This window comes from Variovorax paradoxus (genome assembly GCF_029919115.1).
GTDB lineage: Bacteria > Pseudomonadota > Gammaproteobacteria > Burkholderiales > Burkholderiaceae_C > Variovorax > Variovorax paradoxus_O.
The window spans coordinates 1,119,063-1,227,328 of the sequence record NZ_CP123990.1 but is presented as its reverse complement, the minus strand read 5'-3'; the positions used below and the strand labels follow the sequence as shown (position 1 = coordinate 1,227,328).

General features: G+C 64.0%; 125 protein-coding genes (2 of these 125 cut by a window edge). 55 read left to right on the top strand and 70 right to left on the bottom strand.

Features of this window, described 5'->3' with window-relative positions; all coding sequences use genetic code 11:
- From dnaK to QHG62_RS05940, 5 genes are all read left to right on the top strand, one after another.
- Positions 1-1,628: the 3' portion of a molecular chaperone DnaK gene (gene dnaK / locus QHG62_RS05960; protein WP_281149941.1), read on the top strand. Its footprint begins 310 nt before the window's first position; 1,628 of the gene's 1,938 nt are visible here — the last part of the coding sequence; its start codon lies beyond the left edge, outside the window; the stop codon is at positions 1,626-1,628.
- Positions 1,629-1,725: 97 nt separating this feature from the next.
- Positions 1,726-2,862 (top strand): molecular chaperone DnaJ, encoded by a 1,137-nt coding sequence (gene dnaJ, locus QHG62_RS05955; protein WP_258505162.1) that lies wholly within the window; start codon positions 1,726-1,728, stop codon positions 2,860-2,862.
- A gap of 628 nt (positions 2,863-3,490) precedes the next feature.
- Entirely contained in the window at positions 3,491-5,413 is a 1,923-nt protein-coding gene (locus tag QHG62_RS05950) for a PrkA family serine protein kinase (RefSeq protein ID WP_126747425.1), read from the top strand.
- Between the two features lie 63 nt (positions 5,414-5,476).
- Complete coding sequence (locus QHG62_RS05945; RefSeq protein ID WP_258505161.1) at positions 5,477-6,769, top strand: YeaH/YhbH family protein; 1,293 nt, start codon at positions 5,477-5,479, stop codon at positions 6,767-6,769.
- Positions 6,766-8,319 carry a SpoVR family protein gene (locus QHG62_RS05940; RefSeq protein ID WP_281149940.1) on the top strand — a complete coding sequence of 518 codons (1,554 nt, stop codon included), beginning with the start codon at positions 6,766-6,768 and terminating at the stop codon, positions 8,317-8,319. Before QHG62_RS05945 ends, QHG62_RS05940 begins: the two co-directional genes overlap by 4 nt.
- 18 nt (positions 8,320-8,337) lie before the next feature.
- Here the strand turns inward: QHG62_RS05940 and aroQ are convergent, their stop codons facing one another.
- Complete coding sequence (aroQ, locus tag QHG62_RS05935; RefSeq protein ID WP_281149939.1) at positions 8,338-8,778, bottom strand: type II 3-dehydroquinate dehydratase; 441 nt, start codon at positions 8,776-8,778, stop codon at positions 8,338-8,340.
- A 75-nt stretch (positions 8,779-8,853) separates the two neighbouring features.
- On the opposite strand from aroQ, the gene QHG62_RS05930 reads away from it, so the two are divergent.
- The 11 genes from QHG62_RS05930 (at position 8,854) to gnd (ending at position 17,570) form a co-directional block, all read left to right on the top strand.
- Positions 8,854-9,552 (top strand): Rieske 2Fe-2S domain-containing protein, encoded by a 699-nt coding sequence (locus tag QHG62_RS05930; protein WP_281149938.1) that lies wholly within the window; start codon positions 8,854-8,856, stop codon positions 9,550-9,552.
- 8 nt (positions 9,553-9,560) lie between these two features.
- On the top strand, positions 9,561-10,424 hold the full coding sequence (locus QHG62_RS05925; RefSeq protein ID WP_281149937.1) for an aromatic ring-hydroxylating oxygenase subunit alpha: 864 nt from the start codon (positions 9,561-9,563) through the stop codon (positions 10,422-10,424).
- Positions 10,421-11,059: a glutathione S-transferase family protein gene (locus QHG62_RS05920; protein WP_281149936.1), complete on the top strand. Its 639-nt coding sequence runs from the start codon at positions 10,421-10,423 to the stop codon at positions 11,057-11,059. Before QHG62_RS05925 ends, QHG62_RS05920 begins: the two co-directional genes overlap by 4 nt.
- Positions 11,060-11,110: 51 nt before the next feature.
- Positions 11,111-12,217 (top strand): S-(hydroxymethyl)glutathione dehydrogenase/class III alcohol dehydrogenase, encoded by a 1,107-nt coding sequence (locus tag QHG62_RS05915; RefSeq protein WP_281149935.1) that lies wholly within the window; start codon positions 11,111-11,113, stop codon positions 12,215-12,217.
- Positions 12,218-12,239: 22 nt separating this feature from the next.
- Positions 12,240-13,166: an alpha/beta fold hydrolase gene (locus tag QHG62_RS05910; RefSeq protein WP_281149934.1), complete on the top strand. Its 927-nt coding sequence runs from the start codon at positions 12,240-12,242 to the stop codon at positions 13,164-13,166.
- Positions 13,163-14,038 (top strand): S-formylglutathione hydrolase, encoded by an 876-nt coding sequence (gene fghA / locus QHG62_RS05905; RefSeq protein WP_258505150.1) that lies wholly within the window; start codon positions 13,163-13,165, stop codon positions 14,036-14,038. The genes QHG62_RS05910 and fghA overlap by 4 nt, the downstream gene beginning before the upstream one ends.
- Positions 14,039-14,087: 49 nt before the next feature.
- Positions 14,088-14,591, top strand: a complete 504-nt coding sequence (locus tag QHG62_RS05900) for a GNAT family N-acetyltransferase (RefSeq protein WP_281149932.1) — start codon at positions 14,088-14,090, stop codon at positions 14,589-14,591.
- A 28-nt stretch (positions 14,592-14,619) separates the two neighbouring features.
- On the top strand, positions 14,620-15,009 hold the full coding sequence (locus QHG62_RS05895) for a VOC family protein (protein WP_281149931.1): 390 nt from the start codon (positions 14,620-14,622) through the stop codon (positions 15,007-15,009).
- A gap of 12 nt (positions 15,010-15,021) precedes the next feature.
- Entirely contained in the window at positions 15,022-15,441 is a 420-nt protein-coding gene (locus QHG62_RS05890; protein ID WP_281149930.1) for a TfoX/Sxy family protein, read from the top strand.
- Positions 15,438-16,046 carry a 3'-5' exonuclease gene (locus QHG62_RS05885; RefSeq protein ID WP_281149929.1) on the top strand — a complete coding sequence of 203 codons (609 nt, stop codon included), beginning with the start codon at positions 15,438-15,440 and terminating at the stop codon, positions 16,044-16,046. The genes QHG62_RS05890 and QHG62_RS05885 overlap by 4 nt, the downstream gene beginning before the upstream one ends.
- Before the next feature lie 105 nt (positions 16,047-16,151).
- The gene (gene gnd, locus QHG62_RS05880) at positions 16,152-17,570 is read left to right on the top strand and encodes a decarboxylating NADP(+)-dependent phosphogluconate dehydrogenase (RefSeq protein ID WP_281149928.1); all 1,419 of its coding nucleotides are present in this window, start codon (positions 16,152-16,154) and stop codon (positions 17,568-17,570) included.
- 31 nt (positions 17,571-17,601) lie between these two features.
- Here the strand turns inward: gnd and QHG62_RS05875 are convergent, their stop codons facing one another.
- Both QHG62_RS05875 and QHG62_RS05870 read right to left on the bottom strand, forming a co-directional pair.
- Positions 17,602-18,117 (bottom strand): gluconokinase, encoded by a 516-nt coding sequence (locus QHG62_RS05875; RefSeq protein WP_281149927.1) that lies wholly within the window; start codon positions 18,115-18,117, stop codon positions 17,602-17,604.
- Positions 18,118-18,231: 114 nt separating this feature from the next.
- Complete coding sequence (locus tag QHG62_RS05870) at positions 18,232-19,326, bottom strand: PA0069 family radical SAM protein (RefSeq protein ID WP_281149925.1); 1,095 nt, start codon at positions 19,324-19,326, stop codon at positions 18,232-18,234.
- A 118-nt stretch (positions 19,327-19,444) separates the two neighbouring features.
- On the opposite strand from QHG62_RS05870, the gene QHG62_RS05865 reads away from it, so the two are divergent.
- The 6 genes from QHG62_RS05865 to QHG62_RS05840 are packed head-to-tail and all read left to right on the top strand — an operon-like array spanning position 19,445 to position 23,584.
- Positions 19,445-20,047, top strand: coding sequence for a GbsR/MarR family transcriptional regulator (locus QHG62_RS05865; RefSeq protein WP_281149924.1), 603 nt, complete (start codon positions 19,445-19,447; stop codon positions 20,045-20,047).
- A 56-nt stretch (positions 20,048-20,103) separates the two neighbouring features.
- Positions 20,104-20,529, top strand: coding sequence for a thiol-disulfide oxidoreductase DCC family protein (locus tag QHG62_RS05860; RefSeq protein ID WP_281149923.1), 426 nt, complete (start codon positions 20,104-20,106; stop codon positions 20,527-20,529).
- A 21-nt stretch (positions 20,530-20,550) separates the two neighbouring features.
- Complete coding sequence (locus tag QHG62_RS05855; RefSeq protein ID WP_281149922.1) at positions 20,551-21,510, top strand: SAM-dependent methyltransferase; 960 nt, start codon at positions 20,551-20,553, stop codon at positions 21,508-21,510.
- Between the two features lie 56 nt (positions 21,511-21,566).
- Positions 21,567-22,613: an SRPBCC domain-containing protein gene (locus QHG62_RS05850; RefSeq protein ID WP_281149920.1), complete on the top strand. Its 1,047-nt coding sequence runs from the start codon at positions 21,567-21,569 to the stop codon at positions 22,611-22,613.
- Complete coding sequence (locus QHG62_RS05845; protein ID WP_281149918.1) at positions 22,610-23,230, top strand: DUF4166 domain-containing protein; 621 nt, start codon at positions 22,610-22,612, stop codon at positions 23,228-23,230. Before QHG62_RS05850 ends, QHG62_RS05845 begins: the two co-directional genes overlap by 4 nt.
- A gap of 6 nt (positions 23,231-23,236) precedes the next feature.
- Positions 23,237-23,584 carry a DOPA 4,5-dioxygenase family protein gene (locus QHG62_RS05840; RefSeq protein WP_281149917.1) on the top strand — a complete coding sequence of 116 codons (348 nt, stop codon included), beginning with the start codon at positions 23,237-23,239 and terminating at the stop codon, positions 23,582-23,584.
- Between the two features lie 14 nt (positions 23,585-23,598).
- On the opposite strand, the gene QHG62_RS05835 is transcribed toward QHG62_RS05840, so the two are convergent.
- Complete coding sequence (locus QHG62_RS05835; protein ID WP_281149916.1) at positions 23,599-24,255, bottom strand: glutathione S-transferase; 657 nt, start codon at positions 24,253-24,255, stop codon at positions 23,599-23,601.
- 101 nt (positions 24,256-24,356) lie between these two features.
- On the opposite strand from QHG62_RS05835, the gene QHG62_RS05830 reads away from it, so the two are divergent.
- Entirely contained in the window at positions 24,357-25,574 is a 1,218-nt protein-coding gene (locus QHG62_RS05830) for a polyhydroxyalkanoate depolymerase (protein WP_281149915.1), read from the top strand.
- Positions 25,575-25,610: 36 nt separating this feature from the next.
- Here QHG62_RS05830 and QHG62_RS05825 read toward each other — a convergent pair whose 3' ends face one another.
- Complete coding sequence (locus tag QHG62_RS05825; protein WP_281149914.1) at positions 25,611-26,567, bottom strand: LysR family transcriptional regulator; 957 nt, start codon at positions 26,565-26,567, stop codon at positions 25,611-25,613.
- Between the two features lie 87 nt (positions 26,568-26,654).
- Between QHG62_RS05825 and QHG62_RS05820 the strand changes: the two genes are divergently transcribed.
- Both QHG62_RS05820 and QHG62_RS05815 read left to right on the top strand, forming a co-directional pair.
- Positions 26,655-27,740 (top strand): adenosine deaminase family protein, encoded by a 1,086-nt coding sequence (locus QHG62_RS05820; protein ID WP_281149912.1) that lies wholly within the window; start codon positions 26,655-26,657, stop codon positions 27,738-27,740.
- Between the two features lie 14 nt (positions 27,741-27,754).
- Positions 27,755-28,747: a Bug family tripartite tricarboxylate transporter substrate binding protein gene (locus QHG62_RS05815; protein WP_281149911.1), complete on the top strand. Its 993-nt coding sequence runs from the start codon at positions 27,755-27,757 to the stop codon at positions 28,745-28,747.
- A gap of 30 nt (positions 28,748-28,777) precedes the next feature.
- Here QHG62_RS05815 and QHG62_RS05810 read toward each other — a convergent pair whose 3' ends face one another.
- Complete coding sequence (locus QHG62_RS05810; RefSeq protein ID WP_126747450.1) at positions 28,778-29,218, bottom strand: CBS domain-containing protein; 441 nt, start codon at positions 29,216-29,218, stop codon at positions 28,778-28,780.
- A gap of 143 nt (positions 29,219-29,361) precedes the next feature.
- On the opposite strand from QHG62_RS05810, the gene QHG62_RS05805 reads away from it, so the two are divergent.
- The 3 genes from QHG62_RS05805 to QHG62_RS05795 are packed head-to-tail and all read left to right on the top strand — an operon-like array spanning position 29,362 to position 33,942.
- A complete protein-coding gene (locus QHG62_RS05805; protein ID WP_281149910.1) occupies positions 29,362-30,669 on the top strand; it encodes an O-acetylhomoserine aminocarboxypropyltransferase in 1,308 nt (435 codons plus the stop codon).
- Complete coding sequence (locus tag QHG62_RS05800) at positions 30,666-33,083, top strand: hypothetical protein (RefSeq protein ID WP_281149909.1); 2,418 nt, start codon at positions 30,666-30,668, stop codon at positions 33,081-33,083. The genes QHG62_RS05805 and QHG62_RS05800 overlap by 4 nt, the downstream gene beginning before the upstream one ends.
- A 43-nt stretch (positions 33,084-33,126) precedes the next feature.
- Complete coding sequence (locus QHG62_RS05795) at positions 33,127-33,942, top strand: alpha/beta fold hydrolase (RefSeq protein ID WP_281149908.1); 816 nt, start codon at positions 33,127-33,129, stop codon at positions 33,940-33,942.
- A 9-nt stretch (positions 33,943-33,951) separates the two neighbouring features.
- Here the strand turns inward: QHG62_RS05795 and QHG62_RS05790 are convergent, their stop codons facing one another.
- A complete protein-coding gene (locus tag QHG62_RS05790) occupies positions 33,952-34,941 on the bottom strand; it encodes a Bug family tripartite tricarboxylate transporter substrate binding protein (RefSeq protein WP_281149906.1) in 990 nt (329 codons plus the stop codon).
- A gap of 20 nt (positions 34,942-34,961) precedes the next feature.
- Positions 34,962-36,380, bottom strand: coding sequence for a M20 family metallopeptidase (locus QHG62_RS05785; protein ID WP_281149904.1), 1,419 nt, complete (start codon positions 36,378-36,380; stop codon positions 34,962-34,964).
- Between the two features lie 110 nt (positions 36,381-36,490).
- Here QHG62_RS05785 and QHG62_RS05780 point away from each other — a divergent pair, with 110 nt between their 5' ends.
- A complete protein-coding gene (locus tag QHG62_RS05780; protein WP_281149903.1) occupies positions 36,491-37,435 on the top strand; it encodes a LysR family transcriptional regulator in 945 nt (314 codons plus the stop codon).
- Positions 37,436-37,437: 2 nt separating this feature from the next.
- On the opposite strand, the gene QHG62_RS05775 is transcribed toward QHG62_RS05780, so the two are convergent.
- Positions 37,438-37,821, bottom strand: coding sequence for a thioredoxin family protein (locus tag QHG62_RS05775; protein WP_281149902.1), 384 nt, complete (start codon positions 37,819-37,821; stop codon positions 37,438-37,440).
- A gap of 100 nt (positions 37,822-37,921) precedes the next feature.
- Between QHG62_RS05775 and QHG62_RS05770 the strand changes: the two genes are divergently transcribed.
- Positions 37,922-38,260: an Mpo1-like protein gene (locus tag QHG62_RS05770; protein WP_126747457.1), complete on the top strand. Its 339-nt coding sequence runs from the start codon at positions 37,922-37,924 to the stop codon at positions 38,258-38,260.
- A 6-nt stretch (positions 38,261-38,266) separates the two neighbouring features.
- Here QHG62_RS05770 and QHG62_RS05765 read toward each other — a convergent pair whose 3' ends face one another.
- A complete protein-coding gene (locus QHG62_RS05765; RefSeq protein WP_258505108.1) occupies positions 38,267-39,478 on the bottom strand; it encodes a YihY family inner membrane protein in 1,212 nt (403 codons plus the stop codon).
- A 64-nt stretch (positions 39,479-39,542) separates the two neighbouring features.
- Here QHG62_RS05765 and QHG62_RS05760 point away from each other — a divergent pair, with 64 nt between their 5' ends.
- Positions 39,543-39,950: a DUF2069 domain-containing protein gene (locus QHG62_RS05760; protein ID WP_281149901.1), complete on the top strand. Its 408-nt coding sequence runs from the start codon at positions 39,543-39,545 to the stop codon at positions 39,948-39,950.
- Entirely contained in the window at positions 39,947-41,389 is a 1,443-nt protein-coding gene (locus QHG62_RS05755) for an FAD-binding oxidoreductase (protein ID WP_281149900.1), read from the top strand. Before QHG62_RS05760 ends, QHG62_RS05755 begins: the two co-directional genes overlap by 4 nt.
- 138 nt (positions 41,390-41,527) lie before the next feature.
- On the opposite strand, the gene QHG62_RS05750 is transcribed toward QHG62_RS05755, so the two are convergent.
- From QHG62_RS05750 to nthA, 3 genes are read right to left on the bottom strand one after another with little or no spacing between them, the layout of a single operon-like run.
- The gene (locus QHG62_RS05750) at positions 41,528-41,902 is read right to left on the bottom strand and encodes a nitrile hydratase accessory protein (protein WP_281149899.1); all 375 of its coding nucleotides are present in this window, start codon (positions 41,900-41,902) and stop codon (positions 41,528-41,530) included.
- Complete coding sequence (gene nthB, locus QHG62_RS05745; RefSeq protein ID WP_281149898.1) at positions 41,899-42,564, bottom strand: nitrile hydratase subunit beta; 666 nt, start codon at positions 42,562-42,564, stop codon at positions 41,899-41,901. The genes QHG62_RS05750 and nthB overlap by 4 nt, the downstream gene beginning before the upstream one ends.
- Entirely contained in the window at positions 42,561-43,202 is a 642-nt protein-coding gene (gene nthA / locus QHG62_RS05740) for a nitrile hydratase subunit alpha (protein WP_281149897.1), read from the bottom strand. Before nthA ends, nthB begins: the two co-directional genes overlap by 4 nt.
- A gap of 36 nt (positions 43,203-43,238) precedes the next feature.
- Between nthA and QHG62_RS05735 the strand changes: the two genes are divergently transcribed.
- From QHG62_RS05735 to QHG62_RS05720, 4 genes are all read left to right on the top strand, one after another.
- Complete coding sequence (locus QHG62_RS05735; RefSeq protein ID WP_281149896.1) at positions 43,239-44,078, top strand: thymidylate synthase; 840 nt, start codon at positions 43,239-43,241, stop codon at positions 44,076-44,078.
- 19 nt (positions 44,079-44,097) lie between these two features.
- Positions 44,098-44,619 (top strand): dihydrofolate reductase, encoded by a 522-nt coding sequence (locus QHG62_RS05730; protein WP_281149895.1) that lies wholly within the window; start codon positions 44,098-44,100, stop codon positions 44,617-44,619.
- Positions 44,616-45,737 carry a phosphatidate phosphatase App1 family protein gene (locus tag QHG62_RS05725; RefSeq protein ID WP_281149894.1) on the top strand — a complete coding sequence of 374 codons (1,122 nt, stop codon included), beginning with the start codon at positions 44,616-44,618 and terminating at the stop codon, positions 45,735-45,737. Before QHG62_RS05730 ends, QHG62_RS05725 begins: the two co-directional genes overlap by 4 nt.
- 160 nt (positions 45,738-45,897) lie before the next feature.
- Positions 45,898-46,140 (top strand): hypothetical protein, encoded by a 243-nt coding sequence (locus QHG62_RS05720; protein WP_281149893.1) that lies wholly within the window; start codon positions 45,898-45,900, stop codon positions 46,138-46,140.
- Here QHG62_RS05720 and ligD read toward each other — a convergent pair.
- The 7 genes from ligD to QHG62_RS05685 form a co-directional block, all read right to left on the bottom strand.
- Complete coding sequence (gene ligD, locus QHG62_RS05715) at positions 46,127-48,697, bottom strand: DNA ligase D (RefSeq protein WP_281149892.1); 2,571 nt, start codon at positions 48,695-48,697, stop codon at positions 46,127-46,129. The two genes, QHG62_RS05720 and ligD, sit on opposite strands and share 14 nt — an antisense overlap.
- Positions 48,676-49,689 carry a lysylphosphatidylglycerol synthase domain-containing protein gene (locus tag QHG62_RS05710; protein WP_281149891.1) on the bottom strand — a complete coding sequence of 338 codons (1,014 nt, stop codon included), beginning with the start codon at positions 49,687-49,689 and terminating at the stop codon, positions 48,676-48,678. The genes ligD and QHG62_RS05710 overlap by 22 nt, the downstream gene beginning before the upstream one ends.
- 7 nt (positions 49,690-49,696) lie before the next feature.
- Positions 49,697-51,235 carry a hybrid sensor histidine kinase/response regulator gene (locus QHG62_RS05705; protein WP_281149890.1) on the bottom strand — a complete coding sequence of 513 codons (1,539 nt, stop codon included), beginning with the start codon at positions 51,233-51,235 and terminating at the stop codon, positions 49,697-49,699.
- Complete coding sequence (locus QHG62_RS05700) at positions 51,232-52,728, bottom strand: ATPase domain-containing protein (RefSeq protein ID WP_281149889.1); 1,497 nt, start codon at positions 52,726-52,728, stop codon at positions 51,232-51,234. The genes QHG62_RS05705 and QHG62_RS05700 overlap by 4 nt, the downstream gene beginning before the upstream one ends.
- A 183-nt stretch (positions 52,729-52,911) precedes the next feature.
- Positions 52,912-53,100, bottom strand: coding sequence for a hypothetical protein (locus QHG62_RS05695; RefSeq protein WP_281149888.1), 189 nt, complete (start codon positions 53,098-53,100; stop codon positions 52,912-52,914).
- A 128-nt stretch (positions 53,101-53,228) separates the two neighbouring features.
- Entirely contained in the window at positions 53,229-54,152 is a 924-nt protein-coding gene (locus QHG62_RS05690) for a cation diffusion facilitator family transporter (RefSeq protein ID WP_281149887.1), read from the bottom strand.
- Between the two features lie 46 nt (positions 54,153-54,198).
- Positions 54,199-54,378 carry a DUF3606 domain-containing protein gene (locus QHG62_RS05685; protein ID WP_281149886.1) on the bottom strand — a complete coding sequence of 60 codons (180 nt, stop codon included), beginning with the start codon at positions 54,376-54,378 and terminating at the stop codon, positions 54,199-54,201.
- Positions 54,379-54,573: 195 nt separating this feature from the next.
- On the opposite strand from QHG62_RS05685, the gene xth reads away from it, so the two are divergent.
- Entirely contained in the window at positions 54,574-55,362 is a 789-nt protein-coding gene (gene xth, locus QHG62_RS05680) for an exodeoxyribonuclease III (RefSeq protein WP_281149885.1), read from the top strand.
- 2 nt (positions 55,363-55,364) lie between these two features.
- Positions 55,365-55,871, top strand: coding sequence for a hypothetical protein (locus QHG62_RS05675; protein ID WP_281149884.1), 507 nt, complete (start codon positions 55,365-55,367; stop codon positions 55,869-55,871).
- 21 nt (positions 55,872-55,892) lie between these two features.
- Here QHG62_RS05675 and ntrC read toward each other — a convergent pair whose 3' ends face one another.
- The 12 genes from ntrC to QHG62_RS05615 all read right to left on the bottom strand — a co-directional run bounded on the left by ntrC (position 55,893) and on the right by QHG62_RS05615 (position 69,550).
- Complete coding sequence (gene ntrC / locus QHG62_RS05670; protein WP_281149883.1) at positions 55,893-57,428, bottom strand: nitrogen regulation protein NR(I); 1,536 nt, start codon at positions 57,426-57,428, stop codon at positions 55,893-55,895.
- 23 nt (positions 57,429-57,451) lie between these two features.
- Positions 57,452-58,531 carry a nitrogen regulation protein NR(II) gene (gene glnL / locus QHG62_RS05665; protein WP_021006375.1) on the bottom strand — a complete coding sequence of 360 codons (1,080 nt, stop codon included), beginning with the start codon at positions 58,529-58,531 and terminating at the stop codon, positions 57,452-57,454.
- A gap of 15 nt (positions 58,532-58,546) precedes the next feature.
- Positions 58,547-59,059, bottom strand: a complete 513-nt coding sequence (locus tag QHG62_RS05660) for a hypothetical protein (RefSeq protein ID WP_281149882.1) — start codon at positions 59,057-59,059, stop codon at positions 58,547-58,549.
- A gap of 143 nt (positions 59,060-59,202) precedes the next feature.
- A complete protein-coding gene (gene glnA, locus QHG62_RS05655; protein WP_126747480.1) occupies positions 59,203-60,618 on the bottom strand; it encodes a type I glutamate--ammonia ligase in 1,416 nt (471 codons plus the stop codon).
- Positions 60,619-60,764: 146 nt separating this feature from the next.
- Complete coding sequence (locus tag QHG62_RS05650) at positions 60,765-61,565, bottom strand: competence/damage-inducible protein A (protein WP_281149881.1); 801 nt, start codon at positions 61,563-61,565, stop codon at positions 60,765-60,767.
- A complete protein-coding gene (locus tag QHG62_RS05645) occupies positions 61,562-62,443 on the bottom strand; it encodes an EI24 domain-containing protein (RefSeq protein ID WP_281149880.1) in 882 nt (293 codons plus the stop codon). The genes QHG62_RS05650 and QHG62_RS05645 overlap by 4 nt, the downstream gene beginning before the upstream one ends.
- A gap of 38 nt (positions 62,444-62,481) precedes the next feature.
- Positions 62,482-63,456, bottom strand: coding sequence for a sterol desaturase family protein (locus QHG62_RS05640; protein ID WP_281149879.1), 975 nt, complete (start codon positions 63,454-63,456; stop codon positions 62,482-62,484).
- A 10-nt stretch (positions 63,457-63,466) separates the two neighbouring features.
- Entirely contained in the window at positions 63,467-64,306 is an 840-nt protein-coding gene (locus QHG62_RS05635; protein WP_281149878.1) for a polysaccharide deacetylase family protein, read from the bottom strand.
- Positions 64,290-65,297: a YncE family protein gene (locus QHG62_RS05630; protein WP_281149877.1), complete on the bottom strand. Its 1,008-nt coding sequence runs from the start codon at positions 65,295-65,297 to the stop codon at positions 64,290-64,292. The genes QHG62_RS05635 and QHG62_RS05630 overlap by 17 nt, the downstream gene beginning before the upstream one ends.
- Positions 65,298-65,374: 77 nt before the next feature.
- The gene (locus QHG62_RS05625; protein WP_281149875.1) at positions 65,375-66,109 is read right to left on the bottom strand and encodes a pseudouridine synthase; all 735 of its coding nucleotides are present in this window, start codon (positions 66,107-66,109) and stop codon (positions 65,375-65,377) included.
- A gap of 55 nt (positions 66,110-66,164) precedes the next feature.
- Positions 66,165-67,901 carry a gamma-glutamyltransferase gene (ggt, locus tag QHG62_RS05620; RefSeq protein WP_281149874.1) on the bottom strand — a complete coding sequence of 579 codons (1,737 nt, stop codon included), beginning with the start codon at positions 67,899-67,901 and terminating at the stop codon, positions 66,165-66,167.
- Between the two features lie 53 nt (positions 67,902-67,954).
- Positions 67,955-69,550 (bottom strand): class I SAM-dependent methyltransferase, encoded by a 1,596-nt coding sequence (locus QHG62_RS05615; RefSeq protein WP_281149873.1) that lies wholly within the window; start codon positions 69,548-69,550, stop codon positions 67,955-67,957.
- A gap of 343 nt (positions 69,551-69,893) precedes the next feature.
- On the opposite strand from QHG62_RS05615, the gene QHG62_RS05610 reads away from it, so the two are divergent.
- Positions 69,894-71,150 (top strand): hypothetical protein, encoded by a 1,257-nt coding sequence (locus tag QHG62_RS05610; protein ID WP_281149872.1) that lies wholly within the window; start codon positions 69,894-69,896, stop codon positions 71,148-71,150.
- Between the two features lie 29 nt (positions 71,151-71,179).
- Here QHG62_RS05610 and QHG62_RS05605 read toward each other — a convergent pair whose 3' ends face one another.
- From QHG62_RS05605 to QHG62_RS05585, 5 genes are all read right to left on the bottom strand, one after another.
- Positions 71,180-71,611 carry a YbjN domain-containing protein gene (locus QHG62_RS05605; RefSeq protein WP_281149871.1) on the bottom strand — a complete coding sequence of 144 codons (432 nt, stop codon included), beginning with the start codon at positions 71,609-71,611 and terminating at the stop codon, positions 71,180-71,182.
- A complete protein-coding gene (locus QHG62_RS05600; protein WP_281149870.1) occupies positions 71,608-72,183 on the bottom strand; it encodes a hypothetical protein in 576 nt (191 codons plus the stop codon). Before QHG62_RS05600 ends, QHG62_RS05605 begins: the two co-directional genes overlap by 4 nt.
- On the bottom strand, positions 72,180-72,746 hold the full coding sequence (locus tag QHG62_RS05595) for a hypothetical protein (RefSeq protein ID WP_281149868.1): 567 nt from the start codon (positions 72,744-72,746) through the stop codon (positions 72,180-72,182). The genes QHG62_RS05600 and QHG62_RS05595 overlap by 4 nt, the downstream gene beginning before the upstream one ends.
- A gap of 66 nt (positions 72,747-72,812) precedes the next feature.
- Positions 72,813-73,550 (bottom strand): SOS response-associated peptidase, encoded by a 738-nt coding sequence (locus tag QHG62_RS05590; protein ID WP_281149867.1) that lies wholly within the window; start codon positions 73,548-73,550, stop codon positions 72,813-72,815.
- A gap of 31 nt (positions 73,551-73,581) precedes the next feature.
- A complete protein-coding gene (locus QHG62_RS05585; RefSeq protein WP_281149866.1) occupies positions 73,582-73,764 on the bottom strand; it encodes a hypothetical protein in 183 nt (60 codons plus the stop codon).
- A 56-nt stretch (positions 73,765-73,820) separates the two neighbouring features.
- Between QHG62_RS05585 and QHG62_RS05580 the strand changes: the two genes are divergently transcribed.
- The 4 genes from QHG62_RS05580 to QHG62_RS05565 all read left to right on the top strand — a co-directional run bounded on the left by QHG62_RS05580 (position 73,821) and on the right by QHG62_RS05565 (position 76,980).
- Positions 73,821-74,057 (top strand): hypothetical protein, encoded by a 237-nt coding sequence (locus QHG62_RS05580; protein WP_281149865.1) that lies wholly within the window; start codon positions 73,821-73,823, stop codon positions 74,055-74,057.
- 7 nt (positions 74,058-74,064) lie between these two features.
- A complete protein-coding gene (locus QHG62_RS05575) occupies positions 74,065-74,361 on the top strand; it encodes a hypothetical protein (RefSeq protein ID WP_281149864.1) in 297 nt (98 codons plus the stop codon).
- 222 nt (positions 74,362-74,583) lie between these two features.
- Positions 74,584-76,542 carry a thiol-disulfide oxidoreductase DCC family protein gene (locus tag QHG62_RS05570; RefSeq protein ID WP_281149863.1) on the top strand — a complete coding sequence of 653 codons (1,959 nt, stop codon included), beginning with the start codon at positions 74,584-74,586 and terminating at the stop codon, positions 76,540-76,542.
- Between the two features lie 69 nt (positions 76,543-76,611).
- Entirely contained in the window at positions 76,612-76,980 is a 369-nt protein-coding gene (locus QHG62_RS05565; protein WP_281149862.1) for a thermonuclease family protein, read from the top strand.
- A 111-nt stretch (positions 76,981-77,091) separates the two neighbouring features.
- Here QHG62_RS05565 and QHG62_RS05560 read toward each other — a convergent pair whose 3' ends face one another.
- The 5 genes from QHG62_RS05560 to QHG62_RS05540 form a co-directional block, all read right to left on the bottom strand.
- Positions 77,092-77,469: a hypothetical protein gene (locus tag QHG62_RS05560; RefSeq protein ID WP_281149861.1), complete on the bottom strand. Its 378-nt coding sequence runs from the start codon at positions 77,467-77,469 to the stop codon at positions 77,092-77,094.
- Positions 77,470-77,539: 70 nt separating this feature from the next.
- Complete coding sequence (locus QHG62_RS05555) at positions 77,540-78,076, bottom strand: lysozyme (protein ID WP_281149860.1); 537 nt, start codon at positions 78,074-78,076, stop codon at positions 77,540-77,542.
- Positions 78,073-78,303: a hypothetical protein gene (locus QHG62_RS05550; RefSeq protein ID WP_281149859.1), complete on the bottom strand. Its 231-nt coding sequence runs from the start codon at positions 78,301-78,303 to the stop codon at positions 78,073-78,075. The genes QHG62_RS05555 and QHG62_RS05550 overlap by 4 nt, the downstream gene beginning before the upstream one ends.
- The gene (locus QHG62_RS05545; RefSeq protein ID WP_281149858.1) at positions 78,300-78,653 is read right to left on the bottom strand and encodes a hypothetical protein; all 354 of its coding nucleotides are present in this window, start codon (positions 78,651-78,653) and stop codon (positions 78,300-78,302) included. Before QHG62_RS05545 ends, QHG62_RS05550 begins: the two co-directional genes overlap by 4 nt.
- An 8-nt stretch (positions 78,654-78,661) precedes the next feature.
- Positions 78,662-79,426, bottom strand: a complete 765-nt coding sequence (locus tag QHG62_RS05540; protein ID WP_281149857.1) for a phage tail protein — start codon at positions 79,424-79,426, stop codon at positions 78,662-78,664.
- A 97-nt stretch (positions 79,427-79,523) separates the two neighbouring features.
- On the opposite strand from QHG62_RS05540, the gene QHG62_RS05535 reads away from it, so the two are divergent.
- The gene (locus tag QHG62_RS05535; RefSeq protein ID WP_281149856.1) at positions 79,524-79,646 is read left to right on the top strand and encodes a hypothetical protein; all 123 of its coding nucleotides are present in this window, start codon (positions 79,524-79,526) and stop codon (positions 79,644-79,646) included.
- Here the strand turns inward: QHG62_RS05535 and QHG62_RS05530 are convergent.
- The 19 genes from QHG62_RS05530 to QHG62_RS05440 form a co-directional block, all read right to left on the bottom strand.
- Positions 79,629-81,590, bottom strand: coding sequence for a hypothetical protein (locus QHG62_RS05530; protein WP_281149855.1), 1,962 nt, complete (start codon positions 81,588-81,590; stop codon positions 79,629-79,631). The two genes, QHG62_RS05535 and QHG62_RS05530, sit on opposite strands and share 18 nt — an antisense overlap.
- Positions 81,590-83,167: a hypothetical protein gene (locus QHG62_RS05525; protein ID WP_281149854.1), complete on the bottom strand. Its 1,578-nt coding sequence runs from the start codon at positions 83,165-83,167 to the stop codon at positions 81,590-81,592. The genes QHG62_RS05530 and QHG62_RS05525 overlap by 1 nt, the downstream gene beginning before the upstream one ends.
- A 9-nt stretch (positions 83,168-83,176) precedes the next feature.
- The gene (locus QHG62_RS05520) at positions 83,177-83,947 is read right to left on the bottom strand and encodes a hypothetical protein (RefSeq protein WP_281149853.1); all 771 of its coding nucleotides are present in this window, start codon (positions 83,945-83,947) and stop codon (positions 83,177-83,179) included.
- Between the two features lies 1 nt (position 83,948).
- Entirely contained in the window at positions 83,949-84,488 is a 540-nt protein-coding gene (locus QHG62_RS05515) for an aspartyl/asparaginyl beta-hydroxylase domain-containing protein (protein WP_281149852.1), read from the bottom strand.
- On the bottom strand, positions 84,485-84,838 hold the full coding sequence (locus tag QHG62_RS05510; protein WP_281149851.1) for a hypothetical protein: 354 nt from the start codon (positions 84,836-84,838) through the stop codon (positions 84,485-84,487). Before QHG62_RS05510 ends, QHG62_RS05515 begins: the two co-directional genes overlap by 4 nt.
- Positions 84,831-85,553, bottom strand: a complete 723-nt coding sequence (locus QHG62_RS05505; protein WP_281149850.1) for a hypothetical protein — start codon at positions 85,551-85,553, stop codon at positions 84,831-84,833. The genes QHG62_RS05510 and QHG62_RS05505 overlap by 8 nt, the downstream gene beginning before the upstream one ends.
- Before the next feature lies 1 nt (position 85,554).
- The gene (locus tag QHG62_RS05500; RefSeq protein WP_281149849.1) at positions 85,555-86,019 is read right to left on the bottom strand and encodes a hypothetical protein; all 465 of its coding nucleotides are present in this window, start codon (positions 86,017-86,019) and stop codon (positions 85,555-85,557) included.
- A gap of 8 nt (positions 86,020-86,027) precedes the next feature.
- Positions 86,028-86,531 carry a gp53-like domain-containing protein gene (locus tag QHG62_RS05495; protein WP_281149848.1) on the bottom strand — a complete coding sequence of 168 codons (504 nt, stop codon included), beginning with the start codon at positions 86,529-86,531 and terminating at the stop codon, positions 86,028-86,030.
- Positions 86,528-87,985: a hypothetical protein gene (locus QHG62_RS05490; RefSeq protein ID WP_281149847.1), complete on the bottom strand. Its 1,458-nt coding sequence runs from the start codon at positions 87,983-87,985 to the stop codon at positions 86,528-86,530. Before QHG62_RS05490 ends, QHG62_RS05495 begins: the two co-directional genes overlap by 4 nt.
- Complete coding sequence (locus QHG62_RS05485) at positions 87,982-88,578, bottom strand: phage adaptor protein (protein WP_281149846.1); 597 nt, start codon at positions 88,576-88,578, stop codon at positions 87,982-87,984. Before QHG62_RS05485 ends, QHG62_RS05490 begins: the two co-directional genes overlap by 4 nt.
- Positions 88,579-88,581: 3 nt before the next feature.
- Positions 88,582-88,869: a hypothetical protein gene (locus QHG62_RS05480; protein WP_281149845.1), complete on the bottom strand. Its 288-nt coding sequence runs from the start codon at positions 88,867-88,869 to the stop codon at positions 88,582-88,584.
- 82 nt (positions 88,870-88,951) lie between these two features.
- Positions 88,952-89,878 carry a DUF5309 domain-containing protein gene (locus QHG62_RS05475; RefSeq protein ID WP_281149844.1) on the bottom strand — a complete coding sequence of 309 codons (927 nt, stop codon included), beginning with the start codon at positions 89,876-89,878 and terminating at the stop codon, positions 88,952-88,954.
- 12 nt (positions 89,879-89,890) lie between these two features.
- Positions 89,891-90,880 (bottom strand): hypothetical protein, encoded by a 990-nt coding sequence (locus QHG62_RS05470; RefSeq protein WP_281149843.1) that lies wholly within the window; start codon positions 90,878-90,880, stop codon positions 89,891-89,893.
- A 95-nt stretch (positions 90,881-90,975) separates the two neighbouring features.
- Positions 90,976-91,245: a hypothetical protein gene (locus QHG62_RS05465; protein WP_281149842.1), complete on the bottom strand. Its 270-nt coding sequence runs from the start codon at positions 91,243-91,245 to the stop codon at positions 90,976-90,978.
- Positions 91,233-91,784, bottom strand: coding sequence for a hypothetical protein (locus QHG62_RS05460; protein WP_281149841.1), 552 nt, complete (start codon positions 91,782-91,784; stop codon positions 91,233-91,235). The genes QHG62_RS05465 and QHG62_RS05460 overlap by 13 nt, the downstream gene beginning before the upstream one ends.
- Entirely contained in the window at positions 91,781-94,195 is a 2,415-nt protein-coding gene (locus QHG62_RS05455; RefSeq protein WP_281149840.1) for a portal protein, read from the bottom strand. The genes QHG62_RS05460 and QHG62_RS05455 overlap by 4 nt, the downstream gene beginning before the upstream one ends.
- Positions 94,196-94,206: 11 nt before the next feature.
- Positions 94,207-94,689: a hypothetical protein gene (locus QHG62_RS05450; RefSeq protein WP_281149839.1), complete on the bottom strand. Its 483-nt coding sequence runs from the start codon at positions 94,687-94,689 to the stop codon at positions 94,207-94,209.
- A 10-nt stretch (positions 94,690-94,699) separates the two neighbouring features.
- On the bottom strand, positions 94,700-95,995 hold the full coding sequence (locus QHG62_RS05445; RefSeq protein WP_281149838.1) for a PBSX family phage terminase large subunit: 1,296 nt from the start codon (positions 95,993-95,995) through the stop codon (positions 94,700-94,702).
- Positions 95,976-96,344, bottom strand: a complete 369-nt coding sequence (locus QHG62_RS05440; protein ID WP_281149837.1) for a hypothetical protein — start codon at positions 96,342-96,344, stop codon at positions 95,976-95,978. The genes QHG62_RS05445 and QHG62_RS05440 overlap by 20 nt, the downstream gene beginning before the upstream one ends.
- Before the next feature lie 231 nt (positions 96,345-96,575).
- Here QHG62_RS05440 and QHG62_RS05435 point away from each other — a divergent pair, with 231 nt between their 5' ends.
- Positions 96,576-96,722 (top strand): hypothetical protein, encoded by a 147-nt coding sequence (locus tag QHG62_RS05435; RefSeq protein WP_281149836.1) that lies wholly within the window; start codon positions 96,576-96,578, stop codon positions 96,720-96,722.
- Positions 96,723-96,857: 135 nt separating this feature from the next.
- Here QHG62_RS05435 and QHG62_RS05430 read toward each other — a convergent pair whose 3' ends face one another.
- The gene (locus tag QHG62_RS05430) at positions 96,858-97,076 is read right to left on the bottom strand and encodes a hypothetical protein (RefSeq protein ID WP_281149835.1); all 219 of its coding nucleotides are present in this window, start codon (positions 97,074-97,076) and stop codon (positions 96,858-96,860) included.
- A 136-nt stretch (positions 97,077-97,212) separates the two neighbouring features.
- Here QHG62_RS05430 and QHG62_RS05425 point away from each other — a divergent pair, with 136 nt between their 5' ends.
- Positions 97,213-97,968, top strand: a complete 756-nt coding sequence (locus tag QHG62_RS05425; RefSeq protein ID WP_281149833.1) for a helix-turn-helix domain-containing protein — start codon at positions 97,213-97,215, stop codon at positions 97,966-97,968.
- A gap of 114 nt (positions 97,969-98,082) precedes the next feature.
- Here the strand turns inward: QHG62_RS05425 and QHG62_RS05420 are convergent, their stop codons facing one another.
- The 7 genes from QHG62_RS05420 to QHG62_RS05390 form a co-directional block, all read right to left on the bottom strand.
- Positions 98,083-98,625 (bottom strand): hypothetical protein, encoded by a 543-nt coding sequence (locus QHG62_RS05420; protein ID WP_281149832.1) that lies wholly within the window; start codon positions 98,623-98,625, stop codon positions 98,083-98,085.
- Entirely contained in the window at positions 98,622-98,876 is a 255-nt protein-coding gene (locus QHG62_RS05415) for a hypothetical protein (protein WP_281149831.1), read from the bottom strand. Before QHG62_RS05415 ends, QHG62_RS05420 begins: the two co-directional genes overlap by 4 nt.
- A 30-nt stretch (positions 98,877-98,906) precedes the next feature.
- Positions 98,907-99,146: a hypothetical protein gene (locus QHG62_RS05410; protein WP_281149830.1), complete on the bottom strand. Its 240-nt coding sequence runs from the start codon at positions 99,144-99,146 to the stop codon at positions 98,907-98,909.
- A 94-nt stretch (positions 99,147-99,240) separates the two neighbouring features.
- Positions 99,241-101,061 carry a toprim domain-containing protein gene (locus QHG62_RS05405; RefSeq protein WP_281149828.1) on the bottom strand — a complete coding sequence of 607 codons (1,821 nt, stop codon included), beginning with the start codon at positions 101,059-101,061 and terminating at the stop codon, positions 99,241-99,243.
- Complete coding sequence (locus tag QHG62_RS05400) at positions 101,058-102,053, bottom strand: hypothetical protein (RefSeq protein WP_281149826.1); 996 nt, start codon at positions 102,051-102,053, stop codon at positions 101,058-101,060. Before QHG62_RS05400 ends, QHG62_RS05405 begins: the two co-directional genes overlap by 4 nt.
- A gap of 109 nt (positions 102,054-102,162) precedes the next feature.
- Positions 102,163-102,429: a hypothetical protein gene (locus tag QHG62_RS05395; RefSeq protein ID WP_258507238.1), complete on the bottom strand. Its 267-nt coding sequence runs from the start codon at positions 102,427-102,429 to the stop codon at positions 102,163-102,165.
- A gap of 48 nt (positions 102,430-102,477) precedes the next feature.
- Positions 102,478-102,618 (bottom strand): hypothetical protein, encoded by a 141-nt coding sequence (locus QHG62_RS05390; protein WP_281149825.1) that lies wholly within the window; start codon positions 102,616-102,618, stop codon positions 102,478-102,480.
- A gap of 377 nt (positions 102,619-102,995) precedes the next feature.
- On the opposite strand from QHG62_RS05390, the gene QHG62_RS05385 reads away from it, so the two are divergent.
- Positions 102,996-103,682: a LexA family protein gene (locus tag QHG62_RS05385; RefSeq protein ID WP_281149824.1), complete on the top strand. Its 687-nt coding sequence runs from the start codon at positions 102,996-102,998 to the stop codon at positions 103,680-103,682.
- A gap of 70 nt (positions 103,683-103,752) precedes the next feature.
- Positions 103,753-104,442 (top strand): SGNH/GDSL hydrolase family protein, encoded by a 690-nt coding sequence (locus QHG62_RS05380; protein ID WP_281149823.1) that lies wholly within the window; start codon positions 103,753-103,755, stop codon positions 104,440-104,442.
- 209 nt (positions 104,443-104,651) lie between these two features.
- Here QHG62_RS05380 and QHG62_RS05375 read toward each other — a convergent pair whose 3' ends face one another.
- A complete protein-coding gene (locus tag QHG62_RS05375; protein ID WP_281149821.1) occupies positions 104,652-105,239 on the bottom strand; it encodes a hypothetical protein in 588 nt (195 codons plus the stop codon).
- On the opposite strand from QHG62_RS05375, the gene QHG62_RS27775 reads away from it, so the two are divergent.
- The 7 genes in view from QHG62_RS27775 to QHG62_RS05345 are tightly spaced (each overlapping or abutting the next) and all read left to right on the top strand, a layout consistent with a single transcriptional unit that may run on beyond the window.
- Positions 105,211-105,573 carry an Arc family DNA-binding protein gene (locus QHG62_RS27775; protein WP_432445605.1) on the top strand — a complete coding sequence of 121 codons (363 nt, stop codon included), beginning with the start codon at positions 105,211-105,213 and terminating at the stop codon, positions 105,571-105,573. The two genes, QHG62_RS05375 and QHG62_RS27775, sit on opposite strands and share 29 nt — an antisense overlap.
- Entirely contained in the window at positions 105,563-106,399 is an 837-nt protein-coding gene (locus QHG62_RS05370) for a hypothetical protein (RefSeq protein ID WP_281149820.1), read from the top strand. The genes QHG62_RS27775 and QHG62_RS05370 overlap by 11 nt, the downstream gene beginning before the upstream one ends.
- Entirely contained in the window at positions 106,399-106,896 is a 498-nt protein-coding gene (locus tag QHG62_RS05365) for a hypothetical protein (RefSeq protein ID WP_281149819.1), read from the top strand. The genes QHG62_RS05370 and QHG62_RS05365 overlap by 1 nt, the downstream gene beginning before the upstream one ends.
- Positions 106,889-107,551 (top strand): hypothetical protein, encoded by a 663-nt coding sequence (locus QHG62_RS05360; protein ID WP_281149818.1) that lies wholly within the window; start codon positions 106,889-106,891, stop codon positions 107,549-107,551. The genes QHG62_RS05365 and QHG62_RS05360 overlap by 8 nt, the downstream gene beginning before the upstream one ends.
- Positions 107,548-107,997: a ribonuclease H family protein gene (locus QHG62_RS05355; protein WP_281149817.1), complete on the top strand. Its 450-nt coding sequence runs from the start codon at positions 107,548-107,550 to the stop codon at positions 107,995-107,997. Before QHG62_RS05360 ends, QHG62_RS05355 begins: the two co-directional genes overlap by 4 nt.
- Positions 107,994-108,221, top strand: coding sequence for a hypothetical protein (locus tag QHG62_RS05350; protein WP_281149816.1), 228 nt, complete (start codon positions 107,994-107,996; stop codon positions 108,219-108,221). Before QHG62_RS05355 ends, QHG62_RS05350 begins: the two co-directional genes overlap by 4 nt.
- Positions 108,218-108,266, top strand: partial view of a tyrosine-type recombinase/integrase gene (locus tag QHG62_RS05345; RefSeq protein WP_281149814.1) — the start only. The gene runs 1,154 nt beyond the window's last position; the window shows 49 of its 1,203 coding nt (coding positions 1-49); it begins with the start codon at positions 108,218-108,220; its stop codon lies off the right edge, out of view. The genes QHG62_RS05350 and QHG62_RS05345 overlap by 4 nt, the downstream gene beginning before the upstream one ends.

The following is a 108,266-nucleotide window of genomic DNA, read 5'->3' as shown; positions in this document are numbered from 1 at the left end:
AAGTGCGCGGCAAGAAGATGGCGCCCCAGCAGGTGAGCGCCGACATCCTGCGCAAGATGAAGAAGACCGCCGAAGACTACCTCGGCGAAGCGGTGACCGAAGCCGTGATCACGGTGCCGGCCTACTTCAACGACGCACAGCGCCAAGCCACCAAGGACGCCGGCCGCATTGCGGGCCTGGACGTCAAGCGCATCATCAACGAGCCCACCGCCGCGGCCCTGGCCTTCGGCCTGGACAAGCAGGACAAGGGCGACCGCAAGATCGCCGTGTATGACCTCGGCGGCGGTACCTTCGACGTGTCGATCATCGAAATTGCCGACGTGGACGGCGAGAAGCAGTTCGAAGTGCTCTCGACCAACGGCGACACCTTCCTGGGCGGCGAAGACTTCGACCAGCGCATCATCGACTACATCATTGCCGAGTTCAAGAAAGAACAAGGCGTCGACCTGAGCAAGGACGTGCTGGCCCTGCAGCGCCTGAAGGAAGCGGCCGAAAAGGCCAAGATCGAACTGTCGAACAGCGCGCAGACCGACATCAACCTGCCCTACATCACGGCCGATGCCTCGGGCCCGAAGCACCTGAACATCAAGCTCACGCGCGCCAAGCTCGAGAGCCTGGTCGACGAGTTGGTCGAGCGCACCATCGCGCCCTGCCGCCTGGCCATCAAGGACGCCGGCATCAGCGTTTCGGACATCAACGACGTGATCCTGGTCGGCGGCATGACCCGCATGCCCAAGGTGCAGGAAAAGGTGAAGGCCTTCTTCGGCAAGGAGCCGCGCAAGGACGTGAACCCCGATGAAGCCGTGGCCGTCGGCGCCGCCATCCAGGGCCAGGTGCTCTCGGGCGATCGCAAGGACGTGCTGCTGCTGGACGTGACCCCGCTGTCGCTGGGCATCGAGACCATGGGCGGCGTGATGACCAAGATGATCACGAAGAACACCACGATCCCGACGAAGTTCGCGCAGACCTTCTCCACGGCCGAAGACAACCAGCCGGCCGTGACCATCAAGGTGTTCCAGGGCGAGCGCGACATTGCGGCGGGCAACAAGCTGCTCGGCGAGTTCAACCTCGAGGGCATTCCGCCGGCAGCGCGCGGCACGCCGCAGATCGAGGTGAGCTTCGACATCGACGCGAACGGCATCCTGCACGTGGGCGCCAAGGACAAGGGCACCGGCAAGGAAAACAAGATCACCATCAAGGCGAACTCGGGCCTCTCGGAAGACGAGATCCAGAAGATGGTGAAGGACGCCGAGCTGAACGCGGCCGACGACAAGAAGAAGCTCGAAATCGTGCAGGCGCGCAACCAGGGCGAAGCCATGGTGCACAGCGTGAAGAAGTCGCTCGGCGAACACGGCGCGAGCCTGGACGCCGGCGAGAAGGAAAAGATCGAAGCCGCGATCAAGGACCTCGAAGAAGCCCTGAAGGGCGAGGACAAGGCCTCGATCGAGGAAAAGACCAACACGCTGATGACCGCAAGCCAGAAGCTCGGCGAAAAGATGTATGCCGAGGCGCAGGCCGCTGCAGGCGCCGCCGGCGGCCCGGGTGCTGCCGCTGGCCCGGAAGCTGCGAGCGCGCCGGCCGATGACAACGTGGTCGACGCCGAAGTCAAGGAAGTCAAGAAGGACTGATCCTCAGCCCTTCGAACAAGGCTGGAATACCTGAGCGGGTGTTCCAGCCTTTCTCGCTTCAAGTTACGGCTTCACGCCCGCCCCGACCGAACCAGCCATGGCCACAAAACGCGACTACTACGAGACCCTCGGCGTTCCCAAGAACGCGAGCGAGGAAGAAATCAAGAAGGCTTATCGCAAGCTTGCGATGAAGCACCACCCTGACCGCAACCACGGCGACACCAGCAAGGACGCCGAGGCCAAGTTCAAGGAGGTGAAGGAAGCCTACGAAATGCTGTCGGACAGCCAGAAGCGCGCGGCCTACGACCAGTACGGCCACGCCGGCGTCGACCCCAACATGCGCGGCGGCCCCGGTGCAGAGGGCTTCGGCGGATTTGCCGAAGCGTTCGGCGACATCTTCGGCGACGTGTTCGGCGGCGGCCGCGGCCGCACCAGCGGCGGACGCCAGGTGTTCCGCGGCAGCGACCTCAGCTACGCAATGGAGGTCACGCTCGAAGAAGCCGCAGAAGGCAAGGAAGCGCAGATCCGCATTCCGAGCTGGGATGACTGCGGCACCTGCCACGGCTCGGGCGCCAAGCCCGGCACGAAGCCCATCACCTGCACCACCTGCCACGGCGCCGGCGCCGTGCAAATGCGCCAGGGCTTCTTCAGCGTGCAGCAGACCTGCCCCACCTGCCACGGCAGCGGCAAGATCATTCCCGAGCCCTGCACGGTGTGCCACGGCCAGGGCAAGATCAAGAACAACAAGACGCTCGAGGTCAAGATCCCGGCTGGCATCGACGACGGCATGCGCATTCGCAGCACGGGCAACGGCGAGCCCGGCACCAATGGCGGGCCCCCTGGCGACCTCTATATCGAGATTCGCCTCAAGAAGCACGAGCTGTTCGAACGCGACGGAGACGACCTGCACTGCGTGGTGCCCGTCAGCATGACGACGGCGGCGCTGGGTGGCGAAATCAGCGTGCCCACGCTCAAGGGCCCGGCCGCCATCGACATTCCCGACGGCACGCAAAGCGGCAAGCAGTTCCGCCTGCGCGGCAAGGGCATCAAGGGCGTGCGCTCGAGCTACCCGGGCGACCTGTATTGCCACGTGCGCGTCGAAACGCCGGTCAAGCTCACCGAGCACCAGCGCAAGCTGCTGAAGGAGCTTGACGAGTCGCTCAAGAAGGGTGGCGACAAGCACAGCCCCACCGACAAGGGCTGGCTCGACAAGGCCAAGGAATTCTTCAGCTGAAGAAGCTGAAGTAGCAAGAACAGGGGCCCATGCGGCCCCTGTCTTCGTTCATGCACGCGAACGGTGCCTGCCGACCTTGTTCGGTGCCGCGCACCATGAAGGCTCCCGCCAGAACCACGCCGACCGGCGATTGGCGCGCGTTCCCACGCGGACATGCGCGCCTTGCCCATCAAAAGATGGCGCGCAGATTGCTTTTATATATTTTTCGTTTGAGCAATAAACCCAAACAGCACATGGCGCGTTATTGTGGTGTAACCGTTTTTGGGCCGTGGGGGGCTCAATAGGAGGTGCTTTCCCCGGAAAAGAAGCAATGAGTGCATAGACCGATTGCCATAGGTATTTTCACTGGGCATCGGGATAGCACCAAGTCCGTTTGCCGAACCTTGGAATTTAGCTGGAATTGAGAAATGGTGCGGGTTTTTCTTGGGAACTTTACTCGGCACTGTGGTTCTGATTTAACAAACAATATTCCGGGTGCACTCTTTGCTTTATGCTGTTTGTGCAGATGTGATTAAGGGAGTTTTCCACGGCTTGCAGCCATGGGGCGGGCACCTTTAAAAAAGTTGCGACGCATTGCGGCTGCAGGCTTCGGGTTAATAAAACCCGCAGACTTGATGGAGGCGTGACCATGGATGTGATCAGCAACTTTGCCGCCCGCTACGAGCGCACCCGCGAGGAAGTCCTCTCGCTGCAGGACTACCTGGATATTTGCAAACGCGATCCCACAGCGTATGCCACTGCGTCCGAGCGGATGCTCAAGGCAATCGGCGAACCCGAGCTGGTCGACACGCGCAACGATCCCCGGCTTTCGCGAATCTTCGCGAACAAGGTCATCAAGATCTACCCCGCGTTCAAGGAGTTCTACGGCATGGAGGACGCCATCGAGCAGGTGGTGTCGTACTTCAGGCATGCCGCCCAGGGCCTCGAGGAAAAGAAGCAGATCCTCTACCTGCTGGGGCCCGTCGGCGGCGGCAAGAGCTCCATTGCCGAGCGCCTGAAGCAGCTCATGGAGCATGTGCCCTTCTATGCCATCCAGGGTTCGCCGGTCAACGAAACGCCGCTCGGTCTTTTCGACGCGGTCGAAGACGGCGAGATCCTTGAAAAGGAATACGGCATTCCGCGCCGCTACCTGAACCGCATCCTCTCGCCGTGGGCCGTCAAGCGCCTCGAAGAGTACGGCGGCGACATCCGCCAGTTCAAGGTGGTCAAGCGCTACCCTTCCGTGCTGCGCCAGATTGCCGTTGCCAAGACCGAGCCGGGCGACGAGAACAATCAGGACATCTCCTCGCTGGTCGGCAAGATCGACATCCGCAAGCTCGAGACCTATGCCCAGGACGACCCCGACGCCTACGCCTACTCCGGCGGCCTGTGCCTGGCCAACCAGGGCCTGCTCGAATTCGTCGAAATGTTCAAGGCGCCCATCAAGGTGCTGCACCCGCTGCTCACGGCCACGCAGGAAGGCAACTTCAAGGGCACCGAAGGCTTCGGCGCCATCCCGTTCGACGGCATCGTGCTGGCGCACAGCAACGAGAGCGAGTGGAAGGCCTTCCGCAACAACAAGAACAACGAGGCTTTTCTCGACCGGATCTACATCGTCAAGATTCCGTACTGCCTGCGCGCCTCGGAAGAAATCAAGATTTACGAGAAGCTGGTGCGCAACTCATCCTTGGCCAAGGCGCCCTGCGCCCCTGGCACGCTGCGCATGATGGCCCAGCTCTCGGTGCTCACGCGGCTGAAGGAACCCGAGAACTCCAGCATCTACAGCAAGATGCAGGTGTACGACGGCGAGAACCTCAAGGACACCGATCCCAAGGCCAAGTCGATCCAGGAATACCGCGACTACGCCGGGGTTGATGAAGGCATGAGCGGCGTATCGACCCGCTTTGCGTTCAAGATCATCTCCAAGGTGTTCAACTTCGACAGTTCCGAGGTGGCCGCCAACCCGGTGCACCTGATGTATGTGCTCGAGCAGCAGATCGAACGTGAGCAGTTTCCGCCGGAAACAGAACAGAAGTACATCAGCTACATCAAGGAGCTGCTGGCGCCGCGCTATGCCGAGTTCATCGGCAAGGAAATCCAGACGGCCTACCTGGAGAGCTACAGCGAATACGGCCAGAACATCTTCGACCGCTACGTCACCTATGCCGACTACTGGATCCAGGACCAGGAGTTCCGCGACGTGGACACCGGCGAGGTGTTCGACCGGGCCGCGCTCAACGCCGAACTCGAGAAGATCGAGCGGCCCGCGGGCATCGGCAATCCGAAGGACTTCCGCAACGAGATCGTCAACTTCGTGCTGCGTGCGCGGGCCGGCAACGCCGGGCGCAACCCCGCATGGACGAGTTACGAAAAGCTGCGCGCCGTCATCGAGAAGAAGATGTTCTCCAACACCGAGGAACTCCTGCCGGTGATCAGCTTCAACACGAAGAGCAGTGCCGACGAACAGAAGAAGCACGAAGACTTCGTGACCCGCATGGTCGAAAAGGGCTATACGGCCAAGCAGGTTCGCCTGCTCTGCGAATGGTACCTGCGGGTACGCAAGAGTTCATAGCGGTAGTTCACAGCGGCGAGGCCGGGGCCTCGCCCCCTTTTTGCAAGGAGCTTTGACATCATCGTGGCCATCCTGCAGCAGATCATCGACCGCCGGCTCTCGGGCAAGAACAAATCCATCGGCAACCGGGAGCGCTTCCTCCGGCGCTACAAAGGCCAGATCCAGGAAGCCGTGCGGCGCGCGGTCAGCGGGCGCAACATCCGCGAACTGGAGCAAGGCGAAGATGTCACCCTGCCGCGCCACGATGTGTCCGAACCGGTGTTCGGCCATGCGCGCGGCGGCGACCGCGAGTACGTGCATCCGGGCAACCAGGAATACCTGAAGGGCGACCGCATTGCGCGGCCCGAGGGGCAGGCCGGCGGCGGCTCGGGCAGCGGCGAGGCCGGAGACGGCGGCGAAGGCGAAGACGACTTTGTGTTCCGCCTCACGCGCGAAGAGTTCATGCGCGTGTTCTTCGACGACCTGGCGCTGCCGCACCTCATTCGCACGCAAATTGCCGAAGTGCCCGAATGGAAGAGCCACCGCGCCGGCTTCACGAACGATGGCACGCCCAACAACCTGCACGTGGTGCGCTCGATGCGCGGCGCCCTCGCGCGGCGCATTGCGCTCGGCGGCGAGCCGCGCAAGGAGCTGCGCCGCCTGGAGGCGCACCTGCTGCACCTGAAGCAGCATCCGCAGGCGGAACAGCCCTTCATCCAGAAAGAAATCCGCGAGACTGAAGAGCACATTGAAGAGTTGCGCAGAACCGCGCGGCATGTGCCCTACATCGACCCCATCGACCTGCGCTACCGCAATCGCGTGAAGACGCCGGTGCCCAGCGCCAAGGCGGTGATGTTCTGCCTGATGGACGTTTCGGGCTCCATGGACGAAGCCCGCAAGGACATGGCCAAGCGCTTCTTCATGCTGCTCTATCTGTTTCTCACGCGGCACTATGAACGCATCGATCTCGTCTTCTTGCGCCACCACACGCAGGCGCAGGAAGTGAACGAGGAAGAATTCTTCCACGCCACCGAAACCGGCGGCACCGTGGTGTCGAGCGCGCTGGTGCTGATGGACGAGATCATCAAGGCCCGTTACCCGAGCGGCGAATGGAATGTGTACGGCGCGCAGGCAAGCGACGGCGACAACTGGCACCAGGATAGCGGTCGCTGCCGCGAGCTGCTGGTCGAAAACATCCTTCCGGTGGTGCGCTACTACGCCTATGTGCAGGTGGCCGAAACCGAGCAGAACCTGTGGCAGGAATACGCGCAACTGGAGGGCCTGCAGCCCAACTTCGCGATGCGCAAGGTATCGGACGCAAGCGACATCTACCCCGTGTTCCGCGACCTCTTCAAGAAGGAAGGGGTGCCCGCATGACTTCCGACCACCCTCCCCTCGAGCGCATGAACCCCACCGGTCGCCTGGAGCGCCTGCCCAGTCCGTCGGACTGGACCTTCGATCTCATCGAGACCTACCACACGGAGATAGCGAAGACGGCGAAGGGCTTCGGACTGGACGTGTACCCCAACCAGCTCGAGGTGATCACCGCCGAGCAGATGATGGATGCCTACGCCAGCGTGGGCATGCCCATGATCTACCGCCACTGGTCGTACGGCAAGCAGTTCATCGCCACCGAAAAGAACTACCGCCGCGGGCACATGGGGCTGGCCTACGAGATCGTCATCAACTCCGATCCCTGCATTGCCTACCTGATGGAAGAAAACACCATGGCCATGCAGGCCCTGGTGATTGCGCACGCGGCCTACGGCCACAACAGCTTCTTCAAGGGCAACTACCTGTTCCGGATGTGGACCGATGCCTCGTCCATCATCGACTACCTCGTGTACGCGCGGCACTACATCGCCGAGTGCGAAGAGCGCCATGGCCTCGATGCGGTGGAGCAACTGCTCGACTCCTGCCATGCGCTGATGAACTACGGCGTCGACCGCTATCGCCGCCCGCAGAAGCGGTCGCTGGCGCAAGAGGGCACGCAGCGCGCAGAACGCGAGCGCTACATGCAGCAGCAGGTGAACGATCTGTGGCGCACCCTGCCGCGCAAGAGCGAACACACCACCGAATCCGACTCATCCCGCCGCTTTCCTTCGGAGCCGCAGGAAAACCTGCTCTACTTCATAGAAAAGAACGCCGCGCTGCTCGAGCCTTGGCAGCGCGAGGTGGTGCGCATCGTGCGCAAGATCGCGCAGTATTTCTATCCGCAGCGCCAGACACAGGTCATGAACGAAGGCTGGGCCACCTTCTGGCACTACACCCTGCTCAACACCATGTACGACCGCGGGCAGCTTGCCGACGGCTTCATGATGGAGTGGCTGAGTTCGCACACGGGCGTGATCTTTCAGCCACCGGTGGGGCACCGCGCCTACAGCGGCATCAACCCCTATGCGCTGGGTTTTGCCATGTTCACCGAGCTGCGGCGCATCTGCGAAAAGCCGAACGAGGAAGACAGGCGCTGGTTTCCCGACTTTGCGGGCACCGACTGGGTCAAGACGCTCGACTATGCAATGCGCAACTTCAAGGACGAGAGCTTCATCGGCCAGTTCCTGAGCCCGAAGACGATGCGTGATTTCAGGCTGTTCGCGATCCGCGACCACCAGAACGAGCCAGAGCTCGAGGTGTCCGCCATTCACGACGACAGCGGCTATCACGCGCTGCGCGAATCGCTGTCACGCCAGTACGACATCAGCAGCAGGGAGCCCGACATCCAGGTGTGGAACGTCAACATGCGCGGCGACCGCGCCCTGACGCTGCGCCACACGCAGCGCAACAACCTGCCGCTGCACGACGATGCCGAAGAAGTGCTGAAGCACGTCGCCCGGCTGTGGGGCTTCGACGTTCACCTGGAGAGCGTCGACTCCCAGGGCCACATCAGCCGCAGCTGGAAGGCCTCGGCCCCCAGGCAGACCGACTGATCGACCTCTCCGCAGGGTTCAGGGCGCCAGCGCCGCGATGGCCAGCGCGTAGCCTTTCACGCCCAGGCCGACGATGATGCCGCGCGCCGCCGGCGAAATGTACGAGCGGTGGCGAAACTCCTCGCGCGCATGCACGTTCGAGATGTGCAGTTCGATCAGCGGCACGCTTGCGCCCTTGATGGCGTCGTGCAGCGCAATCGATGTGTGCGTGTAAGCGCCGGGGTTCATCACCACGCCCAGCATGTTGCCCGCGGCCACCTCGCGGCCGGCCTCATGGATCCAGTCGATCAGCACGCCTTCGTGGTTGGACTGGCGGCACTCGATTTCCACACCGTGCGCGGCGCCGGCGTCCTTGCACAGGCGTTCGACGTCGGCCAGCGTGTCGCGTCCGTATTGCTCGGGCTCGCGCGTGCCAAGCAGGTTGAGGTTGGGGCCGTTGAGGACGAGTATTTTTTTCATGGTGAGTGGCGTCTGGCGATGCCTCCATTATGAGTGTGCGTCTTGCCTGGGACTTGCGCTAAGGTAGCGCGCATCATGATGAGCGCAGACAGCATTTCAGCCTGGCATCCGGTGGCCCGTTCGGCCGATGTGCGCCCCGGCGCCAACATCGTTGCAGGCTTTGCCCGGGGACAGGAGCTTGCACTCTGGCGTTCGGCCGATGGCGCACCGCAGGCATGGGAGAACCGCTGCCCCCACCGCAGCGTGCGCTTCACGCTCGGGCAGGTGGCGGAAAACCGCCTCTCCTGCGCGTACCACGGCTGGCAGTACGCCGCCGGCAGCGGGCAGTGCATGAGCATTCCCGCACATCCCGGCATGCCGCCGCCAAGCAACCTGTGCGCGAAGGTGTTCAGCGCCGTGGATGCAGCGGGCATGCTGTGGGTGAACCTCGCTGGCGAGGCCGCGCAAGCCCCGCCGCAAGACGACGTCGTGCCCGCCGGCTGGTCGTTCTGCCGTACGCTCGCCGTGCGCGCCGATGCGGCAAGCGTGCGCGATGCACTCGCCCGGCGCGGCTTTGCGAGCGACACCGCAACGACGGCGGCGTGGCACGGGCCGCTCGGCCACTACGGCACAGTGGCACTGGTGCTCGATGCACAACCACGGCTGGCCTTCATTCACCTCTGGACAGATGCCGCGCCCGGCACCGCCGCAATGAAGACGCTGCACATCACCGCACGCGGTCTCCGCAGCGAAATCGAAGAAGAAGAAAGTCGACGACCGCAATCGGCAGCCTGAAGAGAACCATGCCCTTCATCACAGACGATCCCAACATGCTCGACGACTGGCTGGTCGTCGGCCCTTCGACGACGCTCGCCGGCAGCTCCGATGCGCAGCCCCGCACGACTCGCCTGCTCGGCGAAACACTGCACGTGTGGAGCGACGCGGCCGGTGCACCGCAGTGCCGGCTCGGCACGCAAACGCTGGCCATCCAGTCACGCTACGGCTACCTCTGGGTCTGCCCAAGCGGCAAGCCGGCGCGGCCCCTGTTCGACTTTCCCGAATATGGCGAACCCGGGCGCCGCATGGTCGACTGCGGCAGCATCGGCGTGGCCGTATCGGGCTTGCGCGTGATCGAGAACTTTCTGGACATGGCGCACTTCCCCTTCGTGCACGCCGGCTTCCTGGGCAAGGTGCCGCACACCGAGGTGGCAAAGTACCAGGTGCAAGTCGACCCGGCCACCCAGGAAATCTGGGCCACCGACTGCCGCTTCTGGCAGCCCCGCGCCTCGGCCGCCCACGACAGCGGCGCCGAGGTAACGTACAAATACCGCGTCATGCAGCCGCTCACGGCCATGCTCTACAAGTCGAGCCACCGCGCCGGTGAGCTCGATGCCATTGCGCTGTTCCTGCAGCCGCTCGATGACGAGCACGTGATCGCCCACACGCTGCTCGCCTGCTACGACGACACCTCGACAGACGCCGAGCTCATCGCATTCCAGCAGACGATCTTCGGGCAGGACAAGCCGATTCTCGAGAACCACGCCTTCAAGCGCATGCCGCTCGAAGGCCGCGCCGAGACGCCGACGCGCGGCGACACGACCTCCGTCACCTACCGGCGCTGGCTGCGCGAGCGCGGCATGCGCTTTGGCGTGAGGCAAGCCGCATGATCAAGCTCTACGACTACGCCCTTTCCGGCAACTGCTTCAAGGTGCGGCAAATGCTGGCCTGGCTGGGCCTCGGCTACCAGAGCGTGCCGGTCGACTTTCACCCCGGCCGCGAGCACAAGTCGGCCGCGTTTCTCGCGCACGTCAATCCGCTGGGGCAGATTCCGGTGATCGACGACAACGGCTTAGTGCTGCGCGATGCGCAAGCCATCCTTGTCTATCTTGCGAGCAAGTACGACGCACGGCGCCGCTGGTACCCGGACGACCCACAGCTGCAGGGCCAGATCGCGATGTGGTTCGCCACCGCCGATGAAATTACCCGCACCGCATCGGCGGCCCGGCTGCACGACGCGTTCGGCTACGAAAATCTCGACATCGAAGCCTGCCGGCGCGGCGCTCATGCGGCCTTTCGTTTGCTGGACGACCACCTGGCCGAGCGCGCCTGCGAAGGCCTGCAATGGCTGGTCGGGCAACACGCCACCGTGGCCGACCTGGCCTGCTTTCCTTATGTGGCGCTGGCCGGCGAAGGCGGCATCCCTTTGGACGAATACCCTGCGCTGCGAAGCTGGGTGTGGGACTTTCGCCATCTGCCCGGCTTCATCGGAATGTCGGGTATCTTTGCTGCCGGCCCGGCCTGAGCGCCGGTCTGGGTATCCTTGTCCCTCTTCTCCTTTTTGCCCTGAAGTCCCATGAAAACAAAAGCTGCCGTCGCCTGGAAATCCGGAGACCCCCTCACCATCGAAACCGTCGACCTCGAGGGCCCGAAATTCGGCGAGGTGCTGGTCGAGATCAAGGCCACCGGCATCTGCCACACCGACTACTACACGCTCTCGGGCGCCGACCCGGAAGGCATCTTCCCGGCCATCCTCGGCCATGAAGGCGCGGGCATCGTGGTCGACGTGGGCCCCGGCGTCACCTCGCTGAAAAAGGGCGACCACGTCATTCCGCTCTACACGCCCGAATGCCGCCAGTGCAAGTTCTGCCTGTCGCGCAAGACCAACCTCTGCCAGCTGATCCGCGGCACGCAAGGCAAGGGCCTGATGCCCGATGCCACTTCGCGCTTCAGCCTCGACGGCAAGCCGATCTTCCACTACATGGGCACCTCGACCTTCAGCAACTACACGGTCGCGCCCGAGATTTCGCTGGCCAAGATCCGCGAAGACGCGCCGTTCGACAAGGTCTGCTACATCGGCTGCGGCGTGACCACCGGCATCGGCGCGGTGATCTTCACGGCCAAGGTGGAAGCCGGCGCCAACGTGGTGGTGTTCGGTCTCGGCGGCATCGGCCTGAACGTGATCCAGGGCGCCAAGATGGTGGGCGCCGACAAGATCATCGGCGTCGACCTGAACCCCGAGCGGGAAGCCATGGCGCGAAAGTTCGGCATGACGCATTTCATCAACCCGAAGGACACCGAGAACGTGGTCGATGCCATCGTGCAGCTGACCGACGGCGGCGCCGACTACAGCTTCGAGTGCATCGGCAACACCAAGGTGATGCGGCAGGCGCTGGAGTGCACGCACAAGGGTTGGGGACGCAGCATCATCATCGGCGTGGCCGAAGCGGGCGCGGAAATCAGCACGCGGCCGTTCCAGCTGGTCACCGGCCGCAAGTGGGAAGGCTCGGCCTTCGGCGGCGCGCGCGGCCGTACCGATGTGCCGAAGATCGTCGACTGGTACATGGAAGGCAAGATCAACATCGACGATCTGATCACCCACACCATGCCGCTCGAAGACATCAACAAGGGCTTCGACCTGATGAAGCGCGGCGAGTCGATCCGCGGCGTGGTGCTTTACTAGCCTCTGGAGGAGAACGCCAGCCATGAACCGCATGGAGCCCTTGCGCAAGATCGAGGCGGGCGTTCTCGAAATCGCCTATTACGAAGCCGGGCCCGCCGACGGCCCACCCGTGCTGCTGATGCACGGCTTTCCGTACGACATTCACACTTACGCCGAAGTGGCGCCGATGCTCGCCGACAAGGGTTGCCGCGTCATCGTGCCCTACCTGCGAGGCTACGGTGGCACGCGCTTCCTGAGCGATGCCACGCCGCGCTCCGGCGAGCAGGCCGCGCTCGGGGCCGACCTGCTCGCGCTGCTCGACGCACTCGGCATCCAGCGCGCGGTGCTCGCCGGCTACGACTGGGGCGGCCGCGCGGCGTGCGTGGTGGCGGCGCTCTGGCCCGAGCGCTGCGCAGGCCTCGTTTCGTTCAACAGCTACAACATCCAGGACATCGCCAGAGCGATGGAGCCCGACACGCCCGCGAACGAACACAGCCTCTGGTACCAGTACTACTTTCACAGCGAGCGCGGCCGGGCCGGGCTGGCGAAGGACCGCAAGGCGCTCACCCGCCTGCTGTGGCAACTGTGGTCGCCCACGTGGAAGTTCGACGACGCGACCTTCGAGCGCAGCGCCGCAGCCTTCGACAACCCCGACTTCGTCGAGGTGGTGATTCATTCATACCGCCACCGCTTCGGACTGGTGGCGGGCGACCCGGCCTACGCCGACATCGAACGCCGCCTGGCCGCGCAGCCTGCGATATCGGTGCCCACCATCACCTTCGACGGCCTGGACGATGGCGTGCGTCCGCCCGCCGAAGCCTCTGCCCACGCGCACCGGTTCAGCGGACCACGCTCGCACCGGCTGGTGCCCGGCGTGGGCCACAACATGCCGCAAGAGGCGTCTCGCATCTTTGCAGACGCCGTACTCGAACTGGTGCCCGCACTGCAGCCCAACAACAACTCCCGATGACCGACATCTTCAAGACCCTTTCCGAGCACCATGTCTTCGGCGGCGTGCAAAGCTTTCACGAGCATGCCTCGCACGAAATCGGCTTGCCGATGCGCTTCTCGGTCTACCTGCCGCCGCAAGCCGCCCACGAGCGCGTGCCGGCCCTGCTTTACCTTGCAGGGCTCACCTGCAACGAAGAAACCTTTGCTGTGAAGGCGGGCGCGCAGCGCATGGCGGCCAGCCTGGGCCTGGCGCTGATCGCTCCCGACACCAGCCCGCGCGGAAGCACCGTGGAAGGCCTGCCCGGCGCCACGGCCAACTGGGACTTCGGCATTGGCGCGGGCTTCTACCTCGACGCGACCGAGGCCCCGTGGTCCGCCCACTGGCGCATGGAAAGCTGGATCGTGCATGAGCTGCTGCCCTTCGTGGCAAAGCACTTCGCGGTCGACGACCAGCGCCTTGGCATCTTCGGCCATTCGATGGGCGGCCACGGTGCGCTCACGCTGGCAATGCGGCACCCGGGACGGTTCAAGTCGCTCTCGGCATTTGCGCCCATCTGCGCGCCCACGCAATGCCCGTGGGGCGAAAAGGCGTTCAGCGGCTACCTGGGAGAGCCCGGCGGCGACCGTGCCCAATGGCTTGCGCACGACGCCAGCGCGCTCATGAAATCGCAGACCGCCGCGCCGTATCCGCAAGGCATATTGATCGACCAGGGCCTGGCCGACAAATTCCTTGCCGAGCAGTTGTACCCGGAAGCCTTCGAGGCCGCCTGCTTTGCCGCGGGCCAGCCGCTCACCTTGCGCCGCCACGAGGGTTACGACCACGGCTACTACTTCATCCAGACCTTCATGGCGGACCACCTCGCCCACCACGCCCAAACCTTGCGTGGCTGATCGGCCATTCGTATCGACCGCGGCACACGGGCGCCGTATCATGAGTCGCATGTCTGCAGCACAGATTCCCGCGTTCCAATTGCGCTCTCGCGACGGCGCCCCTGAAGAGAGCCTGATGCTGGCCGGCATCTGGCGCCGGGCCTGGATAGCGGCCAACCGCAGGGCAACCGTGATCGAGCCGATCACGCACTGGCTGCGGCGCGTGCAAACAGAATTCGTACCGCCGGCCGACGTGGTGCTGGCCGAGCGCGAAGGCCAGGTGCTCGCCTTCATGGTGATGCTCGCCCGGCGCGAATACGTGGCCCAGCTGTTCGTCGAACCGCATCTGCGCAACCAGGGCCTCGGGCAGGCGCTGCTCGACGAAGCCAGCGTGCGCATGCCGCACGGCTGGAAGCTGCATGTCGCCATCAACAACACCGCGGCGCAGCGCTTCTACGAGCGCTACGGCCTGGTGCGCGGCGCGGTCGACAGGCACCCCGCCAGCGGACGCGAGCGGGTTGCGTACCATTGGTTTCCGCAGGGCACGCCACGGCAGCCGCGACACACCGGCTGAGTGCCCTTCCCCTTCGTCTTGTCTTTCCATGCGCATCGATCACATCGCTCTCTGGACCACCGATCTCGAACGCTGCAAGCGCTTCTATGTCGACTACTTTGGTGCCACGGCCGGGGCCGGCTATGCCAACCCGGCCAAGGGTTTTGCATCGTGCTTCCTGAGCCTGGGCGACGGCGCCCGCATCGAGGCCATGACCACCAGCACCCTCTCGCCCGTGCCGGCCGAACCCGGCGCGCAGCGCATGGGCTGGACGCACCTGGCCATCAGCGTGGGGTCCGACGCGGCGGTGGACGAGCTGACGCAGCGGCTGAAGGCCGACGGCTACCCGCTGCTCGACGGACCGCGCCGCACCGGCGACGGCTACTACGAAAGCGTGGTGCTCGACCCGGACGGCAACCGCATCGAGATCACGTCGTGAGCGGCTTGCGCAATGAGTGAGTTCGTAGAGAGCCTGCATGAGATTTTCGAACGCTTCGGCCGCATCGAGCCGCGCCGCATGTTCGGCGGCCACGGCATCTTTCACGAGGGACGCATGATCGCGATCGTCCTGAAGGACACGCTCTACCTGAAGTCCGATGCCGACAGCGCCGAACACTTCGACAAACTGAACCTGCCGCCTTTCACCTACGAGCGCGGCGGCAAGACCATGCCGATGTCTTACCGGCAAGCACCCGCCGATCTCTTCGAGGACCGGCACGAAGCCGCGCTCTGGGGCCGCCGCGCCTACGAAGCGGCCTTGCGTTCGGGCCAGCCGCCAAAGCAGAAAAAAACCGCCGCCGGCAAGACGGCCGCCAAGAAAACACCAGCAAAGAAAACCCCAGTGAAGAAAAAGAAAGCAGCCTCCTCGTGAGCGGCGACACCATCGCGTTGCCGCCCCTTCCCGAACGCGAGCAGATCGCCCTTCTCGAAGCCTTCGAGGGCCTCGGCCTCCAGGACATCGTCGTCGTCGCCACGCTGCAAGAAGCCGAGCACGCGGCCGCCGCGCTGCTGGCCGCGGGCGTTGCAGGCTTCGACACCGAATCGAAACCCACTTTCGCCAAGAACGAGGTGTCTGGCGGCCCGCACGTGGTGCAGTTTTCGACGCGCGAGAAGGCGTGGCTTTTCCAGCTGCACCGCACCGAATGCAACCCGGTCGTCGCCGCGCTGCTCGCCTCGACCGAACTCAGGAAGGTCGGCTTCGGGCTTTCGAGCGATCTCACACTGATCCGCAACCGCCTGAACATCGAACCGAAAGCCGTGTTCGACATCGACAGCGAGTTTCGCCGGCGCGGCTACCGCAAATCGGTCGGCGTGAAGACGGCCGTGGCGCTGGTGTTCAACCGGCGCTTCGTCAAGTCGCGCAAGGCGACCACGTCGAACTGGGCCAACAAGCAGTTGACCGAAGCTCAGATCCGCTATGCGGCCAACGATGCGTATGCCTCGATTCGCGTGTTCGATGCGCTCTTTGGCGGCTGAGCTGCCGCCCCTGCGGCCCGCTCGGCCATAGGCGCGCTCCAGCAGCAGCTCCGCGGCACCCCCGGCACAATGCCGGTCACATCTATCGCACACGAAAGAAGGGCCATGAGCAACAAAAGCGATTTCGGTTTGATCGGCCTGGCCGTGATGGGCCAGAACCTGGTGCTGAACGTGGAAAGCCGCGGCTTCCAGGTCAGCGTGTACAACCGCACCGAAGCCACCACCGAGGCCTTCGTGGCCGCAAACCCCGGCAAGAAGCTGGTCGGCGCGAAGACGCTGGAAGAGTTCGTTCAGAGCCTTGCCAAGCCCCGCAAGATCCAGATCATGGTGAAGGCCGGTGCGCCGGTCGACCAGGTCATCGAGCAACTGATTCCGCTGCTCGACAAGGACGACATCGTCATCGACGGCGGCAACAGCCTCTACACCGATACCGAGCGCCGCGATGCGTACCTCTCGGGCAAGGGCCTGCGCTTCATCGGCGCGGGGGTGTCGGGCGGCGAGGAAGGCGCGCGCAAGGGCCCCTCGATCATGCCGGGCGGGCCGCTTTCCACGTGGGAGGTGATGAAGCCGATCTTCGAGAGCATTGCAGCCAAGGTCGACGGCGAGCCTTGCGTGATTCACATCGGCCCGGGCGGCGCGGGCCACTACGTGAAGATGGTGCACAACGGCATCGAGTACGGCGACATGCAGCTGATCTGCGAGGCCTACAGCCTGTTCAAGGCCGCGGGCTTCACCACCGACGAAATGGCGGCAGTCTTCAACGAATGGAACGACGGCGAGCTGCAGAGCTACCTGATCCAGATCACCGCCAAGGCGCTCGAGCAGAAAGACCCCGAAACGGGCAAGCCGATCGTCGACGTGATTCTCGACAAGGCAGGCCAGAAGGGCACGGGCCAATGGACGCTCATCAACGCGGCCGAGAACGCGGTGGTCATCAGCACCATCAACGCAGCCGTTGAAGCACGCGTGCTGTCTTCGCAAAAGAACCACCGCGTGGCCGCAAGCAAGCTGCTGCAAGGTCCGACGGCGGAGCTTTCGCTCGACAAGAAGGCCTTGGTGGCCAAGGTGCACGATGCGCTGTATGCCTCCAAGGTCATCAGCTACACGCAAGGCTTCGACCTCATCAAGACGATGGGCGAGAAGAAGGAGTGGAAGCTCGACCTCGGCCGCATTGCGGCAATCTGGCGCGGCGGCTGCATCATTCGCGCGCGTTTCCTGAACCGCATCACCGATGCCTACCGCACCAACCCGGCGCTGGGCAACCTGATGCTCGACCCTTTCTTCAAGGACCTGCTCAACCGCACGCAGCAGAACTGGCGCGAAGTGGTGGCGCTGGCCGTGAGCAACGGCATTCCGGTGCCGGCGTTCAGCGCGTCGCTCGCCTACTACGACAGCTACCGCACCGAGCGCCTATCGGCCAACCTGCTGCAGGCGCAGCGCGACTTTTTTGGCGCGCACACGTATGAGCGGGTCGACAAGCCAGCGGGCGAGTTCTTCCATACCAACTGGCCCGAAGTGATCTAAGGGCCGGCGCAGACGGCCGGGTGCTTGCGCTCTAGCGGCGCGCAGCTTCCGGGATTTCGCGTTTGATCTGCGCCACCAGTTCCGGCAGCGGCGCGGTGGCGTCGACGGCAACCACGCCGGCCTCGCCCACCGGCGATTCGAGCGTGGCGAACTGGTTGGCCACCAGGCTGGCCGGAAACATGTGCTCGCCCGCGCCCGCACGCGCGGCCACGCGCCGCTCGGCCTCGTCGCGCTCGATGGCCATGAACACGAAGCGCAGGTCCGGCACGGCCGCACGCAGCTGCTCGCGGTAAGCGCGCTTGAGCGCAGAGCAAGTCAGCACCGCGCCCTGCGGCTTGTCGGCAAGCGCACGGCCCAGAGTGGCAAGCCAGCCGGCGCGGTCGGCATCGGTCAAGGGGATGCCCTGGCGCATTTTTTCGACGTTCGACGCAGGGTGGTGGTCGTCCCCTTCGATCAGCGGCAGCGCAAAGGCGGTCGCAAGCGCCGCCCCCAGGCTCGACTTGCCGCAGCCTGAAACTCCCATCACCACTATCCATATCCCGTTCATGCGTACCTTTGCAGCCATGGCCGGACGGCCGATGCCGCCGGTGGGTTGAATCTACCGCTTATTTTGAAGCGGATTTGATGCGATGCCCGGCTGCAGGCCGCACGGGACCAGCCCTCAGAAAAGACTGCCCTGCCCCGCCGCACCCGGCGGCCGGAAGGCGCCCAGGTCGAGCGGAATGCGTTCGCGGTTGAAGCCGATGCGGTTTGCCGCCTTCTCGAAGCGCTGGCGGATCAGGTCGGCCCAGAGGCCGGTGCCCTTCATGCGCGTGGCAAAGTCGGCGTCGTAGTCCTTGCCGCCGCGCATTTCGTGGATGCGCGCCATGATGCGGTCCGCCCGCTGCGGGTAGTGCAGCCCCAGCCACTCCTTGAACAGGGGCGCCACCTCCCACGGCAGCCTGATCACGGTGTAGAAGGCGCTGCGCGCACCGGCCTCCCAGGCCGCTTCGAGCACCTGCTCCATGTCTTCGTTGACGAACGGGATCTGCGGCGCCACGCTCACCCCCACCGGCACGCCTGCCTCGGCCAGGGTGCGAATGGTGCGCAGCCGCCGATGCGGAGCGGCCGCTCGCGGCTCGAGCTTGCGGGCCAGTTCGCCATCGAGCGTGGTCACGGTCACGTACACCGCGGCAAGGTGCTGGGCGGCCATGGGCGCGATCAGGTCGAGGTCGCGCTCCACCGCGCTCGACTTGGTGACCAGCGCAAATGGGTGCCGTGTTTCTTGCAACAGCTCGATGATCGAACGCGTGAGGCGCAGTTCGCGCTCGATGGGCTGGTAGCAATCGGTGGCGGTGCCGATGGCGACGTGGCTTGGCCGATAGCCTTTGCGGCCGAGTTCGGCGCGCAGCACCTCCACGATGTTTCGCTTGGCAATGAGCTTGGTTTCGAAGTCGAGCCCCGGCGAGAGGTTGAGGTAGCTGTGGGTGGGCCGCGCAAAGCAGTAGATGCAGCCGTGTTCGCAGCCGCGATACGGGTTGAGCGAACGGTCGAACGACACGTCGGGCGATTCATTCTGGTTGAGCACCGACTTCACGTCTTCGAAGCGCACCTCCGTCGCCAGCGGCAGCAGCCCTTCGGCTTCGGCCGCGCCCTCTTCGAGCGTGCCCCAGCCGTCGTCGAACGCATTGCGCTCATCACGCGAAAAGCGGTGTGCCAAGTGCGTGGCCGCGCCCCGGCCTTTGATGATGTGGATGGGAATGTGGGCAGCTGGCATGTGGCGCACCTTTCTTTTGACTACTGTTTATTCATACAGTATTCCAAACCAGCGGCATGTGCAAATGAATTTGTATTTCTCTATTGACAGAAATTTCTAAAATCTTAGACTTCGAGGCATGGAACTCACCGACATCCAACGCAAATTCGTCCTCCACTGGGGCGAGATGGGCTCCATGTGGGGTGTCAACCGCACGGTTTCGCAAATTCATGCGCTGCTGTTCGCCCATGGCAAGCCCATGCATGCCGAAGAGCTCTCCGACACCTTGGGCGTGGCCCGCTCCAACGTGAGCAACAGCCTGAAGGAACTCCAGGCCTGGAACCTGGTGCGGGTAACGCACATCCTCGGCGACCGCCGCGACTACTTCGAAACCAGCGTCGACGTGTGGGAACTGTTTCGCACCGTGGTGCGCGAACGCAAGGAACGCGAGTTCGATCCCACCATCCGCGTGCTGCGCGAAATCGTCTCGAGCCCCGACTTCCAGAAGGAGCCTGCCGATGCGCAAGACCGCATCCGCTCCACCATGGACCTGATGAGCAAGCTCGCCACCTGGGCCGACGAAATGCTGCGGCTCTCGCCCGGCACGCTCGACAAGGTGCTGACGCTGGGCGCCAGCGTGCAGAAGTTCGTTCGCGGCGATGCGCCTCCGGCGGCGCCCACGGCACCGAAGAAAAACGACGATGACCCGGATGCCCATCACGCCAGCCTGCCGATGATCTGAGCTTCTCTTTTTTTGCCAAATCATTTCTGTTTTGACAGAAATAACGAAACAAAACCATGCGCCCTGCTGTCACCTACCCTCTCACCGTTTACTACGACGCTACCTGCGCCCTCTGCACGGCCGAGATGAACGGCATGAAGGCGCGTGATGCCGCCGGGCGCCTGCAGCTGGTCGATTGCTCGCCGCCGGGCTTCAGCGAAGGACCCGCGCCTCGCGAGGCGCTGATGACGGCGATTCACGCGGTAGACGCCGCCGGACAGGTGTTCGCGGGCGTCCCTGCCATTCGGGCCTGCCGCGATGCCGTCGGGCTGCCGAGCGGCAGCTTCCTTCTCGACCTGCCGCTCGTCGCGCCGCTGGCCGACCGCGCCTATGCGGTGCTTGCGCGCAACCGCTACCGGCTGCCGCGCTGGCTGGTCACCCTGCTGGCCGGAAAGGCCGCCCGCTCGTCGGCCACATGTGCCGGTGGCAATTGCCGAATCTGAAAAGAGAAAAAGGAGCTTTTTGTGCCCAATGTTTTCCAGCCCGATTTCCGCGCGGCGCAGACGCCTGAAGCTCCGCTGTCCAACCAGGCCATCACACGCGCGGACACGCAGGACTACTTCACCGAGGTGGCCGACGACTACCGCGCATGGAGCCCCAGCTACAACATGCACTTCGGCTTTTGGCGGCTCGGGCTCAACCCATTGCGGCGCGAAGGCATGCTGGTGGAGATGAACCGAACGGTCGGCCGCGCACTGAAGCTCGACGAGGCCGACGCTCCCAGCCCGAAGCAGGAGGCCGCGCAACCCCGCCGCTGCGTGATCGACCTGGGCTGCGGCGCCGGCGCCACCGCGCGCACACTGGTGAGCGAAGACCCGTCGCTGTATGCCGTCACCGTCACCAACGTGGCCGTGCAGAACAGCATCGCGGCCCGGCTCGACGCCCGTGCCGGCGTGGCCGATCGCATGGCGCACATCGAAGCCGACTACACGCGCACCGGCCTGCCGGCGGCGCAAGCCGATGGCGCGTGGGCAGTGGAGAGCGCCTGTTACGCCAGCGGTACGGCCAAGGCCGATTTCGTGCGCGAGGCGGCACGCCTGCTGAAGCCCGGCGCTCGGCTGGCGGTGGTCGACGGCTTTCTGCTGCGGCGCCAGCCCGGCCGCGTCGCCGGCTGGCTGCACCGCCTGTGGGCCGACAGCTGGGCCGTGCCCACGCTGGCCGTGCAGGAAGACTTTGTGACCGCACTGCGCGACAACGGGTTCGAAGACGTCAAGGTGCAGTCGCTGCGCTGGCGCGTCGCGCCCAGCGCGCTGCACATTCCGGCGCTGGCCACGCGCTTTGCGCTGGCCGAGCTCTGGAAGGCGCGCGGCAAGCTCAGCCCCTGGCGCCGCAAGCACATTGTCGCGAGCTACTGCGCCCTGGTGCTGGGCGTTTTCTGGCGCGACTTCGACTACTGCATGGTGACCGCCAGGCGCAGCGGCTGACAACAAGCGCCACCGAAACAACAAGACAGCAAACACAACGAGGAGAAGAAACCTACATGAGCACCGAACCCGAAGAAGCCGCACCGCGCGAGTTGCCACCCACCGCGACCAGCGCCGCAGAAATACAGGAGCCGCCGCTGCGCCGCATGCCCTTTGCATGGTTCTGGCCACTGCTGGTGGGCGCCGCGGCCGCCTTCGTGCTGCGCATCGCCTTCAGCGGATTGCCGGGCCAGCGCTTCTCGGCCATGCTGGGCTCCTTCATCTACCTTGCGCCCGCGGTGTGCGGTGCCGTCACGGTCTATATGGCCGAGCGAATCGAGCGGCGCGGGTGGGGCTACTACATCTGGGCACCCTGGGTTGCCACCGCGCTGTTCGTGGTCGGCACGCTGCTGGTCTACATCGAGGGAATGATCTGCGCCATCGTGATCGTGCCGATGTTCGCCTTCATGGGCAGCCTTGGCGGGCTGGCCATGGGGCTGGTCTGCCGTGTCACCCACTGGCCCAAGCCGGCGCTCTACAGCTTTGCGGTGCTGCCGCTGCTACTCGGCGCCATCGAGCCGCAGTTGCCCAACCCGGAGCTGATCTCGAAAACGTCGCGCACGGTCTTCATCGCCGCGCCCGCCGAACGCGTGTGGCATGAGCTCAACGATGTGCGCGACATTCGCCCCACCGAAGTGGGCGATGCGTGGGCGTACCGCATCGGCGTGCCCATGCCCGTGGCGGCCGTCACCGAGCAAACGTCCGAAGGCCGCGTGCGCAAGGTGCAATGGCAGAAGAACGTGCACTTCGACGAGGTCGTTACCGACTGGCAGCCGCTGAAGCGGGTGGAATGGCGCTACCGCTTCTCGCCCGACTCTTTTCCGGCCGGTGCGCTGGACGACCACGTGCTCATCGGCGGCCACTATTTCGACCTGCGCGACTCGGCCTACACCCTCACCCCGCGCGAGGGCGGCACGGAGCTTCGCATCGACGTTTCATGGCGCGTGAGCACGCGCTTCAACTGGTATGCCGACCGCGTGGCGCACTTTCTCCTCGGCGATTTTTCCGAGCACATCCTGCGCTTCTACAAGGTGCGCAGCGAAGCGGCCGCGGCGGCCGCATGACCGACACCCGGCCCGTCTTTCAGCAAGTGCTCGGCCCCGCCTGGGAGCGGCTGGGCGAGGTCATCCGCCGCCACTACACCATGGCGCCGTTTTCGAATGCCCACGTGTGCGTGCGCGGCACCATGGACGAAGTGCACCACGCACCCTGGGCAAGGCTGCTCATGCCCTTCGGCCGCCTGTTCGGCGCACTCGTTCCCTACACCGGCACCGGCGTGCCGATCGAAGTGCACTACCGCTGCCGGGCGGACGACGCCCTCTTGTACTGGGACCGTGTCTTCCGCTTCGAAGGCCGCGCGCCGTTCCATTTTCGTTCGCACATGGGCCGTGTGGCAGAGCGCGGCAGCGAGGTGGTCGAATACGTGCGCTTCGGCATCGGCATGCGCCTGGCTGTGAGCGCGGAAGAAGGCGCGCTGGTGTTTCGCGACAAAGGCTACATCTGGCGCCTTGGCAGGCTGCGCTTGCCGCTGCCGCTGGGCCTGCTGCTGGGCACGGCCTACGTCGAGGAGCGGCCCGACCCGGCCGATGCCGACGGCTTCACCATGAAGATGGTGCTGCGCCACCGCTGGTTCGGCGACGTGTTCCGCTACAGCGGGCGCTTCAGGTTAGGGCCACAATGAGCCCATATGCCGCGCCGCCCTGAAAACCTCTATCCGCAGTACCACGCCCACGTCTATTTCGGCCCCGCTACGGTCGCGCAGGCAAGGCAACTGTGCGAGCGCGCGGGCCATGAGTTGATGGTGGTGGTCGGCCGGGTGCATGAGCGCCTGGTCGGGCCGCATCCGCACTGGAGCTGCCAGCTGGCGTTCGACGCGGCCGAGTTCGACCAGGTGATCGATTGGCTGGAGGCCAACCGCAACGGCCTCGACATTTTTGTGCACGGCGTCACGGGCGACGACCTGGCCGACCACACGGCGCATGCCATGTGGCTCGGTGAAGAAAGCGCACTCGACCTGCGGATGTTCCGGCACTAGGCGGCAGGCCCCGCTTAGAACTCCGCGTCCAGTTCGTCGATTTCCTCGGGTTCCTGCTTCGCGGCGGCCACCCACTCCTGCATGGCGGGCAAGTCCATCACGCGCTTGCAATAAGAGGCGCAGACCGAGTCCAGCGGCACGTCGTAGCTCAGAAAGCGCGTGACCACCGGCGCATACATGGCGTCGGCCATGCCGGGCTGCTTGCCGAACAGGAAGGGGCCGCCGTAGGTCTTGAGGCATTCGCGCCAGATGGCGACGATGCGGTCGATGTCGGCCTGCGCACGCGACCAGATCTTGAAGCCCGGAAAGCGCGCCTTGATGTTCATCGGCAAGGCGCCACGCATCGAAGCAAAGCCGGAATGCATTTCGCCGCAGATGGCGCGGCAATGCGCGCGGGCCTGGATGTCGGCCGGCAGCAGCCCCGCCTTGGGCTTGATCTCGTTCAGGTATTCGCCAATGGCCAGCGTGTCCCACACCTTCACGCTGCCGTGCTGCAGCGAAGGCACCAGCATCGACGACGAGAGCAGCAGCATCTCGGCCTTCATGGCCGGGTCGTCGGGCGGAATGATCTTTTCGCTGAAGTCCAGCCCGGCCAGCCTGCACATCAGCCAGCCGCGCAGCGCCCAGGCGCCGTAGTTCTTGCTGCTGATGGTGAGAACGGGTTTGGCCATCGTGGGTCTCCTTGGCGGGTGTGCCTAGCTGCCGGGTCGGCTCCCATGGCCGTGCAAGGCCTGTGCCACCGCTTGGCCCGCAACTTGCCTGTACTACCTTTATGTTGTACCGGGCCTACCAGAACCAAGCCGACCTGCTCTCGCCCTCCCGGCTCGCAGCCCAGTACCTCGGCCAGGCACTCTGGAAGGACGGCACCGAACGCACCATGGTGCGGCGCATGGCCGCGCAGTTCGAGGTGTTTTCGCGCATGCGGCTCACCCATTCGCGGCCCGGCTACGCCATTCACAGCGTTGTGGTCGACGGCACGGAAACCGCCGTGCACGAAGAGAAAACACTGGTCTCGCCCTTCGGCACGCTGCTGCACTTCCGCAAGGACTCAAAGGCCGTGCACCCGCCCGTGCTGCTGGTTGCACCACTGTCGGGCCACTTTGCCACGCTGCTGCGCGAAACCGTGCGCACCCTGCTGCGCGACCATGACGTGTACCTGACCGACTGGCACAACGCGCGCGACGTGCCGCTGTGGCATGGCGGCTTCAGCCTGGACGACTACACGCTGCAGCTCATCCAGTTTCTCGAGGCGGTCGGCTCGGGCGTGCACATGGTGGCCGTGTGCCAGCCCTGCGTGGCTGCGCTGGCTGCCACCGCGCTCATGGCCGAAGACGACAACCCGGCCACGCCGCGCAGCCTCACGCTCATGGCCGGCCCGGTCGATTGCCGCATCAACCCGACCGGTGTGAACAAGCTTGCCACCAGCAAGCCCATCGAGTGGTTCCGCCGCAACCTCATCAGCCACGTGCCGTGGCCGCATGCCGGCATGATGCGGCGCGTGTACCCGGGCTTCCTGCAGCTTTCGGCCTTCATGAGCATGAACCCCGAGCGCCACAAGAAGCAGTTCGAAGACATGGCCAAGCATCTTGTCGAAGGCGAGATCGAGAAGGCGCGCACCATTGCCGCCTTCTACGAGGAATACCTGGCGGTGAACGACCTGCCGGCCGAGTTCTACCTGGAGACAGTGGAACGCGTGTTCCAGACCTACGACCTGCCGCGCGGCGTGCTCACGGTGGGCGACCGCACGGTGAACCCGGCCGCCATCCGCCGCACCGCGCTGCTCACGGTGGAAGGCGAGCGCGACGACATCTGCGCGGTCGGCCAGACGGTGGCGGCGCAAGACCTGTGCACCGGCATCCGGCCCTACCTGAAGGTGCACCATCTGCAGGCCGGCGTGGGCCACTACGGCGTTTTCAGCGGCAGCAAGTGGAATGCGCAGATCTATCCGCGCGTGCGCGAAACCATTCACGCCGCGGCTGAGTTGCACTAGATCGGCCTAGTCTCAGCCCCGATCTCAGCCCCGATCTCAGCGCCGGCCTCGCGCGCCCTTCGCCGCCACGCACCGCACCGCGGCTTCGCCGGCCTGGGGGAGCCGCTCGCGCAGAAACGCAATCAGCTCTTGCGCCGCCACGTTGCGCATCGGCCCCGGCAGGTAGGCCAGCACCAGGCGCCGCTCGACGCGCGGCTTCGACAACGGGACCACCACCAGTTCCGGGTCGCGCAGCGACGAGGTGTAGAGCCGCGGCATCAGCCCCAGCGCTTGGCCGCTTCGCACCAGCGCATACAGCGTTTCGGAATAGCTGACGCGGTAGGGCTCGGGGCCCTGCTCGAACTGGGCGCGGGCAGGGTTGCCGAGCGCCGGCATGCTGCCGCTCTCGAACAGCACCAGGCGTTCCTTGCCGATGGCCTCCCAGCTCGCGTCGGCGGCCGCGGCCAGCGCATGGTCGCGCGGCACCACCAGTACCAACGGGTCGCGGAACAGGTCGACACAGGTCAGGCCGCCCGGTGGCTCTGTAATTGCTGCAACGGCCATGTCGAGCTGGCCGCTGCGCAGTTCGGCCAGCAGATCGGTCGAAGGCGCGTCGCGCCAGGCAATTTCGACCTCGCGCCCTCCGGTTTCAAGAAATTCGCTCGCCGCGGCCATCACGCGCCCGCTGGCCGAGGGAATCACACCCACGCGCACGAAAGCCCGGCCGCGCTGCACCGTGCTCTCGATATCGCGCAGCGCCACATCGAACGCATTGACCAAAAAGTCGGTGCGCGCCAGCACCTCGGCGCCCACCGACGTGAGCTCCAGCCGGTGGGTGGAACGGGTCAGCAACTCCGCGCCCAGCAGCTTCTCCATCTGCTTGATGGCATTGCTCAGCGCCGGCTGGGTAATGGCCAGCCGGCGCGCCGCGCGGCCGAAGTGGCCTTCTTCCACCAGCACCGAGAAGAACTGAAGCTGGCGCAGCGTGAGCGCCCGAAGCGGCGAAGAGGCCATGGAGTTGGGTCGGCGATTAATTCAGTGAATCAAATTATAGAAATTCAAAATTTTGCTTATGACGCGCCGCTCCCTAGACTGCCCGGCATGACCCGCCTCGATCTGCCGCCCCTCACGCTGGAATCCATGCTGCATGCGATGCCCAAGGTGGAGCTGCATTGCCACCTGTTCGGCACGGTGCGCCGCGAAACCTTCAAGCAACTCAACCATCGCGCCGGTTCGCCGCTGGCGGCCGACGAAATCGAAGGCTTCTATACGCGCGGAGAAAAGCCCGTCGGCGTGCTGCGCGTGCTGCGTGCGCTCGACGCGCAGCTGGTTCGCAGCCCCGGCGACCTGTACCAGCTGACGCTCGAATACCTGGAGGACGCCGCAGCCCACAACGTGCGCTACGCCGAGTTCTTCTGGAACCCGACCGGGACGGTGCACGGCTCCGGCATTCCGTATTCGATGGCGCAGTGCGCGATCGTGCGTGCCCTTCAGGACGCGCAGCAGGAGTTCGGCATCATCGGCCGTCTCATCGCAGCCATCGACCGGGAGGCCAGCCCGGAGGCTGCCGTCGAAATGGTGGAGTGGGTCAAGGCGTACCGCTGCGACGAGGTGATCGGCATCGGCATCGACTACCGCGAGACCGACCGGCCGCCCGAGCTTTTTGCCGAGGCATATGCCGCAGCGCGGCGCGCAGGGCTCAAGGCCACCGCGCACGCGGGCGAATTCGGCATGCCGTGGACCAACGTGCGCACCGCGCTCGACATGCTGCAGGTCGACCGCATCGACCACGGCTACACGGTGGTCGATCAGCCCGACTTCGCGCGCCAGTGCGCCGAGCGCGGCGTGATCTTTACCGTGGTGCCCACCAACTCCTACTACCTGCGTACCCTGCCGCCGGAGCGCTGGGCGCTGGACCACCCGATCCGGCGCATGCCCGGCCTGGGGCTGCGCATCCATCCCAACACCGACGACCCGACGCTGCACAAGGTCACGCCCACCGGGGCCTGGCTGATGATGGTGCGCGACTTCGGCTTCGGCCTGGACGACCTGCGCGGCTTCATGCACAACGGCCTCGACGGCGCGTGGATCGACGACACCCAGCGCCGCGCATGGCGCACGCAATGGAGCCAGGAATTCGACGCGCTGCGCGCCCGCCTCGCACAAGAACCGCAAACTGCCCACTAGCAATGAGCCAAGCCATGACCCAACCCTTCAGCCTGCCCCGCCGCACTCTTCTTGCCGCCACTCTCTGCGCGATGCTGCCCGCCGCAGCACTTGCACAGGCCGCATGGCCCACCGCCAAGCCGATCACGCTGATCGTTCCGTACACGGCAGGCGGCAGTGTGGACGTCAACGCCCGCCTGGTCGCCACGCGGCTGGCCGAGCGGTTGAAGCAGTCGGTCGTCATCGACAACGTCAGTGGAGCGGGCGGGGCCATCGGCGTGGCCAAGGCCGTGAATGCGGCGCCCGACGGCTACACGCTGGTGGTCGGGCCCGACAGCGCCATTGCCATCGGCCGGCTGGTCAACCCCTCGGCCTTCAAGTTCGATCCGCTCAAGGATCTTGCGCCGGTGGGCATGCTCAACACCGCGCCGATGGTGCTGGTGGCACGCCCCGGCCTGGAGGCGCAGACCTATGCCGACTTCGTGAAGCTCGCCAAGGCCAAGCCCGGCGCCTACAACTACGCCACCTCGGGCGTGGGCACGGTGCTGCAGCTGGCCATGGAACTCTTGAAGCAGCGCAGCGGCATCTTCGTGACCCACGTGCCCTACCGCGGCGGCGCGCAGATTGCCACGGACGTGATCGGCAACCAGGTCGACCTGGCGATGCTGGTGAGCACCAGCGCCATTCCGCATGTGAACGGCAACCGCCTGAAGGCGCTGGGCATTACCGGCAGCCAGCGCCTGGCGGCACTGCCCAACGTGCCCACCTTCAGCGAGATGCCCGGTCTCAAGGGCTACGACATGGTGAGCTGGACCGGCATTTTCGCGCCCGCCAAGACCCCGCCCGCCGTGGTGGCGCGCCTCAACCAGGAGCTGAACGCGGTGCTGGCCGAGGAACAGGTGCGTGCCAAGCTCAATGAGCAAGGCGCCCTGCCCGGCAGCGGCACGCCCGAGCAGTTCGGGCAGTTTGTGCAGGCCGAATACGCCCGCAACCAGAAGATCGTGCAGACGGCCAATATCAAGGAATAAGCTCGCCGGGCATAGCCGGCGCGCGGCCGGCTACTGCTCTTCAGGCCAGTCGCGGATGTAGGCCTTCAACATCTTGTTCTCGAAGTTCTGGCTGTCCACCACCGCCTTGGCCACGTCGTAGAAGCTGATCACGCCCATCAGCATGCGCTTGTCCATGACGGGCATGTAGCGCGCGTGGCGCTCCAGCATGATGCGGCGGATTTCGTCGAGCTCGGTTTCGAGGGTGCACGTGACGGGCGCATCGTCCATGGCCTTGCGCACGAGCGTGCCGCCCACCTGGCCGCCGTTGTCGACCAGGGCCACGATCACTTCCCTGAAGGTGAGCATGCCGACCAGGTCGCCGTGTTCCATGACCACCAGGGAGCCGATGTCCTTTTCCGCCATGGTCTTGACCGCTTCGGCCAGCAGGTCGTCAGGCGTGATGGTGAAGAGCGTGTTGCCCTTGACGCGAAGGATGTCGCTGACTTTCATCGTGTGCTCCTCTCGGAAATCGTTCTCGGCGGCGGTGCCGAATTGAATATAGCCCACAATCGGCGCCGACTCCCACGCCCATGATGCGCGCGCATGATTAGCAGACGTAACGGGGCATTGCGAACGAACCCAGAAAGGTGCTCATGCCCGGCTATTCCGACCCCGGATTCGATACTTTGGCGCTGCACGCCGGCGCCGCACCCGACCCCGCCACCGGCGCGCGGGCGGTGCCGATCCACCTCACCACTTCTTTCGTCTTCGAGTCGAGCGACCATGCGGCGGCGCTCTTCAACCTGGAGCGCGCGGGCCATGTGTACTCGCGCATCAGCAACCCGACCAATGCGGTGCTCGAGCAGCGTGTTTCGGCGCTCGAAGGCGGCATTGGCGCCATTGCCACCGCCAGCGGGCAAGCGGCGCTGCACCTTTCGATCGCCACGCTCATGGGTGCGGGCTCCCACATCGTGGCCAGTACCGCGCTCTACGGCGGCTCGCAGAACCTGCTGCACTACACGATGCGGCGCTTCGGCATTGAAACCACCTTCGTGAAGCCCGGGGACCTGGACGGCTGGCGCGCCGCGGTGCGCCCCGAAACCAAGCTCTTCTTCGGCGAAACCGTGGGCAACCCCGGGCTCGACGTGCTCGACATTCCGGCGGTGAGCGACATTGCCCATGAAGCCGGCGTGCCGCTGCTGGTCGATTCCACGCTCACCTCGCCCTACCTCATCAAGCCCTTCGACTGGGGCGCCGACCTTGTCTACCACTCGGCCACCAAGTTCCTCTCGGGCCACGGCACCGTGATCGGCGGCGTGGCGGTCGACGGCGGCAGTTTCGACTGGGAAAAATCCGGCAAATTCGCGGAGTTGACCCAGGCCTACGATGGCTTTCACAACATGGTCTTCAGCGAGGAAAGCACGGTCGGTGCATTCCTGCTGCGCGCGCGGCGCGAGGGCCTGCGCGACTTCGGTGCCTCGATGAGCCCGCACACCGCCTGGCTGATCTTGCAGGGCATCGAAACCCTGCCGCTGCGCATGGAGCGCCACATCGACAACACGCAGAAGGTGGTCGAGTTTCTCGCGAGCCACCCGTTCGTGTCGCGCGTGGGCCATCCGCTGATCGAATCGCACCCCAGCCACGCACTGGCGCAAAAGCTGTTGCGCCACGGCGCACGCGGTGCGGGCGCGGTGTTCAGCTTCGACATCAAGGGCAGCCGCGCGCAGGGCAAGGCGTTCATCGAGGCGCTCAAGCTCTTCAGCCACCTTGCGAATGTGGGCGATTGCCGCAGCCTGGTGATCCACCCGGCCAGCACCACGCACTTCCGCATGACCGACGAGGCGCTGGCGGGTGCGGGCATTTCGCAAGGGACGATCCGGCTTTCGATCGGCCTTGAAGACCCGGCGGACCTGATCGACGACCTGAAGCGGGCGCTGAAGGCTGCGGAGAAAGCCGCATGAGCGTAGAGGCATCCATTGAATCCATCGACGCGCTGCACGAGGAAGACCGGCTTGAAGCCGCACTGGCAATGGCCGACGACGCGCTGGGCCAGCATCCCGGCGACGCGGGCCTGCTCCTGCGCAAGGCACGCCTGCTCGGCGCACTCGACCGCGGCGACGAAGCCATGGACATGTACGAGCGCCAGCGCGCCACGCTGCTTGCCACCCGGCCGCGCACGCCCCACCACTGGCAAGAGGCCGGCTTCTCGCTCTATGAGCAGGCCCACCTGGCACGCCGGCTGGGCCGCGGCCCCGAATCGCGCGCCCTGATCCTCGAGGCGGTAGCCCGCCTGGGCTCCATCGCCTTGCCTGCCGCCTGGTACGAGGCGGCCGACTGGGCCTGGGAAGACGGCGAGCACGACGTGGCCGGCCGGCTCTATCACGACGCGATGTTCAAGGCCGGCGAGTGCTTCGACAGGCAAATCCAGCCGATCGTCGAACGCCTGCGTTCGCTCGGCGAGGACCATTCCCTTCACTGGGTCTGGACCGCACTGATGCGCGCCTCCCTCCCCGAGGCCGACGACCCCGACCAGCAGGGCCACGCGCGCGCCATCGCAGCAATGTACGAGCGTACCGGCGGGTTGCCGGCGGCGCTGCGCATTCGCGCCCGGTTGCGCGAGTACGCCGGCGACCTCGAAGGCGCTGCGGCCGACCTCGACGCCTACATGGCGCAGGTGCCGGACCCGCGTGCCCAGGTCTGGCGCGTGCTGCTCGACTACAAGATGGGCCAGCCCTTCGACCTGGAGGGCATCCGCTGGGCCGAGCACCGCAACCTGGGCGGCGGCGACTACTACAGCGCGGGATGCGAGTTTGCCGAAGCGGTCGAATTGCTCAAGGAGCGCGAAGGCCTTTATACGAACACCATCGACCTTGCACGCGTCAGCGCGGTCGAGGCCGAGGCCTATGAACTCGGCGCGGCGCGCTTCGAGCACTACTTCGCCACGGGCGAAGGCGGCCCTCTGGACGCCGAACCTCACATCTACGCGATGCTGTGCAACAACCTCGCGATCAACGGCTACTACCGGCAGGAGCGCTTTGCCGAAGCCATCCCCTGGCACGAGAAGGGCTGGGCGGTGTCGCCGTTCTGGGAGCAATACCATGGACGGCTGAGCTGCCAGACCCGCAGCGGGCAATGGGCTGGTGCCGTCGAGTCGTGGAAGGTGCTGAACCACACCTTCGGCAGCCAGTGGCCGGCCGAACAACTGGCCGACGAAGTAGCCTGGGCCTACGACCAGCTGGAACAGCCGGCGCAGGTGCTCGAGGTCCTGGCCCACTGCAATGCGCAGGCGAGTACGCCCCTGCAGGAGCTCATTGCCGACATTCCCGCCGAAACGCGCCGTGTCGCTTTGATGGCGCTCGCGGCCAAGGCTGCCGCCAAACTGGGGCAGCGGCCGCTGGTGGAACAGATCACGCGCGAGCTGCTCGCAAGCGATCGCCTGAGCGATGGCTTGTGCCAGCACCTCGCCCAAGCCTGGCGGCTGCTGGGCGATGAAGCCCAGGCCGAGCGTTGCGCGCAGGCCCTGAATACGCCTGCCACCGAGCAGCCCGTGCTGCCGGACGGCCATGCACCAGATATCGCAACGATGCTGGGCTGGACCGAGTTGCTGGCCCTGAACGACGGCTATGCGGTGCTGCGCCTGCAGCCCGAAGCAAGCGGCTGGCAGTTCGAACTACGCAAGAACGGTGAATCGGAAATCGGGAATCAGCCGATCTACGTGCAGATACGCCAAGGCAACCATGAAACCGATGGCGACAGCCCTGCGCCTGTGCCCACATGGCATCTGGGCGTGCTGAGCGAACAGCCCGGCATATTCGGCCGCCTTCGCGGCAAGGGATCGAGCCAGCGGCTGTGCCTGGCCCACAGCCCGACGGGCCACGCACCGCCAGCGGAATGGAAAGACATCCCGCCGACGCAATTGCCGCCCGTGTGGCCCGAGCTGCAGCGCCGCGTGGCGGAAGCCAACGCCGCGTGGCAGCAGCTCACCGGCAGCATCACGGTAGAGCGCATTGTTGCCACCATCGAGAAGCTGCACAGCCTGGGCGTGGACCATGGCCGCGACATCAATCTCGGCACCTGCCGCATCGGGCCGGACATCAACGATGCCGGCGCCACATGGGTAAGCCTGACGATCGACCGCAAGCTCGACACCGACCCCACATTGCCCGACCTGGCATATGACCCGTACCACTTCATCTACCAGGTGGTGCCGGCTACCGAAAGCACTGCTGCGTATCCGATCTACGGCTTGCAGGACGGCGCGGGCAGCGGACGCCACATCGAGCCCGGCGACGCGGCGCTTGCCCGGGCGGCGAGCCAGTTGTTCGAGCGCGCGATAAAGCGCCTCGACCGCTGGGCACGTGCGGCAGCCCAATGAATCCGACGCAGAAATCGACTGAGACAGGAACCGAGGAACACGCATGAGCACGTTCGATGTCAACCATCACCGCACCTACTGCTACACCGGCGGCAAGGCCTCCGATGCAAACAAGCCCACCGTGGTGTTCATCCACGGCGTGCTCAACGACCACAGCGTGTGGATCCTGCAAAGCCGTTGGTTCGCCAACCACGGCTGGAACGTGCTCGCGCTCGACCTTCCCGGCCATTGCAAGAGCGAGGGCCCACCGCCCGCCAGCGTGGAAGAGGCTGCGCAGTTCGTCATTGCGCTGCTCGACGCCGCCGGCGTGCAAAAGGCTGCGCTGGTGGGCCACAGCTTCGGCTCGCTCATTGCGCTGGAGGCCGCCTCACGCGCGCCCGAGCGCGTTACGCATCTTGCGCTGGTGGGCACCGCCTACCCGATGACCGTGTCGCCCGCACTGCTCAACGGCGCACTCAACGATCCGCAGCGTGCCATCACCATGGTGAACAACTTCTCGCATTCGCTGCTCGCACCGCCGCCCTCCTCGCTAGGCCCCGGCACGTGGCTCTACGGCAGCTCGCGCGCGCTGATGCGCCGCGTGCTCGCGAGCAACCGCAGCGCCAACGTGTTCCACATCGGCTTCAAGGCCTGCAACGACTACGCCAACGGCGAACAAGCCATCGAAGCCGTGCAATGCCCTGTGCTCTTCCTGCTTGGGGATGCCGACCAGATGACGCCGCCGCGCGCCACCAAGGCACTCGCCTCCAAGGCGAAGCAGGGCAAGGTCGTCACGGTGCATGCGGGGCACTCGCTGATGAGCGAGGCACCCGACGAAGTGCTGTTTGCGCTGCGCGACTTCGTCGGCACGCCCGCCTGAGCCACAACGTTATTCGGGCGCAATGCCTGCGCGATGGGCCAGCGCGCGATAGCGCGAGATCTCGCCCTCCATCTGGCTGCGGAACGCCGCCGCGCCGATTGCCACCGGCTCCATGCCCTGCGTGCGAAGCTGCGCCTGCAAGGCCGGGCTGCTCATGGTTGCGGTGACCGCCCGCGCAAGCTTGTCGAGCACCGGTGCCGGCGTGCGGGCCGGCGCGGCAAAGCCGTACCAGGCGTCGAAGGTCGCGTCTGGCAGCCCCTGCTCGGCCAGGGTGCGCACCTCGGGCAGCATGCTGGAGCGCGTCGCGCCCACGATGCCCAGCGCACGCAGCTTGCCCGAGCGCACATGCGGCGCCACGGCGGCCACGGTGTCGATGCCGATCTCGATCTCGCCGCCAATCACCGCCATCGAGCCTTGGCTGCTGCCCTTGTACGGAATGTCCTGCAGCTGAATGCCCGCGGCCAACGCGAGCAGTTCGCCCGCGAGGTGCGGCCCCGAGCCGGCGCCGAAGGTTGCGTAGCGGATGCTCTTCGGCTTGGCCTTGGCTGCGGCAATGAGCTCGGGCAGCGAGCGCCATGGCGTTCCGGCCCCCACCACCAGCACCAGCGGCGTGCGCGCGACGATGGCAATGGGCGCGAGATCGCGCGCCGGGTCGTAGGGCAGCTTGGCGCGAAGCGCGGGGTTCACGCTGTAGCTGGTGGAGCCCGAGAGCAGCAGCGTGTAGCCGTCCGGCGCGGCCTTGGCGACCGCATCGGTGCCGATGATGGTGGAGGCGCCGGGCTTGTTGTCGATGACCACGGGCTGGCCGAGCCGCTCCGACAAGCCCTGCCCCATCGCCCGCGCGACGATGTCGGTGCCGCCACCCGGCGGAAAGGGCACGACCAACTTCACGGGCCTGTCGGGCCAGGCGTCCTGCGCGAGTGCGGGCGCATGGAGGGCGATGAAGGCCGAAGCACAGGCCAGCAGGCTTCGAAGGCTATTGGAGAGGGGAGTTTTCATGGTTCGTCCAAGAAGAAAAATCAGGAGGCGGCGTGCTGTTTTTTCTCGGCCGCCCACGGCGCGAGCCCCGGTTCGCCCAGGTCCCAATACAGGCCCGCCATGATCTGAAGGCCCTCGCGCGCGAGCGGGGCCAGCAGGTGTTCGTTGGGCGCATGCTGCGCACAAGCCGGATAGGAATGCGGCACCCACAGTGTGGGCAAGCCCAGGAGGTCGGCAAAGACGTCGTTGGGCAACGAGCCCGCGAGGTTGGGCAGCAGGTCGAGGGGCTGGCCGCTGCTTTGCTCGATGGAACGCCGGGCCCAATCGACCCATGGGTTCTCCACATCGAGCCGCGTGGCCGCGCCTTCGAGGGTGACCTGCACCTCGACGTTGCCGAAGCCGTGCGCGTCGAGATGCGCCCGCACGATATTCGCCAAGTCTCGCCACGGCGTTCCGACGACGAAGCGCAACTGGCAATGCGCGACCGCTTCGGAGGGGATCGCGTTCACCGGCCGCTGCGGCGAGCCGGCACCGAGTGCGAGCACCTCGATGGTGTTCCAAGCTACGAGCCGCTCCGCGGGGCTTAGACCGGGCTCGCCCCAGCCTTCGTCAAGCGCCGGATCGTCGGCGCCGCCGCCAATGGCGATATCTGCCAATGCTTCACGCACGCCCTGTGGAATGGACGACGGTCGCAACGCCTCGACCAGGATGCGCCCGCGCGCATCCACCAGCGAGGCTACCGCGTGGCTCAGCACCGTGGCCGGGTTGGCGAGCACGCCGCCCCAGTTGCCCGAGTGGTAACCCCGCGCCCGTGCACGCAGCCGCAGGCTGAAGTTGACGGCACCGCGCGAGCCAAGAAAAAGCGTGGGCCGCTCGGCGCTCACCCGCGGCCCGTCGCTGGCAATGAAAAGGTCGGCGCGCAGCTTGCCGCGCTGCTGCTCGCACACCGCATGCAGGCCCGGTGACGCGGCCTCTTCGCCTGTTTCGATGAGCCAGGTGATGTTGTAGCCCAGGCGCCCGCCCCGCGCGCGCAGCGCAGCTGCCAACCCGCCGAGCGCGATGGTGTGCTGGCCCTTGTTGTCGGCCGTGCCGCGCCCATACCAGCGGTCGCCGCGCACGGTGAGCGCCCAGGGCCCGAGGCCTTCGTCCCAATGCGCGTCCTGCCCGCTCACCACGTCACCGTGGCCGTAGCTCAGCACGGTGGGCAATGCGGGGTCTTCGATGCGCCGCGCAATCAGGAACGGCCCGCCGCCGGGCACCGGGTTCTCGACGATCTCGCACTCGAAGCCCAGCGCAGTCAGCGGCGGCACCAGTTCCTCCCGCAGATAGGCACCGAGCGCGGGCGTGGCGGCGCCGGTGTCGCTTTCGGTGCGAAAGGCGATGCGCCGCTGCAGGTCGGCGAAGAAGCCGCCGTCGTCGAAATAGGCGGCGGCAGCGGCAAGGCTCTCGGTACGTTGCATGAAGAGTTTTTCCTGTGTCGGTGGGTGCAGCAAGTACAAGGCCTGAAGCGCGATGCTTCCAGCACCGTTTTCGCAAGCTACCATTGCCTTCAAGGCAAGGCTCGACACCCATGGCACCACCGCTCCTCAGCATTCCGATGCGCCACTTCCTCGAGGTGGCGCGCAGCGGCTCGGTGAGCCAGGCGGCGGCGCGGCTGTTCGTCGCTTCATCCGCGGTCAGCCGGCAGATCACCAAGCTTGAAGACAGCCTGGGCACGCCCCTGTTCGAGCGCCACGCTCGGGGCATGGCACTCAACGCAGCCGGCGAGCGGCTCGCGGCACACTTGCGCAATGCGCAGCTCGACATCGAACAGGTCTTCGAACAGGTGCGCGACCTCGGCGGCCGCAGCGCGCACCGCATTCGCACCGCGTGTACCGAAGGGTTCGCAGCGCACTTCATGCCGCAACTCATGCGCAGCTTCGAATCGTCGCATCCGGGCACGCAGCTCGAACTGCATGTGGGCTCGCCCGATGGTGTGAGCGCGCTGCTTGCCCGCGGAGAGGCCGACATCGCCTTGAAATACGTCGTGGCGCCGGAGCCCGGGTTGAAGATCGAGCATTCGGCCAACGCACCCGTGTTCGCGGTGCTGCGCCCGGACCATCCGCTGGCGCGGCAACGCGTGGTGTCGGTTGCAGACGCCGTGCGCTACCCGCTGGCCGTGGGCGACAAGGGCGTGACCGCACGGCAGCTGTTCGACCAGGCGTGCAGCCTGCAGGGCCTGCAGTACCGCGCGATCTTCGTCAGCAACTTTTCTTCGGTGCTGCTGCCGCTATTGCGCACACCGGACGTGATGCTCTCCGGACACCTGACAGTGACGCACCTCATCGACGCGGGCGAGATGGTGGCGCGCCCGTTCGCCGAGGCGCCGCTGCAGCAGCGTCAATTGCAGGTGCTGGCGCTCGAAGGCCGAACGCTCACACCGCTGGCGCAAGAATTCGTGCGGCACATGGTGAATGCCATTGCCGGCGCGGGCCGGCGCAAGCTGGGGCGCGCGCGTTCCGGCGCGGCGGGATAAGGTCAGACCGCGAATTCAGCCGGCCGCTTCTCGAGCACGGCCAGCAGCAGGTCGACATCCAGGCTGGAAGGCTGCGGCGCCTGCAGCGCGCCGAGCATGCGCGAGAGCGTTTCGGCGTGCGGCAGCAGCGGGCCCAGGAAGCGGGTGCCCTCGGCACCGGCGATCAGCAGCGTGGGAAAGGTCTCCACGTCGAAGGCATCGGCGATCTCGGCGTGGTCTTCGATGTCGACCCACGCAAAGCGGAATTGCGGATGCGCCCGCGCCACCTGCTCCAGCAGCGGCCGGTAGTCGCGGCAGGTGCCGCACCATTCGGCGCACAGGCACACGACCCATGGCGCGGCGCCGGCCGGCTCGGCGGATTCGGGGGCGGCGGGAAGAGCGCTCAAAGCTGATGCTGTGAAAGTGTGAATACAAACCGCGGTGGTGCGGCCGGAAGGTCGTGGCTATTATGAACAAAGCGCCTCCGGCGCCCAGGAGACTCGCACGATGAACACCACGACTGCCCCGGAATCTGCTGTCGATCCGCGACGTTTCAAGAGCTTTGCGGAGTTCTACCCGTTCTACCTGACCGAGCACGCGAACCGCACCTGCCGGCGCCTGCATTTCGTGGGCTCGACGATTTCGCTGGTGTGCCTGGTGGCCCTGGTGGTCACGCTCGATCCGCTCTGGCTGCTGGCCGGGCTGGTCGCGGGCTATGGCTTTGCCTGGATCGGGCATTTCGGCTTCGAGAAAAACCGGCCCGCCTCGTTCAAGCGCCCGCTCTATTCCTTCATGGGCGACTGGGCGATGTACCGCGACATCTGGCTGGGCAGGGTCAAGATCTGACCGCTATTAAATAAGGAGCACGTCGCCCAGACGCAGCGATCGCAGCGGCCCCTTTTGCCACAGGTCTTCGAGTGGCTCAGCCCGCGGCATCAGCAGTTCCCTGAGCAGCGGCTCGATCGGCGTGGACGGGTCGGCCAGCAGCACGTAGCGCGGGTCTTCGTTCGGCGTTTCTTCGGCGAGCGGCGCAATCCAGTCGAGCACCACCAGGGTTTCGAGCACCGGCACCAATTGCAGCGTGTCCACCCGCATGCGCGTGACGAGCTCGGTCGCTCCCATGCCCTTGGCCGGCGTGGCGCGCGCACGTGCGAGGTGCTGCAGCACTTCCATCGCCAGTTGCAGCGGCCACCCCGCCCGGCCGCCGCGGCGGGCCACGCCAGTCAGCAGGCTGGGCAGATACGCGGCAATGACCGCCCCCAGCAGCACGATCACCCACGCCACGTAGATCCACACCAGCAGGATCGGCACCGTGGCAAAGGCGCCGTACAGCACCGAATAGGTCGGCACCAGGCTCAGGTAGTAGCCCAGCACGCGCTTGGCAATTTCGATGGCCGCCGCCACGAAGATGCCGCCGGCCCATGCATGCGACCAGCGCACGTTGGTGTTGGGCACATAGTGATAGAGCGACGCCATGCCCGCCGCGAGCAGCACGAACTCGAAGGTGTCGAAGAACAGCTTCAGGATGCTTCCGCCCACCACGTCGCGCGAAGCGGCAAATACATACGAAGTGGTCGAAAGGCTCACTGCAAGGATGAGCGGGCCGAGCGTGATGGCGGCCCAGTAGATGAGCACGCGCTGGGCCAGAGGCCGCGGCGAGCGCACCCGCCAGATGTTGTTGAGCGTCTTGTCGATGGTGAGAATCAGCGCGATGGCGGTGATCAGCAGCACCACCAAGCCCGCGATGCCCAGCCCGCCGGCCTTGCTGGAGAACTGGTTAAGGTAGCCCAGCACCTGGCGCGCAATGTTGTCCGGAATCAGGCTTTCGATGAACCAGCGCTGCAGCCGCCCCTGCAGCTTGGCGAACATCGGAAAAACTGTGAAGAGCGCCAGCGCTACGGTGAAGAACGGCACCATCGCAATGGTGGTGGTGAAGGTAAGGCTGCTGGCGGTCAGCCCCAGGCGGTCTTCGCGAAAACGCTCGCCCAGCACCGCCGCGGTGTTGCCCCACGGAAAACGCGAAAGATCCCTCCACAGCTGACGACGATTCATGGCCGGTATCATAAGAACCCGATCCCTCTCCTCGTCTTCGCACACTCCGTGTCGCCAGTTCCGCGGTGATCACTCCATGCAAATCGTCACGCCGCAAGCCTCTTCTTCCGTCCGCGCCACCCGCTGGCTTGCCGTGGGCAGCGTTGTCGGCCTGATCGTGCTGGGGCTGGCCTGGGAGCTGTGGCTCGCGCCGCTGCGGCCTGGCGGTTCGCTGCTGGCGCTGAAGGTGCTGCCGCTTGTCATTCCGCTTGCGGGGCTCTACAAGAACCGCATGTACACCTACCGCTGGGTCAGCCTGATGATCTGGCTTTATTTCACCGAGGGCGTGGTGCGCGCGTGGAGCGACACCAACGGCGTGGGGCAAGCGCTCGCGCTGGTCGAGGTGCTGCTGTGCCTCATGCTCTTTGCCGCCTGCGCCTGGCATGTGCGGCTGCGCCTTCGCAATGCCAAGGCTGCCCGCCAACTGGAGGCTTCCGCCCAATGACGTCAACGACGACCTCTTCTTCCGCTCCCCTCATCGACCAGCTGCGCGACATCGTCGGTGCGCAGCATGTGCTGAACGAAGGCGACCTTGCGGCCTACGAGCAAGACTGGCGCAAGCGCGCGCGCGGCAAATCGCTGGCCGTGGTGCGGCCCGCCAACGCGCAGCAGGTGGCCGACGTGGTCAAGGCCTGCGCCGCGGCCGGCACGGCCATCGTGCCGCAGGGCGGCAACACCGGGCTGGCAGTGGGTTCCATTCCCGACGACAGCGGCACCCAGGTGGTGCTGAGCCTGCAGCGGCTCAACGCGATTCGCACCGTCGATGCGGCCAATCTCACGATGACGGTGGAGGCCGGCTGCATCCTGCAGACGCTGCAGGAGACGGCGGAGAAACAGGGCTTTCTGTTCCCGCTGAGCCTTGCCGCCGAAGGCAGCTGCACCATCGGCGGCAACCTTGCCACCAATGCCGGCGGCACGCAGGTGGTTCGCTACGGCAACACGCGCGATCTGTGCCTGGGCCTCGAAGTGGTCACGCCGCAAGGCGAAATCTGGGAAGGCACCAGCGGCCTGCGCAAGGACAACACCGGCTACGACCTGCGCGACCTGATGATCGGCAGCGAAGGCACGCTGGGCATCATCACCGCAGCGACGATGAAGCTCTACCCCCTGCCCGCGGCGCAGCTCACGGCCTGGGCCGCAGTGCCCTCGCTCGACCACGCGGTCACGCTGCTGGGCCTGGCGCACAAGCATCTGGGCTCGGGCCTTACGGGCTTCGAAGTGATGGGCAAGTTTGCGCTGAGCCTGGTCGACAAGCACATGCCGCAACTGCGCGTGCCCTTCATCGGCGACGAAGCCGTGCCGTACTGCGTGCTGCTCGAGAACTCCGACAGCGAATCCGAAGACCATGCGCGCGCACGCTTCGAGGCATTGCTCGAAACGGCTTTCGAAGACGGCTGCGTGACCGATGCGGTGGTGGCCGAGAACCTTGCGCAGGCGCACCAGCTCTGGCACATCCGCGAAAGCATTCCGCTCGCGCAGGCCGAAGAGGGCTTGAACATCAAGCACGACATCTCGATTCCCGTTTCGCGCATTCCGGCCTTCGTGGCCGAGACCGATGCGCTGCTGGCGCGCGAAATTGCGGGCGTGCGGCTGGTGAACTTCGGCCACCTGGGCGACGGCAACCTGCACTACAACGTGCAGGCTCCCGAGAACATCGACGCCAAGGCCTTTTTGAAGAATGAGGAAGAGCGCATCAACACACTGGTGTACGACGCGGTCGAGAAGTTCGGCGGCTCGTTCTCGGCCGAGCATGGCGTGGGTTCGCTCAAGGTCGACAAGCTCGAGAAGCACAAGTCGCCCGTGGCGCTGGAGATGATGCGCGCCATCAAGCGCGGGCTCGACCCCAAGAACATCCTGAACCCGGGCCGCGTGATCCGCGTTTAGGGCCGGCGGATATTTCTCCCTCCCCTCCCGGGGGAGGGCCGGGGTGGGGGCAAGCGGCCTTCAACCCCGCGCTGAGATGGATGCGGGGCAGCCCCCATCCCAACCTTCCCCCAGCGGGGGAAGGAGCAAGACAAATCCTCAACGTGGAAAGTCTTCGCCGCGCAGCTCGATCGGCTGGCCGTGCGGCGTGCGGTCGGCCGCGTGGTCCCAGGCGTGGCGGTAGCGCGCGAGTTCGTCGCCCGAGCTCGCGCCCTTGCGGGCCACCAGGCCTTCGAGTGCAGCAAGCCAATGCCGGTAATAGGTGTCGCCAGCATCCGGGTCCCCAGCGGCTTGCGCGGCGGAGATCTGGGCCGCAAGGGCTTCGGCCCACTCCACCCAGCTGAACAGGCCGCGCTCGTGCAGTGCGAGCGTCATCGCAAAAGCCTGCGCTTCCCACGGCTCGCGGAACACCGGGCCATCGGCATCGCGCGGCATGCCGGGAGCGAGCGCGAGCGGTGGCATGTCGATCTTCATGGGGCGGCCTGCAGGTAGCTTTCCCACGCATCGACCGACACCGAGAGGTTCTGGCGCGGCAGCGCATCGCCCCACAGTTCGGCTTCCTCAAAGACGACCGTGTAGAGCCACTGCGGCTGTTCACCGAGACCCTGCGCATTCGCATCGGCAAACACATGTGCGCCGTGCACATGTTCGATGGTGCCGCGCTTGCCCCACACATAGCCCGGCAACCGCGTGTGATAGTCGGCCTTGCCGATGTGCATGCGCACGGCCTGCCCGACGGCAAAGCGCGCGGGGCCCGGCGCGGCGCGCTCGGTAGGCGAACCCTTGGCGAGCACCACGGGCACGTTCTGGGCGTGCAGCACACGGGGAACCGGCGCGGCCGCGTGGCGCATCTCGCCGGTCGCGACCTCGTCGGCAAAAACCTGCCCGCGCTGCAGCATCAGCTGCTCCAGCGCCCCAAGCCATATCTGGTAGTAGCTCAGGTTGCGGTAGTTCGGCAGCGTCTCGCGCATGGCGCGGCTCGCATCGATGTTCCAGGAACCGGTTGCGCCCATGGCAAGCGTGAGCGCCAGCGCGCGCGGCTCCCAGCCGGCGTGGAAGAGTTCGCCTTCGGGCTCGGGCGTGACCGGCCCGTAGCCCGGCTGGCCGCCCAGGTCCGCATGCGTGACGTAGCTCATGCGGCGCTCCTTGCGGCGGCTGGCGCATCGGCATGGCGCGTGCCGATCATCGAGTCGCGCGAAACCAGGGTGGCGAGTTCGTCTTCGCTCCAGCCTTCGGTGCCCGCGGGCCTCTGCGGAATCACGAGGTAGCGCACCTCGGCGGTGGAATCCCAGACGCGGATGCGCGTCGTCTCGGGCAGCACCGTGCCGAAATCGGCCAGCACGCCGCGCGGGTCCTTCACGGCACGCGAGCGGTATGGGGCGCTCTTGTACCAGGTGGGCGGCAGGCCGAGCACCGGCCAGGGGTAGCAGCTGCACAGGGTGCAGACGACCATGTGATGCTGCTCGTCGGTGTTCTGTACCGCCACCATGTGCTCGCCCTGGCGGCCGGTATAGCCGAGCGAAGCAATGGCGGCCGTGGCATCCGCCATCAGCCAGTCGTGGAAGGTTTGGTCGACCCAGGCCCGCGCCACCACCCTTGCCCCGTTGCGCGGCCCGATGCGGGTTTGATAGGTGTCGATCAGTGCATCGAGCGCGGCAGGGTCGATGTAGCCCTTTTGCGTGAGCACGCTTTCCAGCGCCCGCACACGCAGGTCCATTTCGCCGAGTTCGCTGTGGTCGTGGGAGTGGTCGTGGGAGTGGTCGGGGCCGGTCATCTGCCGATGCTAGCGCCGCCCCGTAAAATTCCCAACATGACCTCGACCGCCCGCCCCGTCCGCTCCCAGTACGAAGACTTCATGCGCCACGTGGAAACCCACGGGGTGTTCAAGAGCGACCGCACCGGCACGGGCACCAAGAGCGTGTTTGGCCACCAGATGCGCTTCGACCTGAACGAAGGTTTTCCGCTGGTGACCACGAAGAAGGTGCACCTGAAGTCCATCATCCAGGAACTGCTGTGGTTCCTGACCGGCTCCAGCAACAACAACTGGCTCAAGGAGCGCGGCGTCACCATCTGGGACGAGTGGGCGCGCGAAGACGGCGACCTGGGCCCCGTGTACGGCGTGCAATGGCGCAGCTGGCCCACGCCCAACGGCGGCCACATCGACCAGATCTCCGAAGTCATCAAGACGCTGAAGACCAACCCCGATTCGCGCCGCATCATCGTGAGCGCATGGAACGTGGCCGAGCTCTCGAAGATGGCACTCATGCCCTGCCACGCTTTCTTCCAGTTCTACGTGGCGCCGCCGCAGGCACCCGGAGAGCGCGGCAAGCTGAGCTGCCAGCTTTACCAGCGCAGCGCCGACATCTTCCTTGGCGTGCCCTTCAACATTGCCAGCTACGCGCTGCTTACGCACATGGTGGCGCAGCAGTGCGACCTCGACGTGGGCGACTTCATCTGGACCGGCGGCGACTGCCACATCTACAGCAACCATGCCGAGCAGGTGGCACTGCAGCTGAGCCGCACGCCCTACGCTTACCCTACGCTCCACATCAAGCGCAAGCCGGCTTCGATCTTCGACTACCAGTACGAAGACTTCGAAGTGCTCGACTACAAGCACCACGAGGCGATCAAGGCGCCCGTGGCTGTGTGACCGCACTGCTCCGCCCGATATGCCCACACCGCGTTTGCACCTCATCTTCGCCCGCGCCGCCAACGGCGTGATCGGTGCCAAGGGCACCATGCCGTGGCACCTGCCCGAAGACATGGTGCACTTCAAGCAGCAGACAGCCGGCGCGCCGGTCGTCATGGGCCGCAAGACCTGGGATTCGCTGCCGCCGCGCTTCAGGCCCCTGCCCGGCAGGCACAACATCGTCATCAGCCGGCAGGACGACTGGAAAGCCGAAGGCGCGCATCGCGTGGGCAGCCTGCAGGAAGCGCTCGCGCTGTGCGAAGAATCGCAGGTGCCCGATGTGTGGGTGATCGGCGGTGCACAGATCTATGCCGAAGCCGAACCGCTCGCGCAGTACGCCGTGGTGACCGAGCTCGCACACGACTACGAAGGCGATGCGCATGCGCCCGAACTCTCTCCTGCCGAGTGGCGCGAGACAAAGCGCGAGCCGCATGTGTCGGCCAAGGAAGGCCTGAACTTCAGCTTCGTCACTTACGAACGCGTGGCGCCCTCGAAGACATGAACGGCGGCATCCGGGTTCGCGTTTCCCCGCCGCTGCGGCGCCGCTCCTTTCTGGCCGGCGCCGCACTGCTTTTCGGCCTCGCACCAACAGGAGCGCTGCGGGCGGCCGAGCGGCTGGAGCCCGACGAAGAAGCGCTCTTCATGCCCGGCACGGCGCGCCCCACCGGCGATGGCAGGCTCGAGATCGACATTCACGCCTGGGTGTACGAGCCCGACCGGCGCTGGGGCCTCAACACCGCGTTCGCGCGTTACCTGGGCCTGCGCCTGAACAAGCTCTCGCCCGCGGCGCGGCTGCGCTTCAACCAGCGCACGGCGCTCTTCCATGCCGAATCGGAAGAAGGCAAGGTGTTCGATATCGACTTCGACGGCAGCCCCGCACGCGTGAGCTCGCCGCCTTCGGGCGCCAACGGCCGCATGGACATGCGGATCGTGATCGATGCACCCCATGCGTCGCCTTCGGACGAGTGGCTGAAGTTCCATGCCGTGACGGGGCCCGGCGAGCTGCTGCACCGCTTCAGGGGCCAGGCGCTGATCGTTCCTGCCGAGGGCCTGTCGATCATTTCTGACATCGACGACACCATCAAGCGCACGCAGGTGCGCGACCGGCGCGAGATGCTGCTGAACACGTTTGCGCGGCGCTTCGAGGCGGCGCCGGGCATGGCCGCCTACTACCGCACGCTCTCGCAAACGCCCGGCACGCGGTTCCACTATCTTTCGGCCAGCCCCATACAGCTCTACCCCGCGCTGGCCGACTTCGTCCGCGACGCGGGGTTTCCCACAGGCAGCATGCACCTGCGCGAGAGCACAAGCTGGCGCACGCTGATTCCGGGCGACCAGGATTCGCGCACGCACAAGCTCGGCATCATCGAGCGGCTGCTGGCCGACTTTCCCCGGCGGCGATTCATGCTCGTGGGCGACTCGGGCGAGAGCGACCCCGAGATCTACGGCCACGTTGCGCGCACCTACCCCAACCGGATCGACAGCATTGCGATACGCGATGTAACAGGCGAGGACGGCGGCACCGCCCGCTACGCAGCAGCGTTCAACGGCATCGACCCCGCGCGCTGGCAAATTCTTCCAGCCGACAGGGCTCCGGTGCCTGCACAGGCTGCGCGGTAAGCGGTTTCAGCCCTGCGCGGATCGGCACCTTCGTTTCAGCCTTGGGTAAAAGCGAACACTTTCGTACACACAAGAAAGTCGTATGCGGTGCAGGGATTAGGCACAAACGTGATTTTTTCCGCAAAATGTTTGTACCGCCATCTAGACAAGGAGACGGCTCATGTCCATGGAGTTTCTTCGAGTCATCGCCGAACAGAAATTGCCATACGTCGTCCACACGCCAGCAGACATCGACAGGGTGCGCGTGCTGCGTGCGGCCGAGCTGGTAACCGCTTTTATCCCGCCGTCTTCCGGCCACGCGCCGGACGATCGCGCGATACGCCATCTCGCCCAAGTGGAATCGATCACCGCCAAGGGCATGCTGGCGCTGAACAAGGCCACCTCGGCCTTCATCGAGCTCTGAGCTTCGCGGGCTCGAACCCCAGCCGCTTCATTGCGGCACCCGGGCTGATCGCGGCCTTCGCATAGCCGGCCCACGGGTCGTTGCCACGGTCGAGCCGGGCATGGATGTTTCGCAGCGTCCACTGCGCGCCGCTTGCAAGCGTTGGCACCTCGGCCCATTCCACCGGCACCGATACCCCCATGCCCGGACGGGCACGCACCGACCATGCACACACCGTGGTGGCGCCGAAACCGTTGCGCAGGTAGTCGATGAAGATGCGGCCGATGCGATTGCTCGGCCCGCTCTTGGCAACGAACATCTGCGGCACCGTGCGCGCCATGTGCCGCACGATGGCCTGCGAAAAATCCTTGACCGTGTCCCAGTCATACTGCCGCTTCAACGGCACGACCACGTGCAGCCCCTTGCCGCCGCTGGTCTTGCAGAAAGACGGAAGGCCCAGTTCGTCGAGCACCACGCGCATCAGCTCCGTCGCCTGCAGCACCATGGGCCAGCCGACACCCTCGCCCGGGTCCAGGTCGAAGGTCATGCGGTCGGGCTTGCCGATGAGTGTTTTCACAGCGTTCCAGGTGTGGAGCTCGATGACGTTCATCTGCGCCGCGCTCAACAGCCCGAGCGGGCTGGCCACCTCGATCAGCTCGGGGTGCGCGGGCCACAGCGCCGGATCGAGCTGCCGCACACCGGCCATCTGGCCCTCGTCGAGGTGCTTCTGAAAGAACAGCTGGCCCTTGATGCCTTGCGGCGCGCGCACGAAAGACACGGGCCGGCTCTTCAGGTGCTCCATCATCAGCGGCGCGACAAGGCCGTAGAAACGCACCACCTCGATCTTGGTGATGCCGGTGGTCGGGTCGACCACGCGATCGGCATTCGAGACCTTGAAGTTGGCGGGCATCGTGGCCGAGGGTTCCGGGCCGGCATCAGGGGCGGGCTTGGCCTCTTTCCCCGGCTTGGCTTTCGGCTGATGCACGGGTTGCTCGCGGATGATCGCCTTGGCGGGCTTGTCGGTGCGCACGCTGTGGAACACCGGGTGCCGCACGTGGCCGTCTTTCGTCCATTCCGAAAAAGTGACTTCGGCCAGCAGCACCGGCTTGACCCAGTGCGCGCGGCGGTCGTTCTCGGTCGGGTCCTTGAACGGACGCTCGTCGGTGCCCAGCGGCTTCAGTCTTTCGAGCATTTCGTTGAGCGTGCGGCCATTGAAGCCCGCGCCCACCGCGCCTGAATAAATGAGATCGCCCTTTTCGTCGTGCACGCCGATCAGCAACGCGCCGATGCCCACGCGCGAGCCCTTCGGATCGGTATAGCCGCCGATGACGAACTCCTGCCGCCGCGAGCACTTGAGCTTGATCCAGTCGGGCGAGCGGCGCGATGCATAGGTGCTGTTCTTGCGCTTGCCGATCACGCCCTCGAGCCCGATCTTGCAGGCCGACGCCACGATGTCTTCAGGCGGCGCATCGAAGATTTCGCTGAAGCGGATTTCAGGCGGCGCCTTGGCAAGCAGCGACTGCAGCAGGGCCCGGCGCTCGATGAGCGGCACGCCCGTGAGGTCGAAGCCGCCGTAGTACGGCAGGTCGAAAAGAAAGTAGACGATGTTGCTGGTCTTCTCCTTGTCGAAGGCGTTCTGCAGGGCTTGAAAGTCGGTGCTTCCGGATTCGTTGAGCACCACGATCTCGCCGTCGAGCCACCCGGGCTTGAGCTTCATGCCCTTGATGGCGTGCACCAGCTGCGGCATGCGGCTGCTCCAGTCATGCCCGTTGCGCGTGATGAGCTGCACGTTCTTCTTCTCATCGATGCGGGCCAGCAAACGGTACCCGTCGAACTTGATTTCATAAAACCAGTTCCCGGGGTCGGGCGGCGGGCCGTCGACCAGAGTGGCAAGCAGCGGTGACAGCTTGGCGGGCAGGGCGGCCTTCACCGCATCGGCCGGCATGCCGCCGCCTGCCTTGCCGCGTTTTGCACGGGCAGGCGCCGCCTCGGGTGCGGGCGCCGCCGCAGCCGGCGTGGGCATCGGCATCTCGGCCACGCTGTCGGGAAACTGGTCGACCACGCTGAACTCGGCGGCCGGGCGGGCGTAGTCGTCGTGCTCCTTGATCAGCAGCCACGCATCCTGCTTGCCGTCCTTGCTGCTGTGCATGCGCACCAGCGCCCACTTGCCGTGCAGCTTGTAGCCATGCAGTTCGAACTTGAGGTTCCCGGCCTTGTAGCCCTTGCGGGCGTCGCCGATGGGCGTCCAGGTGCCCTTGTCCCAGATGATCACCTTGCCCGCGCCATACTGCTTGGGCGGTATCACGCCTTCGAACTGGTTGTACGAAATCGGATGGTCCTCGACGTGTACCGCCATGCGCTTGTCGTGCGTGTCGTAGCTCGGTCCCTTGGGCACCGCCCAGCTCTTCATCGCGCCGTCGAGCTCGATGCGAAAGTCGTAGTGCAGGCGGCTGGCCCAGTGCTTCTGCACCACGAACTGCAGCGTGCCGGGTGCCGATGCTCCGCCCTCCTCCGGCTCTGGCGTGACGCCGAAGTTGCGCTTCTCCTTGTAGCGCTTCAGCGGGTTTGCGCGCGCCATGGTGTCTCGCTTTCCGCCTCGTTCGGATGGCTTGCCGCGTAGCGTTCGAGAAAAAGGTAAAGCACAATGCCGCCGGCCAGCGGCAGCAGGTAGTAAAGCGCACGGTACGCCAGCACGGCGCCCATCAACGTGCCCTGGCGCACGGTGCCCGAGAGCAGCGCCAGGTACACCGCCTCCAGCACGCCCAGCCCCGCCGGAATAGGCGTGATCACCCCGACGATCGAAGCAGCGAGCAGCACGCTCAAGGTCGTCGTATACGGCACCTGGCGGCCCAACAGCAGGTACATAGCGCAGCCCATCAATGCCCAGTTGGCCGTGGAGAGCGCGAGCTGCACGAGCGCAAGTTGTGCCGAAGGAAGCTTGAGCCGCCGCCCTCTCACCTGCCACTGCCGACCACGCGCAAACGCACAGGCCGCCACATACGCCGCAGCCAGCACGATCATCACCACGCCAAGGACGCGAAGTGCATCCGTGCCAATGCTGGCCTGGCGCGGCGGGGTGATGGCACCTGCCGCAAACAGGCCGCCCGCAAGCAGCCCGTAGCCCAGCCAGTTGGTCGCCAGGCTGATGCCGACGACCTGCGCCACGGTGGCTTCGTCCAGCCCGGCGCGCGCGTAGAGCCGCGCGCGCAGCGCAATGCCGCCAACCAGCGAGCCCAGGTTGAGATTGAATGCATAGCTCGTGACCGCAATGGCCCAGGTGCGCCAGCGCGGCACCTTGTGGCGCGTGTGCCGCTTGCCGATCAGGTCGAAGCAGCCATACAGCGCGTGGCTCGCGGTTGCGAGCCCCAGCACGCCGAGCAGCAGCGTTGCGGGATAGCGCTGCAGCGCCTGCCACGCGCCCGCCCAATCGACCTTGTGCGCATGCGACAGCAGCAAGCCCAGCACCGCTACCCCGAGGAGCGGCAGCAGCCAGCGGCGGCAGCGCCGCCACAGCGACGGCTTGCCTGTGGAAGCGCTGGCGGCCGAGAGCGTGGTGGCGTTGTGGTTCATGGCGGTGCTACAGAACAGAAAACAGCGCCGCCAGGTCGAGCGGCTTGAGCAGGTGATGGTCGAACCCCGCCATGGCAATGCGGTCCTTGTCGCCTTGCTGGCCCCAGCCCGTCAGTGCGACAAGGATCAACCCCTTCAGGGCCGGGTTGGCGCGCAGCTTGATGGCCAGCTCGCAGCCGTCCATGCCCGGCATGCCGATGTCCAGGATCGCGAGTCCGGGCAGCACGCCGTCGGCCACCGCGCTCAGCGCTGCATCGCCGCTGTAGGCCACGTGGGTCGAGGCGCCGAGCGATTGCAGCAGGTCGCTCAATGCGTCGGCCGCATCGCGGTTGTCATCGACGATCAGCACGGTGTTCGGCAAGGATGACGGCCAGCCTGCGACAGCCCTCGCCTGCGGTTTCGCCATGCCTGCATCGATGCGCGTGAGCGGCAGGCGCACGCAGAACATCGCGCCCCGGCCAAGGCCCGCACTGGTGGCCTCCACGCTCCCGCCATGCAGCTCGACAAGGCTCTTCACCAGGGTGAGCCCGATGCCCAGCCCGCCTTGCGCCGCCTTGGAGGTGCCGCTGACCTGCACGAACATCTCGAAAATCGACTTGAGCATTTCCGGTGCAATGCCGGTGCCGTTGTCCCACACCTCGACCACGGCATGGCGGCTCTCCTTGCGCAGAACGATCCTGATCCTGCCGCCCGGCGCCGTGTACTTGGCGGCGTTGTTGAGCAGGTTTGAAAAGACCTGCGTCAGGCGTACGCCGTCGCCTCGCACCACCAGCGGCTCGTCGCAGAGTTCGGTGCTCAGCTCGTGCTTCGCGCCTTCCAGCAACGGCCGGCTCAGTTCGATCGCGTCCTTGATGACCGATTCGAGCGCCACGGCCTCCATGCGCAGCTCGATCTTGCCGCGGGTGATGCGCGAGACTTCCATCAGGTCGTTCACCAGCCGCACCATGTGCTCGATCTGCCGGCCCATGAGCTCGTAGTAGCGCAAGGCCTCCGCGGCCTCGTGCGGCTTTCGCATCAAAAGGGTGAGCGCGGTGCTCATCGGCGCGAGCGGATTGCGCAGCTCGTGCGCCAGCGTTGCAAGGAACTCGGTCTTGCGCTGGTCGGCTTCGCGCAGCCCGTCGAGCAGGTCGCGCAGCTGGTATTGGCGGGTGCGTGCGCGCAGGGCCGTTCGCACCGTACTGATGAGCGACGCCACCCGCATCGGGCGTTCGATGACAGTGACGTTCGCCAGCTTGTCCATGGCCTCCGCAATCACGCGCGAATCCGCTCCCTGGCGGGCAAGTATGAGCACCGGCACGTCGGACCACGGCGCCTGCGAGGCAAGCACCTCGTTCAGCGCGGCGGCGGCCGGGTCGGCCAGCACTTCTTCAGCCAGCATCACCGCGCCCGCACCTTGCTGCAGTTCGCGCACAAGGTCGCCCAGGTTGGCGCACGAGTGCGTGTCGATCTGGGCGCGAGCCAATACGGCGTTGGCCATGAGGGCGTCCCTGGAGGTCGCGGTTCGCAACAGGATGCGCTGCTCGACGGGTGCCGGTGCTGCGCTCACGATGCGTGCTGCACGCCGTCGATCGGAATCGGAATGCCCGACAGGATGCCCCTGAAGTTGCGCAGCGGCTCGCCGATCTTCAGGCCCGTCGCAGTCATCGAGAAATCGCGGATGCTCCGCTCATGCGCCCCGCCGCGCTTCTTCAGCACCGAAATCGCCTGGCGCACTTCGCCGTCGAGCTCGAAATAGCGAAGCAGCACCACGGCATCGGCCAGGTAGCTTGCATCCACGGGTGTCTGCATCTGCATGCCGATGAGTCCGTGCTGCGCGCCGACAAGCAGCGTTGCAACGCCCGCCTGCCCCAGGTAGGAGAGCAGCTCGTGCAGCTGCGCAATCAGAAACCGCTCATCCGGCATGGCGTTGAGATAGCCGTTCAGGCTGTCGATCACCACCACCGCCGCACCGGATTCCACCACCGCCAGCCGTATCAGGTGCACGAACTCGCCGGGCGACAGTTCGGCCGGGTCGACCTGCCGCACCTTGATGCGGCCGGCATCGATGTGCGACCCCAGGTCCATTCCCATGCTTTCGCAGCGCGTGCGCAAGGTGTTGATGCTCTCGTCGAAGATGAAGAGCGCCGCGCATTCGCCGCGCTGCGCTGCGGCAAGCGCAAACTGCACCGCCACAGTCGACTTGCCGGTACCCGGCGCGCCGACGAACAGCGTGCTCGTTCCCCGCTCGATGCCGCCGCCCAGCAAGGCGTCGAGCGACTCGATGCCGCTCGGAATACGCACCTGCGTGAGCGCGGCGGAATGCTCGGCCGCCACCAGGCGCGGAAACACGCGAAGGCCGCCGCGCTCGATGCGGTAGTCGTGGTAGCCGCCGCGAAATTGCTGGCCGCGGTATTTGCTGACGACCAGCCTGCGGCGCGCGGCACCGTAGTCGGAGCTGATCTGCTCGAGCCGCAGCACGGCATGGGCGATGCTCTGCACCTGCAGGTCATGCTTGGTGGCGGTCATGTCGTCGAGCAGCAGCACCGTGCACCGGCGACCCGCAAAAAACTGTTTGAGCGCCAGGATCTGCCGCCTGTATCGCAGCGAGCTGCCGGCCAGCAGGCGCAGTTCGGACAGCGAATCGAACACCACGCGCGAGGGCTTGATCACATCGACGTCCGACAGGATTCGGAGCGTCGTCTCGCTGAGTTCGACCTCGGAGGGATGGAACATCGTGTACTGCTCGTCGGGCTCCAGCGCGGTTTCCGAAGGGAGCATTTCGCGCACTTCGATGCCGCTCAGATCCCAGCCATGGGAATCGGCAACGCCCCTGAGCTCATGCGCCGTTTCGGACAGGGTGACGTACATCACCGATTCGCCGCGCGCCGCGCCTTCAATCAGGAACTGAAGCGCGATGGTGGTCTTGCCCGCACCCGGCGTGCCCTCGACCAGGTACAAGCGATTGGACGTGAGGCCGCCCCCAAGAACATCGTCGAGGCCGGGCACGCCGATCTTTATCAGGCGTTCCTGCATGGCCCCCGTCGCGGCGTCGATCTTCATTTTTTTCCTCCATCGTATGGACAGACAGTCCTTCTCTGCGCTGTTGTCTGTTTGCGATCTGCCTGCGGAAAAATGACTCCGCCGGCCGGGCAGCCAATGCCCGCAGGAATGATTTTTAGCTAGGGGGCAGAGCCTCCCCTGTAGGGCGGCGCCTTTTTCGTGAGAAGACAAAGCTCCCGCCGCTCAGGACTTTTCGGGCGTCTTGTGCTCGGCCGAACCCGGGTCTTCGAGCTTCTTGTTCTCGACCTTCTTCATCATCTCCTCACCCTCGGTGTCGCTGCCGTCGGTGGGTACGGATTCTTCCTGCGTGATCTCGGGTTCGTCCGGGGAGCGCTTCGGGCGCGCTGCCGGCGGCGGTGTTGGCGTGTTCATGCGGCTATCTCCTGGGTGAGACTCGACAGTGGCGCAAGCGCAGGGCCCAAGCGCTCAGGCAAAGACGTGAGCGCGGGTCAGCCAAGGCCGACGATCCCGCCTCGCCCCCAACCACCCCGCGCGGCACCTCAGGCGCGTGCAACGGCGTCTACCGGCGCTTCGCTCGCCTCGATGAAAAGCCGCCGGATCATCGGGAAACGCGCGCGCACCTGCCTTTCGATGGCAGAGATGGCCTCGGCCGCTTCACCCGTGGCCGTGCCTTCCTTGAAGTTCACGTCGACGATGGCCAGCACCTCGTCGGGGCCGATGTACATCGACAGCACATGGCCGACGTCGCTGACGCTGGGCTGCGCCATGGCAAGGCTGCGGATGGCCCGCGCGGTTTCGGGGCGAATGCCTTCGCCGATGAGAAGCCCCCGCGCCTGGCCGATCAGCAGCACAGCCACGCCGGCCAGCAGCAGGCCGATCACCACCGAGGCTGCGCCATCGAGCTGAGGCAGCTTGAGGCGGTGGCTCAGGTAGATGCCCAGCGCGGCCACCGCCAGGCCCATGAGCGCCGCGGAGTCCTCCGCCAGCACGGTATAGGTGGTGGGGTCCTTGCTTTGCTCGAGCGCTCGCCAGAAAGGCCGGCCGCGGGCCTGCGCCCGGAACTGCCGCAGCGCAATGAGGAAGCTGGTGCCTTCGAACAAAAAGGCCAGGGCGAGCACCACGTAGTTCCAGGTGGGGTCGCGCATCGGCTCCGGATGGCGGATGTGCTGGATGCCCTCGTAGAAAGACACCCCGCCGCCCAGCCCGAAGATGAGCACCGCAACGATCAGGCTCCAGAAATACAGCTCCTTGCCGTGGCCGAAGGGGTGCTCGGGGGTGGCGGGCCGTTGGCTCAGCCTGATTCCCACCAGCAGAAGCACGCCGTTGAAGGTGTCGACCGCGGAGTGGATACCTTCGGACAGCATGGCCGAGCTGCCGGTGATGCCGGCGACGACGAACTTGGTCGCAGCAATAGCCACGTTGGCGCCGATCGCGCCGTAGATGGCAACCTTGGATTCAGCCATCCATCAAGGGGTTGCGGCCGGGGCCCGGCCCGCTACCCTGGGCTTTTCAGGGAAGGCCAAGGTAGACGCGCAGGTCGTCCTTGATGGTGCCCGCGGACGCAACCGCCAACCGCAGCCGGGTCTCGCTGACACCGAACCACTTTGTCCAATAGTCGACCTCTTTCAGGTCCGTGATGTCGATGTGCTCGTCGTTCTGCGGAACGCGAATCTCCATATCGTCCGGCATCGGGCTCTCCAGGTTGTTGGAGACGGCAGTTTCATCGAGGGAAAACCATGCCTTGCCGGTCGCCTTCCATGGTTCTTGCAGGACAAGTTCTACACGCGCCGATGAATCCTCCGCCCGCGGTCCGCGAGTGGGGTACAAAGACGGACCCGCGCATTCCAGCAGGAGTGCCCCCTCGAACCAACAACATAGCGTTTGATGAAAATAGCCACCTGGAACGTCAACTCCCTCACCGCCCGCCTGCAGCATGTGCTCGACTGGCTGATTGCCAACCCGGTGGACGTGCTGTGCCTGCAGGAGCTCAAGATGAGCGACGACAAGTTTCCTCTCGAGGTGCTCAAGTCGGCAGGTTATGAATGCGCGGTGTTCGGCCAGAAAACCTACAACGGCGTGGCCATCCTGAGCCTCGCACCGATGCGCGATGTGGCAAAGAACATCGGCGGCTTCACCGACGACCAGTCGAGGGTGATTGCAGCCACCATCGAAACCGCGGCGGGCCCGCTGCGCGTGGTGAACGGCTACTTCGTGAACGGCCAGGCGCCGGGCACCGACAAGTTCGAATACAAGATGGGCTGGCTGCGCGCGTTGCGCGAATGGCTGCGCGCCGAAATGACGGCGCATCCGAACCTGGTTCTGCTCGGCGACTTCAACATCACGCCGGAAGACCGCGACAGCTACGACCCGGTGGGACTGGCGGAAACCATCCACCACACCACCGAAGAGCGCGAGCAGTTCAAGGCGCTGCTGCAGCTTGGCCTTGTCGACAGCTTCCGGCTTTTCGAACAGCCCGAGAAGAGCTATTCGTGGTGGGACTACCGGATGCTCGGCTATCAGAAGAACCGCGGCCTGCGCATCGACCACATTCTTGTGAGCGAACCGCTGGTGCCGCACGTTAAGGGTTGCATCATCGACCGCGTGCCGCGCAAGTGGGAAAAGCCCAGCGACCATGCACCGGTGGTGCTCGATATCGACCAAGGGACCCGATGAAAATGACCATGCGCACCCTGGCAACCGTTGCCGCCGCCCTGACGCTTGCTGCCTGCTCTGCCCTGAAACCGGCCGACAAGGCCGGCGACGACAAGTCGCCCACCTCCCCGACAGACGAAGTAGCTGGCGCAAAGCCCAATGTGCCAACCACGCGCCTGATCACCGCGCAGACGCCGGCGGTGCGGGCCTACCGCAAGACCGGCGCGGGCCAGATCTACAAGACCTATGCGCAGCGTATCTACAAGGGAAAGATCCCCCCGCTGGTGTACGCGGTGGTGGTCGTCGAAACAGAACTCGATGCCCGCGGCAACGTCACCAATGTCACGTTCAGCCGCGTTCCGAGCCATGCGCCCGAAGTGCCGGGCAAGATTGCGGAGCTCATCAAGGCGGCATCGCCGTTGCCTAGCCCCGGACGCCTGGGTGGCCACACGTATGTGGACACCTGGCTTTGGGACAAGAGCGGGAACTTCCAGCTCGACTCGCTGACGCTGGGCCAAAGAAGCCGTTAGCCAAGGCCGGCGGGGGCCGCTCTACTCGATTCCGAGTTCCTGGATTTTCCGGGTGATGGTGTTGCGGCCGATGCCCAGCTTCTGGGCGGCTTCGATGCGGCGGCCGCGGGTGTTGGCCAGCGCGGTGAGGATGAGCCGCGACTCGAAGCGGCGCGACAGCACGTCCCACACGTCGGTGCGTCCGGCAGCCAGCAGCGCCTGCGCTTCCATTTCAAGGCCGCTCTCCCAACTGCTGGCGCCCACCAGGCCTTCGGTGGCTTCTGGCGCGGCGCCCGCCGGAGCGGATTCGCGCTCCGGGCTGGGCGAGAGGAGCGTCGCGGGTTGCAGGGCGGTGGTCGTGGTTGCGGCAACGGCAGCTTCGCCAGCGTGGGCTTCCGCACCGGCGCCAGCGGCCATGACTTCGGGCGGCAGGTCCTTGGCTTCGATGAGCTGGGCTGGCGCCATCACGGTGAGCCAATGGCAGATGTTCTCGAGCTGGCGCACGTTGCCCGGGAAGCTGAAGGCGGCGAGCTTGGCCAATGCGGCATCGGAAATGCGCTTGGGCTCGACGCCGAGCTGACGTGCGCTCACCTGCAGAAAGTGCCGCGTGAGTGCGGGCACGTCTTCGCCGCGCTCGCGCAGCGCCGGCAGGCGCAGGCGAATCACGTTGAGACGGTGGAACAAGTCTTCGCGGAAGCCGCCGAGCTTGACGCGCTGCTCCAGGTCCTGGTGCGTGGCTGCGATCACGCGCACATTGGCCTTCACGGAGTTGTGGCCGCCCACGCGGTAGAAATGCCCGTCGCTCAGAACGCGCAAAAGGCGCGTCTGCAGGTCGAAAGGCATGTCGCCGATTTCGTCGAGAAAGAGCGTGCCGCCCTCGGCCTGCTCGAAGCGGCCGCGCCGCATGGTTTGCGCGCCGGTGAAGGCGCCGCGCTCATGGCCGAAGAGTTCACTCTCGAGCAGGTCCTTGGGAATGGCCGCGGTGTTGATGGCCACGAAGGGCCCGTTGGCGCGCGGCGAATGCTTGTGCAGCGCACGCGCCACCAGTTCCTTGCCCGAACCCGATTCGCCCGTGATGAGCACCGTGACGTTGCTCTGTGAAAGCCGGCCGATGGCGCGGAACACGTCCTGCATGGCAGGTGCCTGGCCCAGCATTTCGGGTGCGGCAACCATGCGCTCTTCGGCCACTTCCTCGCGCTGGCTTTCGTCGACGGCGCGGCGGATCAGCTCCACGGCGCGCGGCAGGTCGAAGGGCTTGGGCAGATATTCGAAGGCGCCGCCCTGGAACGCCGAAACGGCGCTGTCGAGGTCGGAGAACGCCGTCATGATGATGACGGGCAGGCCGGGGTGCTTGGCCTTGATCTTGTCGAGCAGGTCGAGCCCGGAGCCGCCGGGCATGCGGATGTCGCTCACCAGGACCTGCGGGCCCTGCTGTTCGTCGTCGGCGGCAAGTTCGAGGGCGGCCAGCACCTCGCGCGTGTTGGTGAAGCTGCGCGTGGGCAGGTCTTCGCGCAACAAGGCCTTCTCCAGCACGAAGCGGATCGATTGGTCGTCATCAACTATCCAGATCGGCTTCATGCATCTCCTTGTTGCCGTGGCTGCTAGGGCAGCGGAATCAATATCTTGAAATCGGTTCGGCCCGGGACACTGTCGCACTCGATCACGCCGTGATGCTGTTGCACAAAAGTTTGCGCGAGCGTCAATCCAAGCCCTGTCCCGCCTTCCCTGCCCGATACGAGCGGATAGAAGATGCGGTCCTTGATCGTGTCCGGCACACCCGGTCCGTTGTCGATGACATGCAATTCCAGTGCCAATCGATACCACTGCTTGTTGAATATCACTTGTCGGGCGATGCGCGTCTTGAAAGTGATCTGCGCGTCTCCCGCTGCGCGGCGCTCGGCAAGGGCCTGCGCCGCGTTGTGCACGATGTTGAGCGTGGCCTGGATGAGTTGTTCGCGGTCGCCCCGAAATTCGGGTATCGAGACGTCGAAGTCGCGCTCGATGTGCAGGTCGCGCGGGAACTCCGCAAGAATGACCGATCGCACGCGCTCGCACACTTCGTGGATGTTGACGTCGCCCACCACGTGCGGGCGCCGGTGAGGTGCCAGCAGCCGGTCGACCAGCGTTTGCAGCCGGTCGGCTTCATGGATGATGACTTGCGTGTACTCGATGAGATCGCGCGACTCGACCTCCATCTGCAGCAACTGCGCCGCGCCGCGAATACCGCCGAGCGGGTTCTTGATCTCGTGCGCAAGGTTGCGAATGAGCTCCTTGTTGGCCTGCGCCTGGTCGAGCAGGCGTTCTTCGCGGTCTTGCCGAACCTGCTGCTCGAGCGGCGACATCTCGATGATGAGCTCGCCCTGCTTGTCGCCCTGCGCAAGCGTGACCTGCACCGGCATCAGTTCATGGTTCACGCGGCGCAGGAAGGCCTCGTAGCGCAGCGTGGCAAAGTCGTTGCTGCGCGCGCCGTCGATGGCGGTGCGCAGCACGTGCGGTTCATGAAAGCACGCCCCGAACTGCGAACCTTCGAGCGTGCGGCGCGACGTGCCCAGCGCGTCTTCGAGCGCCGCATTGGCAAACAGCACCGAACCATTGGTGCTGACCACCGCAATCAGCGTGGAGAGCAGGTCGAAGGACTGAAAGCGCGGAGTGGCGCCGGCCGCCTTCTTCCCAAATGCCATTGATCGTCCTGTTGACTACTGCTGCCTGGCCGGCAGGCGGCCAAGTTCGCGGCGAATGCCCGCTATGTCGCTCTCGTTGCGCGCGAGTTCGGCTTTCATTTCGGCCACGCGGTCGAGGTACTTCTGGTAGTTGCGGCCTTCGCTGCCCTGCTTTTCGGGCTCGCCGTTGTTGTATTCCTTCTGGAGCTCCGCCTGGCGGGCTTCGGCCTTCTTGAGCTCGGCTTCGAGCACCGAACGGGCCTCGCCGTCGCGGGCGCGCTGGTCGACGCCTTCCACGCGGGGGCTGCCGGCCGGCGCACGTGCGGCCGAGGAACCACCGCCGCCACCCGAAGACTTGGGCGCCGGCATTCCGGAGCCCTGCACGACGGTGACGTTGCCCCCTTCCATGACCTTGCAGCCTTTTTGCTGGGCAATCGTCGAGTTGTTGGTGTATTCATTGCCGCAACGCCACACGCGCTCCTGCGACGAGGCAGGCAGGGCGAGGGCCAACAATGAACCAGCCAGAAAAATGAGGGAAGCAGTCTTCATGTGAATCGGTGGATGCCGCGACAAAGGCGCATTTTCCTGCAATTCGACTCCATCGGTGACAAGATGTTCCGCGTCAATGAAAAAGGACGGCCGAAGCCGTCCTTTCTGTCTTACTTACCCGTCAGGGGCTTGCGCCCGCCGATTTAGAGCGAGTAGTACATGTCGAACTCGACCGGATGGGTCGCCATGCGGAAGCGCGTGACTTCCTGCATCTTCAGTTCGATGTACGCATCGATGTACGCGTCGGTGAACACGCCGCCCTTGGTCAGGAACGCACGGTCCTTGTCGAGGTATTCCAGAGCCTGGTCGAGGCTGTGGCACACGGTCGGGATCAGCGCGTCTTCTTCCGGCGGCAGGTGGTACAGGTCCTTGCTGGCGGCTTCGCCCGGATGGATCTTGTTTTCCACGCCGTCGAGGCCGGCCATCAGCAGTGCAGCAAAGCCGAGGTACGGGTTCATCAGCGGATCGGGGAAGCGCGCTTCGACGCGGCGGCCCTTCGGGTTGGCCACGAACGGAATGCGGATCGAGGCCGAGCGGTTCTTGGCCGAGTAGGCCAGCTTCACCGGTGCTTCGAAGCCGGGCACCAGGCGCTTGTAGCTGTTGGTGCCGGGGTTCGTGATGGCGTTCAGGGCACGTGCGTGCTTGATGATGCCGCCGATGTAGTGCAGCGCGAAGTCCGACAGGCCCGCATAGCCGTCGCCGGCGAACAGGTTCTTGCCGTCCTTCCAGACCGACTGGTGCACGTGCATGCCGGAGCCGTTGTCGCCGACGATGGGCTTGGGCATGAAGGTGGCGGTCTTGCCGTAGGCGTGGGCCACGTTGTGGATCACGTACTTCTGCAGTTGGACCCAGTCGGCGCGCTGAACCAGCGTGCTGAACTTGGTGCCGAGTTCCATCTGGCCGGCGTTGGCCACTTCATGGTGATGCACTTCGACCGGAATGCCGAGCGATTCGAGCACCAGGCACATTTCAGAGCGCATGTCCTGGAAGCTGTCGACCGGGGGAACCGGGAAGTAGCCGCCCTTGACTGCCGGGCGATGGCCGGTGTTGCCGTGCTCGTATTCCTTGTCGGTGTTCCACGAGGCTTCTTCGGACTCGATCTTGACGAAGCAGCCCGACATGTCGTTCTTCCAGCGGACGCCGTCGAACACGAAGAATTCGGGTTCCGGACCGAAGTAGGCGGTGTCGCCCAGGCCCGAAGCCTTCATGTACGCCTCGGCGCGCTTGGCGAGCGAACGCGGGTCGCGCTCGTAGGCCTTGCCGTCGGCGGGGTCGATCACGTCGCAGGTCAGGATCAGCGTCGTTTCTTCGAAGAAGGGGTCGATATTGGCGGTGTTCGGGTCGGGCATGAGCTGCATGTCCGAAGCTTCGATTCCCTTCCAGCCGGCAATGGACGAGCCGTCGAACGCATGGCCCGAGGTGAATTTGTCTTCATCGAATGCCGAAACAGGCACGGTCACGTGCTGCTCTTTGCCGCGGGTGTCGGTGAAGCGGAAGTCGATGAACTTGACCTCGTTTTCCTTGACGAGCTTGAGTACATCGGCGACGGTCTTTGCCATCAGTTTCTCCTGAGTTGGATGGTGGTTAGGAATACAGGGACGGGGGATGCAGTTTCTGTGCCATTGTCGCCCCTTGCGGGGAGCCTCTGGCGACGGGTACAAACCCCAAAAAAAGGCGAAAAATCACCAAATTGGTGCCGATGGTTTTATCGCACCAATTCGGGGCCAAGCTTCGCATCAAAGGCGTGCAGCCCTTCGATCAGCTGGGAATAGGCGGCATCCAGGAGGCTCGGCGCGCCTTTGACGCCCAATTCGATGTGGCGGCCGTATTGCGGATGGTCGACGCTGGGCAGGCTGAACACCTTGATGCCCGCGTGCGTGGCCTCGATGGCTTGCATGAGGGGCGTGAGCGTCGCTTCCATTGCACCAAAGACAATGACCGATTTTTCAGCCGACTGGCCGCTTGTGAACATGTCGGCGTAGCGGTTGTCGAGCACGGATTCGATCATCGGCCAGGCCATGACGGGAAAGCCCGGCACGAAATGAACATGGTCGACGCTGAAGCCCGGAATCTTGTTGTACGGGTTGCGGATGATCGCCGCGCCCTTGGGGAACACGCCCATGTTGAGGCGGTGGATGTTGTCGGGCCGGTCGGGCTCATAGGCAATGCCCTGCTCGCGCGCGGTGTCCTGCATGCGTTCGCGAATCAGCAGCTCTGCTTCCGGGTGCAACTCGAGCGGCACCCGCAGCGCCTGCGCGGCGCACTGGCGCGTGTGGTCGTCCGGCGTGGCGCCGATGCCGCCGGTCGAAAAAACGATGTCGCCAGAGGCAAAGGCCCGGCTGAGCGCGGCCGTGATGCGCGTGGGCTCGTCGCCGACGTATTCGGCCCAGCCGAGCTGCAGGCCGCGGGCTGCGAGCAGCTCGATCACCTTTGGCATGTGCTTGTCGGCACGCTTGCCCGAGAGAATTTCGTCGCCGACAACGATCAGGCCGAATGCGCGGGTCATGGGGATTTCCATTGAGAAAGAATGGCCTGCTGGTCGGCTTCGACGGCCGGCGAGCCGCCGGAGGATGAAGCAGCCGCGGCGGCGCGCTGGGCACGCAATTGCGCCAGCGCGTCGAGGCAGTAATGGCCAAACCAGAGCGACGAAAAGGCGAATACCAGCGTGTAGATCCAGATTGCGAGCGGCACCAGCACAAAGAAGGCGGCGGCAAACAGCAGGCCCGAGGCCCAGACGATGCTCGGCGCGGCGCCCAGGTAGCCGCAGAGCACGCCGATGCACAGCAGCGGCAGCCGGTGCGCGCGCAGGAGCGTGGCCCGTTCTTCGGGGCTTGCGTGTTCGGCCAGCGCGTCGAAGCTCATCACGCGGTAGGTAAGCCAGCCCCAGATCAGCGGCGGCAGGATGAGCACCAGCGGCGGAATGAGCCAGAGCGGCATCGACACCACCAGCGCTATCAGCGCCAGCACGGTAAGGCCGAGCGAACGCGCCATGCTGCCGAAAAACGACGCGCCCTTCTTTCGCTCGAGCATCGGAAAGCGGCGGCGCGCCACCAGAGCGGTCAGCGGGGCGGCCATGAGGCCGGCCACGATCAGCAGCGAAACCACCACGATGAGCGGCGTGGCGGCAAACACCACCACGAGCGGCGCCAGCATGGCCGTGACGTCGCCTGAAAAAAGTCGGCTGATCCAGCCCCAGAAGCTGGAAAGCAGAGGCCAGGCGTCGAGCGCCTCGCGAGTCCAGGCCACTGCTGCATCCCAATAGAAATAGCCGAATCCTGCAGCCAGCAGCACCATCAGGCCCAGGGGCAGCAGCGACAGGACGATCACGCGCGGCAGCATGCAATATGCAACCGCGCGCCAGAAGGAATCGAGGAGCAGGCGCATTGGATGCGAAGGATAACCGCCCGGGATCGGCCCGGCGCTCAGCCGCGGCCGACCATTCGCTTCAGGCCAAGCCACTGCTGGGCCCAGAAGCCGCTGCCGTAGTTGCGCACCTGGCCATCGGCACCGGGCTCGACCTGGTCGCGGATGCCGGTCGGGTCGTAGCGATTCTCGAAGTTGGCGGTGCGAAAAAGCATGTCCCACCAGGGCAGCAGCACGCCGAAGTTGTGGCCGCCCAGCGTGTGGGCTCCGCGCGACTCGTGCCCGAGACCGATGCTGTGGTGCAGCCGGTGAAAGCGCGGGCTGATCCACAGCCGTTCGCCGATGGCGCCGAAACCCAGCCTCAGGTTGGCGTGCTGCAGGCTTTCGCTCAGTTGGGTGAAGGCCACGAACGCAATGAACTGGCCGGGCGCCACGCCGATGAGCTGGGCCACGATGACGATCAGGGTGTCGTGGATGATGTCGTCCAGCAGGTGGTTGCGGTCGTCGCTCCACATGGTCATCTGGCGCTGGGAGTGGTGCAGCGAGTGCAGGCCCCACCACCAGTTGAGCTGGTGCTGGCCGCGGTGGATCCAGTAGCCGACGAAGTCGAGCACCACGAGATAGATCGCGAATGCGACCCAGGGCACGTCTGTAACGCCGGGCCAGACTTCGTCCAGATGAAAAGTGCCCCAGCCGGCGATGCGCAGGCTTCCGATGGCTTCGTCGAAGAACGGCTCCAACGTGAAGAACATGGCCAGCCGGAACAGGCCCAGGCGGTGGATCAGCGTGTAGAGCACGTCGATGCGGATTGCGCGGCGGTCGGTCACCGGCTCGACGGCGCGCCAGCGCTGCAGCGGCCCGATGACCGCGAGCAACACCGCGACCTGAATGAACCCGACCAGCAGCCAACCGGTGGCGGTGAAGGCGTCTTCGGTCCAGCCGCCGAGGCCGACCGCGAACACCAGCGGCTGGATCAGCGTCTCGAAGAACCAGCCCTGCAGCGCCGAAAAGGTATCCGTCAACCAATCGATCACGACGACTGCCTCAAGGGTGGGACGCGATCCAGGCGCGGTATTGCGGATGCTGGCGCAGAGTCTCGAAGCAGAAGCCCTTGGCCTTGAGACCGACGATCAGCGGCTCGAGATTGGCCGGCGCCCAGGGGTCCTTGCGCGACCAGATGCCCAGATGCGCAAGCAGGATGTCGCCGGGTCGGATGGTCTCCAGCGCCTGGGCCAGGAGCTTTTCGTTGCTGAACGTCTCGCTCGGCAGCTCGTCGCCCAGAAAACCGGCCGGCGACCAACCCACATGCTCGAATCCGCAAGCCTTGGCCGCAGCCAGCAGCCGGGGCGACGTCTTGCCGCCCGGCGCACGGTACAGCGGCAGCGGCTTCTTGCCGGTAATGAGGGCCAGGCGCTCGGAAGCCTTGCTGATGTTGGCGCAGTATTCGGCCGCGCTCCAGGTGAACTCGCGGCCAGCGAATGCACCCGCCGACGGCTTGATGCGGAAGCTGGTCGCCTCACCCTTGAGGTCTCCGCGCCAGTAGGCGTGGTCGTAGGTGTGCGAGGCAAACTCGTGGCCCTCGGCCGCCCTTGCCTTCCACCACGGCGCCCACTGGCTGTCGAGGCTGTCGCCGTCGGTCTGCGTGCGCTCGGCCGCGGCAAAGAAGGTGACGCGCACGTTCTGGCGCTTGAGCACATCGGCCACAAGCGGTGCAATGCCCATGTGGCCAGTGTCGAGGGTCAGATAGACGGGCTTTTCGCAAGATGCGCTTTGAGCCCAGGCCGCGGGGATGGCGGCAAAGGCGGCCGCGAAGACCACGCCGGAAACGCTGCGGAGCCGGCTTTTGCGGCCTGCCGATGGCAACCGCTCAGATTCTCTTCGCATGGGCGAGGGTCCAGACGCCGTGCGGCGAACGGCCGACATTGACCTGGCGCACGACCTTCTGGCTCTCCAGGTCAACCACGCTGAGCTTCTTGGCCCAGCGCGAGGTGACATACAGCGTCTTGCCGTCGGCAGACACGTCCATGCAGTCGGGACCGCCCGGCACGGCGTAGGTGGCGCTGACCTTGAGCGTTGCCAGGTCGATCCGGCTGATGGTGTTGGCCACGCGGTTGCTCACGAAGACGCTCTTGCCGTCGCCGGCCGAACGAAAGGCGTGGGCGCCTTTGCCGGTCGGGATTTTGCCGACCAGCTTCGGCTCGGCGCCCGCCACGTCGAACACCTGCACGCCGTCGCTGCCGGTGAGGCCCACGAGCAGGGTCTTGTCGTTGTGCGCGCCGTAGATGTCTGCCGGCATGGCGCCGGTGGCCATGCGCCAGCGAACGGTTTGTGTCGGCAGGTCGACCGCGATGAGCTCGTCGCTGTCTTGCATGGTCACGTAGGCGACGGTGCTGGTGTTGTCGATCCAGATGTGGCTGGGCGTCTTGCCCGTGGCAATGCGCTTGGCGAGCTTCAGGTCCTTGCCGTCCCAACGGTAGATGTCGACGTGATTGAGCCGGTTGGCAGCCGTGACGAACCACTTCATGTCGCGCGAGAACTGCAGTTGGTACGGATCGATGATGCCGTAGACCACGCGCTGCACTTCGGCCGTTCTCGGGTTGAGGAAAGTCAGGGAATCGCCCGCCGAATTGGCCACGATGACCGACTTTTCGTCGGGCGTCATGTAGATGTGGTGCGGCTCCTTGCCGGTGGCAATGCGCTGCTTTTCAGTCCAGTCGGCCGGATTGATGACGCTGACGCTGGCGTCGAGCGAATTGAGCACGAAGATGGGCAGGGGTTCTGCGGGCGCCGCGGCGGCGGCTTGTGCCACCCAGACCGTGAGGCAAGAAAACAGGCAGGCCGCAAGGCGGCCGTTCGGTCGGGCAAGGAATCGCAAGGGAAAGTTCCGAAAGAGTGCTTTCGATTATCAACGGCCAGACCCTACTGCCGGCTGACCGGCAGTGCTCGCGAGGGCTATACCGTTGTTTTTGCACGCAATGCCGCGACTTGTTCAGCGGTCAGCCATCGCCATTGGCCGGGTGCCAGGTCTTCGGGCAGCGCCAGTTGGCCGATGCGCGACCGGTGCAGCCCCTCGACCCGGTTACCCACGGCAGCCAGCATGCGCTTGACCTGGTGGTATTTGCCCTCGGTGAGCGTCAGCCGCAGGTGCAGCGGGCTGTCCGATTCGCAGGCGGCGGCGCGCACCGGCTTCGGGTCGTCGTCGAGCACCACGCCGGCCAGCAGTTTCTCGATCTGCGCCGCGTCCACCGGGTGCTTGGCCGTGACCTCGTAGACCTTGGGAACATGGTGCTTGGGCGAGCCCATCTTGTGGATGAACTGGCCGTCGTCCGTCAGCAACAGCAGCCCGGTCGTGTCCTGGTCGAGCCGGCCGATGGCCTGCACCCCTTGCACGGCGCCCTTGTTGGGCCGAAGGCGCAGCGGCGACGGCAGCAGCGTGTAGATGCTCGGGTAGGTCGAGGGCTTTTGCGAGCACTCGGTCCCCGCCGGCTTGTGCAGCATCAGGTAGGCCTTCTCGTGATACGCCCACTCGGTGCCCTGCACGGTGAAAAGCAGGCCTTCAGGATCGAGGTCGTCGAAGGGGTCGTCGGCGGTTTTGCCGCCGATGGTCACGTGGCCTTGCTGGATGAGCCCCGCACACACGCGCCGCGTGCCAAAGCCTTGGGAATAGAGAATGTCTTGCAGGTGCATGGAAATGAAAAAAGCGGCCGCGCCGGCATGGCGCGACCGCTCTGAGTTTGCAGGATCAGTAGCCGGCGGCGAGGCCGGTGTTGCGGCGCGGGTCGTTCGCGCCGTAGAAACGGTTGGCGCCCACCGGCTTGCCGCCCAGCGACGGCGCGCCGACGATGATTGCCGCAAGGTGGTTGGCCGGCTGCGGCACGCCCAGGTTGTGGCCCATGTCTGTGAGGATCTTGCGGGTGTCGGGGCTGATGGCAAAAGTCTCGACGTTGGTGACGTCAGGCAGCCATTGCTGGTGAAAACGTGGCGCATCGACGGCCTCCTGCACGTTCATGCCGTAGTCGACCACATTCAGGATGGTGTGCAGCACCGCCGTGATGATGCGGCTGCCGCCCGGCGTGCCGACCACGAACACCGGCTTGCCGTCCTTCGAGACGATGGTGGGGCTCATCGAACTCAGCGGACGCTTGCCCGGGGCGATGGCATTGGCCTCACCCTGCACCAGGCCGTACATGTTGGGCACGCCGATCTTGGCGGTGAAGTCGTCCATTTCGTTGTTCAGCAGCACGCCGGTCTTGTCGGCCGTCACCTTGGCGCCGAACCAGTCGTTGAGCGTGTAGGTGACCGACACCGCGTTGCCCTGCTGGTCGGTAATGGAATAGTGCGTGGTGTTGCTGCCTTCGTGCGGCGCAACGCCGGGCTTGATGTCCTTGGAGACACCGGCCTTCTTGGGGTCGATGGCGGCGCGGATCTTCTCGGCGTAGCCCTTATCGAGCAGGCGGTCGAGCGGGTTCTTCACGAAGTCCGGGTCGCCCAGGTAGCTGTTGCGGTCCACATAGGCATGGCGCATGGCCTCGATCTGGTAGTGCACCGCCTCGGCCGAGCGGAAGCCCAGGTCCTTGAGCGGATAGCCCTCCAGGATGTTGAGCATTTCACAGATGATCACGCCGCCCGAGCTTGGCGGCGGCGCGGACACCACGCGGTAGCCGCGGTAGTCGCATTCGACCGGCGCCAGTTCGCGCGTCTTGTATTGGTCGAGGTCGGCCTGGGTGATGATGCCCTTGCCGGCTTGGCTGGACGCCACGATCGCCTGCCCCACCCAGCCCTTGTAGAAACCGTCTACACCCTTGGCGCTGACTGCCCGCAGCGTCTTGGCAAGGTCTTTCTGCACCAGCTTCTGGCCGACCGCGAAGGGCTCGCCCTTGTTCAGGAAGATGGCGCCGGAAACCGGATCTTTCTTGAAGTCGTTGGTCGAGGTGCGCAGCATGTCGATGTCGCCCTGCTCCAGCGCAAAGCCCTTGTCGGCCAGCTGGATCGAGGGAGCGATGAGATCGGCGCGCTTCATGGTGCCGTACTTCTCACGCGCGTATTCCATGCCCGACACCGTGCCTGGCACGCCCACGGCCAAGTGGCCGTTGGTGCTCAGGCCCTTGATGACGTTGCCGTCCTTGTCGAGGTACATGTTGGCCGTCGCGGCCAAGGGTGCTTTCTCGCGGAAGTCGAGAAAAGTCTTGCGTCCGTCGGCCAGCTGCACGGTCATGAAGCCGCCGCCGCCGAGGTTGCCAGCTGCCGGGTACACCACGGCCAGTGCATAACCCACGGCCACCGCCGCATCGACGGCGTTGCCGCCGCGCTTGAGAACATCGACACCCACCTTGGTAGCGAGATGCTGCGCGCTCACGACCATGCCGTGTTCGGCCGCGACGGGCGCCTGCGAGGCCGCCTGCGAGGCGCCTGCGCCCGTGAGCACGAGCGCGGCCGCTACGGCGGCGCGCAATGCCGGGGTCCAGTGGAGTTGCTGCATGAAGAAAGTCCCTTCTTGAGTTCGATGGTTGGAAAACGGCAATCGCCTGGCCATCAGGCAACGAGCAGCGCCTTGCGCCGCAAGTCCCTCAAGCCGAGCTCTACTTGCTTCAGCGCAAACTCCTTCAATGCGGAGTGATCGGTCAGCGGCTTGTCATTCTGGACGAAGCGCAAACGGTCGGCCCGCACCTCTGCGGCGAGGTAGTCGGCCAGCATGTCGTGCGAATGCGCGCCGTCGAGCAACGGCAAAAGGCAGCGCTCCAGCGCGGAGAGACCCACGGATTCATGCCACTGGTTGCAGACGCTGGCGGAGCTTCCGGCAGACAACGCCAGGCCGGGCGCGTTGCGCACGGACGGCAACGCCATCGGCAGTGCGGACACCTGGGTTGCGGCACGCACCGGCGCACGCCGGATCCGAACGGCGCCGAGGATCAGCAATTCCTCGAGCATCGACATGACGATCCGTTCGACCGAAGCGCGCGGCTCACCCGTGGCCGAAACCACGGAGCCGACCAATGCCTCCGCCGGGACGCTGGCGGGGTAGTGCGCATCGAGCATCTGCGCCGCGGCTTTGTGCACCGGTAGGCGCAGCGTGACCTTCAGGTTGCGCAGTGCATTGCAAGATTGCTCGCTTGCATCGAGCGTCAGCGGGGCACCGTCTTCGGCGGCGAACACGCCGGCGAATTCAAGGCTTTGGATACGCGCGGGATCGAGCCGGTAGCGGATATCTGCCGCACGGCCCTGCTTCACAAGCAGCGTCTGGCGAAAGGTGCGGTTCACCAGGAAGTCGAGATACTGCTCCATGAGAATCTGGCTGCCTCCGCACTCGCGCAGCAAGGGTTCACGGACCTTTTCTCCGTAGTTCTGGACGAACATCGTGGAGGGCTCCGCATCCGCCAGGTAGCTCAGGCCGTTGGCCTCGGCACGCGCCACAAACTCCTTGAAGTAGCAGGGCGCGTTGCAGGGCTCGAGAAATTCGTGCAGCAGGTAATAGCCGCTGGAGCCGCGCACGATGGGCATCGTCTCTTCGAGCGTTTTCTTCAGGACGCTGTCGGCTCGGGCCGATTGCTCCAGAAATTCGAGCATGCCGCGCGCATAGGACAGCTTTTCGTCGGGCGTGTCGCGTGGGCCGCCGCGCAGGATCATTGCGTCGCGCACGATCTCCCTCGCCTTCCAGCCCGGGTATACGTTGTAGCTGACGTAAGCCACGCCGTTTGGCGCCAGGTTCTCCGAGCAGATGCGCAGGATCGCCTCTTGCACCGGCCCCGGTACCCAGCTGTAGACGCCATGGCAGACGATGTAGTCGAACTGGCCGAACGAAGCATCGACGTCCGCGAGGTTGAACGCCCGCAACTCCACGTTCGACAGCCCTGCGCGCGAGATGGCCCCGACGCCCTGCTCCACCTGCACCTTCGAAAGGTCCAGGCCCAGGGCGCTTGCTTCGGGATGGCGGGCTGCAAACGGAATCAGGTTGCCGCCGGCGGCACATCCGAGTTCGAGCACGCGCGCGGTGGCCGGCTTTGGGGCGTCGAGACCGAACAGGAAGGCAAGCGCCTCCAGGTGTTCAATTGCGGTTTGGGGGAACGGATGCGACTCATAAGGCACCTCGTCGTAGTAGCTGGTGAGCGTCGAAGTCAGTGAGTCGGACACGGCGTCTTTCTTGAGTCGAAGCGGGCAATGTTGCCGTTTGCGAGGCACAGGCGGCGGTGGCGGCGCGCCAGCGCCCGCTGACTATAGCCCTGCGCCCAGGCAAAAAAAAGCCAACCTGTCGAAGGTTGGCGTTTTCGTGATGAATGGTGGAGCTGGGGGGATTTGAACCCCCACGCGACCGGCTGCGAGGCCTTTATATATGCGGCTCTCCAGAGTCGCCCAGGTAAAAGTGTGAAAAACGAGTGAATCGCGGAAGGTGTGTGCAGGGACCAGCATCTTCGAAATGGGGGCGCACTGAATCGCCTGTTTAGGATTGCGGCTTCCCCGTCATCCACTCAGCCCCATGGCCGCCACCGAAAAGCGCTTCCCAAGAGCAACGTTCACCAAGAAGCTGATCCGGATTTGCGAGCGGCTCGACGCTTGTAGCACTCACGCTCTCACTTTCAAGCACTGGTTCTTTGAACGCGAGGATTCCGCCACTTCGACCGCAACGAGACTTTGGGTAGTCGGCTCATACGCCAGAGGGGCGCTCGAATGCGGTGATTTAGATCTGGTGATCGAGGTGCAGACTGTGGGAGGCGAGCCCATAGAGCGCGTGGTGATGAAGGCCATGACCTGTTCCCCTGCATTTGTGCGTTGCTACGCCGGCACGCCGACAAAGAATTCGTCCGGGATCGAGTTCCCGCATCCGAAGCTCATTTGGACTGGGCCGGGATCCGACTGGAAAGCCGCCATCGAGTCGATTGCTCCTGATCCGACTGCTGGCCGCGCGAAACGGCCCATAGATGCGCTGCCCTTCCGGATCGAGCAGCTGGACGCTCACATTGAGCAGCTTGAGCAACTGATGAAGTTAAAGCGCAAAGGCATCGTCGAATGGAGCTTTGTCCCGTTTTCCTCATTGGAGCCGATGCTCCAAGAGGATTTCACGCGTTCTGAAGAATGCGTTGCCAGAGTCATAGACCATGAAATGGCAGGGAAAAAGACTCTTCAGCTCCTCTCCCCACTCACGCGGGCGATGCGAAAGGTTGAGCCGCATGGGGTCTGGCGCACCAACCATGGCCGACTCAACAATCTCTGGTGCGGGGGGACCCTACTCCGACTGGGGCGCCCAAACCCTAATACGCATAGTTTTGACGGCGATCCGCAGCTTCGGCAGATTGGGCTAGTGCCGCATTTGTCGATGCGCGGGCCCAACGGCATTTGGCTGATCCGCCGCGGCCGAAATCACCCCGACACAAGAGCATTGGCAAGCGTAGGCGCCTTTTATCTTGCCGAAGATGGAACTCCGTGCACGATCACCTGCACGGACCACTCCGGAGGGCGCTATCGAGAAGCGGAAGTCCTCGAACTCTTTCTAACTTACTCGCACGCACTTCAAAGCATTGAAGACTGGAATGATGGCGCAGCACCTGAGGATCAGTGGCTACCCGAAGTCAAAGCAGTGAAAGGAAGCAAATTACTCGGCCTGACGAGCCTCTGCGACGTGCTGTGCATCGGTGAAACGGAACTGGCAATGACCCACCGAGGCGCAGCATTCACAGGCCAGCAGGAAGCTCCGGCTGAGATAGCAGAGCTAGCCAAAGCATTGCTCTCTACGTAAATAGCTTACGTTCACCTAGCATCGAGTTGCTAAAGCAAGGCGATTAGGTCACTAACATGATGTTGAGAAAGATCAACGATAGCCGTTAGATCCTCCATCACTTCATCGAAATGAAGCCCGGGCTTGAGTCTCCGGCCATACTTAAATCTAACAACATTTTGAGGCAGCTTCAGTTCGTAAGCGCCTTGGGGCAACGCTATATTCCACTCATTCATTGCACTCAGAACACGAGCATGCTTTTCTTGCGAAAAAATGAATGGGAAGACAATTACAAAAACAACAAAGCCATCCTCGTTGACTTCCTCCGCGCCAACCAGCACATTCAAGTCATATGTGATTTCATCCCCTTTAAAGGGAAGGACTATCACGCGCTCGTGCGGTTCGGAGAATATGTATTTTCGAGAGGTCAACTCACGACGAATGAATGACGCCCAAGTGCCTTCATCTTCTTCTCTGATCATGCGGCTTCCAATGAACGCATAAAATTCTTCATGTCGTCTGAACTTTTTGATTGGCGAATTCGAGAAGGATAATCCAAATCATTTGCGACAGTTGGATTGATCAAAAACTCACCCATTAGCCCAACAATATCATCTCGATCTATTTCGAGATGTTCCAATAAGGGAAGGTTTCTACCGGCAGAAATCAACGGACTGACTTCAACTCTGAATCCCTCCAAATCCGGCAGAGTAAATCTTTCGACGTTTGATGCGTCGGTGGCGGCGAAAGCCGCAGAATCCGGCACGTAAAGAATGTCTTGCGCCACAGAAAAATATTGTGCCGATTGCCGCGCGTTCTCAACCGCTTGCGAGTTCGCTTGACGCGCGGCTTCGGGCGCTACTTGAAAAGCCGCACCCGTTGTCCACGCCCATCGGATCGCCTCTGTTTTATTCTCCCCCGACCTAAGCTCTTCACGAACCAATTTTTCTTGACGGATTAATTTTCGACGCTCTTTTATAGCAAGAACGCACACGTAAGCGGCCGCCAATGAAATTAACAGCGTGACTGTCTGAAGAAAGAACAACTTATTCATATCTTCAACTGTATATTTTTCACTTTATCCCGAATAAAAATCGAGAATACCGAAACAAGAAACACGACCGCTATCGACATCAGACCATACCAGAATAGCGACGTGTGTAGCTCTTGCGCCTCAGCATATGTTAAGGGATTTTCCTTGCTATTTAAGCGATCAGCAATTTGAAAAGAATCCATTTTGCAGAGAAAATAAGCCACCCACAAAACAACGCTTCCCACAAAAAAAACGATGCTCGCCCAACTCAGTTCCTGATATTTGATGGCGGCCGGCAGCTTTTCAATGTCTTGCAAAACCACAATAAACATCATGGCCGCGACGACCAGGAAGTCTGCTCCCCCAAAGTTCACCTCAAACGCGTCACCGACATTTTTGTGCCAGGACCAGAGCCACAGTCCCACGGGGACCAGAACCGGGACAAAAACCGCCCAAGTAAGCCAAAGCCTGTACTCATGCTTGATACGGCCTTCTTCTTCTGCGGACTTTGGCACAGTTAGCGCAGGTGAGTGATGAGGTTGGTTAGGAGGTGCGGACGCCATGCGCAAAATCTGCAGCAACAAAAGGTTGCACTGTAGTTCAGTTCGGAAGAAGCCCAAAGAACCGCTTTTACGAAGATTGAGGCGTCCTCACCTTCTCGCTTGAAAGACTTGAGGCTCAGCGGTGTCTCTCGCCTCGGTTAGCGGCGCCGGAGCGGCATCGAACAACTCAACGGCCGGCACCTTCAGCATCTCTTTCGCTTCCTCAACGGTGCAGGTCAGCCAGCGGTCGAAGTCGTGCGCCTCAAGAGGGATGACACTGCGCTTGTCCTGCTGATCGGGCGGCAGCTTCGGATCGGGCTTGTGCATGCGGCTCATCAGCGGGTGCCCGTCTGCGTTCAGCGTCAGCATGGTGTAGTTGTCCCAGATCTCGCCAGTTTCCTTGTCGATCCAGGTATTCCAGAGTCCGGCCAGGCCCCACGGCGCACTATCGGCCCGCCGAAAGCGCCACCAGACGTTTTTGCCCGTTTCCCAGTTCGGCTCGTCGAAGCTTGCGGCCGGGATGATGCAGCGCTTGCCGCGAGCCCACGCATCCTTATAGGTCGGGGATTTCTCCACGCCCTCCGAGCGCGCGTTGACGGTGCTGAGGCGCGTGCCGCGTGCGGTAGTCGGCACATTCGTCTTCGACCAGGGCGGGATCATTCCCCACTGACCCACCACGAGCTCGCGCGCGTATTCCACCTCGTCGGCACGCCGGATGAACCTGGCTAGCGACAGCGGAAAGACCGTCAGCAGGTCCTGCCAGTCCTTGCGCCTATTGGTCCTTCGATCAATCCTCCAGAACGCTTCAATCTCACGTTGCTCCGGGCTGATATAGCGAGTACACATCGCGCAATTCTTGAGTCTCGAAAGGGATATGTCACTCAGTGATTGGCCTCAGCCAGTCCACCGCCGCTTCGTCAGGCGCCATCGCTCGGAGGCGCTCGTCGCGCCACAGGTCGCGCGCGACATCCTCCAGCTCAAGCGGATCGACGGTATGCCACTGCTGCTGCAACCGGTGCGCGCAGGCGGCAATCCAGAGGGTTGCGGGCACGTTTTCCATGGGTCCATTATCACCAAAATACTGTATATTTGTACAGTACAAAGGTACTAAGACCCGTGACGCCCGAGCCTCCCATTGAAGAAGAACTTGCCGAGATGGCGCGACGAGCGGGCGAGCTTGCAGAGGGTGAGCCGTTGCGTCCGACCCTGCTGGCGTTCGCCGACATGGTGTCCGGCAAGTGCGCGAGGATCGGCGACCAGTACGGCGACTGGGACCGCAACGCGGGCGATCACATCCGTGCGGTGATGCACGGGTTTCCGGCGCTGCTGCCGAAACCGCGATCCGGCGAGTGAGATCGTCATGCGCGTGAAGATGAAACCCCGATACCGCGGCGGCACCCGACTGAGCAAGCGGGAGTTCGTTGATCAGCCGTGGCTGTGCGGGATGCTGACACTGCGCCCCATTGAAGGAAGGATGCAACTCGGCCTTTGGGAGGCGCGCCCCGACGATGTGCCACCGCCATTAGGCATCCTCTGGCGCCCCGAGGTCGTCGCCTGCGCATTGGACACCATCAGCTTCGCTGGGACTGAGCAGGTGAACGGGCGATGGTGCTACCAGGTCTGGTACTGCGAGATTGGTGGCCCTCCGCGAGAGTGAGCCGTGCCGCTTCGCGTGGAACCCCTCTGAAAACGATCCCGGCGTCGGCCTACTACTGAAAAGCAATCGCTTCAGAGGATTCAGAGCCCAGCAAGCGATTGCCAGTCCGGTCAATAGCCCTGCCCGATACAATTTCCGCAGCGACCCGACGAGGTTGTTCAGTGTCGGAAATACACGATGCGGCTCCGCCTCCTCCGTCCGGCTTGCGTTCTAGGCGATCCCATGTTGAGCATTTACGGTTGGTCTTACTTCTTCCCGGCTGCAGCTGCATTTCTGTTGTTGCTCTTCGGCGCGGCGCTGTTCTGGAAATTCGGGACTGAACGACTTGAGCACTGGGCGCGATGGGTCGCCGGGTTTCTGCTTCGCCAGAAGCTGTTTCGGGTTCCGCTGGCTCGGGATCTCGTTCGAGTCGATCTACTGCGCATCCTTACGGGCTTGATTCTGCTGCACAGGACGCTGCACTCTGGCGCCTTCATCTTCCACGGCCCTGACCCGCTTTCGGTGAAGTTCGCCTGTGCCGTCACCTTGCTCCTGGCCACGATGTTCACGCTCGGAATTGCGACGCCGCTTGCAGGTGCGGCCTTGTTGTTCCTGAACGCAGTGGTCCTCGACACGATCATGCGAACCTACACGCTCGGTTCCGATGTGCTGTCCATGTTGCTGTTGGTCTTCACCTTCCTGCCCGCTGGAACGAGCCTCTCGATCGACAGACTCGTCATTCATCGAGGTCTTCCCGGCGCCTCATTGCTTCGCGCCGTCTATGGAATCTTTGGTGCGCCGACGCTCCTGCGCGCCGTCCTCACCAAGGCTGCCTGCCTGGTCTCGTACGGCCTGCTTTGCCTCTACTCAGGCTCCCTGCACATGAGGGAGTCTTTCTGGCTCAGCGGCGACGTTGGCTTGTTTGTCCTGTCGAGCTCGTATTTCAACGAGCACTATGAACTCTTCAGGGAGGTACTCGCAAGTTCCCCGATCGCCATCAGTCTGGCGCGTCTCTCCATGATGACAATGCTCGTCTGGTACTTCGGGTTCGGTCTCTTTGTGATCATCGGCGGCGTTTTCCGATGGTTTGCCATCGGATGGGCCTTCTTGTTCTTCCTGGTTTCCACGTTCGTGCTCCAGCTCGGCTGGCTCGGCTACTACGAGTTCCTGTTGCTCGCGATCCTGTTCTGGAACCGGACCGCACTGAATGTCGGCGGGCGCGCTTCCCTGGACGTCCTCTATGACGATCGCTGCAATCTTTGTGATCGCACGGTGCGGTTCCTGCGACGTATGGACATCTTCCATGTCGTCACGTTGAGGCCGTTGTCCCACAACGCCGAACTGATTGCGCGCATCGGACTGAGCACGTCTGAAGCTCTCAAGGACTTGTACGGGCACGATCCAAGGACTGGACGCACTTGGCGCGGCTACGACTTCTACATGGAGATCAGCAAGCGGCTGCTGTTGCTTTGGCCGGCGTTCGCGGTATTTCTGCTTGGGCGGCTCCTGGCCATCGGACCCTTCATCTATCGCTTGATCGCCGACCGGCGCGTGCGCTGGTTCGGCGTCTGCGAACGCGCTCCGGAGTACAGCAGGACGTCCATGAGTGCGAACCTGCTGCTGCACGGTCGGCGCAAGCGCCTGCCCAGATCGCTGTTCGCCGCGTTCCTGACCATTCATGCCAGCTTAGCCGTCATCTTTTTCGCGACCCTTCCTCTGTTCGGGTCCGCGCCGCCGCCAGTGTTTCTGTCGCAGATGTCGCACGTTTTCAGCATCGCGCAGATCAACGTCTTCAATCAGCAAGATCTGATGATGAATGAGCACTGGTTTCTCATTCGCGCAGTTGCGCCCGATGGATCCGAAACGCTGCTGCCATTCAACGGCTTGGATGGCGAGCGCCTGGAATGGCATGAATCCGACCGTGTCTACTTCGGGAACTCGATTCGCTGGCGGCGAGTCGCCAACTTTCGGTCGAGCATCTGCTTCGACCCCGCGGACACCGAGCTGATCCAAGAAGTTATCGGATGGAACCGTGTCCGGGACGAGGAGCCGGTGGATCACTACAGAGTTGACTATTTCGTGCAGCCCAAGCCGCGATTTAACTTCGAGCAGGCGCCCTATTTCGTGATCGACGATCCGCGCCTCACGTGTACCGCCCAGTTCGGTCCGGAAGGGAAGTTCATCACCTGGCGGAAGAAGTAGCACGGCTGGGGCACGCTACGAAGGGGTCGGCGATGCGAATATCTCCCGCTGTTGAGCCTCCAAATCCTTATGCTGCGCTGGCTCCGCCAGGTCATCGGTCGCCGGGCACGAGCTCGTGAACGCTACAGGATCGATCTTCGCGGGCTCACGTTGCCGCTTCGACGGACCGAACATCGATGCAGCATCCAGATGGGCGTGCCGGTCGAGGTCGCCGAGGGCACACCTGGCATGATGGTGGCCGCCGATCGCACCGAGGTCTCGCTTGGCATGGCTTGGTGGTATCAAGCCTACTCGCGTGAGCAGACGCTCCAGGAGCGTGAGCAGTACGAGCTTGCCCAGACCCAGGCGCACGGCAAGGGCTTAGGCCTATGGGGCGACGAGCGTGCGACGACGCCGTGGGAGTGGCGTAAGGAACAGCGGACAGCTTCGAGCCACTAACGGGGCCAGGAGTCGATCAGCCCCATGCGCTTCGATCTCTCGCACCCGTAGGCGCCGATCCAAAGCGCGGCCCACGCCTCCAGCTCTTTCTGTGGAGCAGGCTCTATCAGGTCATCGGGCGTTGGACACGGGCTCGTGAACGCCACAGGTGCCTGGTCGATCTTCGCGGGCGCACGCTGCGGCATCGTTGAGCAGGCGCACAACGCGAGGGGCAACAAGGCAGCCAGTGCCATCCGATGGAACATCGCGTATCTCCTTGACGGTTTTGGTGATGAAGCGGTCCCGGTGGACCGTCTGCGCCGCGTGTTTTTCCTCGGCCACGCGAGCGCGGCCCCGGTTCGTCTCACGCTGCAGCTCTGCGCGGGCTTGGTACTCGGCTTGCGAGCGCTCATAGCCGCCACGGTCGGCCGTGTGCCAGAGCTTCCAGAACCCCGCCACCAAGGCGAGGACGATCAAGCCGAGGGCAACGAGTTTTGCGGAGAGAGACATAGCCGAAGCCTCCAGATTTCATGCGGGCAATCGGCGGAGCGGTGCCCCTCCTTGCCACATGCGATGCACCTCACTTCGAGCCCCAATGCAGACACAGCTCTTCGCCAGTGCCGCGGCGATCAACCAGGCCGTTCAGCGTCACGAGTTCGCCCTTGACTCGGCCTTTGACCCAGCGCGAAAGCTCATCGCATCCACCCTCGATGTCGCCCCTGTTGAACTTCGCAACCAAGGTTGAATTGATGGTGTTGCGGTTGGCGCCGAGGTTGTAGAACCAGTCAATCAGCGCGGCCTGCTGCCACTTGTTGAGCCGGTCGAAGTTGCGGACGTAGCTACGTGCAGCACGCTCCGCCACAGCGAGGTGCTTAGCCTCCAGCGCGCGGCACTCCGCTTCGGTGTAGCGCTTCGTCGGGATGACCTCGGCGCCCGTCACGCCCCTGCACACGGTCCAGATCCCGCCCGTGTCTTGGTACGGCAGGGAGATCACCGCACCGCTTGGCTGCTTCACGGTCGGGCCTTCACCCTCGTACCAGGCCTGCAGCACAGCGGCGATTGCGAGGGTGCCAGCTGACCCAGCAGCGATTAATCGGTTGCGTAGAACGGGATTCACGTCAAGCCTCCTGGCTTGGTGAAATCACCATTCGCCCAGCGCTTCAGCCGCTGGCCCCACTCCGTCTCTTCGCGCCACCACTTGCGCACGAGATACATGATTTGAAGCACTACCAGCACGCCAGTCAGAAAGCCGGTCCAGCTAATCTGCGAGTACCAAGCGATTCCGCCAGCAGGCGCGGTGCGGACCGCCAGCTCAACCGCGATGTCTTTCAACTCCTGCTTCATTCGTTCACCTCCAGGCCCGCGGCCTTTGCAATCTGGTCGGCCATGCGCTGCGCGGCGTCGAGATGGGCCTGCAGCGTGGCTTTCATCGCTTCAATGGGGTCGCCTTTGATCGCCTCCACTGGTGCGGGCGGTTCGGGTTCTTCGGGCGGCTCGGGGAGCATTCGCAGTTCCCACTTGTTGGCAGCGGGCAGGAAGTGCGGCCATTGCTTCGCGCTGTCATAGCCGCGCGGCGGCGGCTTCGAAGTGGACCATGCTGGCACCAGCACGCGGCCGGGTTCGAGCTGGTCGTATTCGGCTGGCGAGCCGCCGAGGTATGCGCCTGTTTCTGAGTGATAGTTGAAGACGTACATGGTGGGCCTCAGTACTTGATACAGAAGGGGTAGGCCAGATTGCTGGGACGCCCCTCGATGCCCTGCGACTGGATCGAAATGTTGGTGGCGGTGGCGAGCAGCCCAGTGCCGCGCACGTCCGTTTGAATCGTGTGCGCATGCGAACCGGCGACGCCGGTCGCGGCACCGATCTGCGCGTATACGGTGGTGCCACCCGAGAAAGCGCCAGCGCCCGATGGAGTGGATCCGGTGTATCCGTGTGCGTGGTCCCCGGCCGCGAGCGTCGAACCCTGGTGCGCATGGCCCGGGTCGGGATGCACGTGCGTTGGGTCCGCAACGCCGTGCACGTGAGGTGCGTTTGATGCGAGTTGATAGCTGCCCAAAACGCGTCCCGGGTCAACGCCGCGCGACTGATCAAGGCCCCTTAGAAACATGCCGCGGAAATCCGGCACGCGGAATGTGGTGGAACCATCGCCCACCGAGTAGGAGCCAAAGCTGCCTGCGGTCCATGCGGCTTCGCTTACCAATCCCGCGGCGCTGGCGTAGGCGAACAGAGCCGCGTAGGTGGTGCGCGAGAGCAGCGAACCGTTGCCGATGACGTAGCCGAGCCCAGCTGTGGCGCCAGAAAACGGAACGATGGCGCCCACCGGCATGCCGGCGCCATCGCGAAGTTGAGCGATGAAGCTCAAGGCATAGCGGATCGCGTCGTCAAGGGTAGCTGGCAAGTCCGAACCGTCTGGCCCGTTCAATGCAGGATTCGTGTTGCAGGCGGCGAGAGTGGTTGTGACTGCCATGGGGATGCTCCAAGAACGAGAAAACCCGCCGAAGCGGGTTTGCTGGTGGTGAAAAGGGGTGCTGCCTACAATCGAAGCTCAACTGGAAAGGACCCAGATGGAAGAACGACCGGATCAGTTCAGCCGCAACGGCTTCTCGGCGATGTGGCTCGTCGCGTTGGGGGTCGGCGGTGTCGCCGCCGTCTTGATGTTTGTCTACGGTCTACTGGCCGGGGTCTGATAGAAGGCCCATCAAACCCCCGCCAGTCAGTGCGGCGCCCTGAGAAGCCGCCATCGAAGGCGGCAATCGTCCGCGTGAGGCAGCCCACTCCACCGCACCAGGCGACGTAAGCCAGCGCGCCGTGCCGTTGGTGATACCGAGCCCCAGCGCCGCGCCCGCAGGCACCCATGGATTGATCAGGCCGCCCATTGCAGCAGCACCAGCAGCAGGTACAGAGGCAAGGATGCCCCGCGCCGCCGCGTTTGCGGCAGTCCCCGAGGGGTTCGCCCACATCTTCGAGTTCTCGCGCATCATGCTAGTGGCCCGCGCGACACTCTCAACCGCATCACGCGCCTGACCGGAGTTCTTGAAACCCGAGAACAGTTCAGCGCGCGCGCTCGGTGACATCGCATTCCAGTTCGTCAGGAATGTCTCCGGACTCCAGGCGGTCCCTGTGTCGTTCTGCACACCATTGCGAGCCTTGCCCAATCGTTCGATGACCGTCCCGGCGACTGTGCCCCGAGCTTCTTCCGGTAGCGATTTCTTGATCGCTTGCAGCGTGGAGGTGTTCTCTTTTGTCGTCCGAGTCAACGCTGTGAAGGCCTGCTCTGGCGATTGCGTGCGCCCCTCTGAAAACGGAGCGATCAGTTCCAGCCGCTTAACACCGGCTCGCGTGTGATCGTTCGCACGATTGAACGCGCGCGTTGCATCAGGGCCAGCGGCGTTTGCTACGGCCTTCATATCCGCGGTCAGCGCGCCGTACAAGGGGTTCCACTTGCTGCGCGGCACATCGCTCATGATGGTGTTGTCTGCGATCTCGCCGCCCACGAGAGTGCGAGTCTTCTTCACGGCTTCGAACGGCAAGCTGTTCGTCGCTCCGGCGCCCATCACACCGCTGCCGCGAGCGCCGGCAATGTCGCTGTCGATGGCGTCCTCAATGCCTTGGATTCGGGCATTGCGGAACTGCTTCGAGAGCGCCGGCGCATTCGGAATGTCTGCGTTCAGTTCGGTAAGAGTTGCCTTGGTGCGCGACACATCCACCGGCGATTGGGGCGGAATGGTCCGGTCGAGCCGGTTGTATAGAGCCTCCTGCCGAGCCTTGAAGTCGTCAGCGAAGCCGCGAACACCGCGCTGAATCGCTACGCCAGATTCCAAGGCGCCGCGGTTTCGCGATGCCAGCTCGGCCGCCTGCTGGCTCTTTTCTTGAAGCCCCTGCACTGCGCCATCGCGGGCGCGGCCCATGATGCCAATTGCGCCGGGGGTGTTCTGCAGAAGGTTTTCAATGCCGCCAATCAGCTTGTTGCCGCTCGCCAGCCCCAGCGTGGGACTTTCGACGCCCGCATTCTTCAGATCCTGCACCCGCTGCACCATGTCGCGGCGGCCTTGTTCGCCACCACGAACGGCCCGCTGCACGGCACCTGTCGCGACTTGCTGCAGCGCTGTGGGCGCCAGGCCAGCCGTGATGGCGAGCGCCGGGTTGCCCGTGGCATCGTAGGCCGCTTTTCCGCCGAGTACGCCCATGAGTGACAGACCCGCTTGGTTCGCGGCTTGAGTCCACGACACGGGGGCAATCACGCCAGTGAGCGCGCCCCCGGCCGCTTGGGTGTAGCCGCCTTCGTAGTCCGGGTTTGCGGGGTCAAGCATGACGCGGCCGGCCTTCGCGTTGCGTGCCTTGTCGATCAAGTAGTCGCCCGTGCCCACCACCGTGCGACGATCCGGGGGGATGAGCCAATCCGGCGTTTTCCCGGTTGCCGCGGTGACCGGTACGCCGACGACCGCCCGGCCCAGATCCAACACGTTGGCCATGGTGTCAGCGGGGAGTCCGGCCAGCCGCGTTGCGCCACGCCAGAAACCAGTCCCTACTGCATTGGCCGCATCCATCACAGCCGAGCCCGTGCCGCGCGATTCGGCAGGCAGGACTTCGTAACGGCCGCCCGGCTCGTCTTCGAGGACTTCGTAGGCCATTACGGTTGCTCCTTCCATTGGACACCGTTCGACATCAGGATCTTGCCGGTGGTGGTATCGCGGATGCGCTGGCCCTTGTTCGAGGCGTTGGCAGTCGGGAGGCTTGGCAGCAGCTTTGGTGCCTTTGGCTGTTCAGTGTCAACCGGCCGCTTCACCGTCATGAGCTGTCCCGGGTCCTCGCCAGCATTCACGCGAGCCATCAGGGAATCGTGCGAGTCCAGGCGATGACGCGCGGAGCGATCAAGAATGCCGATCAGCGTTTGCAATTCGACCCCGGATAGCTCCGAGATGTCGCCGGCTTCGGCCTTGCGCAGAATCGCCCGCTCGCTCTCAGTGATTTGACCCTGCCCTTTCATTTGGCCGGCCGCCGACAGCTCTTGTCGCGAAAGCCCCTGCATCAGGGTTCGGGTGTTCGCAAGCTGTTCCGCCGCATCGCGCCCGCTCACGCCGAGCACCTGTCCAACGCGAGCCAGCGAGATGCGGGCATTCGCGCCAGGTCCCATGATCGCGCTGCCCAGGCCCTTGCGCATCAGCTCCACGTTCTGGAGCGTGCCTAGTGCGCTCTGTGCACCGGCTTGGCTGCTGGTGACGGTATCCGCGGCGCCCTTTGCGATCTGATCCTGCAACGTCTTCTTGGCCGCATTCGTGGCTTGATGGGCCGGGGAAAGCTCCACGATGTTGGCGCCGGACGGTGTCGCCCCGCCGAGGCGCTGAATCTCCCGCTGAATGCCGGCGCGGTCGCCTTCGGAAAGGTCAGTGCGTTTCAGCTCATCCTGCATTACGGCGATCTGTTCGCCAGTACGCCCGGACATGTTGTAGGGGGCCTCGCTGCCGCCGCGCACCGTGTAGTTCGAGGGCGTTTGTTGCATATTCCCCCCGCCGTATTGATCCAGGCGCGAGCGCACCGACTTCGTTCCGTCCGGGTTGTAGGTCGGGGATGCCTCTTGGAAGCGCGCTTGTTCTTCCGACTTCGCGCGCTCGGTGCCACGGGCAAGATCTGCCTGCGCCTGCGCTGCGCCAGGCAGCACGAAAACACCATTGGGCCCGATGCCCAACCCCTTCGATGGATCGGCCATGTACGTGGGTGCCCGGCCAGGCGTGAAGGCATAGCCACCGGCCGGCAGCGACGTAGGCACGTTCACCGTTTTCCAGGCCTCGATGAGGTCGGGTCCCCCTGCTGCCTTGAGCGCGGCGATGCGCTCGATGGGAACACCGCGAAGCCCCGGCGCACCGCTACCCTGTGACGCACTCGGATCGCCTGTCGCAACGTTGGAGCCGCCGCCCATGTTCGTGGCAACGGCGCCCGAGTCGCCAAGCAGATTCGAAGTGAGTCCAAGAATTTGCGCCTGCTTGGCTAACTGAGCCTCACGCAGCTTGGCCTGCGAAGAGTTTTCGTCAATCTGCGACTTCAGCAGCTGGCGGCGCATGTCGCCGTCGCGCTGCGCTTGCACGCCCTGCAAGGCTCCCGCAATGCGCTGGCCGGTGCCCATGCGCTGCGGCGTGTAGCCACCGGCTGCGAGCAATTGAATGCCAAGCCGGGCATCGTCGCTGTCGAGAAGGTCAAAGAGTCCGGACATGTTTGCTCCTTACCAGGCCGTATTGCCGGAGGCCGAGGCCGCAGCGTTGGCCCCCGTGTCACCGATGCCGCCACCGGCCGGGGTGCCGCCGACGCCGGAAGTCCACAGATGGGCCAGCGGGTGGGCCTTCGGGTTCTTGTACTGCGCGCCGCGGCCGTACTGGTCGTTTGGATCCAAACCGCCCATGGCGAAGTACTCGCTCATGTCGCGGTATTCCTTGGTGCCGGGCTTCACGTCCATCCCGTAGCGGAAGGAGCCGTAGCCCCCGCCGCCGAGCATGGTTTGCCCATCGAAGCTAGACATGTTCGCGCCGTTGAGCACGTCCTCCTGTTGCAGGAAGTCGCCTCCCCCCTGCTTGGCGGGTGCCTCTGCAGGCGCCGTGGCTGGGCGTGCATTGCGTACCGACTGCTGCCCGAGGTCGGGTGCGTTGTCGGATAGCAAGCCAGACCAGTTCCAGGCGTCAGGGCGTGCGTTGGGCTTCGTCTTGTCGAAACCGACTTGCTGTCCGCCGAGTTGGCCGAGCAAGCCGGGCACCAGTTCGCGAACGTAGTCGTTCAGCGCATAGGAGTTGTCATAGGCCGCGTCCTGCTGAGCGCTGAACGGCTTCGCGGTGTACTGGTTCTGCAGGTTCTGACCCTGCATGATGTTCTGCAGCATCCAGGGCTGCGCCATCATCCACGGCTCGCTTGAGCTTTGCTGGCTCCCGCCGCCTCCGCCGCCGCTTTGCTTGTCGGCAGAAATGATCCCGCCGATGGCTCCGATTGCTGCACCCCATGGCATATCAGTTCCTTTCCGTCTTGATACAGACGATCATGGTGATTCGGTCGGTGTCGCTCTCGTTCGTCACCCAATGGGTGCGCGAGTTATCGAACCAGTAGATGTCCCCGGGCACGGTCACGAGCTTTTCGCTCTCGAAGTGGAATGCCTGCCCGGGTGCCGCGGCGATCTGCACCGCATATTTGTCGTAGTAGCGCGCGTGCCAGCCCGGGTCCGTGTGCGGCTTGCAGGTCTGGCCAGGTCGAATGCGCGTGATGAGCACACCGCCGAGGCGCTCACCGCGCACTGCGGCCATCAGCGGAAACACGATGTCGCGCACAGGCAGCACATCGGCCGGCGCGTACCAGACGCTGTCATGCGATCCGTCCGCTTGCATCGTGGCCGGGTCCGCGAAGCGAGCCCAGATGTCCGAGAGGCCGTGGTGCGGCGAATCCTCGGAGGCTGTGCGCTCGGTGCGTTGGTCCCACAGCTGCGCGTTCTTGTCGAGCGCCTGACGCAGCGGCTTTACGTTCAGGCCGCGCCACAGAAGTTTGATCGGGCTCAAGCTGCCAACTCCGCTGCGATGGCCATCATGGCCGGCATCCGGCTGTCAGGTGCGATCAGCACCTCATCGACTTGTGAGGGGTCGGTGCAGGCGGTGGCATGAATGCAGAACCACACCGCATCGGTCAGCGCGCGAATGCCGTGATGCTTACCCGCTTCGATGGTCAGGCAGGCAGGGCCGGCGACGACCGAGCGCATGCCGTCCACCAGCACTTCGACCGTTCCCGCGGCCAAGATCGAGAGGTGGGCGTGCTCGTGCATGTGCTGCACAAGGATCTGGCCGGCCGCAACGTGCGCTTCTTTCGCGTAGACGCCGCCACCGAAGTGATGAGCGATGCCGAGATCAACCATAGGACACATTCCCCGAGCTGCCGTTTTGCTGGAAGGTGTTGCCGTAGCCGTTGTTCTGGGCGCTCTGGTTGATGCTCTGGTAGGTGTTGCCGCCGCCGTTGTAGCGGTTCCAGAGGCTGCTGCCGATCTGCGCACCGCCCAGGGCCGAAGTGATCGGGTCGGCGCCGCCGCCGCTGCCCGTGACGGTGGAGGTCTGCCCGCCGCGGCCCATCGCGCCCGCCATGTTGGAGAAGTGCGTGAGGTAGTTGAGCGGGGTGTTCTGGTAGTTGGTCGAATTCCCGATGTCTTGCGTGTTGAGGCCGTTGAGCATGCCCAGGAGGCCCAAGCCGGTTTGCAGGTTCTGCTGGTTCTGGCCGAACGCATCGTTGTAGGTTGCGCGGTCAAAGCCGAGATCGAACTGCCGGGTGTTCTCATCGAAACCCTTTTGCCACTGGTACATGCCCTGCCGCTGGCTGTAGTCGTTGAAGCGGGCCGTGTTCGACAGGTTGCCCAGGTTCTTCTGCAGCATGTCGGCGTCCCGCGCTTGCATCTCCTGCAGGCCGGAGTTGCCGAAGGAGCCGCTGCGCACAAGCGCGGCGTTCGTCGCGGGCACTGCGCCGAGGTTGTAGTTCTTCACCATGTCGGCCGAGGCCGCATCGATGTTCTGCTGCAGGTACGGGTTGTTTTGGCCGAGGAAGGGGTTGCCTCCCATGCCGAGGTTGGATGTGTCTGCCATGTCAGGCTCCTTTCGATGCGGGAAGATTCAGGGTCGGCAGTTGCGCGCGCAGCTGCGGCCAATCGGGTTCGGCCATCACGCCGGAAGTGACCAGCGCCAGTACCTCGTAGCACTTGGCATAGACGGCATCCATCCACGTTCCGAACGCGATGCCTTCGGCATGGAAAGGGCTCTGCGGCAACGCCGCGCGAAGCGCCGCGGTCACGATGCTGTCGTAACCTTTTGCACGGGCGGCAGTATTGAGGTGCTTATCCACCTCAGCCAGCAACGCTGCGGCGCGCTGCTCGAACGTCGGCGGTTCGGGGGGAACGACCAAGGGCATGCCACCGCCGTCTGCTGCCACATGGCGGCCTGCGCACGCCGCATAGACCTCGTCGCTGATCTGCTTTGCGTCAGCCGGCATGTTGTCGCTGTGCAGCTCGTCGCAGTAAAAGCCGCCTGTAATCGCGCTGTAGTACATCTGCATGCGAGCTCCTAGAAGCCGACTGCGAACCAGTTACACGACCCAGCTACGCGCGTGCCTGCGACATTGAACAGCGAAGCATTGAATCCAGTGACTGCATAGGCTCCAACGGTCGCGATGTACGGACCAGCCGCACCACCACCTGCATAGCTCGTCACGACAGAGCACACGGCGCTAGGGAAGGCCACAGGGAAAGAAACCCCCACGTCGCCCGAGGTGAGGGATACATAGCTGCCCTGCTGGAGGATGTAGCCCGAAGGGAACTTCTGCCATCCAATGCTTGATTTGAGCGCGGTGAACTCGTCCGCGAACATCTGCATCGTGGCGATGCGAGTGCCGCGCGTCCCCGCAGCAGGGTTCGGCGCGGTCGGCGCGCCGGTCAAGGCGGGACTTGCCAGGGGTGCCAAGGTCCGCACGAGGTCGATCTCCGAGTTCACGGCGGATGTGACCCTACGCGCCCACTCCAGCATGGCGCTGCTTTGACCAGGCAGCCGGGGTTCCTGCTCCAGCTTCATCGCTCACCCACCTGAATGGCCTTCACGTCAAAGGCCGTTTCTTTGTGGTCGCCTGTCATGTCTACCCGGATGCGATGGAAGCGGGCCGATTGGCGTACATCGAACTTGCCATCGTTGATCGCGCACATCGCGCCGACAACAAGAGGATCGCCCTCGTTCATCTTCAACAACCCGGTCGCCGTAGCCGTGGCTGGCGATAACGAGAACCGCGTGCGGAACCGGTCGATCATGGTCACCATGTCGTCGTCGCCGAGGTCACCAGTGGTGAAGCTCGACGCCCCCGCGACGCCGCTGTTCGACACCAGTTGGTTACTGGCGTTGAAATAGGCGTAGAGCCGGCCACCGGCTAGCCAGTATTGCGAGTCGAAAGGCGTTTCAGGCAGGCTGTCGATGGACGCCGCGTATGCATTCAGGCCGTCGATGGTCACGCCAGGCGATATGAAGTTCAGCGCGGCTTGAATGACTCGATCAGCCGAACCCCACTTTTTTGTAGAGAGGTGATAGGCCAGCGTGCGGTCGCAATCGCCTGTGGATGCGGGAGATGCATACGAGATCCAGACCAAATTGCGCTGGCGGTCGTAGGTGCATTTGGTGCGGTAGCGGAAGGTCTGGCTCGAATTGCGGCGGAACCAGTCCCTGATGACGCCTTCGCCCAGCGCTATCGGTCGGCTCCCGTCGAAGAGCCAAAAGTCATCCTCGCCGACGATGAAATGCACGCCGCCGACATCACACACCGCTTCCGGGCCGACTGCGCCGCATTCGCCGCCAGGAATCAACGTCCACTGCCAGGCGCCATTGGAGGCCCCGACGAACGAGCCCAGGAAGACACCTCGGCTCTTGTAGGCCACGACGTAATCGCCGAGCGGCAATCCGGCCTGAATGGCCCCCTCCTTGGCAACTAGGCGGCCCGTAGTTGCGCCGGTCGCAACGCTCGGCACCCAGTCGTTCTGGTTGTTCTGCGCGCAGCACCACCACCTGTCTGAGGACACGCCGAATGTGCCATCGTTCGTATTGAAGGCGAGCACGAAGTTGTTAGACGCGCTAACAATGATTTTTGCCTTCGGCGCGGTGGGAACGTCAGAGCACACGCCAGCCGTCGAGAGCTGCATGGGGTCCGAGAGGTTGGAAAACAGCGTTGTGTCGCCGAATTGGCAGATGCTCCAACGCGCGTCCGGTGAGCCCGCGTAGCTACCGGCCTTGCTGCGGTCGGTCCAGACAGTGGAGGCCAGCTCGTAAATCTTGGTCTGCGTGGTCGCAAAAATGCGGCGCCCGCCATCCAATCGCATTACCACCGCGGCACCGCTGCACGGGGCGGGCAAAGGAGCGGCCTGTACAGGCGTAGGCGACGGCGCACCCATGAACCCCGATTCGAACGGGATGATGTTGATGCACTCCATCAGCACGCCCACGACGGTGGGGTCCGAATCCGGCGCGAAACCGATGATCGGGCTCATCCTGCACGCACCACCAGCGGAGCACCGCTATATGTGGCCTTCGAGTCCTCCGTGTGCATCGCATCGACGATGCCGCCATAGAGGCTCGCCCAGGACGCAGCGTGGTCGGGCTTCTTGACGAACAAACTGGCCTCGCCGAGTGCGGCGTACAGGTACAGGTTGGGCTTCGAGGTCAGAAGCCAGTTCGTTGCGCTGGTTTCCAGCGGCTCAAGCTGTTCGTAGTAGAGCGCCGTGATCGAAAACACGTCCGATGGGACCGGTCCGAAAACGAGCGTGTCGCCGGAGATCGAGTAATAGAACGGCTCGCCGGTCTGATCGCCGAAGCGGGCCGCGAGCTGATCCGGGGTCATGAATTCGAGCGGGCGGCCGTTGTAGTGCAGCGACTTGAACTCCAGCCAGCGCGTGGGCAGCGCAACGCCAAGCCCCGCCACGGTGGAGAGGGTTGCTGCCTTCAGCATGCGGCGCACGCGCACATCCGTGGCAATGCGAGACTCGGCCAGGGCGATGAAATCGGGCACCACGGCCGCGATGTCGCCGCGGTTCATCCAGTTGACGACGGCGGCCTGCAGCGTGGCGTAGCTGTTGATCGCCATGGCTCAGATCCGTCCCGGCCAGATGCGGAAGTGCGCGAGGGCCGGGTCTTCCAGCATCCGGCGAATGTGTGCGGGATCGACGCACCACTCACGATAGGTGATGTCGTTGTCCAGGCAATACTGTTCGATCAGGATGTTGGGAATCGAAGCCGCGAGCTTTACTTCGCTGGAGCCATGCAGGCCGGCGCGCTGCATCTCCTTCGCGCGCTCGGCGACTGGCGTGCAGTCCTGCGTGCGCTGGATGAAGGCTTCTTCATCGCGGAAGACAACTCGAGAAGCGATTTCTTGCATAGAACCTCCGGCGTCTCGCGACGTTGGGAGAAATGAAAAAGGCCCGAGGCGTAAAACCTCGGGCCTGCCATCAACGCCTCGATTAGCTCAGGTCGAGCACGCCGCCGTGCGCACCCGGTGCGCGGTTTTCCAAAGCGTATTCAGCCAGGATCATCACGGCTTCGGAGTCGCCGGTTTTCGCCAGCGGGGTCTTCTGCAGCGGACGAAGGTAGGCGACGGCAACCTTGTCGTTCTCGATGAGGAACGCATCGCGCGGGCGCTGGATGCGGTTCGGCACTGCCTTGAGCGCGCCGAAGTCGGTCACGTAGATGTCCGTCGCGGCCACGACCTTCTTATCTTCGCCCTCGTCGAACCGCGTGCTGTTGCCCAGGAACGTGGAGAAGGTCTGTTTTTGCGTCGGGCCGAGCATCAGGGTGTTCGGGTTGCCGCCAGCGGTGTAGATCTTCTGCGCCACGTCCTTGAGCTGCGCTTCGGTGAATGCACGCAGGGTGCCGTCCGTCTGCGCCACGTTGGTGATGTAGTTGGGAGCCACATAACCCGCGCCGGCGTTGACGTTCGCCGCGTCCATCCAACCCACCATGCCGCGGGTGCGGCGTGGCGTGGTGCTGGCGACGTTGTTCTGCGTGATCGCAAATTCCATGTCGCGCTTCAGCTCCAGGGACTTCAGCGAGACTTGGTAGGCCAGCTCCTTCTTGCGGCCTGCGGTGTTGACCGCATCTTGCGTGCCCGACACGCGCGCCGTCTTGCGAGAGATCTGCGTGCGGTTGCCGAGGCGGACGGTCGGCACGGCAGCATCGGCCGTGGCGTCGTCGCCTTCGGCCTGCGCGTTGTCGGCCGGCGCAGCCAGGGCTTGCGTCTGCCACTCGTGCAGGGTGTTTTCCGCCTTCGTGCGCTCGGCCAGGCTGAGCAGCGGGGTTTCTGTGGGGGCAATGCGGTAGATGACATCCGCGAGGTCTTCGCGGTTGCCCACTGCCGAGGTGGAGGTGTACGTATTGGTGGGTGCAGCCATGATGAAGGCTCCTTAAAGCATGGATTCGAGAACCGAAGCGGCAGCCTTGACCGAGCCACTTTTGGCCAGGTGGTTGAACGCTACGGTGCGTTTGTCGATCGATCCCGAGTCACCAGAGCCGGCGCGCACCACCTTCGTGGGGGTGTTCGCTACCTTCTTGGCCGCGGCGTCAGCGCTGCTCATCAGCTTGTCGTAAAGCATTGCCTTGCGAACATTCATGATGGCGCGGTGGTCCGCTACGTTCTCGATCTCGGCGGCCGTGTACCCGTTGTTCACGAGGTAATCGCGGATCTCCGCCGTCTCAGCCTTGCGTTTGCCTTCATCTTTCCACTCGGGAATCTTGGCGATGATTTCATCTCGCTGACTCTTCAGGTGTTCGACGAACTGCTGATGTTGCTCGGCTGCGGCCTGCTCGCCGATGGCGTGGCGCTCGGCGCGGACTTGCTGCAGTGTTGCTTGCCTCTGATCAATGAGGTGCTTCTGCCGCATCGCTTCCTGCGGATCGCTATCAATAAGAGCGGGCCAGTCGATTTCTTGCTGCTGTTGCAGTGCCGTTTCCAGTTGAACCTGAAAGCGGTCGAGGTTGGCCGCGTATTGCTGTCGCTCAGCGCGTGCCTGCGTGATTTCCGACTCTGCAGCCTTCCGGGTTTCGGCGGCTGCCATGGTCTTCTTCGTCGCGTCCTGCTGACGCTGGTAGCCCGCAATGACTTCCTCGCGCGGCACCTGGATCTCCTTGCCGTCGATCTTGACGGTGAACATCTCAGGTTGCGTTTGGTCGCCCTGCCCGGCGTCGGCGCCTTGCTGCTGCTCTTCGCCGGCCGCGTCGGCATTGGCCGAGGCGTCAGGGTTCGCGGCAGCGTCGGCTGCAGGTTCCTTCTTGGGTTCGACGTGATCCCCGGCGCCTGCCGGTTGGTCATCGTCCAGAAGCGAGGAAAAGGCTTCTGCCGCCTGATTGACGCTCAGGCCTTCGTTGGGTCCCGCGTTGGGGGTGTCCATGTCCATGATTACTCCATGCCGACTGTGCGGCGCAGCGTCTCGCGACGGATGCTGGCGGGTGAAGGGAAATTCCCATCAGGCGGGCCGCCTCCCACCAGAATTTAGAGGGCGATGATGTCGCCCGAGGTCAGCTGGTACTCGGCTTTGTCGCCCACGAGCACGCGAACGTTGCCGTGCGTGGTGGTCACGATCTCGCCGCGTGCTGCCGGATGCCAAACGGTGGCAATCTGGTGATCGGGTGCGTTCAGCAGCATGATTTCGGCTTCAACCTTCTCCCAGGCCTTGCCCTCGGGCGTGGTCGGCAGAGGTTCGTTGCTCGGCGCCACCAGGTCGAGGCCGAAGCTCTCGGGGCCTGCGGTCAGCTCAGCCATGCCGCTTCCTCCTTCGTCAGCTTCGCCCGGTGCTCCAGCTCCAGTTGCGCCAGCTTTCCCGACTCCAGCCGGGTTTGCAGGTTGAACTGGATCTTGTCCAGCAGCTTCAGGGACAGCCAGAGCGTCTCCCGGCCCTGCGGGTCCTGTGCGGGTGCGTTTTGCCATGATTCGATGATCTCCGTCTTGAGGGAATGGAATGCCCAGGCGTAGGACTCGTTTTCGAGCACTTCACGGGCACGGTTGCCGCGGTACGCCCGTGCGCCGGGCGATGTCGCAGACTCTTCAGACACATCTGCGGCCATTGCGCGCGCGATGCGGTCGGCAGAAACGCTGTTGCCAGCGGGCACCTTGCCCTGCAGCTCTGCCAGGCGCGCGCCAGCGGTGCGCAGCGTGGCCCAACGTTCAACGAACGTGACGCGGCCGAACAAGCGCCGGTAGATGCAGAAGCTGCTTTCGGCGCCCTCCTGTTCCTCGCGGATCTCCCATGCAGGCGTAAAGAAGGTGACGACAGCCCACAGAAAGGACGTGATGCGGTTCATTGGCGGACCTCTGCGGCGATTTCGCCGGTTGCGGCCTGCGTGGCCGCGTTGTCGATCTTGGCCTTGCTGCCGATGCTCGCCACCTCTATGCGTGTTGCCGCTTCCAGTTCCGCCTTCCAGCGTTGAAAAGCGTCGTCGCGCGCGCGGGCATCGGCTTCCATCTGGAGGCGCATCGCATCGAGCTGTGCCTGATGCTGCGCCTTCAGCGCTTGCTGTTCCGCTTCGGCCTGCTGGCGGTTGATGTCCACCCGGGCCTGCATCTCCATGCGCGCTTGCTCCAACTTGGCCTGCTGTTGCAGCTCCATGGACTTGATCTGCTGCTGTGCCTGAAGCTTCTGCATCTCGATGGCCTGCTGCGCCTGCAGCTTCGCCTGTTCGACTTGCATCTGCATCTGCATGGGGTTCGGCCCCTGCTGCTGCGGATTCTTCTTCGGGTCGTTGAAGAAGCGCTCACCCGACTTGAAGCCCATCGTCTTGGCGATCTCGGTATCGAGCTCGTAGATCTTCTCCGGCGTGGACGTGCCCATTTGCAGGCCGGTGACTTGCAGCTGCCGCAGCGCCATCAGGTGGCCCACTTGCTGATCCTTGTTGCCAACGCCCAGGCCCACATTGATTTCGGTGTCGAACTGGTTCTTCCACTCGCGCGGGTCCATTTCGACCCACTCACCGGCAATGCGGATCAGCTCGGCCTTCTTCTGGTTCTGGCACACCAGCTTGAGCATCATTCGGAACAGGTCAACGAATCCCTCAGCCAGGTTGCGGGCCATCAGGTCGGTACGCATGTCCGCCTTGTTCGTGATGATCTGCATGCCGCCGTAGGTGTCGTTCAGCCCCTTGGCGTCGTTGCCTTGGCTGTAGCGGGTCCAGCCAGTGGAGTTTTCGAGCGCTTGCTCTTCCTGCTCCATCATCTGCGCCGCGGCGCCGAGGTCGCCCATGCCTTGGTCAAGGCGACCAGCCATGCCAGGCGCATCCATCATGACCACGCCGCCCGGGCGACTGTCGAGCAGGCTGTTGAAATCGACCTTGCCCTTCACCCCGAAGTACCGGCCATTCACCTGCAAATACATGTTGTCCAGCTGGCCGCGGACGATGCTGGTCTTCGTCTTCTGGCCTTGCATCGCCAGGTCGGCGACGGACAGGCCCCAAAACTTGTGCGGCATCGGCACCGGGCACCAGCTCACGAACGGCGCTTCGTCAACGATTTCGTTGTCCAGGATCTGATCGCCGCAGCGCACGATCTTGCGCAGCTCTGAAATGCCATCGCCGTCGAAGTCCACGCGCAGGTACAACTCCTTCACCCAGACCTTGATCTGCGAGCGGTCCGTGGTGTTCGGCGTGTCGTCGGCAGTGTTGGTGCCCGTGTCGTCGAAACTGTCACGCTCCAAGCGTTCTGCGTTGTCGTTGCCCTCGGAGTCGAAGCCGGTCAGCTGGTCGGTGTTCGCGTACCCCATCGACTTGAGTTCCGACAGCGTGCGCTGCACTCGGTGGCCGACAAGGCGGGCTTCCGAGATGGTCTTCGCGCCTCGAGAAATGATGAACTCTTCGCCCGGAACGCCTTCGATGGTCAGCTTGCCACCCTTGCGCGTGATCTTGCAACCCACGTCATAGAGCATTGCGGGCGGCTGCGCTTCGATCACCGCCAGGCGCTGCTGGATCTCCATCACGGCGGCGGGGCCACCCTGCGGCGGGCGCGGAGGTTGCTGCGGCTGCGTGGCGGCCATCGGTGCGGCGGGTGGCTGCTGGCCGGGGCCTTGCGGCGGCGTACCAGGTTGCGGACCTTGGGCGCCCTGCTGCTGCGCGGCCTGCATGGCTTGCATCAGCTGCTGCTGGAGCCCTTCGACCGCCTGCGCGCGCTGCTTGGCGTCTTCTTCGTCTGCGTATTCCTTGTGGTCGATGATTTCGACCTCGGGATCTTCCATGAGCTTGGCAAGCTCGATCTTCGTCATGCCAACGTACTCTTCGCGCTTCTCTTCGTTGCGCATGTCCCACCAGCATTTCAGAATGCCGCGCTTCTGAAGCAGGCCGTCTTTCGCCCAGGCCACGGTGATGGTGTGGCCGTTGTTCTTCTTGAAGAACAGGTGGTTCAGGTACTTGGTCGCCGAGTCGGCCTTCTTCTCGTCGTCCGGCTTCGTGGGTTCGAATTCCACCACCTTGTCGCCGCCAACGAACTTGGCCACGAGCTGCGGCAGCATCGATTCGACGGTGTTGCGCACGTCCGGTGAGACGACCTTCGAGCGGCCGACGATTTCCGGTGGCGCGAGGTCGCCCTCGGGCTCGGCGTAGTAGTACGCCATGGCCTTACGCCGCTGTTCCGAGAGCTTGCTGCTGTCGAGGCCGAGCGCTTGGCTCACCTCGGCATCGACAAGCGCCTTCAGGTCGGCATCGGTCATCCGCTTGTTGGTAGTGGTCATATCAGGGGCGCTCATCCGAAGATTTCTCGAACAGAGACGTTGTCGAAGGTCGCCGTAAGGGGCGAATTGGCCCAGATGTAGATCGCGCCGCTGGTGTTCGCCGGCACGCGCGCGACGAAGGTTCCGGCTGTGGTGATGTCGCCATATGCGTTGAGTCCGCCTTCTAGGAGCAGCTTCCAGCCGCCCGCAGATAGCGACGTGCACGCCATGCGGATCTCGTAGGACTTGCCCGCCGTCAGGACGCCCACAGTCGGAAAGGCCGCCGAGTCTGCAGCCGCCGCCGTCGCGACAAGTTGCCCACCTGTGATGCTCCAGCCCGTGCTGAGTGTCCAGCCCGTGCCATCGCTGAAGCTGCCGTTGACGATCAGCTCCGGCCCGAGCGCGCGCGCGTTGCGCTCCACATAGGTGGCGTGGCGTTCATCGTGATAGAACTTCCCCGTCATGCGTTGCGGGCCTGCGCGCCATCCTTTCGGGTAGTAGAGGGGTTTGCTCATGGCGTCTCCTTCAGGCGTTGTTCAGCGCTGGGTACTTGAACGGCTGGTACACAACCGGTTCTTCGTAGGCCACGCACATGAGGCCGAATGCATCTGCGCCGTGACTGGCCCAGTCGTGTTCCGGGCCGAGTCCGACATTGCGGTGTTCGTCGCGCTTCTCGTGATACCAGCCGAGGGCGGCAATGCCCGCCGTGGTCGTCTCTTCGTTGATCCACATCGACGGGAACAGGCGCCGGCCCGCTTCGATGCGTGCGGCTGCTGCGCCCTTGCCTTGGTTCGGCACCACGGTGACCGTGTAGCCGGCGTCCTGCAATGCACTCTCATACGACACGTCAAACACCTTGTCGTGCGTCGAGCCATCGTGCGGCAGCCAGATCTGCGCCTTGTCCTTCGTGTATCCGCACTCGCGCAGCCAGGTCAGATGCGCGGCCAGGGGCTGCCCTTGCGTCTCGTAGTAGTTCAGCACCCGGATTTCCTTGGCGATGAACTGAGCGGCCCACATCGTGAATGCGTCGGCCTTCGCGCCAGTGCCGCCGATGTCGCAGAAGATGCGAATGGTCATCAGCGGGTCGGCAGCCACGCGGCCGATGCGGCCCTCCGCTTTTGCCTTGGTGATCGAAGCGGCGTAGTAAGCGCCTTCGATCATGGTCTTGAAGCCGCCCTCCCAGATGTGGGCATAGCTGTCGGGCCGCTCGTTTTGATCCTTGATGCGGACACGGTCCAGTACCTTGGGGAACCAGGGGTTGTCCCGCCAGTTCATCTCCACAACCTTGGTGCGCGGGTCTTTGGTCAGCCGGAAGCGCTTGTGCGTCGGGCTGCCGTTGCGCTCGGGGTTCCACGTCACCCAGAGTTCGCTGTCTTCCTCTCGCAGCGTGGGAATCAGCTTTGCCCAGGCCTCTTCTAGAACCGGCTCGGCCTCATCGACCCAGCACAGCAGTACGCGCGCCTTCGACTTGACGCTATCAATGTTCCGATCCAGGCCGATGAACTTGTAGGCGATCCGGCCGCACTTGGTGCGGATGTACTTCTCGCCGATCTCGAAGAACGCATCAAGCCACGGCTCGGAGCGGATCGCAGCCTTGATTTCCTCCATCGAGGAATCGTCCAGGCTGTTCATGAACTGGCGACCGCAGAGGATCACGCCTTCACGGCCAGCCATCGCCCACATGTACGCGCGAACCGCGGTCATCTTGGCGAACGAGCGGGTTTTAGCCGAGCCGCGCCCGCCGAACGCGCCTCGCACGTCAGCCTCGCCGGTGAAGACCGGAACCAGCTTCGGTGGGAGACTAATCTTCGCTGTCGCCACTACCAGCCACCAGCTCGATGCGCGTCACGGTTTCGAGCGGGCCGCCGTTCTTGCCGGTGTGCTCTGTGCGCGCGAGCTTCGGCGCGGCGTATTCCGCAAGCTTCGTCAGAAGGTCGAGTGCCTTAGCGGGGTCGCCCGGTTCAGCTGCGATACCGGCTTCGGTGTTGGCTGGTCGGCCCTCTGCCACGAGCGAGAGCCATTTGCCCACGTTGTCGGCGTTCGCGTCGAGAACCTTGGTGATGGTGTCCCGAAACTCCTTTGTCGCCTTGTTGGGCGTGCCAGGAGCCCTGCCGCCTGTCTTCACGCGCTTCCGCGGCGGAGCGCTTCTAGTTCCGTCTACTTTAGACATTGCTTGTCCTCCCCTCGGGTGCCTCACGGCGTGTCCGAAGCTGCAGCCCATCCGACTTACGCCGAAGGCGCTGGGCAACTGCGGTCAGCACTCGCGCCCTGCGCCCACTGAGTGCGAATGGTGAAAAACCGCGCGGCGTCTCTACCGCGTTGCACGCAGGGCTGGTGCTGTCGCTGAGAACGTTCAGGTTTGGCGCTTCTCGGAGTCGTAACAAAGCGTGATAATCGCAACATGATCGAAACCGTCGAACCCGCTACACCGGCTCCTGCTGACGTGATCCGCAAGCTGGAAGCCGCTCTCTCCATGCTGGCAGATGGGGATAACGCTATGGCAGCATCCCTGGTTCGGGCTGCTCTTGCGGCTCTCAGGCCTAAATAAAAACCCGCCGTCTTTCGAGGGCGGGCTAAAGGTTGGTGGCAACCCTGGAGAAATTCAGTCGGGCGTGGCGGCGGCTATCGAAATCTCGTTCCCCCTTCAGGGGTGTCGCTTCTCACGGCCAATATCCTGAACGGCTTAGGGCGGCGGCCTCATCTCGTCGATCTGCCGAATCACCTCGTTGATCTGGGCGATCAGTTCGCCGCTTCCATCTTGATCCCGAAGCTTGTCGAGCAGTTGTTGCGGCGTGGTCCCGTACTCGTAGCAGTACCGTAGAACGGCCGGCTGGAGAAGTTCACTGGTGCCTGCCAGAGCTGCCAGTTCAGCGCACCATTGAGCAAACGTTTGAGCGGTCATGTTCACAGATTAGAGCGCACAACCGCGGGTGCGTACATCTGGCGTCGGATCACCAAACATCATGAAAACATTATTTTTGTGTGGATTATGACGATGTTTATGATCGATACATCATCGACAACATCATCATACTCACATGAACATCATCACAGGCCACAACAATGAGTTCGCTCAGCGACTCATTGGCGCACGCACACAGCGCGGCTGGACTCAGCGAGAGTTGGCAAGCAACGTCCAGGTGTCCAAGCGCACGATCTCACAGTACGAGACCGGGGACATGTTCCCTCGCCCGGACACTCTGCAACGTCTTGCCGACCAACTGCACGTCGATCCGACATATCTCGCCACTGGCCAGCACCTCAACACTCTGAAGTACCTTGCCGATCAGAAAAATTCAGGCGCCTCGGGCTTGCCGCGGTTCGAAATGCTCTACGTTGAGGACTGGAACACCTTGGCGCCGGGCTTCGGCCACACCCCCGTCTATTCCGCGAATCCGCAAGCGCCGAACCAGTCCGCGGATATGAGCGCGTTCACGCCCATTCTGAAACTAACTACCGATCAGCGCAGAGCAGCTCGATACCCTGGCAGCTATCCCGCCAGCGAAGAATATCCGCCGAACTGCATCGTGATCATGAACACGGCGGTCTGGACGGCGGACGAGATTGAGCCTGGCTCAGATGTCGTTTTCAAGGTGCGCGGCACCACGGGGAACCCAGGGCTGCGCCGGGTTTCGCGCGAACCAGGGATCAACGGTCAATCATTGGTGGCAATCGGCGCTGCCGCTCACGCGGCTCCGCTGGAGTTCACCAACGAAGCGGTGGAGATCATTGGCGTTGTCGTTTCGCAGGTCATTTCTCGCCTGGTTCCGAAAACCGCGCATCGCACGCTGTGATGCAGAAACAGCTCCGCCATCAATGGTTGGGCTGCTCTTATTTTTCCCGGCTCACCCGGGATTTCTACAGGCGGAGTAATTTTCGCACAGAAGCGATGAGCTCGTAAAGACTTTTTACTTTGCCGCTTCAGCACACCAGTTCTTCAGTTCCAGATAGCCCGTAATCTGCTTCATTGCTTCGGGCCCCGCCATCGCTTGATGCCGCTCCATGTGCGCAACCAGCCAGTCGGCGACCTCCGAGTGCTCCTTGAACATCTTGGCTAGCGAAGTGCGCCCAGTGCCCTTGCAAGGCTTGCAGCGCACGCCGAGCGTCTTACTGCCGGGAATGACCGTCGCGCCATGCCCGCCGCAATGGTCACAAGTCGGGTTGCGGTGCCAGGCGACACAGCCTTGCGCCAGGTCGTAGGCCTGCACCCGGTTCAGCTTCACGCGCATCGCCCTCGCCTGCCGCCATGCGTCGTCAGCCAGGATCTCCACGAGTTCGCGCGCCGCGGTGCTATCCCCCAGGAACAGGCGCTGCAGCGCGACGGCCAAGGGGAACTGGCGCGCGGCGAGCCCCATGGCGCCGAGCACGTCGGAGTCTGAGCGCGTTGTGCGCTCGTTGATCTCTAGATTGGAGGATCGGACGGCGGCGGCGTACCGCTCGATGACTTTCATCCGCGACCTTTCAGGCTGTCACCGATGCGTGCAGCCAGGTTGCGGCGACTCCCGTCGATGGATGGCCGGCCGGTGCTGTCTTCGAGCCTGCGAAGCATCTCGTTCATCTCCACTTCGGTCAGCTGTCCGCGCCGCTTGAGCACGGTGGCAAAGCCAGCGATGACTTCGGCCGTCGCCGCTCGATGCGCGTTCATCGTGTCGGCGAGGAAATCCGACGCCTTCAGGTACTGCTCGAATTCGCGCATGCTCATTGGGAAACCCCGCGGTTCCCGCCAGCTGCACTAGGCTCCGTTCTGGTCTGGGCTGTACAAGCGCCGCACGAGATCCCGCTCTTCGCGGATGGGACGTAGCTCGTCCGCTTTGGCGAGGCACTCATCCCTTGTGCCAATGAAGAGCAACCGGCAGCCACTTTCGATGTTGCTATGGAATAGACGCATGCCGTTGGCGCAGGCGCGCTCAAGCGTTTCGACGTGAAATGCGTTGGAGTCGCGATTCCACAGCAGAGTGAAAACTTCGGCCATTTGAAGCTCCAGAAGGGATTGGACAAATGCAATCCCTCCCGGCATCTACGCGGACGAGTGCTCGCAGCCGGTTGGACTGCTCGTTCAGTCATTCTCATGACATCTCCTGGTCTTGGGTTGAGAATTCGACAAAGCGAAGCGGATACTTCCTTGGTCCGGTTCGGTACTGCTGAGTGGGCTTGTCGAACCACAGCCGCAGCGTGTAGTCCTGCACTCCGTCCTCGCGCTGCTTCTTGAGGATCAGCTTGGCGTCGATGCCCTCCTGCTCTTCTTGCCACTTGGCGAGGGCATCGGGGTCGTTCGGATTCGCTGGTGCTTCGTCCTTCTGGGCACGCCAGATCGAGAACACGTTGTCGGCGCCGTTGACGATGCCGCCAGCGCCTGCGACCTCCATCTTTCCGGGAGCCTCGGTTTCGTCCCGGAGCTTGCGGGGGTGCGCCACCAGGTGGATGTGGACGTTGTGCGTTTTCTTGAACGAAACCAGCTTCTGCACGGCCTCGTTCTGCTTGGTGATCGCGCCGGGTCCGTCCTGCGGCACGTCGATCATCATCAAGCTGTCGATGACGAAATGGCGGACGCCATACCGACGCGCGGCATAGGCGAACACCTCAAGCAGTCGGTCGAGCTTCGCTACGCCCACGAGGTCGAACAGCCACAGCCGCTCACGGAACCAGGCGCCAATCGCGCGGATGTATTCGCGGGTCGGTCTGTCCTGGCCGCTGGCCTGCTTGTGCAGGCGCTTCAGGTGGCGGGCGGCACCCATTTCCCCGGAGAAGATCACGACGCGCTCGCCCTGCAGCATCAAGCCGAGCAGGATCTGGTCGAGCATCAGGCTCTTGCCGTGGCCGTTGATGCCGGTCCAGCAGGTGTACTCGGCGAGCCGGAAGCGGAACCATTCGAGTTCCTTGTCGATGTACAGGGCCGGATCAAGCGGCGCCCCGGGTGGCGGGTAGAACAGCGCTTCGACGGCGGCGGTGTAGTCGTTGGCGTTGCGCAACTCGTCAGGGTCCAGCGGACGCGCATCTTCCATCGCCTGCTGAAAATCCACGGGCTCGGCGCCATCCTGCAGCCACTGGTTGGCGTCCTTGGCGCCGAGCCGTACACGGCGGCAGCGCTCCACGCCCAAGCGGTTGATGACCTCGGCCGCGCCCTTGTCGCCGGCCTCGTCGTTGTCGAAGCAGATCAGGATGTCGTCGAAGCGCTCAAGCTTTTCCCAGTCGTGTTCGATCCACTGGTGGTTGCCCGCGCCTTGATTGACGGACAGCGCCGGCACGCGCATCTGGTGCAGGGTCATAGCGTCGATCTCGCCTTCGGTGATGGTGACCGTGCGCGCTTTCGGATCGATCAGGTGCCACCCGAAAAGGCATGGCGCCGCGCCGGGCTCCTGGCGCATGTCCTTCTTCTCGTCCGGGTTCCGATACTTGATGTTGATGAGCTCGCCGTGCTCATCGATGAACGGAAAGACGGCGTAAGTTTTGCCGTGCTGCACCTGCTCGGCGACCTTGAAGGCGCGAATCGTTTCCTCGGTCAGCCCGCGGCCCATCAGCCATTCGGCAGCCCGGGCTTTCGCAGCCGGCGCACGCGGGCTCTCCGGTCGGCGGAAGGTCTTTTCGGGTGGACGCGGGAAGTCGTCGCGGATGCCGAAATGCCGCTTGATGTCCTTCATCGCCTCGGCCATGGACTGCCCGCGACAGGCCATCCACAGGTCGATCAGGTCGCCCGCCTGGCCGCTCGCGAAGTCGGACCACACACCCGCCTTGTGACCCCGGATGCACACCGAGAGGCTGTCGCCCGGCTCGCCGTTGGCGTTGCCGGCCTTCCACTCGCTGCCGCGCTGCTTGCCCTGTGGCAGCAGCATGCGTGCGATCTCGGCGGCTTGACTGGCCAGCATCTGCTTTGCCTCGGCAGCGTTCACGCGGTCGCCTCCTGCGGCACGCGCTTGCCGTCGCGGAATTCACGGAAATTGCCGAGGTGGCAGCGCTCGTTCTGCGCCTCTGCGATGTGGGTGAACCCGGCCGCCTTCCACCACGCAACTCCGTCGATGAGCGGCACTGCCGTGGCGGACGGCGAGGACTTCGATCCGCCGCGGTCCTGCTCCTTGCCGAGCCAGCCCGACAGGAAGCGCCGGACCCCTTTCGCGGTTTTTCGCTTTGCCGGGTTGTCCTTGCACCAGATCCGAGCCCGGAGCAGCTCGCCGACGACATCGACGCTCGGGTACGCTTGCTGCCACTCCTGCACGTCGGACGCCTTCACCGCGAAGTCGCTGCCGTCGATCAACGGGATCAAGACCACGGTCGGCGATGCTGCTGCGTCGCAGCCGGCTTCCGGCTCGGCGCAAAAAGAACCGTCAGGTTCTTTCTTTGGAGACGGTAACGGAGACGGTAACGGAGACGGAGACGGAGACGGGGCACTGCCAGATTCAGCGGGTGGCATGCCCGTAGCAGGTTTGGGCACTGCTACTAGCTTGCCAGGGGCAGTGCCACTGGCACTATTTGGCACTGCGGCAAGCAAGCGCGCGGCGTACTCGGGCATCTTCCTGGCAGCCTCTGCGCGTCCGTGTTGCTTGCACAGGGCAGCGTAGCGGGACTTCTCCGAACGCGCATCGCTGCCCGCCGCCCAAGGGTTGTGCTCTTCCCAATCATGGATCGAGCGCTCGCCTTCCACTCCATCGAGAAAGCCAACTGTCACGAGCTCACGCACGAAGGCGCCCTCTTCTCCTGTCCAGTCAACGGCGAGTTCGATGTCCTCATCACTCATGCCCGTCAAAGCACCGTCGCTCCGGTTGTCCGCGGTCCAGAGGAAGAGGCAGACGAGATGCCATGCGCCCGCAGCCCCAACACGTCGAATCAATTTCTTTGTCTTCGGATGGCCGGGCAGCCCCGTAGAGATCCGTGCATCGCTGGTCATCGCCAAGCTCCCATTTCGTGATCGGTTGCCCAGCGGGCATTGCTGAAATTTCCGCGGTGCACCCGCAGCCAGTAAATGAAGTGGACGAACCACAGAAGTGCGCGGCGCATCAGTCGGCGTCCTCGAAGATCAGTTTTGCGGGGGTGGTCTGGCTCATCGCCTTGGCGTAAAGCACCTCAAAGGCCGCAAAGGTCTTCGGGTCCACGCACTGGTATTCGGACGGCACCGCCTTGATGCCGAGGTGCGCCAGGAACAGAAGAACCTCTTCGAGGCGCTCGGTCTTGATGCGGCTCACAGTCGAGTCGCTAAGCCCCATGGAAACGGCGAGAGCGCCGGCCTTCCCAGGCTCTTGCAGTGCGCGCAAAGCGAGCTGCATGCCTTTTCTGGCTCTTTCAAAGGGGGTTGGCGAGACTGCAGACATGACTTACCCGACCAGCTCCAAGCGAGCCCCAGCGCATGACCCGGACCTGATCCACAGCAGCTCGCGCAGCAGCATCACGACCAATGCGAACCCCACGCCAGGTGAGCCCGCGCGCACCACGCTGCGGACGACACGCTTGGACATGCGCTGGCTTGATGGGGATGTGGAAGTACGCTTCGTGGCACACGCCGTAAACGTGACGCCGAAGGCCCCCATGCAGCGCCGCAGCGCAACATGAAGCCGAAGATCTGCCCGCCCGCTCGCGGGGGGCTTTGCGGCCTTTTCGCGCCGACGCCAAGCAAATGGATGAACCATCAGCGCTCCGAGCCTGCTGCCGTGAGCTCAGGCCCGCGGATCCTTGCTGCGGCGGCTTCTACGCGGTCCACTATTCGCTGAGGAAGGATGTCAGGCCATTTGTAAACAGCCGAGTACGAGACTCCCACCGCCTTCGCGGCGGCTGCCACCGACCCACCCAACAGTTCAATTGCGTGATGCTTGTCCATCCGCGGATTGGAGCATAGTTGCATATCAACCGCAACCATGCGCCAATGGATTTACCCTATCATTCAACCATGGTTGATTACAAAACGCGCCTCACCGAGGCAATGAAGTATGCGAACGTCTCCGTGTCTGCTCTGGCCGCGGCGATTGGGGTGTCTTACCAAGCGGTAAGCAAGGCCGTTGACGGCACTACGAATAGTTTGTCGGCCTACAACAACTCCAAAGCCGCTGACTTTCTCTGTGTGGATGCGCGATGGCTTGCTACTGGCGAAGGCTCCATGGAACTAAAGCGGCAAGAGGAAGCGCATATGGTTCCGCTGGTCCCATGGGAATCTTTGTCCACCTGGAAAGGAGTCTCAGAGTGGCAATCTCGACCTGAAGGCAACGAGTTCACCATCGTCCCGATCAGTTGTAGCAACGAGACCTTCTGTGTCATCGCTCAGGGCGACAGCATGGTAGCTCCGCATGGGAGCATGCAGTCTTACCGTCCGGGGAGCCACCTCTACTTCGATCCTTTGCGAGACAACGGCAAGCCGAGCGACGGCGCACCCATCCTGGCCAAACTCATAGGGTCGGACGAGGTTACGTTCAAGATCTACAAGCAGGAGGGCGCGCGCCGCTGGCTTGCTCCGCTCAACCCGCAGCACGAGCCCATTCGAAATTCATTCACCGTCATGGGGATACTCATCGGCCAGTGGACAAATTAATTCAACCTTAGTTGCTTGTTTTCTTTAACTATGGTTAAACTCGCTCCGTCCCTAGCAAGACGGAGCGAACGTGAACATTTACCCGGCCCACGCGGCCACTTTTTCAGCCGTCGCCGTAGCCTGCCTCTGCGCAGGTTGCGGCGGCGGTGGTGGCGGCAGTTCTGGCGGTGTCGCACTGCCCATCGTCGGCATCCCTTCAGCTCCAGCAGCACCAGCCGCGCCAACGGTTGATTGCACGCTGCAGCTCGAAGGCGACTCCATAGCAAGCGGTGGGCTGTCGCTGTTCACCACCATCGCCGAGGTGCCTGCCGCAGGCATCAAGCGCATGCGTCCCGCCTACGTGGTCACGGACAAGTCCGTAATAGGCAACAGCGCCCACGCACGAGCACCAGTCTTCGTGAACGAGTCGATTGCCTCGCGCATCGTGGTGATCGAGTTCGGTGTGAACGACGCCGGCAACTCCTACCCCTACGAAGCTGCGATGCGCCTCCTGTTGGACCGCACCAAGGCGCTCGGCAAGGTCGTTGTCATCACGGGTCTACCGCCGCAGCGCGTGCCGCTGGTGAACGCGGACGCCTACAACGCTATCGCGAAGGCGTTGGCCACGGAATACGGCGCCACGTTCGCGGACTGGCGCTCGGTGGTCATCGATGCGTCTGATATGTCGGATGACGTGCATCCGCTGCAAAAGGGTTCGGCGCAGCTTGTGGAGCAACTCGTGCGCGCACTCGACCAGGTGGCACCGGAGTGCGGCAAGTGAAGCACCTCGCCATCAACGCTGTCCTTCCCACTATTTCTGCTGGCGCTCGCCCTATGCGCCGTATAGAGGTGGGCATGAGCCGAATTGCAGGCAACTTTCAAGTCACTCGAAAGTTGCCTGTTAGTTCATCGCTTTTGCCGGCGCAAGCTCCTAGGCTTGGAGGCATGCAACACCAACTTGAAGCACGCAAATTGTTGGGCCCTGTCCAATTACCCTCTCTTCGGCTTGATCCCGCGAATGGAGCTGGTCTTCCGTTTCGGCTGGCTGCTCTCAGAGGGGGATCCAAGGCCTGCGGGAACACCTCCAGGCGGGCTCTCGGAAGGAGATCCGAGGCCGGCAGGAAAGCCTTCAGAACGATCAATGCCCGTCGATGGAGTGCCGAGGCCCTCCGGAATTTTCTTTGCCCATCCAGGGCCGAGCTGTTCAGTCACTTGCTCCAAGACCTGGACCAAGGCATCTATGTACCCCAGGTAACCGGGCTCTGCGCTCTTCATGATCAGCGTGTCGTCCTTCGTCTCCTTCACGGCTTGTGCCATCGAAAGAATCGGTTCCTCCATGGTGACCATGACTTCTGGATGCTTGTGCCGGAGCAGGACGAAATCAGCAAGCGCACGAAGCAGCACAGTGTTGCTCCGCATCAGCTTTGCCGTGTCATCCCCTTGGAACGTTCGACTGAGGCGGTCAACGATCTCAGCATTAAGGCTCTTGGACGTTCGATCAGCTTCGTCCGAAAGTTGGGTATGCAGATCCTTGGGAATTCGCAAGGTGATGCGTGTGTATCGGTCTTCGTCTTCCATGCAGACAATTTACACCAAAACAGTGTCACACCTCTTGACACCATTGCGGTGTCACTTTCAGAATGCAGCCTCTGACACCATTTTTATGTCACTCCCCCCGGATGGCCACCTACGGCTGACATTGCGGATCCCAAAGGAATTGGCTGATGTCCTGCGCAAGCAGGCCGGCCAGAACCTCAGATCGCTCAACAAGGAACTGGTTTCACGCCTTCAGCAATCCCGCGCCAACGGAATTGCGGAGGCAGAAAAGGCGAAGGGGCACACCGCGCCAACGGTGGCCCCTTCATGTGAATCGACCCCTAGCAAAGAAGACGGAACACGACATGAATGCTAACACCCACTCACGTAGGGCCGCAACAGCTGTCACTGAAGCGGTAACGGCTGTCACCAAGCCCCGGACCTCTACACCCGACAAGGCCCGCGCGCCAATCGAGAACGAGCCCCAAGCCCCCTTAGTCGCCATCTCGGACATTCGCCGCTGGATGGTCGAAGCAGACCGCCAGCTTGAGATGGCCTTCGATGCAGCTGGAAGCGGCGAATACATCGAAAAGCTGCTCGATCACATCTGCCATTCGGTGATGGTCGCGCCCCTGCACACCATCCAGCGTGAAGACCTCACGCAAGAAGACGCCGGGCGCCTCTACGAGAGCTTGTTTGTGCCTATGGCGTGCATCCATGCCGCGGTCAAGCTCGCCGAAGGGACCATCTTGCAGCACCCGCTCGAAGGCGCGTTTGAACTGTTGGACGCCTCTCTAGAGGCTCTCGATCCGGTGAACGACGCTGTGAAGGCGCTGCCTCTCCAAGAAGGGCAGACCGACGAAGAGAAGAGCGCGCTCTTTCAGGCCTCCAGGATCGAAGACAACTCCTACTGCATGGCCGGCGAGGTGATCGCCATCATCCGAGCGCGCCTGCACGCCGTAGATTCCGAACTGCTCTATGGTGCCTTGCGCGTGGTTGAGTACGCGCATAACGAACTCGGCGCAGGCGTCTACGCCCGCGACTTGGAAATGTGCGAAGACGCCTCGGCCCCTTTTGCGAGCGCCATCGCCGTACTCGAAGTGACGCTTCGGGAACACGACGATGTTGCGTTGCACGGTGCGCTGCGTCTCTTGGAATTGGCCAAGACCTCCCTCGACGACGCTATCGTGGGGGTGAACTAATGGAAGCCCTTGCCGAAAGAACCACCCGCAGGGGCGCCGAGGCGCGCCAGGTCAGGGCACCTGAGGTGTTGAAGCAAGATCTTCCCGCCGCGCTCGCAGTCCACCAAATGGACGCCATCACGAGCCACCTTGCGCATGCAGGATCGATGCTCTCGATGTTGATCCATGTGTTCAGCGGGCAAAGCTCGCTTGATGACGTGCGCGGCCGTGCCACGAGCGAAATGATCATGGGTCTGGTGCAGCACGCGGACCACCAGCTGACCAGGGCCTACAACGAAATCACCGAAATTGAGGGCAAGCTACCCGACGAGGTGCGCCCCCGGATCTTCGAAGCGCAGGCCATCGTCGCGCTGCTGGAGCGGATCGGCTTCGCGGGAGGCTTCGAGTACGACGCTTTCAGCGATCAGTACATCGTTGACTACCTGAGCGCTGCACAAGAGTGCATCGACCAGACCAACGCAGGCGTTCAGGCGCACTGGGGGCAGCAAAATGCGTGAACCCAAGAACAACCAGGCTCCCGGCATCGCCTTCGATGCAGGCGTGAGCGGCGACCGCTACCAGGGCAAGCCCGACGCCCTGATCGCAGCGGGCGTTATCACCGCCGACCACATTCCGACCAATACCTCTCAGACCTTCGTTGACGGCGTGAAGGTTGATGGCCGGCGCTTCAAGGGCAAACACGATGATCGTTGGATGCAGGTATCTCGGCATGCAACTTCCCTGATCGTGACGAAAGGCATTGCGGACGCCGAGCGCGCCCGCCGCGTGGAAGCGCGCAGGCAAGCGGTCGAAGAACTGGCTCGAGCCACACCGAAGAAAGATCCAGGGTTCGACGCAGTGCGAGCGATGGACTACAAAGCCAGCGCCGCGTTGCTGCCTGGCGCAGAGGTTTTCGCCAACGGTCGGGCGGCCACGGTCACTGGCGAGTTCAAGCTGCGCCGCGTTTCTGTGGAGGACGGCGAATTTGTCGATGGAGACAACCGGACCGAATACATCCCCGGCTACACATGCCGCATCCATGAAAGCGGGAAAGAGTTCTTCTACCCCGCGCATGAAGTGCGGGCGAAGTCCGGCGCATTGAGCCACCTTCGCCTCGTGTCTGGTGCCGGCGCTCGCCGGGAAATCGGCTTCTCGATTCGGAGCCTCGCATGATCGAGATCTACACCGATGGGTCGTGCTGGCCCAACCCGAGCGCCCATGGCGGCTGGAGCTTCGTCGTGTACGAGAACGGCCGCGAGTTGTGCACCTTCAGCGGCAAGGCTGATGGCCTCACCTCGAGCAACCGCATGGAGCAAACAGCCATGCTGCGCGCCCTGCTGTGGCTTGGCGACCGCCCGGCCGTGCTGCACAGCGACAGCCGCTATGTGGTCGATGGCCTCAATCTGTGGTCCGCCAAGTGGCAACGCAACGGCTGGACGCGCAAGGACAAAACCACCAAGAAGATCTGCGACGTGATGAACGCCGATCTCTGGCAAGTGATGGTGATCGCGCGCCAGCGTCAGCACGAGGTGCGCTGGGTCAAGGGCCACGCCGGACACGTTGGCAACGAACGCGCTGATGGGCTCGCTGAGGCCGCGCGCATGGGAGTTACCGCATGACGGCCTCAATCGCCCTCGAATGGGTTCCGATGAATCGCTACTGCGAGCTGTTCGGCGAGACGGCCGATGCAGTGGATAAGCGGGTCCGCAGCGGGCACTGGCTGCGCGACGTGCACGTCCGGCAGCCGGTCGGCAGCAAACAGCTCTGGGTCAACGTTGGCGCCGTGAACGCCTGGGCGGCAGGCCGGCCCGTCGAGGTGCCGCGGAAGAAGGCTCGAGCGTGAGCGTTGGCATCACCGTCATCAAGCGCAAGAAGAAGGAAGTCATCC

Excerpts from the sequence above, each read along its gene's own strand:
- dnaJ (WP_258505162.1), top strand. The coding sequence starts at position 1,726 with ATGGCCACAAAACGCGACTACTACGAGACCCTCGGCGTTCCCAAGAAC.
- QHG62_RS05950 (WP_126747425.1), top strand. The coding sequence starts at position 3,491 with ATGGATGTGATCAGCAACTTTGCCGCCCGCTACGAGCGCACCCGCGAG.
- QHG62_RS05940 (WP_281149940.1), top strand. The coding sequence starts at position 6,766 with ATGACTTCCGACCACCCTCCCCTCGAGCGCATGAACCCCACCGGTCGC.
- aroQ (WP_281149939.1), bottom strand. The coding sequence starts at position 8,778 with ATGAAAAAAATACTCGTCCTCAACGGCCCCAACCTCAACCTGCTTGGC.
- QHG62_RS05930 (WP_281149938.1), top strand. The coding sequence starts at position 8,854 with ATGATGAGCGCAGACAGCATTTCAGCCTGGCATCCGGTGGCCCGTTCG.
- QHG62_RS05925 (WP_281149937.1), top strand. The coding sequence starts at position 9,561 with ATGCCCTTCATCACAGACGATCCCAACATGCTCGACGACTGGCTGGTC.
- QHG62_RS05920 (WP_281149936.1), top strand. The coding sequence starts at position 10,421 with ATGATCAAGCTCTACGACTACGCCCTTTCCGGCAACTGCTTCAAGGTG.
- QHG62_RS05915 (WP_281149935.1), top strand. The coding sequence starts at position 11,111 with ATGAAAACAAAAGCTGCCGTCGCCTGGAAATCCGGAGACCCCCTCACC.
- QHG62_RS05910 (WP_281149934.1), top strand. The coding sequence starts at position 12,240 with ATGAACCGCATGGAGCCCTTGCGCAAGATCGAGGCGGGCGTTCTCGAA.
- fghA (WP_258505150.1), top strand. The coding sequence starts at position 13,163 with ATGACCGACATCTTCAAGACCCTTTCCGAGCACCATGTCTTCGGCGGC.
- QHG62_RS05900 (WP_281149932.1), top strand. The coding sequence starts at position 14,088 with ATGTCTGCAGCACAGATTCCCGCGTTCCAATTGCGCTCTCGCGACGGC.
- QHG62_RS05895 (WP_281149931.1), top strand. The coding sequence starts at position 14,620 with ATGCGCATCGATCACATCGCTCTCTGGACCACCGATCTCGAACGCTGC.
- QHG62_RS05890 (WP_281149930.1), top strand. The coding sequence starts at position 15,022 with ATGAGTGAGTTCGTAGAGAGCCTGCATGAGATTTTCGAACGCTTCGGC.
- gnd (WP_281149928.1), top strand. The coding sequence starts at position 16,152 with ATGAGCAACAAAAGCGATTTCGGTTTGATCGGCCTGGCCGTGATGGGC.
- QHG62_RS05875 (WP_281149927.1), bottom strand. The coding sequence starts at position 18,117 with ATGAACGGGATATGGATAGTGGTGATGGGAGTTTCAGGCTGCGGCAAG.
- QHG62_RS05870 (WP_281149925.1), bottom strand. The coding sequence starts at position 19,326 with ATGCCAGCTGCCCACATTCCCATCCACATCATCAAAGGCCGGGGCGCG.
- QHG62_RS05865 (WP_281149924.1), top strand. The coding sequence starts at position 19,445 with ATGGAACTCACCGACATCCAACGCAAATTCGTCCTCCACTGGGGCGAG.
- QHG62_RS05860 (WP_281149923.1), top strand. The coding sequence starts at position 20,104 with ATGCGCCCTGCTGTCACCTACCCTCTCACCGTTTACTACGACGCTACC.
- QHG62_RS05850 (WP_281149920.1), top strand. The coding sequence starts at position 21,567 with ATGAGCACCGAACCCGAAGAAGCCGCACCGCGCGAGTTGCCACCCACC.
- QHG62_RS05845 (WP_281149918.1), top strand. The coding sequence starts at position 22,610 with ATGACCGACACCCGGCCCGTCTTTCAGCAAGTGCTCGGCCCCGCCTGG.
- QHG62_RS05840 (WP_281149917.1), top strand. The coding sequence starts at position 23,237 with ATGCCGCGCCGCCCTGAAAACCTCTATCCGCAGTACCACGCCCACGTC.
- QHG62_RS05835 (WP_281149916.1), bottom strand. The coding sequence starts at position 24,255 with ATGGCCAAACCCGTTCTCACCATCAGCAGCAAGAACTACGGCGCCTGG.
- QHG62_RS05830 (WP_281149915.1), top strand. The coding sequence starts at position 24,357 with ATGTTGTACCGGGCCTACCAGAACCAAGCCGACCTGCTCTCGCCCTCC.
- QHG62_RS05825 (WP_281149914.1), bottom strand. The coding sequence starts at position 26,567 with ATGGCCTCTTCGCCGCTTCGGGCGCTCACGCTGCGCCAGCTTCAGTTC.
- QHG62_RS05820 (WP_281149912.1), top strand. The coding sequence starts at position 26,655 with ATGACCCGCCTCGATCTGCCGCCCCTCACGCTGGAATCCATGCTGCAT.
- QHG62_RS05815 (WP_281149911.1), top strand. The coding sequence starts at position 27,755 with ATGACCCAACCCTTCAGCCTGCCCCGCCGCACTCTTCTTGCCGCCACT.
- QHG62_RS05810 (WP_126747450.1), bottom strand. The coding sequence starts at position 29,218 with ATGAAAGTCAGCGACATCCTTCGCGTCAAGGGCAACACGCTCTTCACC.
- QHG62_RS05805 (WP_281149910.1), top strand. The coding sequence starts at position 29,362 with ATGCCCGGCTATTCCGACCCCGGATTCGATACTTTGGCGCTGCACGCC.
- QHG62_RS05800 (WP_281149909.1), top strand. The coding sequence starts at position 30,666 with ATGAGCGTAGAGGCATCCATTGAATCCATCGACGCGCTGCACGAGGAA.
- QHG62_RS05795 (WP_281149908.1), top strand. The coding sequence starts at position 33,127 with ATGAGCACGTTCGATGTCAACCATCACCGCACCTACTGCTACACCGGC.
- QHG62_RS05790 (WP_281149906.1), bottom strand. The coding sequence starts at position 34,941 with ATGAAAACTCCCCTCTCCAATAGCCTTCGAAGCCTGCTGGCCTGTGCT.
- QHG62_RS05785 (WP_281149904.1), bottom strand. The coding sequence starts at position 36,380 with ATGCAACGTACCGAGAGCCTTGCCGCTGCCGCCGCCTATTTCGACGAC.
- QHG62_RS05780 (WP_281149903.1), top strand. The coding sequence starts at position 36,491 with ATGGCACCACCGCTCCTCAGCATTCCGATGCGCCACTTCCTCGAGGTG.
- QHG62_RS05770 (WP_126747457.1), top strand. The coding sequence starts at position 37,922 with ATGAACACCACGACTGCCCCGGAATCTGCTGTCGATCCGCGACGTTTC.
- QHG62_RS05765 (WP_258505108.1), bottom strand. The coding sequence starts at position 39,478 with ATGATACCGGCCATGAATCGTCGTCAGCTGTGGAGGGATCTTTCGCGT.
- QHG62_RS05760 (WP_281149901.1), top strand. The coding sequence starts at position 39,543 with ATGCAAATCGTCACGCCGCAAGCCTCTTCTTCCGTCCGCGCCACCCGC.
- QHG62_RS05755 (WP_281149900.1), top strand. The coding sequence starts at position 39,947 with ATGACGTCAACGACGACCTCTTCTTCCGCTCCCCTCATCGACCAGCTG.
- QHG62_RS05750 (WP_281149899.1), bottom strand. The coding sequence starts at position 41,902 with ATGAAGATCGACATGCCACCGCTCGCGCTCGCTCCCGGCATGCCGCGC.
- nthB (WP_281149898.1), bottom strand. The coding sequence starts at position 42,564 with ATGAGCTACGTCACGCATGCGGACCTGGGCGGCCAGCCGGGCTACGGG.
- nthA (WP_281149897.1), bottom strand. The coding sequence starts at position 43,202 with ATGACCGGCCCCGACCACTCCCACGACCACTCCCACGACCACAGCGAA.
- QHG62_RS05735 (WP_281149896.1), top strand. The coding sequence starts at position 43,239 with ATGACCTCGACCGCCCGCCCCGTCCGCTCCCAGTACGAAGACTTCATG.
- QHG62_RS05730 (WP_281149895.1), top strand. The coding sequence starts at position 44,098 with ATGCCCACACCGCGTTTGCACCTCATCTTCGCCCGCGCCGCCAACGGC.
- QHG62_RS05725 (WP_281149894.1), top strand. The coding sequence starts at position 44,616 with ATGAACGGCGGCATCCGGGTTCGCGTTTCCCCGCCGCTGCGGCGCCGC.
- QHG62_RS05720 (WP_281149893.1), top strand. The coding sequence starts at position 45,898 with ATGTCCATGGAGTTTCTTCGAGTCATCGCCGAACAGAAATTGCCATAC.
- ligD (WP_281149892.1), bottom strand. The coding sequence starts at position 48,697 with ATGGCGCGCGCAAACCCGCTGAAGCGCTACAAGGAGAAGCGCAACTTC.
- QHG62_RS05710 (WP_281149891.1), bottom strand. The coding sequence starts at position 49,689 with ATGAACCACAACGCCACCACGCTCTCGGCCGCCAGCGCTTCCACAGGC.
- QHG62_RS05700 (WP_281149889.1), bottom strand. The coding sequence starts at position 52,728 with ATGAAGATCGACGCCGCGACGGGGGCCATGCAGGAACGCCTGATAAAG.
- QHG62_RS05695 (WP_281149888.1), bottom strand. The coding sequence starts at position 53,100 with ATGAACACGCCAACACCGCCGCCGGCAGCGCGCCCGAAGCGCTCCCCG.
- QHG62_RS05690 (WP_281149887.1), bottom strand. The coding sequence starts at position 54,152 with ATGGCTGAATCCAAGGTTGCCATCTACGGCGCGATCGGCGCCAACGTG.
- QHG62_RS05685 (WP_281149886.1), bottom strand. The coding sequence starts at position 54,378 with ATGCCGGACGATATGGAGATTCGCGTTCCGCAGAACGACGAGCACATC.
- xth (WP_281149885.1), top strand. The coding sequence starts at position 54,574 with ATGAAAATAGCCACCTGGAACGTCAACTCCCTCACCGCCCGCCTGCAG.
- QHG62_RS05675 (WP_281149884.1), top strand. The coding sequence starts at position 55,365 with ATGACCATGCGCACCCTGGCAACCGTTGCCGCCGCCCTGACGCTTGCT.
- ntrC (WP_281149883.1), bottom strand. The coding sequence starts at position 57,428 with ATGAAGCCGATCTGGATAGTTGATGACGACCAATCGATCCGCTTCGTG.
- glnL (WP_021006375.1), bottom strand. The coding sequence starts at position 58,531 with ATGGCATTTGGGAAGAAGGCGGCCGGCGCCACTCCGCGCTTTCAGTCC.
- QHG62_RS05660 (WP_281149882.1), bottom strand. The coding sequence starts at position 59,059 with ATGAAGACTGCTTCCCTCATTTTTCTGGCTGGTTCATTGTTGGCCCTC.
- glnA (WP_126747480.1), bottom strand. The coding sequence starts at position 60,618 with ATGGCAAAGACCGTCGCCGATGTACTCAAGCTCGTCAAGGAAAACGAG.
- QHG62_RS05650 (WP_281149881.1), bottom strand. The coding sequence starts at position 61,565 with ATGACCCGCGCATTCGGCCTGATCGTTGTCGGCGACGAAATTCTCTCG.
- QHG62_RS05645 (WP_281149880.1), bottom strand. The coding sequence starts at position 62,443 with ATGCGCCTGCTCCTCGATTCCTTCTGGCGCGCGGTTGCATATTGCATG.
- QHG62_RS05635 (WP_281149878.1), bottom strand. The coding sequence starts at position 64,306 with ATGCGAAGAGAATCTGAGCGGTTGCCATCGGCAGGCCGCAAAAGCCGG.
- QHG62_RS05625 (WP_281149875.1), bottom strand. The coding sequence starts at position 66,109 with ATGCACCTGCAAGACATTCTCTATTCCCAAGGCTTTGGCACGCGGCGC.
- ggt (WP_281149874.1), bottom strand. The coding sequence starts at position 67,901 with ATGCAGCAACTCCACTGGACCCCGGCATTGCGCGCCGCCGTAGCGGCC.
- QHG62_RS05610 (WP_281149872.1), top strand. The coding sequence starts at position 69,894 with ATGGCCGCCACCGAAAAGCGCTTCCCAAGAGCAACGTTCACCAAGAAG.
- QHG62_RS05605 (WP_281149871.1), bottom strand. The coding sequence starts at position 71,611 with ATGATCAGAGAAGAAGATGAAGGCACTTGGGCGTCATTCATTCGTCGT.
- QHG62_RS05600 (WP_281149870.1), bottom strand. The coding sequence starts at position 72,183 with ATGAATAAGTTGTTCTTTCTTCAGACAGTCACGCTGTTAATTTCATTG.
- QHG62_RS05590 (WP_281149867.1), bottom strand. The coding sequence starts at position 73,550 with ATGTGTACTCGCTATATCAGCCCGGAGCAACGTGAGATTGAAGCGTTC.
- QHG62_RS05585 (WP_281149866.1), bottom strand. The coding sequence starts at position 73,764 with ATGGAAAACGTGCCCGCAACCCTCTGGATTGCCGCCTGCGCGCACCGG.
- QHG62_RS05575 (WP_281149864.1), top strand. The coding sequence starts at position 74,065 with ATGCGCGTGAAGATGAAACCCCGATACCGCGGCGGCACCCGACTGAGC.
- QHG62_RS05570 (WP_281149863.1), top strand. The coding sequence starts at position 74,584 with ATGTTGAGCATTTACGGTTGGTCTTACTTCTTCCCGGCTGCAGCTGCA.
- QHG62_RS05565 (WP_281149862.1), top strand. The coding sequence starts at position 76,612 with ATGCTGCGCTGGCTCCGCCAGGTCATCGGTCGCCGGGCACGAGCTCGT.
- QHG62_RS05560 (WP_281149861.1), bottom strand. The coding sequence starts at position 77,469 with ATGTCTCTCTCCGCAAAACTCGTTGCCCTCGGCTTGATCGTCCTCGCC.
- QHG62_RS05550 (WP_281149859.1), bottom strand. The coding sequence starts at position 78,303 with ATGAAGCAGGAGTTGAAAGACATCGCGGTTGAGCTGGCGGTCCGCACC.
- QHG62_RS05545 (WP_281149858.1), bottom strand. The coding sequence starts at position 78,653 with ATGTACGTCTTCAACTATCACTCAGAAACAGGCGCATACCTCGGCGGC.
- QHG62_RS05540 (WP_281149857.1), bottom strand. The coding sequence starts at position 79,426 with ATGGCAGTCACAACCACTCTCGCCGCCTGCAACACGAATCCTGCATTG.
- QHG62_RS05535 (WP_281149856.1), top strand. The coding sequence starts at position 79,524 with ATGGAAGAACGACCGGATCAGTTCAGCCGCAACGGCTTCTCGGCGATG.
- QHG62_RS05530 (WP_281149855.1), bottom strand. The coding sequence starts at position 81,590 with ATGGCCTACGAAGTCCTCGAAGACGAGCCGGGCGGCCGTTACGAAGTC.
- QHG62_RS05525 (WP_281149854.1), bottom strand. The coding sequence starts at position 83,167 with ATGTCCGGACTCTTTGACCTTCTCGACAGCGACGATGCCCGGCTTGGC.
- QHG62_RS05520 (WP_281149853.1), bottom strand. The coding sequence starts at position 83,947 with ATGCCATGGGGTGCAGCAATCGGAGCCATCGGCGGGATCATTTCTGCC.
- QHG62_RS05510 (WP_281149851.1), bottom strand. The coding sequence starts at position 84,838 with ATGGTTGATCTCGGCATCGCTCATCACTTCGGTGGCGGCGTCTACGCG.
- QHG62_RS05505 (WP_281149850.1), bottom strand. The coding sequence starts at position 85,553 with ATGGCAGACACATCCAACCTCGGCATGGGAGGCAACCCCTTCCTCGGC.
- QHG62_RS05500 (WP_281149849.1), bottom strand. The coding sequence starts at position 86,019 with ATGCAGATGTACTACAGCGCGATTACAGGCGGCTTTTACTGCGACGAG.
- QHG62_RS05495 (WP_281149848.1), bottom strand. The coding sequence starts at position 86,531 with ATGAAGCTGGAGCAGGAACCCCGGCTGCCTGGTCAAAGCAGCGCCATG.
- QHG62_RS05490 (WP_281149847.1), bottom strand. The coding sequence starts at position 87,985 with ATGAGCCCGATCATCGGTTTCGCGCCGGATTCGGACCCCACCGTCGTG.
- QHG62_RS05485 (WP_281149846.1), bottom strand. The coding sequence starts at position 88,578 with ATGGCGATCAACAGCTACGCCACGCTGCAGGCCGCCGTCGTCAACTGG.
- QHG62_RS05480 (WP_281149845.1), bottom strand. The coding sequence starts at position 88,869 with ATGCAAGAAATCGCTTCTCGAGTTGTCTTCCGCGATGAAGAAGCCTTC.
- QHG62_RS05475 (WP_281149844.1), bottom strand. The coding sequence starts at position 89,878 with ATGGCTGCACCCACCAATACGTACACCTCCACCTCGGCAGTGGGCAAC.
- QHG62_RS05470 (WP_281149843.1), bottom strand. The coding sequence starts at position 90,880 with ATGGACATGGACACCCCCAACGCGGGACCCAACGAAGGCCTGAGCGTC.
- QHG62_RS05465 (WP_281149842.1), bottom strand. The coding sequence starts at position 91,245 with ATGGCTGAGCTGACCGCAGGCCCCGAGAGCTTCGGCCTCGACCTGGTG.
- QHG62_RS05460 (WP_281149841.1), bottom strand. The coding sequence starts at position 91,784 with ATGAACCGCATCACGTCCTTTCTGTGGGCTGTCGTCACCTTCTTTACG.
- QHG62_RS05455 (WP_281149840.1), bottom strand. The coding sequence starts at position 94,195 with ATGACCACTACCAACAAGCGGATGACCGATGCCGACCTGAAGGCGCTT.
- QHG62_RS05450 (WP_281149839.1), bottom strand. The coding sequence starts at position 94,689 with ATGAGCAAACCCCTCTACTACCCGAAAGGATGGCGCGCAGGCCCGCAA.
- QHG62_RS05440 (WP_281149837.1), bottom strand. The coding sequence starts at position 96,344 with ATGTCTAAAGTAGACGGAACTAGAAGCGCTCCGCCGCGGAAGCGCGTG.
- QHG62_RS05435 (WP_281149836.1), top strand. The coding sequence starts at position 96,576 with ATGATCGAAACCGTCGAACCCGCTACACCGGCTCCTGCTGACGTGATC.
- QHG62_RS05430 (WP_281149835.1), bottom strand. The coding sequence starts at position 97,076 with ATGACCGCTCAAACGTTTGCTCAATGGTGCGCTGAACTGGCAGCTCTG.
- QHG62_RS05425 (WP_281149833.1), top strand. The coding sequence starts at position 97,213 with ATGAACATCATCACAGGCCACAACAATGAGTTCGCTCAGCGACTCATT.
- QHG62_RS05420 (WP_281149832.1), bottom strand. The coding sequence starts at position 98,625 with ATGAAAGTCATCGAGCGGTACGCCGCCGCCGTCCGATCCTCCAATCTA.
- QHG62_RS05415 (WP_281149831.1), bottom strand. The coding sequence starts at position 98,876 with ATGAGCATGCGCGAATTCGAGCAGTACCTGAAGGCGTCGGATTTCCTC.
- QHG62_RS05410 (WP_281149830.1), bottom strand. The coding sequence starts at position 99,146 with ATGGCCGAAGTTTTCACTCTGCTGTGGAATCGCGACTCCAACGCATTT.
- QHG62_RS05400 (WP_281149826.1), bottom strand. The coding sequence starts at position 102,053 with ATGACCAGCGATGCACGGATCTCTACGGGGCTGCCCGGCCATCCGAAG.
- QHG62_RS05395 (WP_258507238.1), bottom strand. The coding sequence starts at position 102,429 with ATGCAGCTCGCTTTGCGCGCACTGCAAGAGCCTGGGAAGGCCGGCGCT.
- QHG62_RS05390 (WP_281149825.1), bottom strand. The coding sequence starts at position 102,618 with ATGTCCAAGCGTGTCGTCCGCAGCGTGGTGCGCGCGGGCTCACCTGGC.
- QHG62_RS27775 (WP_432445605.1), top strand. The coding sequence starts at position 105,211 with ATGCGTGTGTATCGGTCTTCGTCTTCCATGCAGACAATTTACACCAAA.
- QHG62_RS05375 (WP_281149821.1), bottom strand. The coding sequence starts at position 105,239 with ATGGAAGACGAAGACCGATACACACGCATCACCTTGCGAATTCCCAAG.
- QHG62_RS05370 (WP_281149820.1), top strand. The coding sequence starts at position 105,563 with ATGAATGCTAACACCCACTCACGTAGGGCCGCAACAGCTGTCACTGAA.
- QHG62_RS05365 (WP_281149819.1), top strand. The coding sequence starts at position 106,399 with ATGGAAGCCCTTGCCGAAAGAACCACCCGCAGGGGCGCCGAGGCGCGC.
- QHG62_RS05360 (WP_281149818.1), top strand. The coding sequence starts at position 106,889 with ATGCGTGAACCCAAGAACAACCAGGCTCCCGGCATCGCCTTCGATGCA.
- QHG62_RS05355 (WP_281149817.1), top strand. The coding sequence starts at position 107,548 with ATGATCGAGATCTACACCGATGGGTCGTGCTGGCCCAACCCGAGCGCC.
- QHG62_RS05350 (WP_281149816.1), top strand. The coding sequence starts at position 107,994 with ATGACGGCCTCAATCGCCCTCGAATGGGTTCCGATGAATCGCTACTGC.